The following is an 83923-nucleotide window of genomic DNA, read 5'->3' on the forward strand; positions in this document are numbered from 1 at the left end:
CCGAGGTTTATCCGCTTGGAGCTTACCGATGAATAGAAAAACGGCGAACAATAAAGTCCGCCATTCATCGTATAAGCTGCAGCAAGCGTTGGGTCGCTCCTCAGCGTCGCCCGATTTATGCTGCATTAAAATTATTAACACAAATTTGGTGGATTATTCCATTTACACTAAAAAATATTCACACCCCATTTAGACAACCGGTATTCTGTCGTTACCTTTTGCGTATCCATACAATCGCTCCTCTCGGTTGAAAAAGTTGACTTACTTTCTCAACTTTCTCAACTTTCTCAACTCTTTCAACCTTATTTACTACGATTGTACAACATTTACCGCTGCCAAACTATGTACTGGCGTTTTTGACGCTTACGATTAATTTATGCCATGGGCTAATCTTCCTTCATGCTTTTACCGTGCATAATCAAGGGGCCGATTAATGTGAAAACAAAAATTTTCATGCATTCTTCTGTGTCAAAAAGTCATGGTTGTTCTTTTGATTAGGCATTAAAGCTCATTTTATTGGTCACGATATGCCCTTTTGTCTCTAAAAAATAGATCTAAGAGAAGTATAAACATCTGCTAAAATTTCATGTTCATTAGCTTTAATTTGTTTAACAATATGTATGATACTAAGAAGTATTTCATTGGCATAAGACTTGTTGTCTGTAGAGCGGTTTATTATCATTTGCTTGAAGAAAAGATTCCTGGCAAGCTTGAAGCTGTTTCTCACTTTCACTGAATATTCATTAATAAGCTCATTTAATTCGTCACTGGCTTTGTACATTGAACCGATATATTTAAGCCGTTTATACATGATTTCCTTATGCTCAAACATTAAGTGCATATATCTATAATCCATAGTAATCTTACCCTGGATTAAGTTGTTTAAATGATATAATAATTCATCATAAATCATGTAATTAAAAGTGGCCTTTTCGCCGTTTATTTTAAGATTATTAGGACGAATCTTTGAATACTCCCCTTGATTTGATAAATAACCATTCAATTCCTCAAGAAATGATTTGATATCAAATTTGTACGAGTCTATTTCCTTCAACCTTATAACCTCAAGTGTTTCATTAGTTACCCAAACAGGGGACGAATCATAATAGAGTTTACCTTCCTCATAGGCTTCAACAAACTGCCCATATGTATATTCAGTTTGTGTAAAATCTTTATTGTTATTAAAAGCGATAGTCTTTAATATTTCTTTTTCATTATCATAGCCATATATCATCAGCGAATGCAGAAAGTGCCACTGCCTGTAACTCTCTTTCCCCGGCAGGTAATATTCATCTATATAGACGATTATATAGTATTGCATATTGATTTTATCTGCTACCAATTCTATGATATTCCCTACATCTTTTAATTCATCACAACCATAAATTTCGTATTCTGCTACATTTTTATAAAAATCTTTATCCTCAAGATAATCAATCCAGAGATTCCCATTATTATCGGTTAGTGCATAAATCTGTATAAAATGTTCATAAAACCAAGCATACAGCTTATTTTCAGATAAAATTCCGCATAAGGGAAGAGAATAATTTAAATATGTAGTAACATCCTTTTGCACTTTTATCTTTAATTCTTTAACAGTAGGATCAATATTCATAACCATTGTTTGATTCCTTTCTCACAAGTTTAAGTTCGACTCTGGCTCACCTTAATTCGTCAATCTGCTTTTCCACATTGAAAAGTGGCTTACATTAACCTAGCCTTACTCCTGTTTATGTTTAAGCTCTACCTTGCTGAATACATACCTTACCAGTTCGCCTACATTATTAAATGCATCTATTAATAAATCTTTATTGTCAAATTTTATGCCAAACTTTGTTTCAATTTCCACGACAAGCTCAATATACTGAATTGAATTCAGATTCAATCCTGTACTGAATAGATCAATATCATCTTTAAATTCCGGGCACTCTGCTTTTTTCAATATTAATTGTTTTATCACAGTTCTGACGTAATCTATTTCCATACTATCACTTCCAAAATCAATTTTATCTTTCAACTTAAAGGATTAAGCAGTATTTACACTTTTTACTCAAGCTTAGAATCTTCCCTATAATTCCATTATAGCTTAGATAAGTAATTTTGTACATACAAATTTTTAGATTAGCTATGAAATCCGAAAGAAATTGATAAGTATTAAACATATAGAAATTTGTTTGACAAAACTTCAATAATAAAGTAATATATATATAATATGTAATTTTATGTTATTATAAGTTACTATTTTAGATATAAAGTAACAGCTCAACATGGGGATAGCAAGTTAGTAACAGTACATTATGGTGTGATTTATACCAACCTATACTCTATTTTGAGTATCTAAATAATAGGTCGGGCATTCATAGATTAATTCTATGAGTGATTGTATACATAATATTTTTGATTTAGGAGGTGGTCAACATGACAACAGTAAGGGAACAGTCAGAATTGAGCGTAGAGTTTTCTTGCATGTATCTTTGCTTTGACGAAGCAGAAGACTAATTAAGGCAAGGCCCAAAGCATATGAGGCTAGCACCTCATATGCTTTGGGTAATATTATGCTGACAGAAATTTATGTAGGGAGAGAATTTATGTTTGCTACAATATTAAAAAAAGGTTCGGATAAATTTATGATTATTGACCCGTATTACAGAGGCCAATGGGAATCTGATAAAAAGGCTCTACTGGTATACCTTGAGTTGATAGAGCTTTTAAGAAAAAATAAAACCAGGAAATTTGAAAAGGTTTATAATAGTTTACTTGCAATTTGCGGGAAAAACTATGGATATGGCGAAGAATATGTCAAAGATATATTGGAATTTGTATCCCAAAATAAGCTGCCTATAAGAAGCATTTTCAGTCCGAAAAAGGTAATCGGTCAACTTGATCAATATAAAGAGGGAATAATTACACCTCCTACCCCAATTATAGAAGTCACAGGAAAATGTAATTACAGGTGTCCCTGGTGCTATGTCCCTACAAGAGACTATGAAGCAGAAATGTCTATTGATATTATAAGAAAAAATCTGGTGGAGCCTTTTGTGGAATTTGGACTGACATCATGGTGCTTATCCGGTGGGGAGCCTTCCCTTGAATTGGACAGAACCTTAGAGATTGCTTCCATGATAAAAAATGAGTGTGTAAATAAGCTTGAGATTGTACCTGAAATTTATCTGCTTACAAACGGTTACAAATTAAAGGAACACGCAAGGTTATATAGAGAGGCAGGAATCACGGCAATACAGGTTGCACTTACATCTTCAGAGCCTGAAGTCGAAATCGCTCTCAGATGCCCTCCCAAGGGAGTAAACTCATTCATAAGTGCAGTAGAGGGTTTAAAAGAAATCAAAAAAGAAGGGCTTGTTACTGAAGTAAATATGATTTTGCAACCAAAAAACGGTGACAATATAAATAATTTAAATACAATCGAAGGAATGTTTGATTTAGCAAATGACATAATGGTAGATGTATTGAGAATTATTCCGGCTGTACCTACCGGAAAGGCAAAAGAAAACGGAATAAACTTTTCTCAGGGAGATTATAATGAAATCAGAAAAATTATGTCGGGGATAAGGAGTAGGGAGCTTAAAAACCCAAAGATGATCATAGACTGTCCCGTTGATCAGCCTGTCGATGAAAATTGTGCCGTGTATTGCAGAGCAGGAACATTATTCTTCTATATCAACTATGCCGGACATGTTTTTCCTTGCAACAACTTACAGGCTAAAGAGGCGGAATGTTGGGATGGAACGGTGAAGCAGACTGATGTGGTCGAAATATGGACGAAATCTAAGCTTCTGAATGAATTCAGAGATGTGGAAAATGCATCTTTAGCTGAGGAATGTATAGGCTGCAGCTATAGAGCGGAGTGCGTCGGCGAATGCAGAGCAATATGCTGGGCAAGGTACGGTCAATTTGACCTGAAGGTAAGGCCTAAGGATTGCTACAAGGAAGCAGTCAATGCTTAAGCTTAAAAACTTCTTTCAATGGGAGGGATGTCACAGTGAGAATAGAGATATCTGATTATCCTGAATCCAAAACCGGAAATATCGTAGGTGGACTAAAAACCAGATACCTGAATTGCACCAGGCATGCTGCTCTGGATTTTCTTGCATATAAAAAAGTAATAAATCCCATTCTGTATTTAATTGAAAGCCTAGACTTCGCTGTGAAGGACTGTAAGGCAGGGAGGAAATCCATTACAACCGATAATGACACTCCAGAGAAAAGAAGCGGACTGGGCTTTTCTGTTAAAAGGTTCCATATGGATGATATAAAAGTATTTTATGATATCTGTACAGCTTATCTGGAAAAAGGCACTCCTATACTTATCAGTCCCGATTGGTATTATATTGAAGGTACTATGTTCTTTAACAAGATTCATAACGATCCTCATACATCTTTATTGTTGGGGCTGGACAATGATAAAAAGCAGATATGTATATCAGACAGATGGATGAACAGTGATGGGTCCTTTGAAGATTTTCATAAGTGGATCCCCATGGAGCAACTGGAAAAAGCTTTTTGGGAAAGTGATAGAAGTCATGGGTTCTATACCATATTTGATGTTGATATACCTTCCAACATAGAAGCTAAAGAGAGGGAACTGATAAAAAAGATATTGAATGAAAGTATTTTTAATATGCTATACAGCCAGTCCGATATTGAGAGTAATTCCCGAGGAATTGGAGGGATAGAAGCATTCTCCGATTATCTTATTGAACTGCTTAAAGCTGATAAAGAAGCCATTAAGGGCTATTATCAGCAATGGAGTACGGAATTTTTCACATGTGTTGTGGGCTTGCATTATATGTTCAGCAATTTTTTAGAATATGTGTCGGGATTATTAAAAGATAATGAATTAAATGGAATTTCCAGAGACATGTTTATTATTGCAGGCAGCTGGTGGAAGGTAATGACATCCTTTAGAAGCAAGCAGCCGGAGGTTTTTGAGTTAGCCCACTTGATGAAGGCGATATCACGGTATGAGAAGAGCGTTTTGATCAAGTTGGAAAACCTGTTAGCTGTACAAGATATATAGCTTTTAATTTAATAGGATAGGATTGATGCTGAAATGATGAATTTTGAGCAATTCAAACTGTTGAAGAACTGGAATTTTTTCCTGTTCTGGCTGGGATGCAGCATATCAACACTAGGCTCCGGGCTGAGCGGCTTTGTATTTATGATTTTTGTTTACAGCAAAACCGGCAGTGCACTTCAGTCAGGTATGGTTGCCTTAATAACAGCTTTGACTAACCTACTTACAGGACCGTTTATCGGCCATATGGTAGATAACTATAATAAAAAACACCTGATAATCATAGCCAACCTTATTCAGGCTGTAACTACCCTGCTGGTAATGGTTTCGCCATACCTTTTTTTAATATACATACTTGTATTTGTTAATACTGTTTTGGGTAAAGTATTTAGTGTATGCAAGATGTCAATAGTGCCTAAAATTGTTGACAAGCCAGATATGATTTCGGCCAATTCACTTTTTTTATTTGTAAGTAAGACTTTAACTATTGTCAGTCCTGCTCTTGCAGGGATTCTTATTGCTATATACGGAAACTATATTGCTTTTATTCTGGATTCCATATCTTTTGTAATATGTGCTGCTTTATCATACTTCGTAAATTATGGACCAAAAGAAATAGAACTCATTAAGAAGGGCAATGAGAGCGAATTTTTCAGACAAGTTTTAGATAATCTGAAAATAGGGGTAGGCACTATTATGGAAGACAACACTACAAGATATTACGCAATTGTTGGAATAGCCGATAGGATACTGAACAGAATGGTAGGTCCCTTAATGATGGTATACATAATTTCATTTCTCGGAAGAGATACCAAGGAATTCGGCTTTTTCTGTGCGATAGGGACGCTTGGGAATTTAGTTGGAAGTTTATTGGCTGGAGTTAAGATCAATGCTATCCGAAATATTGACAATAGAAAGCTGTTTTCTATTTGTATAGTTTTATTTGCATTGTTAAATCCGATTATATATATGGTAAACACTTATTTGATAGCTTTGATAATTACCTTCACAAGTGGGTTGATATTCTACATAGCTGTTGCGAACATCCATTCAGATATTCAGATAAAAACCCCCGAAGAAAGAAGAGGAGCAGTATTCTCAAATATAGGGTCGATTTTCGGGCCGTTTACATCATTGTCAATTTTCTTTGGAACGTTTTTGGCAGATATTTTTGGTGTGCAAAAAGTATTGCTGGTTTCAAGTACATTGTTTTTAGTGGTAATTACATTTTTAATTGCAATCCAAAATGCCAAGCTATTTAACAGAAGGCAAAAGATAAACGAAGGTATTTAGCGGGAAGTGGGTAGCCTTTCCTTGGGTTCAGATAAGGATAATATTTGATTGAGGATTTCGCTATAGGTGATTGTATGTTTTTTAAAAGTTTATCAGTAACCATAAAGTATGAGTTTTCCCAGGTAAATAAAGCTAGATTGACGTGGGTAATAAATTTTTTTGTCCCGTTGATATGGCTGATTCCATTAATCGCAATTTGCAGATGGTTTAATAAAACGGACTATCAGACCTTTTATTCCTTGAGCATTATGCTATGGTCGAATATGCGGGGTATAATATTCTTTATCGGGTTGACGGCAACAAAGAAGAAAAACAAGCCTGATGAGAATTCAATACAAAAGCTGTTTTATATATTGTTAGCCAAGACAATAGTCCATATACCGCTGTTAATTATAACTAATATCATAACGCTGATACCTGAGTTTATATTGTTTGGAAAGCGCAGCAGCTTAAGTCACATAGCAGTAAAACCTATATTGCTGTACTTTGGTTTTCTGGTATTTCTCTATTTGCTTGCATATCTGATTAGCTTTTTAATATATTATTCAAAAAAGGTCAGGGTGTTCTTTAGCTTGTATGAGAGATATGCCCCATTTTTAACCGGGATATATTACCCCGTTTCGCTTCTGCCGCTTCCGTTAAAGGCGGTTTGTATGCTGATGCCTTTAACGTATTTTGTGAATTCAATCAGAGCTGGGCTATGTCTGGAGCCCTATTTGATTGGCCATAATTCGGATTTGGCTATAGTTGCTTTACTGGATGTCATAATGCTTTTTGTTGTGATTGGTTTCTATAGAAGCCGTTTCAAAACTGAGTGTAATGGCCGGTTAACGGCATAAGTTAAGGCTGTGAGGGTGAAGGTTATGATGAAACTATTAAAAGGCGGAAGCAGCTTTTTATTAAATAACTATATACTCAATATACTGAAAATATTATTGGTTGCCACATTTATTACAGGCTCGCTTGTTAGTGTTGCGGCAGACTACAAATTGAAATACTTATTGTTAAGTATGTGTAATTGGTTATTTTTTGCCTGCTTTTCAAATAGCTTATTCAGCGAAATTTCCAAGATTAAGGAATTTGTCTGGGAAGTCAACAAAGAAAATGATCCATTTTTTCTTAAAGAGGTAAGAAACAATTTTTTATTTTATTTGATCGCTATAATTGCTTTGATGTGTATATTCAAATTTTCTCTTTTACAGCTTTTTTACCTAACAGCTCTATTTGCTATTTTAATAATACTCAACGCTGAATTAGGCTTTATTTTATGTATTCTATCGCGAAAGGCTAAAAATGGAAGAATTATAGTTACCGTGTCAGGTCTATTATTGTATTTTATAAACGGATATTGCTTCGACATTAACAGTCTGTCAGCTCCATACAATAAAATTATGCTGATAGTTCCTTTAAATGCACTAAACGCTTCTATTGCTCAAATTCTAAAGATCGGCTATACTAATATGAATATTTTAGTTGTATATAATATTGGTCTTATAGCTTTGGGCTTATTGATTGTAGTACATTTATTCAGAAATATATACAAATTGCATAATTGAGCTATTAATAAAGTCTCTACAAATTTAATAAAGATGTGCTGGAGGGTTTTCTATGAAAGCAACATTTATTATATATAATGGAATGACAGCACTGGATTTTGTGGGTATTTATGACCCTATAACCAGACTTAACACAATGGGGTTCTTACCGGATTTTGTCTGGGAAATCAGTGCGTATACGGAAGAGGTTTGTGATAATACAGGGCTCTATTTCAGGCCGAGTAAGGTGCGGGAAAATTTGGCTCATTATGATATGCTTGTTGTTCCGGGCGGCTTTGGTTCTCGGGAACTTATAGATGACGCTGACTTTATAAATTGGCTTAAGACGGCAAAAAACTGCAGTTTAAAGGTATCTGTATGTACAGGTGCACTATTGTTAGGTGCTGCCGGTTTCCTAAAGGGAAAAAATGCTACAACTCATCCTAATGCCTACGGCAAGCTTAAGAAATACTGTAAGACTGTAAGCAGGAGCAGGATTGTTGAAGATAATGGAATAATTACAGGGGGGGGAGTCACCGCTGCAATAGAGCTGGGACTGTACCTTTGTGAAAAGCTGGCAGACTATGATACAAGAATAAAAATACAAAAACAGATGGATTATCAATTGAATCCGAGTGATTGATATGAAAAATTTATTTTTGGGAGTGGGTATATTTATATGCACCATAGACAGTCATATATAAAGAATATATTAAAAAAGTATTCGTGCAAGGGATATTTTATTGATCTCAGGTATTCGGATGTAAGGTATAACAAGATAGCTTTTACCGGCAATAGCTTGAGAGACGTTGGCATAGTTGATGAATCGGGATATTTACTTAGGGTTATTCACGATAGATATTATATTAGTATAAAATTTGAAGATATTGCTCAACTGGATGATTGCATTCAAAATAGTATTGATATTCTGGGGGATAATTTAACATACCCGTGGGCTGAATTCTACTCGGGAAATCCTGTCACAAATGAGATTAAATATAACAGCAGTATTTTTGAGGCTGGTAATGAATATAAAGTAAATATTCTTAACGGATATATTAATTTGGTTAAAAATTTCTCCTCCAAAGTAAAATGCGCTGTGCAATATAATGATTGCACCGGAAGCAAAGAATATTTCAATACCCTAGGTTCTTATATTTTTCAAGAGCTTTCTTTTTATACTTGCGTTTTTACTCTTACATATAATGATAAAAATTTTAGGAATCAGAGTATTTTGTTATTTGGAGAAGGTAATGGAAATTTTCACAAATTTTCGTTACAGGAAAACATAATTATCGAAAAGCTAAAGTATCTTATAGTATCCAATGGCCTCAGAAAAGTGGATGAGGGAAACTACGATATTATTATGAGCCCGGAAATTGCGGCGCTGTTTATTCATGAAACGATAGGACACATGCTGGAGGCCGACAATATTTGCAAGGATGAAAGTTTAAGAAACAGCCTTAAAATAGGAACCTGTGTGGGGCCTGAATTCCTTAATGTAATAGACGACCCAACAATTCCAGGCTTAAACGGCTCATTTGATTATGATGATGAGGGCGTAAAGAGTAAAAAGAAATACCTTATAAAAAATGGGTTAATCGATAGTTATTTAGGCAATATTATGCTTTCAAATGAGATGAAATTAAAAATCGAGGGCAATGCGAGGGCAATCAATATAAACCATTCTCCCATTGTCAGGATGAGCAACACCTATATTGAGTCTAACAGCAGTGAGGGAAAGGATTTTTTTAAGGATGTAAAAAACGGCTTATATGTAAAAGGTCTATTGGGAGGCAATACAAACCGGAAGACTTTTTACTTTAACTGCGGAGAATGCTACCTGGTGAAGGACGGTAAGACTGCCGGGCCCTTATCCGGTGTTACAATCAGTGGAGATATACTTGAAGCATTAAAAAAAATCAAAAGAATATATGGTGATTTTGAATGGACAAGTGGAGGCGGATGTGGGAAGCTAAACCAGAATCCCCTTCCTGTTTCTATGGGAAGCCCCCATATCCTGTTAGAAAATATTCATGTAAGAGGATAGGATAGCTATGAGCATAGATAATGAATATGATTACTTTAAAGCATACTATAATAATGCGGTCGTTAATATTCAAAACGAGATATCCGTTTCTGAAAAAAATATTACTAAAGAAGAAGTCCGTGTTATTAGGGAAGGAAAAATAGGATCAGCCTGTGCATTTGGCAAGAATATGGGTATGGAAAAGCTGAGTAAAAATATAGGCCATTGGGAAAAAAATATTATAGATTTTCCCGGAAATATTAATATAAGCTGTTTAAATAACAGAGATGATTACTTGAAGAATATCAGCTATTCAGAGATGTATGATATTGGCCTTCAACTTATGGAAAAGCTTAAGCACCTTGATAATAGATTTTCATATGAATTAGATATTATAAAAACACGTATTATTAAAGAATATGTTAATTCAAAAGGCTTGAGCCTGGGCTATTCAAAAAGCTTATTAGGTGTTGAGATTAGAAGCAGCAGGCGTTCCTCAAATCTTAATTTAAAAATCTCCAATAAATATATTTCGTCGACGTCTTTCAATTATACAAGCTTGGCAAATAGCCTGATCGAAGTACAATATTACCCTCAGGGTATAGTTGAAGTATTTCCCGGGGAAAAGGTTGTTATTTTGACAAATCAGGCACTTTTAGGCATTTTAATACCATTGAGGAAGTATTTAAATTCTAATAATAGTTCTGCTGAAATATTAAATAATGAAAATTCAGCAGTGAGCAAAAAAATCACGATTATTGACGATCCCACCGTTGAAGGTTATGAGAACAGCTACCCTTTTGACGATGAGGGTATAGCCAGTATGAGCAAGGCTCTTATTTCTGATGGAAGGATAGTCTCAATAATAAATGATTTATACAACAGCAGCAGATTAAAGGTTTTGCCAACAGGAAACGGCATCAGAACAATCAATAATGAAAGAATTATACCAAGATTTTCAAATTTCATTGTTGAAAAAGGAGAAAAATCTCTGGAGCAGGTTATAAAAGATATTGATGATGGAATCATAGTAAATGAGATTATTGGGAACGGAATAAGCAATTTTTCAGACGGAAGTTTTGTTTTTTCAGTTAATAACGGTTATGGAATAGTTAATGGAAAGATCAGAGGGCGTATTAGGCCTCTGATTATTAAGGGTAATATCTTTCAAGCTTTAAAGAATATCTCAGTGATAGGGGATAAAATTAACTATATTCATAATGGGATTTACTCGCCTTTCATAGTATTTGAAAAAAGCATCAGATTATACGTCTGAAAGTATAATCGAGGGGACGGTTAATGTGAAAACAATTCACTTCGCCTCCATGATATAATATTTTTGCAGGATAAGGTCGAGGGACGGTTTGGAGGCTACTCCGCTTTTAGAACATGACTGAATTGTCTTTGAGTACAGAGAATTATAGCATATTGTGACTATGTACATTAAACTTCATTTTTTTCAGACAATTCAACCTGCTAAAATATTCCGGAGGTGTTGGTTTGAAAGCATTGTTAAGCTGCTGCTGTGGTTTGGATGTTCACAAGGACATCATTCAGGCTTGTATTTTAAAAGGTGATGCAGAGGATGAACCTAATATTATCCGTGCTGAATTCAAGACATTGCAATCTGATTTGCAAGCATTATGTGTTTGGCTTTTAGAAAATGAATGTTTCCACATTGCAATGGAAAGTACAGGTGTTTATTGGCGGCCTGTTTATGAGGCAGTTGAAGAATATCTTCCTCAATATCAGTGTATGATGGTGGTAAATGCCTACCATATGCGTAATTTGCCCGGAAGAAAAAGTGATGTCGCTGATGCAGAATGGATTAGCAACCTTTTCAGACATGGGCTTTTAGAAGCAAGTTTTATTCCCGAAAGACTCATCCGTAATTTGAGGGAATATTCAAGACTTCACCGTTCTTTTGTTCAGGAGCGTTCCAGATATTCAAACAGAATCGAAAAATTTCTGCAAAGCCATGGATTTAGGCTTTCTTCTGTCCTAAGTAGCATTTTAGGAGTAAGTGGGAGGCGTTTGCTTACTACCTTATCGAAAAAATGAACGCTAACTCTTGACGATGTTTATGAACTTGTTGATAAACATGTAAAAAGGCCTATAGAAGAAATTAGTCTTGCAATTTGCGGCAAACTCGACTACTCAGAGTGTAAATACCTCAGTCTGCTGCTTGATAAAATCAGTAGTCTTGATCTGGAAATTTCCCAGATTCATTCTATGATGCTGGAACTGGCTTCTCCATATAGAATACAGTTAGAACAGCTTGATTCCATTCGGGGAATTGATATTAACGCTGCATTAGCTATCATGTCTGAGACAAGTGCTACCCCACAGAATAATTTTAGTAGTGAAAAGAAACTGATATCTTGGGCAGGATTGTCCCCGAGGAATGATGAGTCTGCGGGCAAGATAAAATCTCGTAAAATCACTAAAGGCAATCCGTATATAAAATCTATTCTATGTCAGGTTGCATGGGCAGCTGTTCGCTGTAGGAGTTCAAGTTTTGCAAAGTGGTTCTGGTCACATCAAGGGAAATTAGGCAAAAAGAAAGCTATTATTGCTGTAGCGAGAAAGATTTTAACATTGATCTATAAACTGCTAAAATCTGGAGAGTTCTACGACCCAATGGTGGCATAAAGCCAATTCAATCGCTAAGCAATAATAGCTATTTATGTTTTACCATAACCGTCTGTCAATTTCAATGCTTATGGTTTTTTTGTGCTGCTCATTCTTGGGGTAGTAATAAATTTTGTTTTCACATTAACCGTCCCTGCGCTTCTCTATCAATTCCAAGCGTTTATGCTGCTGGGCGGGCCTAACGCCAGGCAACAATGAATCCGCAGGTAAGAAGAAATCTGTCCGAATTACACGTGCCGGTGTCTACCTCAAACCTGCATTGGTACAAGTTGCCCATGCAGCCGTGAAATCGGATAAATCTCCTTACTACAAAATCAAGTACGAACACATCAGTAAAAGGAGAGGCAAAAAAAGAGCCATTATTGCTATCCCAAGGATGATACTCACTGCTATTTACAACATCTTTGTTACTGGCGAAGAGTGGAATCCAAGCGATTTATACAAAATTGATATGCCACATGAAATGTTGGAAAAACAGAAGGAGAAAGCAATTGGCCAAGCTGTAAAACTCCTTATTTCCAATGGAGTAATAAAAGCTACTGACATTTCCATGGCTTAAACTGAACAACTATTAATTTTAAATTTTTCAAAGGACGACAGTTCCTTTATTTAAGCTTACCCATTTTTAGGCTGCGTTGAGTTGTTTTTCAAGCTAACCGTCCCTGATTGCTTGCGAAAAATAAAATCAAAAGTCTGGAATATTAGCTTGTATTTTTCAATATAAATAACTGTATAGGAGGAAATATATGTATAAATCTATATATGACAGAGAGCAATAGTTAATGTATAAGTACGTGAGGTGAAAAAAGGGAGGAGTTAGGATGATAGAAGCAACCCGTGACAAAAATGACAGGTCATCCCTGGCAGATGTTATTGATAAGCTCCTTGACAAAGGACTTGTAATTAATGCCGATATTACGGTGTCTGTGGCAGGAGTGGAGCTGCTGGGCGTTAAGGTGAGGGCGGCATTGGCATCCTTTGCAACAGCGGCAAAATACGGACTTGAGTTTCCTTCAGGCACCAATTTGGAAACCGCTGCGTGGAAGGATGCTCAGGGAGGCGTTGAAACCTGTCCCCAGTGCGGCAAGGAGGTAGGCAAGGAGGAACTGCTTAGTGAATGCTGTCCTTGGTGCGGATGGGTTAGTGCAAAGGCACAGATGAAATTAAAGGAGAAGGAGCTGGAAAATAAGCAGAGACTCTCTGCACCTATTCTTCAAAAGTAATTAAAAATTGCCGGGGCCATTATGAGAAGAACAGAATATGCCCATACCATAATATCCGTAGGACAACCAATATAGGAGGAGCCCTATGAAACGGCAGGTTCAGGAAAGAGCAGTCAAGCATATATGCAGGTATCTATCCGGGCACTTAAAGCAAGCAGCTTTTGATCTTTTATATTCTACATACCGTGATGAGGGAAGCATGGCCGATGATATCGGCTGCAGCAGGGATTTAATATGCGGCAGGAGAAGACGAGGCTCCCAAGCCTTTGATGAAAGATATATGCCCGCTGTGCTGTCTCTGGCGTTGGACAGGTGTCCCGAGGCGGCAAAGCTTTTGGAGGAAGGGCTTTTAAAAAGAGTTCAGGAGCTTTGCTCGGTTTTAGGCATCGGTTGTCACGACAGTGAGCAGAAGGAGCTTTTTGAAAATGACGTAAAAATATTTCTGCATGAGCTGGATGAAAAGAGCAGGAAAATATTCTGGCATTTAAGGCTTCACAGACATGCCAAGCTGTCACAGCTTGCCTGGCTTATTGGGGCTCCTGCGGAGATGGATGTTTTGTACAGAATAAATGAAATAATAAATCCTGCAGCAGTCAGAATTTTAGGCGCTCCTGCCCTTAACTTTGAGGAATGCAGATTTGATGCCGCATCGGGAGAGAATATACTGTTTAACTGGTGGCTGTCCCGGGATATTGAGAATTCCTCGGGGGACGGCGAGGGAAAGCCGATACTTGATTTTTTGGAGGAGGGCGATCACGTAGCCGTCATTTTGGAGTATCCAAAACCTGCGGCACTTGCAGCAAGCGCAAGTGTGGAGCAGAGGCACGGCATTATATGCATAAGAATGGATAAGCTTATGCAGTGAATATTAAAATTTCATACACAGAAGGTGAAGGATATGGCTCTTGACATTAATGAAGATAATTTAAAGCATGGACTGTTGGGACTAATTATGGCTCTGGTGGAAATAATCAGAGATTCCTTAAAGCATCAGGCACGAAATAGAATTAAAAGCGGAATTTTAACGGAAGATGAAATAGAGAGGTTGGGCAGCTCATTAATGGAGCTGGATATAGCTATTGAGGAAATAAAGGAAGAGCAGGGGATCACTGAATCGGTTCAGGCGGTGAGAGATGGACTTGATGAAATCGTGGATGATGTTGTGGATAAAATTGTAAATCCCGAAAGATGGGAAGATGAAGTAGAACACTAGTAACACATTTTTATGAAGGGAGGAATGCTTATGGAATATATTTATGCAGCCATGTTCCTGCAGGAGCTGGGAAAAGAAATAAATGAGGATAATATTAAAAAAATATTCTCAGCTCTGCATATGGAGGCGGAGGCTGACAAGCTTCAGGTGTTTGTTCCCGCTTTGTCAATTTTGTCATGTGCCAAAAGCGAAAAGATAAAAAAATATCAGCACAACTCTTTTTTTCAGCAGTTTACAGGACTTCAAAAGCGCTTCGACAGTCTGCGTGCCGCCATGCTGAAGGACGACGAAAAGCCTTCGGATATGGAGCGGGAGAAGGATAGGTGGGGTCGCGGCATTGATGGTGAAAAGCTTGGAGGCTCGGAGGACAGCGCATGTATAGATGACAGTGTATGCACAGACAGTGTATGCACAGACAATGTCTGCACAGATAGTGTCTGCATGGAACACAGCGCGGGTGTTGAGAATGATGGGGAGGAGTCTTCGGCCACGCAGGACGGCGGACAAAGCGATTTGACTATAAAATGCTGCTGTGAAAAAAGTGTCCACGTGCTTCCTGCGCGCTATATTTACGGAGTAACCTGCGGTGGGGCAAATGAGGGTCTGGGTGCTATAGGCTTAGGAGGTGCGGAGGTATATACCATACCATACATGGATATAAGTGCTGTAGTGCATGACTGCGACACCATTCCGTATCAATCCGATGATGAAGCGGTGGTGAAGGACTGGCTTTTTACGCAGCAGGAGGTACTGGATGTGGTTATGAACAAATTTGGTGCGGTTCTTCCCATGAGCTTTGACATGATTATTGAGGAAAATGAACAAAAATCTCCCGAACAGGTGGTAGAGAGCTGGCTGGAGGAGAATTACCAAAGGTTTCAGAGAACTATGGAAAAGGTGAAGAATAGGCAGGAGTTTGGGGTGCAGGTGGTGCTTGATACTGAGGATATAGGCAAGAGCCTTTTGGAATCGGATGAAGAGCTGAGGCTCAAAAGGCATGAAATAGACTGTAAGCCTCAAGGAGCAGCATATATGGAAAGAGAGCTGCTTAAGGATTTGCTCAGGGAAAAGATTGAGCAGAGGGCGGACCTGTATTTTAAAGAATTTTATGGGCGTATAAGAAATTGCGTTGACGATGTTGTGATAGAGAAGGCTAAAAAAGTTGGCGGGAACAAACAGATGATTATGAATCTTTCCTGTCTGGTGGATAAGGATAGGCTTAAGGATCTGGGCAAGGAGCTCGAAAGAATTGAGGCCAACGCTTTTATTTCAGTGCGGTTCAGCGGCCCGTGGGCTCCGTACAGCTTTGTAGCGGCTGAAAAAGGAGGACAATAATGCCAGTGCCAACCTCCCGAACCCTACATTCCCAAATAAGAAAAAATAAGCCTTATATGACTCAAGGAACCTTTCAGTTTCAATCCTCATGGAAGCTTGGGCATTTATTTATAGAAAGAGGCAGGCTGTTTTTTGCTATAGGGCAAAAAAGAATGCTTGAAATTAGGCTGGAAAACATATCGAAAATACAAATAGTTAAAAGAAAGTGGCTGTTCGGCGTCAGCATAAGACAGCTTAGGATATGCTACGGCAACAGCAAGGAAGATAAGCAGGCTTACATAGCCCTGGCAGAACCTAAAAAATGGCAGGGCATAATTGAAAAAAACATGACACGTATGATATTGGAAAGGTGGGGTTGCAATGGAACCCAATCGAAACCCCCAAGCTACACTTAATGATCTGATTGACAGGATTTTGGATAAGGGACTTTTGTTAAACACTGATCTTATAATATCTGTGGCAGGCATTCCTCTTCTGGGGCTTAACCTAAGGCTTGCTTTGGCAGGAATGGAAACCATGCTGGAATACGGTATTATGAAGGACTGGGACGAAGCCCAGCGTGCGGTGGCAGCTAAGGAGACAGACCTAAAAGGCCCTCCCATGGGAGACGGGGAGTATATAATATTCTCCTGCTTCGGAACACACTGGTATAGCGGAGGGATATACAATACATGGAGGCCCGGTACAATATATATTACTAATAAAAGACTAATTATGTTCAGGAAAATGCCTCCTGAGGTGCTGTTTGAGAAGTATTTCGAGGAAATAAGGTCAATGGAAATAAAGGAGAAGGATCACTTTACGGGGGAAAAGAGACAGGAGCTTTACCTCCTTCTGAGTGAGGATAAAATTGCGCGCCTGCATTCTAAGGATACCTCCGCGCTTAAAAATGCTCTTGAGGGTATTATATGCAAAAAAGGCATTGTTCTTGAGGATAATACAGGCTTTGCGGATAAGAAGGATGCCGAAGGCGACTTTTTACAGGCGGGAGAGGACATAACGCATTCCGGGAAAATGTGGTATCAAATGCCGTTTATAGCTGAAGGGAGGCTTCAGTATCAGTGGAAGCCGGGACATCTATATCTCACGTCAAGCAGGCTGTGCTGGTGGTATGACTTTGAAGGGAGGTTGCTGTTTGAAATACCCTCGTCAGCTATTATGCACTCCGACATACAGGAGGTGCAATTTGGAAATACATCCGCAAAGCAAAAATCTCTGGTTGTGGTATATAGAGACGGAAGGGAAAATAAGGTAGCGTGCTTTTCCGCCGATGAAGGTTTGCTGGGGCAATGGAATAAAGCTGTGACGGAATGCAGAGCGGTACAGCAGGATAAAAGAAATATGGATAGCTGCCCTAAATGCGGCAAAGAGGCACAGAAGGACGAGTTGATAAAAAACGGCTGCCCAAGGTGCGGCTGGGTGAGCTATAGAGCAAGATATTAGTAAGCAATTAAGGCAGCAGATAAAAAATTTTTGTTATTTTTAGCGGAAAGGGATGAACGGGGTATTATGGGGGAGGGCAACCAGCTTTTAATGAAAGTCCGGGAGGCCGGAGCCGGAGACGCGGGACGGGGAGTGGCAAGAATCCATCCCGAGGACATGGCGGCATTGGGGGCCTCTGTGGGAGATATAGTAGTTATATCGGGCAGCAAAAGCGCTGCCGCAAAAATATTGCCGGGACATAAGGAGTACAGAAGCAAATCGGCTGTACAGATTGACGGAATAATAAGGGAAAATGCCGGGGTGGGGCTTGACGACAGGGTGTCTGTAAAGAAGGCGGTGCCGTCGCGTGCGAGATCCGTAGTGCTGGCTCCTGTGGCCGATAGCGCCGATACCTGCATCGATTGGGACCCGGCTTATATAGCAAGGCTGCTGGAGGGGCTTGCCGTTATGCAGGGCAATACTGTGCGGGCGGCCCTTTTTGGTTCTAAATGCGCGGAATTTAAGGTGGTGGGAGCATCTCCCGGAGATGTGTCAATTATATGCCCCGATACGGCAATTATAGTTGAAAGCAGACGGGAAGAAAGAGCCGCTAAATATAGAATATCCTATGAGGATATAGGAGGGCTTCATGTTGAAATACAGAAAATAAGGGAAATGATAGAGCTCCCTCTAAGATACCCGGAAATATTTGAACGCTTAGGCATAGCGCCACCTAACGGAGTTCTTCTTCATGGGCCTCCCGGTACGGGGAAAACCCTCATTGCAAGGGCTGCCGCTGCGGAAACCAGGGCATATTTCATAGCTGTAAACGGTCCTGAAATAATGAATAAATTTTATGGGGAGAGTGAAGCCCAGCTCAGGAGCATATTCGAGGAGGCCGCCGAAAGGGCTCCTTCTATAATTTTTATTGATGAAATAGATGCAATCGCTCCAAAGCGTACCGAGGTATCGGGAGAGGTAGAGAAACGAGTGGTGGGGCAGCTTCTTGCCCTCATGGACGGGATGGAAAAGCGCAGGCATGTAGTGGTTATAGGAGCCACTAATATCCCCGAATACCTTGATCCCGCTTTCAGAAGGCCGGGAAGGTTTGACCGGGAAATATCGGTAAGTGTTCCCGATAAGCAGGGTAGGAGGGAGATCCTTGATATATATACCAGAGGAATGCCGTTGAGCGCGGATATAGATCTCACAGAGATAGCGGGTATAACCCACGGCTTTGTGGGAGCCGATTTGGAAGCACTTTGCCGGGAAGCGGGAATGCTTGCGATGAGAAAGATTTTGCCGGGCATGGATTTTCACCGGGATTGTGTTCCGTATGAAACGCTTCTGTCACTCGAGGTAAATATGGATCACTTCATGCGTGCCATGGGAGAGATAGAGCCTTCAGCCATACGAGAGGTTTTTGTAGAAATACCCAATGTAATGTGGCAGGACATAGGAGGACTTGAGGATATAAAGGACGCAATTAAAAAGTCTATAGAATGGCCTCTTAAATACCCCGATCTGTTCAGGCATGTAAAAGCAGGGTACTCAAAGGGTATTTTGCTTACCGGCCCACCCGGAACGGGTAAAACCTTAATTGCAAAAGCGGCGGCGTCTGCCAGCAATGCAAATTTCATATCTGTAAAGGGGCCCGCTCTTTTTTCAAAGTGGGTGGGAGAATCGGAAAAAAGAGTAAGGGAGGTTTTCAGGAAGGCAAAGCAGGCGGCCCCATGCATAATTTTTTTCGACGAAATTGACGCATTGTCATGTCAGGAAGGCTATGGCGGCAATGATTCGGGAGTGGGGCGAAGGGTAATAAGCCAATTGCTTGCTGAAATGGACGGAGTGGAGGAGCTTAAGGGAGTTATTGTGCTTGCCGCTACCAATAGGATAGATTTGATAGATGCAGCGCTTTTAAGGCAGGGGAGATTCGATGAGATATTTGAAATATTCCCTCCGGACTATGAGCAGAGATGCAAAATATTTGATATCCATTTAAGGGGCAGGCCCATAGCCGGCGGAGTATGCACCCGGGAGCTTGCGTTCCGCACAGAGGGGCTTGTGGGCGCGGATATCTCGGGAATATGCAAAAAGGCGGCGGTTAGAGCCATAGACAGATTTCTCAAGGCGGGCGGCGGGGCGACGGAGGATGTGGTTATTAATAACGATGACTTAAGCTGGGCCATAGAACAGATAGCGGCCTTTAAAAAAACAGCACATTTAAAGCCAGACAGCCAATAAATATGTAATAATGTGCAATGCGTGCTCATAACTATAGATGTAATAGTTTTATTGTGGATGAGGTGAAGAACATGAAAAGTTCTGCTGTTGAATCTTCAAGCCTTGCAGAAGTTTTAGACAGAATACTGGATAAGGGTCTTGTTATAGACATATTTATTCGTGTTTCGCTTGTAGGCATTGAGCTGGTTACTGTAGAAGCGAGGATTGTCATAGCAAGCATTGAAAGCTATCTGGTCTATGCCGACGCTGTGGGCTTAACTACAAGAAGTCAGAAGTTACTTATGGAACAGGGGGGATGAGGGTGTATATGAAAGAAATTGCTCAGATAGTAAAGGATTTCCTGTTTGAGGTGTTCGGAAAGGATGGCGAGGTTATCTCCGTTATTCCCAATGACGGGGGATGGCAGGTAACGGCCGAGCTTTTAATGGATGAGGACTACACCATTAAGAGAGGCCGCAGCGACCTTTTGTATGTGTTTGATGTTATTTTAGATGAAAGCTGTAATGTAATGTCCTATAACAGAACGGGAATCAGAGAAAGAGGAAAGCTTCTCGAAGAATAGAAAGGAGTCTGCTATGGAAGAAATTACGTTGGTAGATTTTAAGCAAAAACAAAGCTTTGTGGAGACAGAGAGAATACGGGATGTCATTTCAAGATCACTTGCATATCTCAATGCGGGCTTTCCCGTTCATTTAAAAGGCCCTGCGGGCACCGGAAAGACGACTCTTGCCATGCATCTGGCACATTTATTGAATCAGCCCGCAGTAATTATTTTTGGAAGTGATGAGGTTCGTTCGGCAGAGCTGGTGGGAGGGCAATTCGGGTACAGGAAAAAGGTGGTTATAGACAATTATATACATTCGGTATTAAAAACCGATGAAACGGCAGAACAGCAATGGCTCGACGGAAGGCTGGTAAATGCCTGCAAGGAAGGCTATATACTGATATATGACGAATTCAGCCGCTCAACCCCTGAGACTAATAATGTGCTGCTCTCGGTACTTGAGGAAAAGATTCTTGAGCTGCCTATAAACAGGGTAGGAGAAAACTTTATTAAGGTACATCCCAACTTTAAAGCAATATTTACAAGTAATCCCGAAAAATATGCGGGCGTGTACAATACACAGGAGGCACTGCTTGACAGAATGATCACCATTAACCTGGAACACTGGGACAGAGAAACGGAAATCCGGATAGTGCTGGCTCAAACAGGTATGGTTGCCGAGGATGCCAAAAAGGTTGTAGATCTGGTCAAGAACTACAGAAAGAGAACCGGCTTGAACATATCAATACGCGCCGCCATTATGATAGCAAAGGTGTCCAGTCAGATGAATATTCCTGTCAGCGCGGATAATGAGATTTTTGTAAGGATTTGTGAGGATGTTCTGGGGGGAAGAACAAACGCCGAAAGAACTGAGGCCGGCGCAGGAAACATATTGAAGAATCAGGCTGTGCCTGTTACGGCAGAACAGGCAATACGAAGCTCAATATCAAAATTAGTATAAAAGGAGGTGATATTATGCTTCCTAAGACCAACAGCTCGATTTACAGCAGGCCTGTAACCCATAACACCCCAAGCGGCTCTAAGGATAAGGATTACCATATGAGAGCATATACCTTATCCAACGAGCTTAACCGCCTTGAATATGAGAAGAAAATGGCAGAGCTCAGAATGGTAAGAGTTGAGAAGAGGATTGACGAGATACAGAAGGAAATCCACTTAATAAACACTTATTTTAAAGAACAGTGTGAGGTGCCTCAGAACACTGTTACTCAACCCCCAAAGACCAAGCATGTAACCTTTGAATATTAAACAGGCGGGACGGAGAATGTCCACATGACTATTTTTATACACTAAAAAATAATGGCAAGGGCGATTAAATGAATCTCATCCCGACTTTCGGCAGCAAGAGGGATTCATTTGTGGCCCTTGCTGGAAATGGAGAAAAAAATGGCGGGAAAGACTGACGACAGCGGCATGAGCGGACTTGGAGATATATTAAAGGGCTTTGGCAAGCTTCTTAATAATGTAATTGAAATGGCTGAAACTGGAGCATCCAAAAAAAGCTCCTCAGGAGAGCTTTTTAATTCGGACAATGAGCACGGGCTTAAGGGTACATATGATTTCTCCGTACGGATGGGACTAAATGATAAGGATGCTCCCGGCGTCAAAAGAAAAGTAGATATCATAGTTCCGCAAACTGATGTTTTCAGAGAGCAGGACAGGATTATAGCAATATTGGATATGCCCGACATATCGCTTAAGAATTTTAGCTGCAGGCTTTTGGGGAATTCTCTGCATATAGAAGGCACCGGCGAAAAAGCGGTTTACGACAAAACAATAGACTTAGGTGATTTTGAAACCACAGAGGACAACATCTCTGTATCTGAAAACAATGGAATTTTTAAAATTGTTATTATTAGAAAATAGAATACCCTCTTATAAGCCTTTTTAAGCTTAGAATAGTGAATAAAGGGGCTTTTGGACGGGGAGCAGAGGTTATTATGAAGGATAGCGGTTGCGGCAGTATAAGGCTGAGAGTTGAAACGCTTGGCTTTGAGGATACCGGAAGAGGCATTGCGAGAATAAGTCAGGGCCTGATGGATTTATTAAGCCTTGATGTGGGAGATGTTGCAGGTATTACGGGAATGCGAACAACCTGTGTACGGGTTCTGCTTTCATCCTTAGAGAACAAGATGGATCATGTAGTTCAAATTGATGAAACAACTATGGCGAATGCGGGAATTGCAGCAGGAGACGAGGCGGAGCTGAGCGCCGCAGAGGCGAGAAGAGCTTCCGCCGTGGTAATTGCGGAGGATAAACGCACTATAGGCTTTGCAAAAAAAGCCGGGAGCGAATATATAAAGAAAATGCTCAAAAACCACTGCCTTTGCAAAGGGGATTTTATAGCTATTCCTCATCTGGGGTCTGCCAAATTTTCCTTTCATGTGACAGGAACCTTCCCCGAGGGCTTTGTAACAATTGACGACAGCACTAAATTTGTGTACAGGGACGGACAATACGGTGAATCAGAGGAAGCCTTTATAGGATATAAGGACATAGGCGGACTGGATACTCAGATAACCAAAATAAAGGAAATAGTTGAATATCCTATGGTTTATTCGGACATGTTTAAAAAGCTCAATCTAAGGCCCCCGAAGGGAATACTTTTATACGGCCCTCCTGGTACGGGAAAGACACTCATTGCAAAAGCAATAGCAAATGAGGTTAACGCAAAATTTATTACCATTAACGGTCCCGAAATAATAAACAAGTACTATGGGGAAAGCGAGGCAAAGATAAGAGAAATATTTGAGGATGCAAAGGAAAACAGCCCCAGCATTATTTTTATTGATGAAATTGATGCAATTGCGCCAAAAAGAGAAGAGGTGCAGGGGGATGTTGAAAAGCGTATAGTAGCTCAACTGCTTTCTCTGATGGACGGTGTAAAAGACAGAAGCAGTGTGATAGTGATTGGAGCCACCAACCTTCCCAACACGCTTGACCCGGCTCTCAGGAGGCCCGGAAGGTTTGACAGGGAATTTTACATAGGCGTTCCGGATGAAGGCGCAAGGCTTGAGATACTTAAAATACATACCCGCCTCATGCCTCTTGCGGAGGATGCCGATATAAGCTCTCTTGCGGCAAGAACACATGGATATGTGGGTGCGGATTTAAGCTCGCTATGCACCGAAGCCTCCATGAACTGCATAAGGAGGTATCTGGCGGAGCATCCTTACGGAGACCGCAAGGTACTTCGCAGCTATGAAAATATGAAAATCTCACAGTCCGATTTTATGCTTGCGCTTAATGAAGTGCCTCCGTCGGCAATACGTGAGGTTATGGTTGAGGTGCCGCATGTAACATGGGATATGATTGGAGGGCTTTCCAACATAAAAAGCAGGATAAGGGAGTGCATAGAGTGGCCTCTTAAATATCCCCGGATCTTTTCCGCAATGAAAATAAGGAGCCCCAGGGGAATACTGCTTTACGGCCCCCCGGGTACTGGAAAGACACTTGTCGCAAGGGCGATAGCTACTGAAAGCGGAGCTAATTTTATATCTGTAAAAGGCCCCGAGCTGCTTTCAAAATGGCAGGGTGAGTCGGAGAAGGGGATAAGAGAGGTGTTCAGAAGAGCAAAGCAAACGGCGCCGTGCATAATATTTTTTGATGAAATTGATTCGCTTGCTTCTGTAAGCGCAGGCGGTAATTCAGGGCAAATGTCTGTCGTTGCACAGCTTTTAACTGAGCTCGACGGGATAGAAGGGCTTGAAAATGTTATAGCGGTCGGCGCAACCAATAGGATTGAGGAGATAGATAAGGCGCTTTTAAGGGACGGACGCTTTGATATAATATTAAAATTTAATCTTCCGAATTCCGCCGAAAGAAAGGAAATATTTTCACTGCACCTTAAGGAAAAGCCACTTGATCCGGCGGTGGACATGGATGAGCTGACAGCCCTGACGGAAGGCTTCAGCGGCGCTGAAATAGGCGGGGCATGTACAAGGGCAGCCTTTTTGGCCATAAGGGATTTCTTGAGTACAAATGACGAGGAATGGAGCAATACACCTGCTATTTGCATTTCACGTCAGCATCTTAAAACAGCCTTAACTAATAGAATGGAGGATTTTTAATATGGGCAGGGGTAAGTATGTATATTGCTTTATAGAAGGAAGAGTTACACATGACATTGACTTAGAGGGCATAGGCAAATACGGCAAGGTATATTTTTTAGACTTTCGGGATATAACGGCTGTTTTAAGCGATACTGCGCTGGTGCAGTTAGACCCTTCAAGAGACAATGCGCTAACCCATGAAAGAGTTATCCAGCATTTTATGAAGCTGTCCTATAATCTGGTGCCCTGCAGCTTTGGGAACATCTTCAAAAGCAGGGAGGATATAAACCTGTTTTTGAATAAAGCCTATAAGTACATATGCGACAACCTTGCCAGAGTGAGAGGGTCTATGGAGGTGGGGCTGAGGGTTCTTTGGAAAAAGGATGCTTTTACCAGGGAGATAGAGACAAAAGAAATAGTGGAATTCCGCGACTCCATTATAAAAAAATCGGGGAAGGACAATTATCTTCTTAATGTAGAGCTTGGCAAAATGGTAGAGGCTCAGGTTAAAAGCAGAAGACAGTTTTATATACGCGCCATTTATGATCAAATAGCAAGACATGCCCAGGATGCTGTTCTTAATGATGCAAACAACCCCTTGATTGTACTAAATGCCGCCTTCCTTATACTTAAGTCCAAGGAATTTGAGTTTGACAATATTGTGGATTCAACGTTAAAGAAGTATTCCGACAGCCTCGAGGTCAGCTATTCCGGGCCATGGCCGCCATATAATTTCACAAGCATGGGAATAAACCGTTAAAGGAGGGGAGCTTTATAAAATAATGTTTATTTTTAAAAATCTCTATAACCTTGTTGAAACCATAACGGACTATGCTCTTAAGGAGCTTTATGACGAACAGGCATTAAAGAAAAAGCTGATGGATCTCGCGCTTTTATATGAAATGGGAGGGGTTAATGAAGCTGAGTTTGAGGTGCTGGAGCAAAAGCTTTTAAAGCAGCTTAGAGCAGCAAGAGAATATAATCGTGTACAAGCAGGAGAGGCCGAAGAGAATGAGGACAACGACGAGAACGAAGGGGACGAGGAAAATGAACAAAATGAGGAGAGTTAAGAAGCGGCTTTAAGGCTCAGCAGCGATATTATTTTTGGAAGTATATGCACCTATATCCCGGTGATTCATATTATAGTTACTAGAGAAAAAACTCTAAAATATAATTTAATTACTGGGAGGTAAAATTATGGCTGTAAAGCATTCTGTAGAGTCGTCCAGTCTTGCTGAAGTTCTGGACAGAATACTGGAGAAGGGAATAGTTATAGATCTTTTCGTAAGGGTCTCCCTTCTCGGAATTGAGCTGCTGGCTGTAGACGGAAGAATTGTTATAGCAGGCGTTGAGACATGGCTGTGCTATGCAAGGGCTATAGGTCTGACAGACTATTCAAAAGACTATTCAAAATAGTATACTTATAAGAACATAATATTGACTAAGGAAAGGCAAGACAAGAGCTCTCCTGAGGTTTGGGACAAAAAGACCGGGGACTATTTCTTGCCCTTTCTTAAAAAAGGAAGCCAAACATATATTTTATAGCTATTTCTCTAATAGCTATTTTTTTTGAAGCAATAAGCGGCCCGGCATCAGACATATCTCAAATACCACTCTGCAAACTTCATTATACCTTCACATATGCCTGTTTTAGGGTTATATCCCAGCAAAGTCCCGGCTTTTAATATATCGGCGAGGGTGTGCCGGGCATCGCCGGGGTTATAGGGCATATACCGCCTATACACCGGCTTGCCGAGGCTTTTACCTATTATATCAGTCAACCGGTTAAGAGATACCGGATTTGAACTGCCCAGATTGAATATTTCAAAATTGCAGTCGAAATTTATTGCAGATATTATACCGTCTGTAATATCGTCTATATAAGTGTAATCCCTTGAGCTTAATCCGTCTCCGAATATCTCAATATGCCTGCTGTCATTTATAAGCCTTGTGAATTTGTGTATTGCCATTTCAGGTCTTTGCCTGGGCCCGTAAACGGTAAAAAACCTGAGGCATATTATAGGTATGCCATATAATGCGTTATAGGTTTTGCAAAAGCTTTCCCCTGAAGCTTTAGAGGCCGCGTAGGGCGACAGCTGAAGGTCTGCCGTATGCTGTTCGGAAAAAGGTCTTGGGCCTTTGCCATACACTGAAGAGGAGGAGGCAAATATGAATTTTTTTACTTTATTTCTTACCGACAGCTCCAAAACATTTACAGTTCCTTTTATGTCAACATCAACATACTCAAGGGGATTGGAAATTGACCTCCTCACACCTGCCAAAGCGGCCAGATGCACCACTGTGTCAATAGCAAAGCTGTTAAATAATTCCGTAAGAAGTCCGGTGTCCAGAATATCTCCTTCTATGGAAAGGTAATGCGGATTGCTCTCAGCCTTTATGATATTTTGCCTTTTAATCGAGGGGCTGTAGACGGTGTTGAAATTATCCAGGCTTATTACCTCATATTCACAAGCCAGCAGCCTTTCACATAGATTTGACCCTATAAACCCCGCTCCTCCCGTAACTAATACCGAGCTCATGATCTTCCTACTCCCGTGTATGAAAAGCCGTATTTTTTAACGTCATCGGAATTATAGACATTTCTTAAATCTACAAATACCGGGGTGCGGACAAGCTTTTTAAGATGATCAAAATCGAGGCATACAAACTGATCCCACTCGGTTGCCAGCACTATACAATCGGTTTTTATGCTGGCGGAAAATGTGTTTTGACAGTACTGCACATTCAGGTCGGGATTTTGACTTTGTGTGTTTTTCATAGCCTGAGGGTCATAGACCTTTACTTTCGCCCCGCCGTCTAAAAGCTTTCTTATAATAGCTATCGAGGGGGATTCTCTTATATCGTCGGTGCCCGGCTTAAAGGATAGCCCCAGAACTGTTACCGTTTTGCCTTTAAGCCTTCCAACGGTCTTTTTTATTTTGCGGAACATAAGAACCTTTTGCTCTTCATTTACGTCAATAATACTTTTTATTATTTTAGGGGTATACCCATTGTCCTTTGCTATTCCAAGCATTGCCCTCAAATCCTTAGGGAAGCAGCTTCCCCCAAAGCCTGGGCCGGGATTGAGGAAATGCCTGCCTATTCTTTTGTCCAGGCCTACAGCCTCTGATACTATGCCGGCATCTGAGCCGCACAGCTCACACAGATTGGCTATCTCATTCATGAGACTTATTTTCGCCGCCAAAAAGGCATTTGAAGCATATTTTACCATTTCTGCGGTTTCTATATCCGTTGACACTAGAGGAATGCCCAGAGCTGCCTGTCTGGCGTACAGCTCCTCTATTATTTCCAGTGCCTTGATGCTTTCCGCCCCTATAACTATTCTGTCGGGGCACATAAAATCCACAACGGCATTGCCCTCACGCAGGAATTCAGGGTTCGAAACCATATCAAAATCAAACGGTTTTCCCTGCATTTTAAGAATGCTTTGTATTTCTCTTTTTATAGACTGCCCTGTGCCTACAGGTGAGGTGCTTTTATTCACAATTACCTTATAGCCGGTCATGCAAAGGGCTATATCCCTTACCGCATTGTATATGTTTGTGAGATCGGAGGTGTTGTCTGCAAGTGTTGGAGTATCCACCGAAATAAATATAATATCCCCGTGAGCTACAGCATCACTTATAAGAGAGGTAAAGCGCAGCCTTCCGGGATAATTTCTTTCTACAAGCTCGGTAAGTCCCGGCTCATATATCGGAATAATACCTTTTTTAAGCTTACTGATCTTTACTTCATCCGTGTCCATGCATACCACATTTGCTCCAAGCTCTGAAAAGCATGTTCCTGTTACAAGCCCTACATATCCTGTGCCTACAATTGAAATATTCATACCTACAGCTCCTCTTTGAGATATGTTTTATGTTATTGTCTTACGGGGTATATTGGTCTTGAGCACTTCTTTGGAAACTCTCTCCCAGTTAAACCTCTCCTCTACACATTTCCTGCCCTTGTGCCCCATTTCGGTACGCTTCTGCGGATTGTCGAGGAGATAATTTATACAGCTTGCAAAGGCGTCGGGATTATTATAATCATTTATTACGCGGCCGTTTCCATAGCCGCGTACTACCTCCGAATTTCCGCCTCTGTTGGTGGTTATTACAGGAAGCCCGGAAGCCATGGCTTCATAATGAACCCTCGCTAAGGGCTCATCCCATTGTGACGGGCACACAAAAATGTCACCGAGATTATATAAGGCCGGAATCTGGGACGGAGGTACAAAGCCTGTAAATATGACCGGCCCTGCAAGCTCCTTCGACAAAGTATGCAGGCTGCGGGTGTAGTCGTCGGTTTTATTGCCCCCATACCATTTGCTTCCTACAATAACCAGGGCTGTCTTGGGATGATCGAGCATTACCCTCTTCATTGCCTTCATTAATATATGAACGCCCTTTTTAACACTGAGCCTGCCTACAAACAGCACCGTCTTATAGCCCTTGAGGCCGTATCTTTCCTTCAGCAGCCTTTTGTTTAAAATTCCACGCTCTGTCCATGGAGGGGAATACAGTGAGATGTCGGCTGCCGAGTAAACGACGTTGAGCTTTGGAGCAGCCATAGGGTAGCTTTTTATCACACTGTCCGCTATAAATTTGCTTACGGTATTTATAAATTCAACCCTTTCTATGCATTTAACGGCGTCGTGATTGCTTATTTTTTCAGGGTGGAACATTTCATTGTGAAGGCTTAAGCTGAATTTAGCATCAGTAAGTGCCTCGCTTAGGGAAAGAATCCATAAAGGCCTGTTGAAGACATGTATAAGGTCATAGTCTTCTGCCTGCAGGGCGGCTCTTAAATTTTTCACGTACTCAGAGGCGGTTTTTGCGGGAAGCCTTATATACCTTACATCATACTTTGTTTCTTCTGAGGCAAGCCCCTCATATTGTATCCCATAAACCGTTATATCGTTCAGCCACGAAAGGTAGGGGAGAATTCCCTCTATATATATTTGAACCGCTCCTCCCGCAATAGGCGGAACAGGAAGCTTTTCTGTGCATATCATTGCAATTTTCAAATCATTCCCTCCTCATTAAGCAGAGAAATCAGCAGCGGAACCTTAGAAAGCTCCAGCCTTGCCGTTTTTTCAATTTCAGAAGGCTTTAGAGGCTTATTATTCTGAAAAAGGTTTTTAACCAGGCCGAAGAACCAGTGCGGAAACAACATATCTATATACAGCAGCTTTTTTTCATCTGAATTAAGGGGATTGATTTTAGTATAGCAGCGCAGAATATTGCTTATTACAGCGGCCTCCCATTGCCCCTTGCCCTGTGATGTTTTCCCTATTATTTTTCTCAAATCCCTGACGGGAAGATCAAAGGTCACGCCGTCTAAATCTATTACATAAACCCCCTTATCTGTCATCACGGCATTGCCCTTGCCATAGTCCTGATGGCAAAGAACCGCCGAGCTTGAGGCATCGTATGCAATACTACCGTAATTTGACCTTGACAGCAGCTCCATGGCCTGGCCGGCAACGCTTATTACGGGATCTGCCTGCTTAAAATATGTTGTATGATAAGGAAGAGATATACTCTTTGATATTTCCTTCCATTCCATAAGCCTTCTTTTCATAGAATCATACTGTGAGGGCCACTTTCCGAGCTTAGAGGATATTTTTGCAGAGGGTAGCGGCTTATATCCCTTTGAATACAAATGGAAGCTGGCCAGACCCTCTATGGCTGAAAGCAGCTCGGGGGTGCCGGAAAAGGCCAGGGGCTTGCCGTGAAGCCACTCATAAAGAACAAAAAGCTGCTCATTATGCTTAACTATCGCCTGTCCGTCGGAGGTTTTAACAACCTGGGGAACATTTCCTCCCAAGCCTCTTATGTAAATCTGGGCATTTACAGAAAATACTGCCTTATCGTAAGTATGCCTAAGTCTTTTAAGACACAGCATACCTGATTTTGCTTTAACCTTCCACACTGTTTTTATAGTTCCGCTTTGTATAACCGATATATTTTCAACCTCAATATTATATTTAAGCAGCACCTCACAGGCCAGCTTGTTTAAAGCATTATTCGATTCTGAAAACTCATTATCCACCATTACCATCCTTTCATAAGCTGCTTTTTGGAACAAGGGAATCGAAGCCTTCCAGTATGGGATTAATAGTTTTTTCAATACTCGTTACATCCCTCAGCCTTTTTAAATAATTTTCCCCCGTCCAATCCTTTTCTCTTTTATAGCAATATTTATTCATAGCTCCCAAAAACAGATGAGGGAACATTATATCCAGCTTGACAACCTGCCATTGTGATAGTGTCAGGGGGTTTTCGGATTGGTAGTACCGTAAGATGTCTGCGGTCAGGCTTGCATCCCATTTCCCTTTTTTCTTCATTACCTTGTTAAGAAGCTTTCTGATGTCTCTTGCAGGGATATCCATTGTAATGGAATCAGTGTCTATGACATAGACCTTTCCCGAGCCGGAAAGAAACAGGTTGCCTGCCGCAAAATCCTGATGGCATAGACCTCCTAAGCTTCTTGTCTTTTCTGTCCAGTCGCGGTACTCGCTGCCCTTAAGGCCATTTATCGACCTTTCGGCCCTGAATGAAAATGAGGGAAATTCATCGGCTATAAAACTGCCTGACTCATCCCTTGGCCCCGATAGCAGCTTGGTTTTATAAAAGCTCCCCATATCCTCAAGCTGCCTGCCGTAATCCTCTATCCATGTTCCGAGGTGCATCTTGGGCTTACAGCAGGAAGGAGGCGAGAAGCCGATGGAGGCCTTATGGAATTTTGCAAGCTCCTTTACAACAGCTTTCAACTGCTGTGGGATGCTATAGCTTGGATTCCTGCCCTCTATTGCTTGAGAAAGAGTATAGCAGCTTCCGTCAATATTTACATATGGCCTTGCATCAACGGTTTTAATTACAGCGGGTATGTTTATGCCATTGTGCATAAGATGCTCTACTGCAGAAAGCGTATACTTAAGAGTATCCTCGGAGCTTGAAACCTTTTTCAATATCTTATGTCCCTCCGGGGTTTGAATCCACCAGACGCCTTTCTTATCCTTATAGGATTCGTTTCGTATTCCGAGCACCTTTATATTGTACATGCTTAAAACCTTTTCCAGAGGCTCCCGGCTTTCTGAAGGCAAAAATATCACTCCCTTCAAGGTTGTACATCAGACTGCGGACATAAAAGCCTTAAGCCCACAGCCTGATAGTTTAAGGCAGTACGGGGATTATATATCCTCCTCAGTGTCTCTTTCATCACATGGCAAATCCCATGAAATTTTTATGGTCAGGCTCCCGCCATCCTCGTTTGTGGAATATTTTACTTTTACGTCAAGATCCAAACCCTCGGGAATTTTAACGTATTGGCCTTCCACCTGAAGATCGCCTGACAAAAGCTGGGATGATAATTTCTTTAATATGGACCCCAATTCAGACTTTGAGCATAATTCGCCGCGCGAATATTTCATAATAGTCCACTCCTCAATTTTATAGTATTAATAGAATAACTAATAACATAATATTCATTTATTTGTTATTATGTTACTTGTAAAAATATAATAAGGATTAGCCTTTTGCGTTGAAAGAGAGAGGAGCTTATGATATTATTGGAATAGGATATACATGGATCAGACATGTTAAGACAAATGGTGCATGACTGATGCAGATTGTTAACTTTGGATTTTTAAATGCTTGTAAAGGAGATTTTTATGGGAAAGCTTACGAAAATCAGCACGACAGTGGTTTCGCATGCAGGCATGGAGAGTTCGGAAAATACAAATAATTTTTATGTTGACGGAAGATACATGTATGAGCATGAGACTGACAATGTTCAGGTGACGCTTGAAAAAAGCGGTGAGGAATTTATATTTGCAGTAAGCGATGGAATGGACAGGACAAGCCCCGGTAAGAACACGCACGTTTCAATGGCTGTGGAGCTCAAAAGGCTTGACAGGCAGCTTAAAGGAACAGGAGGGGACATTGAAAGCAAGCTGGTTCAGATAAAGGAAAAGTTTGATGAAATAGATAATTTGATTTACAGCATGGACATTGGGTCAAATACCGGTAAGCAGAGAGAAATGTCGGGTGCTGCCGTATTCATAAGCGAGGGAAGAATTGCTTCTTTAAGCAGGGGAAGGACGAGAATCTTCTCGTTAAGGAATGGCAGTCTAAAATCCGTATCGGGGGAAGAAAACAAGGCCGAAAAGCTTTTGAAAATGGGAATTCTGACAAATGAGCAGCTAAAGGAGCTGTCTTCGAATATAAGCTCACATGCGGGTGACAGGAGAAAAGGAGCGGGAAAGGCCAAAATTGAGGATATAGAGGAGGGTGATTTATACCTTATCTGTACCCGCAGCGTTTATGATGCCGTAGATGACGAAAAGCTTCATGAAATACTTTCACTGCGCAGGGACACGGGTTATATTGCCAATATGCTTCTAAAGGAGGCTATAAAGCATGACGCAAGCAGCAGCATGACCGTTATGATAATAAGGCTGGAAGAGCCTGAAGGCTTTAGCAGGGAGAGCTTTGTCCCCGCTGCAGGTCAGGCCAAAAAAGGCTTTGAGCACAAGGCGGCCAAAAAAAGAGAAAACGTATTAACCTATATAGCCTCAGGACTTGTCTGTATAATAATAATCGGGGTGCTGGTTTGGTTATTCTATGGACAACTGTTTGGAGGTGGCGAAGATAGGACTGCCGATAATATGAACAGCTCGTCAAGCTCTGTATCTACTGCCGATCTGCCGGACGGTGATTTGCCGGATGACGGGGAGAAGATGCCGCCGGAAGACGGTGGGGATGATCCCCAAGGCAGTCTGCCCACAGGTGGAGGAGACGATGCTGTGCCCGAGGACATACAGCATGTGGTTGTGTCTGGGGACACTCTTCAGGGCATAAGCCAGAAATACTACAAAGATACCCAGAAATATACCATAATAATGGAGGCCAACGGCATTAAGGATCCCAATCAGCTTCACATAGGGGATGTGCTTATTATCCCTCAGCAATAAGTAATAGGGGCAGGCGAAAGGCCTGTCCCTTAACATTCTCCAATTTAAATTTCAAAAAAGGCTTATAAAAAGCGAAAAAAAAAGCACTAAATTATAAAATATAAATAATTCCAATAATATCAAGTGCTTCAAATGAAATAAGTTTTTTCTATGTTCAAAGGAGGAACAAAATGAAAAAAATTAATGCTTATTGCTGTACCAATATCAGTATAACATATTATTTTGGTAAAAGTATGTTAAATTTTTATTAAATATGTTAAAAAGATATTAACAAAGTATAATTTCTTAATAAAACTCTTTCAAATAGCTATGTCGGAATATTATCCATTTAATTTTTAATTCTCTCATTGGTTAGCAAATCAAATATTAAAATACCAGACAGTTCAGGCAATATATTTACAATTATTGTAAAATAAGTTATATTATACTTTGCGTGAGTTGTTAAAATTTATTTAGCAGGGCTGGTATTCAAATGGAAAAGAATAAAAGGGCATACATATTAATATTAATTTTGCTGCTGATATATGCTGACGGCTTTTACTGTATGCGGGCTGCATCCGAAGGGTTGGGAGCGTGTTACGGGAGTGAAGAGATAACGCGGATAGAGTTTGTAGCCTTGGTAAACCGTACCTTTGGGCTTGAGGAAAAAGCACATGCCGACTTTAATGATATATCTTCGGGAGATTATTTTATTACTGAGTTGCAAAGGGCTAAAGCGGAGGGCTACATAAAGGGGTATGGAGACGGAAGCTTCAGGCCCTTCAATAAAATAAACAGGCAGGAAGCGGCAACCATATTATACAGGCTTATGCGCCTTAACACGCTTAAAAATTGTCAGAGAGAGTTCAGTGATACAAATGAGGTGCCATTATGGAGCCGGGATATTATAAACGCTGTTGTGGAAGCGGGATATATGAGAGAATGCGGCGGCATGAGGTTTTGCCCGACAAAAGCGTTAACACGGGATGAAGCGCGGGACATTGTGGAACGGACGGCGGGGACAGCGGGGACAGTTCTCACAGAAGAGGAGGCAATACAGGGAAATGCTTTAATCAGCAGAGGAAATATAAGGCTTGCGAATAAAATAATACAGGGAAATCTTTGCCTTGGCTCAGGGATAGGAGATGGAGCTGTTGAACTTTGCAATGTCACTGTAATGGGGAGAACTATAATTTGCGGGGGAAGTGAAATAGTCATCATGGATTCTACAATGGGTGATGTGGTTATAGACAAGGGCGGGGGACAGTTACTCAAGCTTACTGCATCTGGAATGACCAGAACCAGTGATGTGATTGTACTATCCCGTGCATATATAAGGGAAAATGCAAATCCGGGAATAGCCTTTGGGAATATTTTTCTGGAACAGGGTATAGGAGAAGGGGAAGAAATCAGGCTTGACGGGGCTTTCTTAAGTGTTACGGTAAACACTCCCGGAGTAAGACTCATTATGGGAGAGCACTCACTGCTGGGTACTCTAAACCTTAACAAAAAGACGGAGGTCTTGGGAGGGGGGATGCTTGGAACGGTAAATATAAATGCAAATGCCGATGGTTCAACAATCCGTCAAAAGCCGGGGAGAATTAATGTGCAAATGGGGACATTTCTTGAAAATAAAGCGGCAACATCATGAGATCGGAAAGTTATGGGAGCGGAACGTCACAGGGGGCATTTCATACCAATCGTTTTCATGAATTCTCCTGTGCCGGAAAAGTTATTGCTGTTCTGTGGTAACTTTTAGAGATCTATATAGGACACGATAAAGATTTTACAATCATAGAGGATACAAATGCCTGCAGAAATTTTTAATAGCAACGAAAAAGTGCCTTGCGGGGAAAAGTCTCTTGGGTTTGTCACTCGGCATTTTTCTTGGAGGTATTCCTTATGGGTCAAATAAAAATTTCTTCCGGCAAGTTATATCCTCTATATAAAATCTTTATCGCTACATATATAATAGTATTTATTTTTAAAATATATGGCAACAAGAAAAGAGAGTCATCCTTAATAAGACTCACTATGGTGATGGTGAAGTGAATTCACGAGTATAAAGTTTTTATAAGAGTTTTGGATATTTACCTTTTGTGTAGGGGGAAGACGCTATACGCTTAAGCCTGCCAGCTCATCGAACACGCTTTGGTACATAGGATTGCCCGAGCTGAGCAGATCATAGCCCCTTGCAAACATGCGTGAACAACCGGATATGGTTATGTTGTGTATGCTGCCGCAGATTTGCTTGTAACCCAGCCCGCACAGCACCCTTAAGACATAGGCGCTGAATGCCCTGAATTCCTGCAGCTTCCTTTTGCCGTTAGGAGCCAGTCCAGCCCATTTAGGAAGCATAAGACTGGTGGATATAAAAGAAATGACCTTTGCTGCCGGAAGGTTTCGTGCAATAATATCTCTTCCGCTCACATACTCATACTGTATTGCAGTGGAAAGGCTCTTCTTCAGCTTTTTGAAGCTGCCCACATCCCTTTGGTGGCTCACAAAGCCAAAGTATTTTTCTGCAAACTGTTCATGATCCTCTATATTGAAAAGCTTCATAATGAAGCTCTTATCCACCAGTCCGAGTAAATCCCTCCGTATGCCCAAGTATATGCCGTAGGAGGAATACTTGTACGCTTCCTCTCTGCCTGCATAGCCCTCTATATCATGGGGATTGTTGTGAATGTAGGCTGAAACAGCGAGGTTGTATTCGTCGGTATCCAGTATTCTGCTCTCAAACCTGCCCTGAAACACATGCCCGTGCCTTTTGTACTTATGATTGTAGTACCAGACATAGGCAGTGTTTAAGCAGTGCATGAATTTTGATACATCAAAGCCCTTTGGGTCCAAGTGAAGGTGCAGATGGTTGTCCATCAGGCAGTACGCATAAATGCTGCACTTATACTTGTCGGTGTATCTCTTAAGCAGCCCGAGGTAATAATCCTTGTCATCGTCATCTCTAAAGAGGAGAAATTCGGACTCACTGCGGGACATTATATGAAAAATGGCACTGGGGTGCTTTTCACGGGATTTTCTGGGCATATTTGACTCCTTAATATAATATTTTCTAACATACTATTTCCTATATTTTAACATAGAACATGAGTTTGGTAAAGGGGTTTTAAGTAAATTTTTAAAAAAAATTGCTAATTTTTGAGAAATGTCCCCCTGCCACCCCTCGCCATTGATATAATGATAATATATTTAAAATCAATTTGCATAAGCTTTACAGGAGGTAAAAATATGCTTAATCCGAATTTCCCGGTAATTTATTATGGAGGGGACTATAATCCCGACCAGTGGCCGGAGGTAATATGGAAGGAAGATATGAGAATGTTCAAGGCAGCGGGTATAAACATAGTTACCCTGCCTGTGTTCAGTTGGGCCAAGCTTCAGCCGAGTGAGGAGGTGTATGACTTTGAATGGCTGGATAAGGTTATGGATCTTGTCGCTCAGAATGAAATAAAGGTATGTCTTGCAACTTCTACCGCCGCACAGCCGGCATGGATGTCCAAAAAATATCCCGATATTCTTCCGGTTGATATAAACGGGCATAAGCGCGCTCACGGAGGAAGGGTGAATTTTTGTCCCAATAGCAGTGTGTACAGAAGATTTTCAACAGCGCTTGCGAAAAAACTGGCTGAGAGGTATAAGGATTACCCCGGCCTTGCGGTATGGCACATAGCAAATGAATACGGGAATTACTGCTATTGTGAAAATTGCGCCGCAAGCTTCAGAGCTTGGGTAAAACAGCGTTACGGCACAATTGAGGAGGTCAATAGGAGATGGAATATGAGCTTTTGGGGGCATACAATCTATGATTGGGATGAGATAGTTGCTCCTTCACACTTGAATGAAATGTGGTTGGACAACGGAAGGCAATGCACGAATTTTCAGGGAATAGCTCTCGATTACAACAGGTTTATGTCTGACTCCAGCCTCCAGTGCTATAAAGCCGAATATGAAGCAATCAAAGAGATTACTCCCGATATACCGGTGACAACAAACCTTATGGGTACCTTCAAGCCTTTGGACTATTTCAAATGGGCACGCTGTATGGATGTGGTGTCATGGGATAATTATCCGTCTGCTGTTGAGCCTGTCAGCAATGTAGCAATGAGGCATGACCTTATGAGGGGCTTGAAGGATGGACAGCCCTTTATGCTGATGGAACAGACTCCAAGCCAGCAAAACTGGCAGCAGTATAATAGCCTTAAAAGGCCGGGAGTTATGAGGCTGTGGAGTTATCAGGCAGTGGCACACGGAGCGGATTCGGTTATGTTTTTTCAGTTAAGGCGTTCTTTTGGTGCATGTGAAAAGTATCATGGTGCCGTCATTGCACATGCAGGACACGAAAACACCAGAGTGTTCAACGAATGTGCCAAGCTCGGAGCGGAGCTTAAAGCTCTTGGGGATAAGCTTATTGGATCAACAGCACGGTCTAAGGCGGCTATAATGTTTGACTGGGATAACTGGTGGGCTGTGGAGTTTTCCAGCGGACCAAGCATAAGGCTGAAATACCTTGAGCAGGTAGAGAAATATTACAGGTGCCTGCACAGTATGAATATTTCAATAGATATGATAGGCATTGAGTCTGATTTATCAGCATATGAGGTTGTTATAGCACCTGTATTGTATATGGTAAAGCCGGGAACGGCGAAAAGGCTGGAAAGCTTTGTTGAAGCAGGAGGCGTATTTATAACAACCTTCTTCAGCGGAATAGTTAATGAAAATGACCTGGTAACGCTGGGCGGGTATCCCGGTGAGCTAAGAAAGCTGCTTGGAATATGGGTTGAGGAAATAGACGCATTATTTCCCGAGGCCAAAAACAGCATTGTCATAAAGGAAGAGCTTGGAACCATGAAGGGAACATATAGCTGCGGCATGTTGTGCGATCTTATGCATCTTGAAGGGGCCAGAGAGCTGGCTGTGTACGGAAGCGATTTTTATGCCGGCCGCCCGGCTCTTACCGAGAACCTGTATGGAGACGGCAGGGCATATTATATTGCATCCGATCCCGAAGAAGACTTTTTAAAGGACTTTATTGGATATATATGCGGCGCAGGAGACATAGGCGCGGCTTTAGATGTGCCTGAGAACGTTGAGCTTACGCAGAGGTTTAAGGAGAATAAGGAATTTACCTTTGTGCTGAACCATAATGACTTCGCCGTTGATATAAATCTGGGGAGCGGGTGCTTTTCAGAGCTGATAACGGGAAAGACTGCCCAGATAATGCTTTCAATTGAGCCTAAGGGTGTGGCAATACTGGAAAGGGAGATTTAATTTTACGGGACACTCCGCAATCTTTTTTGAGGAGTGTCCCCAAACCGAGGAGTGTCCCCAAACCCTAAACCTCCAGTGTGTTTTTAAGCTGCTCCAAGGACAGGGAGTCGGTTGATATTCCCATTTGCCCATAGGAGCAGCAATCAAATACAGAAAGCTTAAACAGGCTTTTTGTCTCCTCCTGAGAAATGAATCCTGCATAGGCATCATCAAGAAGCTTTTCCTTATCCGCGCCGCCGGAGCATATATAATATTTCACACCGTGGAACGGCAGCGCAAAGATAAGATTTGGGTTTCTCCATACATCGTCGGGTATAAAGCAGTATATCTTATGTGAAGTCCTCCCGCCGGAGCTTATTATCTTGTCCCAAAAAGATTGGTTTGAGGTTTCAGACGATTTTCTGTACCGATAGTCCAGACCTTCGGAGTCTAAAAACTTGATAAAGCTTAAGGCACATGCTTCCCCCTGCTTTGAAATGGAATTGAACATAAGGTTGTCTATGTAAAGAAGCATGTCGCTCTGCATTTTTAATGCAGATATTATAATGTGACTGTTTTGCCTTTGCCTTTCGGCGGATTTGCTTACGCCGTAATTTATACTGTATCTTGCGGCATCAGGTGTTTTTAAGTTTTTGATTTCTGATACCCTTATTTTGCCGTTTATTATGGGCATTATCGAACCAGCTCCTTATAATAGGCTTTATGTCACAGTATTTTGTATGCTTACCATAAGCAATATTATAACCCAAAAGTCATGCAATGTGAATGGAGTAACATATATTTAATTATAGCAGCGCCGCCTGAAGCATTATGGCTTCATTCTCGGCATATATCCCCGGAAGCTGCGAAATTGGTAGGGGATTTACACCAAGACCGACCTCAATAGTGTATCCCGGCCGCCTGTATTCCTGAAGAAACCAATCCTTATATCCGGCGTAAGAAGCTTCGCTTGGACCTTCGGAATAGGCGTATCCGCTAAGGTCTGAAAAAATTCTTGCTATGGCAAGGCCTTCGGGAGGAGCGTAATTCATGAACTGCCAGTATATTACTCTCCCCTGCGTATGGTATGCTATAACCAGCCTGAAGTTATGCTGTCTTGTAAAGTCGGCAACTGCCATGGATTCGGGTTCGGACAGCGGAGCAGGGCCGCCATAGTTTGCCGGGGCGGGGCCTGTAATTCCAAGCGCAATCTCATCCTGACGCTCTCTTTCCCATTCCGCAGGATAATTAAGGTTTAGGTCTACTCCTCTTATGTTGGCCTTCCATACCCTCGAAATGGGCAGTCCGGTAGTGTTTATTCTGTTTACAAATTCATAATATGGGTTCCCGGGGCTTATTCCTTCCAGTACAAGGTCTACTCCGTCGGGGTTGACCATAGGGATTATATATATGCTGCTTCTGTTCCATATGTCCTGAACATTGTACCCTCTTATGTTGGTTCCGGATGCATATGCATTTGAAAAGTTTTCTATGAATTTCATAAGCAGGGGGCTGGTAATCCATTCAAGAGCATGATGGGAGCCGTTGTAAAAAACCTCATTAGGGCCTCTTCCAAGCCTTATGTAGTATAAATTCTTGCCAAGAACGCTTTTTCCGGCGACTCCAACCTCAAGAAAGGGATATCTGGCCTTTAAGCCCTGTATGTCAATCTCCATAATTGTATAGGTATAGTCGATATCTGTAAATACCACCTGAATCCCATAGGGTATAATTATTGTCTGTCCTACGATTAAATTATTGGGATTAACTCCCGGGTTAGCGGTAAGTATGGCATTTAAAGTAGTATAATACCTGCGTGCAAGGTTATACATTGTATCCCCGGGGCGGATTGTGTAAACATCGTATCCACGCAGAAATCTCATGAAATAGTCCCATGTGGCGGGACCTACAACGCCGTCGGGAACAAGATCGTTATTGGTTTGAAAGCTTATGACAGCCCTTCTTGTGGAATTGCCAAAAATGCCGTCTACAGGTCCGGCGTTGTAGCCTATCCTGTTGAGAAGGCTTTGTATCAGCTTTACATATGGTCCCGAAGAACCCAAACGCAATGTTTCCATTTTTTAAGACCACTCTAATATTATTCTCTTCTTTCATTTTATTAATAGAAGGGAAAGAGTGTGCCATGTATTAAACTCTTATATCGACATTGCCTCCTATGTGAGGGTTTACGGAATGCTCCATGGCCTGTGCACCGGCAGACTTAATACCGCTTATGAGCGCTGAAACTGTGGACGCGTCCTGATTCATTGATTTTCTTAAAACCGACATTCCAAGAGCCTGCTTTACACTGCTCATATACTGAAGGGGTATGCTAGACATATTCATAATAGCACTCTCCTTTTTTAGTATTTTTTAAACCACATAACTATATATTTAGCAATAAAGATTTTACATGGAGGATATAATTTGATGAAAGAAATTTTTTTGACCCGTAAGGAATACATCTAAGAAAAGCGCCTGATGACATACCCGTGAGACATTTCCCCACAAGGCGTCTTTTCGTTGCTATTAAAAATTTCTGTAAGCAATTATATCCTCTATGTTTGTAAAATCTTTATTGCATCCTATATAATTATACCACAGGTATTTAAATATTGCCACAGTCTAAGGGGACAGCCTTTGACCTTCTGTATTGGGAGGGGGTGCATTTCATATAGTGCTTAAAGGTTTTTATAAAATAGCTGCAGTTGTCAAAGCCGGTTTTCATAGATATATCAATGATTTTTTCATCGGTATTTTCAATAAGAGCGGCCGCTATGCTGACTCTGTAGCAATTTAGGTAGTCCATGGGCTTTTTATTAACCATAGCTTTGAAAAACCTGCAGAAATGTCCCTCACTCATGCCCGGCAGCCGGGCAAGGTCATTGAGGCTTATTTTTTCAGAGTAATTTGATTGGATATATGCCAGAACTCTTTTTAATTTCTCTATTTTGCCGGAATTATCGTCATAATTGGATTTTTCAGGCTTTCTGTCTGCGTTTGACAGCAGAAGGGAAAATATTATATAAATATGCCCTTTTATAATAAGCTCATAAGCATAGGGCCGCAAGACACAGAGAGAGAGTATGGTATTGATGGACGACAGGGCCTCCTCCTCCCACTTATGAGAACCCTTTAAGTGAATGGGAAGAATGTATTTTCTTTTGATAAGGGGATCGATGAAATTTTTCTGGGGAAGATCGTAGGCATAGCTGTTAATAAGGCTTTGGCCGAATACTATCGCGAAAAATGAGCAGCGGCCGCCGCCCATGCTGTGTGCCGAATGAATTTCTCCCCCGTTTATAAAAATTGCTTGCCCGGAAAGCAGCTCGTAATAGTCTGTGTCAACCTGAACCAGCGCCTTTCCGCTGTTGATGACAAGCAGCTCCAGTTCATCATGCCAATGGCATTCAAAAAGAGTATCTCCCTCGCCGCACTCCATTGAATATAGGCTTAAGGGGAACAGTGGGTTACCATGTATTCTGTTTTCCTTTAAAATTTGTATGTCCATATTAATTAAGTCCTTACATTAATGGCATAAAAAAATAAAATATCAATATTTTGATATTTTACATCAAAATATTGTAAGACAGATAATTAAAACATCAATATAATTATATTAAAATATGAGCCTTTTTCAATACAATTCGGCATGAAAATAATTGTTTGTTTAGTTATTTGTTTATTTTAAGAAGGGAGAATACACAATGCACATTACTGAAAAGGACAGCAGGCCCGGGCTTGCTCAAATTGAGGAGCAGATTTCAAGCCTTATTTCCCGGATGACTCTGGAAGAGAAGGTTTCTCTTTGCCACGGGAATACATTATTTAAAACCGCAGGTGTGGAGAGGCTGGGGATTCCTCCTCTTGTCACAACCGACGGTCCCCATGGCATAAGGCAGGAATTTAAGGAGCATAAATTTGAAGTCACAGGACAGACCGATGATTTCGTAAGCTATTTTTGTTCATTAATAGCACTGGCGGCGACGTGGAATGACGAAAGAGCTTATGACTTCGGCTCGGGAATGGGGCAGGAGGCCAGAGCAAGGGGAAAGGATGTTGTGCTTGGCCCCGGAATAAATATAATGAGATCACCTCTGTGCGGAAGAAATTTTGAGTACTTAAGTGAAGACCCTTACCTTATTTCCAGAATTGCAGTGGCATATATAAAAGGAGTGCAGCAGCAGGATGCAGCGGCGTGCGTCAAGCACTTTGCGGCAAACAATCAGGAGACAAACAGGCTGAGTGTAAGCGTTGAAATGGATGAGCGTACTCTTAGGGAGATATACCTTCCCGGCTTTAAGGCCTGCGTAGAAGAGGGCGGGGTATTTTCGGTAATGGGAGCATACAACAAGCTTAGAGGGCAGTACTGCTGTCATAATGAATACCTTCTTAAAACTATTCTTAAGGAAGAATGGGGATTTGACGGAGCCGTTATTTCAGATTGGAGCGGCACTCACGATACTATGGAGGCTGCAAATAACGGTCTTGATATTGAAATGGGGACAGAAAGGCCCTTTAACGAGTTCTACCTTGCGGATGCTTTAGTGGAGGCGGTTAAAAACGGCCTGGTGGAGGAAAGTGTTGTTGACGACAAGGTTAGGAGAGCGCTGAGGCTGAGGTTTAAGGCGGGAATGTTTGATGAAAACAGGTGCAAGGGCTCATATAATACGGCAAAGCACCAGAGGGCTTCACTGGATATAGCCAGAGAAGCAATTACCCTTTTAAAAAATGAAAAGGGCATACTGCCTTTAAATGAGAACAGCATAGGCTCAATAGCTGTAATAGGGGACAATGCCGTCAAAAAACACGCGTCTGGAGGGATGAGCTCGGAGGTTAAGGCACTGTACGAGATATCCCCTTTAGAGGGCCTTAAAAAGAAATTGGGAGGCAAAGTAAAAATCAATTATGCCAGAGGGTATTCGGAAAACGAGGCTGAGGCAGATATACTGATGGAGGAGGCGGTAAAGGCCGCTGCAATGTCGGATGTGGCTGTTGTGTTTGCCGGGCTCAATCATGATTTTGACACCGAAGCCTCCGACAGGACGGATATGAGCCTGCCGTACCGCCAGCCGGAATTGATTCAGAGGATTTATGATACAAATCCTAATACCATTGTTGTAATGATAAGCGGATTGCCTGTTGAAATGGAGCCGTGGTTAAAAAATGTCCCTGCGCTTCTGCAGGCATGGTATTGCGGCATGGAGGGCGGAAACGCCATGGCAGAGGTGCTGTTCGGAGATGTAAACCCGTCGGGAAAGCTGCCTGTAACCTTCCCCGCAAGGCTTGAGGATTGCTCCGCCCACAGCATAGGAGAATTTCCGGGCAGCGATGCTGTAGAATATAAGGAAGGGATTTTTGTAGGCTACAGGCATTTTGACACAAATAAAATAGAGCCCCTGTTCTGCTTTGGCCACGGTCTTTCATATACAGACTTTGAATACAGCGGTTTAAAAATAACTCCCCCTTCTGTAGAGCGCGGGCAGAGCGCGCAGGTGTCCTTTTGTGTTACAAACACAGGAGAGCGCGATGGAGGGGAAACCGCACAGGTCTATATCCGTGATACAGAGTCAAGCCTTGTCAGACCCGAAAAGGAACTCAAGGGCTTTAAAAAGGTGTTTTTAAAGCCGGGGGAGGCTAAAGAGCTTTCTTTTGTATTGGATGAAGCCTCCATGTCCTTCTATAATGACAAAATCGGAGGCTGGACGGCTGAACCGGGAGCATTTGAGGTTCTGGTCGGCAGCTCTTCGCGGGACATAAGGCTTAAGGGCGGCTTTGAATTGAAGAAATAGTTTAATGCCGCAGCTTTATAAAATATATTTTTAAGGATGTGAATTTATGAAATTTACGAATGGGTACTGGGATGTGAGAGAAGGCGTTAAAATATCCAGTCCTGTTGAAGTAAGGGACATAAACGTTGACGGGGATTCTGTTTCGGTATGGGCGGCATGTAAGCATGTTGAACATAGGGGAGACACTTTGAATGAGCCGCTTATTACAGTGGGCCTCAGCTCTCCTATGGAGGATGTGATATGTGTTAAGCTTTTCCACCACAGCGGAAAAAGAGCAGCGGGGCCGGAGTTTGAGCTATACAGAGACAGCGGAGCAGAGGTGAGTACGGTTGACGAAGAGGACGGGGCAAGCCTTGTAAGCGGCAGGCTGACGGCGCGTGTTAATAAAAAGGGCAGGTGGAGGATAGACTTTTTGTATGATGGCAAGCGCATTACAGGCACAGGGAATAAGGGCATGGGATATATCACCGGCGAGGACAAAAAGGCATATGTCAGGGAACAGCTTGATCTTGGAATAGGAGAATATGTTTACGGTCTGGGAGAGCGTTTTACGCCGTTTGTAAAAAACGGCCAGACTGTGGATATATGGAACGAGGATGGAGGCACCAGCAGTGAGCTGGCATATAAAAACATACCGTTTTATATTACAAACAATGGATATGGGGTATTTGTAAACCATTGCGGGTGTGTATCCTTTGAAATTGCTTCTGAAAATGTGTCGAGAGTCCAATTCAGTGTGCCGGGAGAATGCCTTGAATATTATATTATAGGAGGAGGCACTCCCAAAAAAGTCCTGGAGAATTACACCATTCTTACGGGAAGGCCCGCGCTGCCTCCCGCGTGGTCATTCGGGCTGTGGCTTACAACCTCTTTTACCACCAGCTATGATGAGACTACCGTGAACAGCTTCATTGACGGTATGCTGGACAGGGATATTCCTTTGAGCGTATTTCACTTTGATTGCTTCTGGATGAAGGAATACCAGTGGTGTGACTTCGAATGGCATAAAAAAGTATTCCCTGATCCCGAGGGTATGCTGAAGCGTCTGAAGGGCAAGGGCCTTAAGGTATGTGTTTGGATAAATCCCTATATTGCTCAGAAATCCTGTCTGTTTAAGGAAGGAATGGATAACGGGTATTTTATAAAAACAAAGGACGGGGATGTATGGCAGTGGGATAAATGGCAAGCGGGAATGGCAATTGTTGATTTTACAAACCCTCGAGCGGCAGAATGGTTTAAATCCAAGCTAAAAAGGCTTATTGACATGGGTGTGGACTGCTTTAAAACGGATTTTGGAGAACGCATACCTCAAGATGCGGTATACTTTGACGGGTCAGACGCTGAAAAAATGCATAATTATTATACCTATCTCTACAACAGGACGGTGTATGAAGCACTGGAGAAGCCGGACGGAAATAAGGACACTGTTCTTTTTGCACGCTCCGCCACAGCCGGCAGCCAGAAGTTCCCCGTACACTGGGGAGGAGATTGCTCGGCCAGTTACGACTCAATGGCGGAAAGCCTTAGAGGAGGATTGTCTCTCTGCCTGTCGGGCTTCGGATTTTGGAGCCATGATATAGGCGGTTTTGAGAAGACGGCTACTCCTGATATTTATAAAAGGTGGACGGCATTCGGGTTGCTGTCGTCACACAGCCGGCTGCACGGAAATGAGTCGTATAGGGTGCCTTGGCTGTTCGACCAAGAGGCTGTTGATGTTTTAAGGTTCTTTACGCGCTTAAAGTACCGGCTTATGCCTTATTTATTCGGTGCGGCCTGTGAAGCCTCCTCTACCGGCATACCGATGATGCGTGCCATGGTGCTTGAATACCCCGGAGATCCTTTATGCAAGGCACTGGATCTTCAATATATGCTGGGTGCCTCGCTGCTGGTCGCGCCTGTGTTCAATAGCGAAGGTGCTGCAAGCTATTATCTTCCCAAGGGAGTGTGGACAAATTTCCTGACGGGAAAAAGGGTTGAAGGAAGCTGCTGGAGGCAGGAAGAGCACAGCTATATGAGCATTCCCCTTATGGTCAGGGAGGGAGCAATTATTCCCGTTGGGAGCTGCGACAGCAGGCCGGACTATGACTATGCGTATGATGTAGACATATATGTTTATGGCATAAAGCACGGATTCTGTGCCTCGGCCTCGGTATACAACACTTGCGGGCAGGTTGAGCTCCGCATAGAGGTAAAATGCTGTGAAGGGCTTATAACTGTGGATGCCAGCGGTGCCGGAAAGCCGTGGAACCTTGTTATACCGGGTGAGTGCCGTTCCGGCTCAGTTGAAAACGGGAGCTTAACGGCTTGCAAAGAAGGGATGAGAGTAATACCCAATTCCTTTACCGGCAAGCTTTGCATTAACATCGGAGGATAAAGAGGTGCGGCAGGCTGTGTGAAAACTATTTTGAGTGAAATTTCAAGCTATAATTCTTGCAGAAAAACAGCGGAGGAATCTTGGGGACGGATTCTTATGCTTCCGTAGCGCAGCGTAGGACTGAAAGGAAAGCAGAAGAACCGTACTCCATGATGCCGCAGCGGTGGCAAGCTGCAATTTTCCAAACAATTTTAGGGTTTTCACACAGTCTGGCGGAGATTGGAGGGGCTGCCGTTAATAGGGCAGCCCCGTACTAGTCGCAATTTTTTAATATGTCGTAAATATCGTAAAATATTGCATTGACTGCTGCTTGCGTGCGATTGCTGCAAGACAGCTTTTCTATGATAATTTTGATATGGGACTTGACAGTGTTTTCACTTATGGAAAGCATTTCTGCCAGCTCCTTATTGGAATATCCATTTTTCAGCAGAGAAAGGATTTTTTTTTCGCTGGAAGTGAGAATATTTACATCAAATACAGATAGCATATTGCTTTTTACATAATCAGTTACATAATCCTTAAGCATTCTGTTTTTAAAGCTGTTCTCTATGCTTTTTAAAAACAGCTTGAACAAATCTATTGACAGGTTTTCTGCCATAGAGCTGAGGAAAAAGGCTCCTATATATGCACAGCCATTGTCCAGTGTTATAGGTGCCGCACAGCTTGAAAATCTGTTCAGTGTTGTGCCCTCTCCATCTTCGGATTTAAGCACGGAAAAGCCGTTTTTTTTAAGAGATTCTGAAATAGCTGTTTTACCGGTATATTCTTCCTTCAGGCTCAAACCCGGGCACAGCTTTATTTCCTTATTCATGAGAGAAGAATTTTTACAGTACCAGATAGTGGTCAAATTGCTGTCGGTAAGAACTACCAGACTGTAGAAGGGATATAAAGAAATTATTTCATTTGCAAAATTGGATAACAGCAGCTTTAGTATATTAACACTATGGCTGTTTATGGGGCAAACTATTTTATAAGAGGACTTCCCTTCCTGAGCTTCTTTTCCATCAGTCTTATCATATGTAAGTAGACATCCATTCTTATTCAAGCTAAATGCCTCCTTTATAAAGAACTGTATTATGGTGTTGCGTATAGAGCTAAAAGTATCTTTCGCACAGCAAGTACATTGTAAATGTCAAATAAGTAGAAAAAACAACCTAATAAAAGGACACGCCATGTAAATTAAGAATGCCTGAATTTAAATTAAAGTAGTTATGTAAATAATATATCAATTATGCTGTTTTTTAGCAACAACATATATGTGAAAATTGATAACAATATCAGATTTTGTCTGAAAATATAAGATAATATATTAATATTCGACAAATAAATATAAAAAATAGTAATTATTGTACAAGAAAGATCACCCAAAATAGTGAGTTAATTCTACTGAAATATATTTATAATAAACATTATCTCATGGAGTTATTCATAATGAGGATAATTTAAAAAAAATACCCTGTTTTACTATCTTTAAGGTATTACTAAATTTTTATTCAGGAGGTTGTTTATGTGGCAATAGCAATCGACACATATTTTAAAAGTGTGTCTGAGCTGGCGGGCTTGACAGAGCAGTGTGCTTTTAAGGCTGTTTTAGATGAAATAAAGCTTGCTTCTAAAAAGAGAAGAAGCATACTTCTTATAGGCAATGGAGAGGACGCGGCTACAGCCTCTCATTTTGCCAATGACTTAATGAAAAATGCAGGTATAAAAATAACCTCTATGCTTGGATTCGGCATTAAGGTTATTGCACTTTCTGAAAACATGGCGTTTTTCACAGCTGTTTCAAACGATGTGAGCATGAATCAGGCTTATGCAGCATACTTAAGTGCATATGCCTCCGCAGGGGATCTGGTGATTATATTTTCTTCGCAGCAGCCTCATGCCAATTTAATAGAAGCAGCAAAATTCGGCCGCAGAAGAGGGCTTTGCGTTGCTTCAATTACAGGCAATTTTGCGGGCGGTCTGGAAAAATTCTCTCATGTGCTCTATAAGGTTGCCAGCAATGTTCCTGAGCATATTCAAGACATGCATTCATTTTTGTGCCACAGCTGGACGGTGACCTTAAGAGATGAGCTTGTTCAGCCGGTGGTATTTTTAGACCGCGACGGAGTCATAAACAAAAACAGGCCGGACTACATAAAGTCGTGGGATGAATTTTTATTTCTGCCCGGTGTGCCCGACGCAATACGGAGGCTCAATGAAAAGGGCTATGCCGTAGTGGTGGTTACAAACCAATCGGCAGTAGGGCGCAACATTATAAGCGAAAAGGAACTGGAAAGAATCCACGTTAAGATGTGCAATTCCCTGCTGAAGCATGGAGCGCTTATAAGTAAAATATATTACTGCCCCCATTCTCCCGAAGAGGGCTGTGAATGCCGTAAGCCCGCAGATGGGCTAATCAGGCGGGCGTTTGAGGAACTTCCTCTCGATAGGGGGAAAGCGATAATGGTAGGAGACAGCGCTTGTGATATAGAGGCAGGGTATAAATCGGGAGCGGCCACTGTATTGCTTGCAAATACATTGGAGGATGCGAAAGGGCTTAAGGTGGTTCCCGACTATTTGGCGGCAGACCTGCCTTTGGCCGTCGATTTGATATTGAATAAAATGTAATTTAAAGGAGGCTTTTTTGTGAGAGCACTTGTTACGGGGGGAGCGGGCTTTATAGGCTCGCATATTGTGGACTCTCTTCTTTTAAAAGGCTATGAGGTACGAATACTGGATGTACTGGCGGGGCCGGTGCATCGGGGAGGAAGGAAACCGGCGTACTTGTCGGGAGAAGCGGAATTAATAATAGGAGATGTGCGGGATAAGGATGCGGTTTTGCGTGCCATAGACGGAGTGGACGTTATTTTCCATGAAGCTGCTGAGCAGGGCTATATGCAGAATTACAGCAAATTCTTTCATGTCAACAGCGTAGGAACGGCATTGCTGTTTGAGGCTATTGCAGAGAAAAGGCAGGATGTCAGGAAAATAGTTATAGCGTCATCGCAGGCTGTTTATGGGGAAGGGAGGTATTTCTGCGCCGAGCACGGCAATTTCAGCCCCATGCCCAGAGAAATACAGCATCTTGAGCAGGGACGGTGGGAGCATGTATGTCCTGTATGCGGCAGGGCTATGGGCAGTATTAAGGCAGAGGAGGCTTTTATAAACCCCAATACACAGTATGCCGTATCAAAATACACTCAGGAAATGATAGGCTTTAATCTTGGCAGAAGGCACAATATCCCCGTTGTGTGCTTAAGGTATTCCATAGTATTAGGAAAAAGACAGTCCTTCTATAACATGTATACCGGAATACTGAGAAGCTTTGCCGTACAGCTTATGCTGGGGCAGGCCCCGGTAATATTTGAGGACGGGAGGATGCAAAGGGATTATATTCATGTCGATGATGTGGCGGAGGCCAATATGTGTGTGCTGGAGAGTGCCGGGGCCGATTTTAAGGCATTTAACGTGGGAAGCGGCATAAGCACCGATGTGCTTTCCTTTTACAGCGAGGTGGCCGGCTGCATGGGCAGCGGCTTAAAGCCGGTAATGAACGGTGAATTCAGAGTGGGGGATGTAAGACATATAGTATCGTCGCCTTCAGGGCTTCAAAGGCTTGGCTGGAGCTTTTCGAGGAGCGTTCACGATATGGTTTCAGACTATATTGAGTATCTGAATAAGGCTGAAAGGGTAGACGACTGCTTTGCTTTGGCAATGAAGGAGATGAAGGAGAAGACAATTATTATGAAATCTATGCAGTAAGACAAGGCTTAAGAAGGCGGGAGATTAAAAAATAAATAAAGCTTAGGCTTTAAGCCTTAAGTGCCGGACATCAATTAAGGAGTACAGGGAGGAAAAGCATTGGTTATTTGCAGAACACCGCTCAGGGTAAGCCTCTTTGGAGGAGGCACCGACATAGAAGCCTTCTGGTGTGAGGAAGACGGCTGCGTTTTAAGCAGCACTATAAATAAGTACATATATGTAATTGTTAAAAAAAGCTTTGATAAGCTTATGCATATAAAATATTTCCGGGAGGAGGTTGTAGAGGCGGTAAGGGACATAAAGCATGATTTAATACGTGAAGCCATGTATAAAACCGGAGTAACGGAAGGAATAGACATAGCTGTTTTATCGGATATACCTCATACAGGCAGCGGGCTAGGCTCATCAGGCAGTCTGACGGTGGGGCTTTTAAATGCATTATATACCTATGCAGGCGCTCCGTCACCCTCTCTAAGCACCCTTGCACAACAGGCATGTGAAATTGAAATAAGTATTCTTAATAAGCCGGTAGGAAAACAGGATCAATATATTGCCGCTTATGGGGGATTGAACGTTATAGAATTTAAATGTGACGGATGTGTTGAGGTTAAGCCTGTCACTCTCCAATATAATATCTGCCGGGAGCTTAAAAAAAATTTATTGCTGTTTTATACAGGAATGGGGCATAAGGCGGAAGACATACTCAAGGAGCAGGGAAGGCTTGTCGTAAACACAAGACCTGTCCTCCAAAAAATGAAGCGGCAGGTTTACGATGCACTGGATATTATGTCAAAGGCAGATGTTGACCGGCTTGGGCTGTTGATGAAGGAGGGCTGGAGTATGAAGAGGCAGCTTACAGACAAAATAAGTAACGGAAGTATAGACGGGATGATTGAAAGAGCCTTTAAGGCCGGTGCGTCAGGGGCAAAAATCACAGGAGCGGGAGGAGGGGGCTTTCTGCTTGTTTTCTGCAGTCCGTCCTGCCGTGAAGCGGTACGCAGCACTATGAGGGATCTTATAGAGCTTGACTTTGATTTTGAGAAGTCGGGGACACAAATACTGGTAAATGATTAAAGACTTAACGCCCGCATAACAGGGTAAGAGCAAAGGGGGTATTTATAATGTCCTTGCTGTCTATGACAGAGTCTTTTCGCAAATCCATCAACGATATGTCGCCCGCACGCGTTGAGAGTGCGGCTGGAATGATACTGGGCACCATAAACGGAGGCGGATGTGTTTATGCTTGCGGAAACGGAGGAAGCGGGGCTAATGCAAATCTGTTTGCGGCGGCGGCTTCAAAGCTTATAAAAGCAAATGGCGCTGCCGCGCGATTTATAAGCTTGAATGCCAATATGTCGGTAATAACCTCTGAATGCTTAAATTATAATAAGGTATTCAGACAGCAGCTTGAGTCCATGGCATATCCTTCGGATCTGCTTATTGCCTTCAGCGGAAGCGGAAATTCTCCTAATATACTGGAAGCTATTGATTATGCTAAAAAAGCAGGTGTGAAGACTATAGGGCTGACGGGAATGGGGGGAGGAAGGCTTTCTTCGGAGGCAGATTTTGACGTTATTGTAAATTCGGACAGTATGGAGGAGATTGAGAGCGTGCATACCGTTATAATACACGCCGTATTAAGATGGCTGGGGGAGAAGCTTAACACCTCCTAGAGAAATTCATGCTTTTAGAATAAATCGGCTTACCGGGAGGATAAAGATGAAAACTGATTTTTTAAACGGTACAGCGACCTTTGTAATGGCGCATTGGAGAAAGAATGACGTTGCAAGCAGGCTTCATCTGGAACAGGCAATACAGGGCATACTTGCCCAGACGGATGAAAACTGGCAAATAGTAATTGTTGACGACTTATCTCCTGACATCGAGGCAAGGGAATACTTAACCGAGATAAAGGAGCTTCGGCCGGACAAGATACATGTGATATTAAAGGAAACGAACGACGGCCCGGGCATATGCCGGAATGCAGGCATAGAATGGGCATACCTGCGTGCTTCTCCAATTATACTTTTCAATGATGCCGATGACATATCTCATCCTGAAAGGCTTAAAGCTGTAAGGAGAATATTTGTGGAGGATTCGGAAGCTTGTGTGGTATATTCTACCTTCAAAGTTATAGATGAGGACAATAACCCCGTTGAGGAGCGTTTGTTAACACAGTCCATTCTCGAGATACTGGAAGGACACAGGAATAATCCTGTGCAGGGCAGCAATGCGTGGATGCGCATAGGAACTGAAAAGGGCTATACAAATCTCACGTCCTCAACCGCTGTAAAAACAGAAACGGCATATAAGTACCCCTTTCCTCCACAACGGGTATCGGAGGATCAACATGCATGGCTCAGGTATTCTGCGGGAGGGGGGAAGTTTATATACTGTGAGAGTATCCCGTCAATGTACAGAATTCCTCAAGGAACGCCTACAGTATCCAGAGCAAGGATAGAGGGGTATTACTCTCAAAAGGCTGCCGTTGACACAGAAGGCTTTTTAGAGGCAATGAGGATTCATAATAAGGCGTCGGCAATGGGCCGGGCTCAAAAAGAGGATCTTCTGATAAAATTCTATGTCAAGCTCGCTGAAACCTTAGGAAGAGAAAATGAGAACAGGCTGGCAGCGGAACAGCTTTCCAAGGCATGTAAATTGTCTGCATCCAAGGCGCTTGAGGTAATAGAGTCCAGAGGCCTTAAAGGACATATATGGGCAAGGGAAAGCGCGTTAGGAGAACTGTTAACCTAAAAAAGCACCTGTAAAAAGATGATACCTGCAACAGAAGTAATAAAAAGGAGACGAAAATGAAAATATCAGTAATGGAGATAGGAACAAATTCCATTAAGTTCATTATCGCGGAAGCAAACGGGGAAAAGTCCCTTAAAGTAATTGATAAATGCAGCACCGTAAACCGGCTGAGCAGGAACATGTACAATAACAACTGCATTTGCAGGGAGTCCATAGACAGTGCTGTAGATATAATAGGGGAGTATATGGAAATGGCAGACAAAAGGAAAGCCCCATTAGTCTCTATCTTTTCCACCAGTGTCTTAAGAGATGCAGCTAACAGAGATGAGTTTATAGAAAGAGTAAGGCTGTCCTATGGAATCAATATAGAGGTAATAAGCGGAGAGGAGGAGGCGCTGCTGTCATACAAGGCTTGCAGCAGCCTTGCCGATGCAAGGCATAAAAGCTTTGCCGTTATTGACATAGGAGGAGGAAGCACGGAAATTTCAATTGGAAGCAAAAAAAGCATTGAGAGAAATATAAGCATTGATATAGGGGCTGTGAGGCTTACTGAGACATTTATAAAAAACGATCCTGTGGACTATGAGGAAATAGCAGGGCTGTCACGGCACCTAATAGGAGTATTTCAAGACGCACACCTCAAGGATTTCAAAGACATGCAGCTTATAGGAACAGGAGGGACCATCAAATCCGTTTCTACAATTCATAATAAGCTGGACTATAAGAATGAAGAAAAAATTCATGGAAGCGTAATAAGCTTTGATGACATAGGCTTTATTTTTAACTTTCTGGCTCAATTGACTGTTGAAAAAAGAAAGAACCTTGAGGGGCTTAACCCTAAGAGAGCTGATGTCATAATAGCCGGAACGGCAATACTGTACGGATTCATGAAGAAGTACGGTATAAATGAAATTACCGTAAGCTCAAAAGGGGTTATTGAGGCGTATGTCCAGCAGTATATTTCCTCAAAATTTTAGGCGTAGCGAAAACAGGAGGTTTATATGGCATTTATTAGTGTTGAAAATCTGGTGAAGGATTACAGGATTAATTCCAGAAAAAAGGGCTTGCTGGGAGCCATAAGCAGCTTTTTAATCCGCGAATCCATTCTTAAAAGAGCTGTGAACGATATCAGCTTTACAATAGAAAAGGGTGAGATGGTAGGCTTTATAGGGCCTAACGGTGCGGGGAAGTCCACCACCGTAAAGATGCTTACGGGTATTTTAGTGCCGACCTCGGGCTCTATAAGCATAGGAGGGCTGTCTCCGTACAGGGACAGGAAGAAAAACGCCTCCAGAATGGGGGTGGTATTCGGGCAAAGGACTCAGCTGTGGTGGGATTTGCCTGTATCGGACACCTTTGACCTCTTGAGGTATATTTACAAGGTGCCTGAAAAGACCTTTAAGCATAATATGGAGATGTTTAATGACATGCTGGGAATAGGAGATTTTATAAACCAGGCCACAAGGCAGCTCAGTCTGGGGCAGAGAATGAGGGCAGATATAGCCGCCGCGCTTCTTCACGACCCCGAGATAATTTTTTTCGATGAGCCTACCATTGGGCTTGATGTTGTTGCAAAGGAGAAGATACGTGAATTTATAAGATTTATAAACAGGGAAAAGGGAGTTACAATGCTTTTTACCACGCATGACATGGCTGACATAGAGAAAACCTGCAACAGAATGGTGATTATAGATAACGGGGTGATTATCTATGATGGGACAACCAACGAGATAAAGGACAGGTATGGCAGGGAAAGGAGCCTTATAGTAGACTTTGGCGAGAATCCAGGGGATATTTGCCTTGAGGGAGTCACAATTTGCGGGGAGGGCGAAAAGAAGAAGAAATTCACCTTCAATAAAAGCGAGGTGCAGGTTTCCTCTCTTATTTCCAGGCTTACCCAGGAATATTCCGTGCTTGATCTTACCATACGGGAGCCTGAGATAGAAAGCATAATCAGAGAGATATACGAGGGGGGAATTGACTTTGATAAGAGCTTATCTGGAATTTGCCAAGAAGTCGTTTCAGAACAACGTAGTTTACAGAATTGACTATTTTGCAGGCGTTATAAACACAGTGGTAATGATCTTTGTCAACATATCCATATGGAGGGCTATTTATGAAGAGGAGGAAACGATAGGCGGTGTGCAGTTTAAAATGCTCATAACGTACATTGTTTTAGGGTTTCTTCTGCAAAGCATATTTGCTATGGAGGAATATCTGATAGAGAATAAGGTAAGATCAGGTCTCATTTCCTCCGACTTTTTAAAGCCTATAAGCTTCAGATTTTATATTTTTTCCTATAATATGGGTACGCTGGTTTTTAAAATACTGATGCAGCTTTTTCCTGCTCTCATAGTATCGGTTGCCTTATTTGGGATGCTCCCGCCGTTTTCGGTATCCTCGGCGGTTTATTTTCTGGTAAGCGCGATGCTGGCATACCTGGTTTTGTACAATCTGAATTTTATAATATGGATGAGCTCTTTCTGGTTTTACTGGACGTTCAGTCTTGTTACCATAAAGGATGCCGCAATAATGATTTTTTCGGGGGCGCTGCTTCCGTTATGGTTTATGCCCCAGTGGATTATGGATATCATATGGTTTACGCCCTTTGACTCTATATATTTTACGCCTATATCACTATACTTGGGGCAAATCCCGGCGGATGAAACCATTATGTGCCTGGTGCGGCAGATAATATGGATTGTGATTTTATTTGGCATAGGACAAGCGATGTGGAGATCGGCAAATAAGAAACTGGTGGTGCAGGGGGGATGATTTGTGGAGACTAAGGGAACAAACAAAATAGCGGAGTTTATTTATCTTTTCTTTATATATTCAAAGCTGAATACAAAGATTATGCTTGAGTATAAGCTTGACAGGTTTTTGCTTGCCTTTGCCGTCTTTTTCAGAGAAATAATAAGTGTTGTGGTAATGGTGCTTATTCTTACGAGGTTTGTGCATATTAAAGGATGGGAAATGAATGAAATGCTTTTCCTGTATAGCTTCCTGTTTCTTTCATACAGCCTTTTTATATTTTTCTTCACGGGAATACGGGATTTTGATGATATGGTCTATAACGGAGAGTTTGACAGGTTTCTCATAAGGCCTCTGGGGCTGATGTTTCAGATTATATCCTCAAGAATTGATTACTGTGCCACCGTGGGACATGGTGCGGTTGGGATAATATTGCTGCTGCACACCGCAGGCTCGGCAGGGATTGAATGGAATGCAAGAAATTTGCTGTATTATATTACCGCGCTTATAGGGGGAGCCATAATTCAAGCCTCTCTGTTCATGCTGTCCTCGTGCTTCAGCTTCTGGGCTGTAAAAACTACAAATTTAAGGAATCTGATATTTTTTAATTCCAGAAGATTTGCAGGGTATCCCATAAGCTTTTATCCCGCTGTGATACAAAAAATGCTTATATTTATAGTTCCATTTGCGTTTGTAAGCTATTTTCCGGCCCAGTTTTTTTTGAGAAAGCCGGATATAGAAATGTTCTGGAGCGGTTATCTTTATCTGACTCCTGTGGTGGGGGCGGCTATGTTTGCGCTGGTATATGCCTTCTGGAGGCTTGGCCTTAAAAGCTATTCCAGCTCGGGTAATTCCATGTATTAAAGGCTTCCGTGCGGTTGGTTTGGATTTACGGGGAACAGCCTTAAGAGAAAACCGCTTTGAGCTTTGAAATTTTTGCAGCAAGGCTGCATGGAGGGAGCAAAATGAAAAAATACACTAATCTGATAATTCTTATAGTAGTAGTTGCATTAATACCCTGCTATTTTATCGTTAAAAATGTCAGCATTGACGATGTGCTTTTAAGGCTGGGATATTATGATGACAAAATAACGGTTGTAAATACTGCCGACGTACACGGTCATATAATTTACGACGATGAGGTGGGAGGCTATTACAGCCTTCAGGACGTAAGTATAATTATGGGCCTGCCTCTGATAAAGAGCTACGTCGACGATGTAAGGCAAAAAAATGAAAAGGTGCTGTTTTTAGACAGCGGAGATATGTTTCACGGTACAAACGAGGCGAATGTAGATCAGGGACAGGGTGTGGTCGAGGCTGCAAACCTTATGGGCTACGATGCCATGGTTCCGGGAAACCACGACTTTAATTTCGGATTCGACCGCCTTCTTGAAATACGGAACCAGCTCGAATTCCCAGTGCTGAGCTCAAATATATACCAGTACGGAGAGCGCGTGTTTGAGGACTACAGGATCATTGAAATGGGGGGCAAGAAAATAGGAATTTTCGGCCTTACTACTCAAGGATCCTTGCAGTATACCAATTCAAAGGATAACAAGGGGGTGGAACTTACTGAGCCGATTGAGGAGGCCAAAAGGGTAACGGGGCTTTTGAGGGGAAAGGTGGACAGTATTATACTCATTTCGCATCTGGGGGATGATGTCGATGAGCAGCTTGCGCAGCAGGTTGACGGAATTGATTTGATACTTTGCGGGCACTACCATAAGCTTTACAATTCCTGGGTCAAGGTCAGGAACACATATATGGTGGAAGCCGGAGCGTGGACAACTCATGTTGGGATAGCTTCAATGTACTTTAAGGAAGGCAGGATGGTTAAGCTGGTGTGGAAGGTTGAAACAACAAAGGACAAGAGCAAAATTGACGAGAAGGTGGATGCTGTTGGACAGAAATACCATAAAATAGCACTTGAGAACACCTCGCAGGTTATAGCACGGGCGGATGTGAAGCTGAACGGAATAAGGAGTCAGGTGAGGTCTAAGGAAACAAACCTTGCCAACCTGCTTGCCAATGCAATGAGAGAGACTGTCAACGCAGACATTGCCTTAATGAACGGGGGAGGCATACGTGAAAGTATGCCGGAGGGAGATATTACGCTGTACAGAATAGGCAAGGTGCTGCCTTTTTCCAACTCGCTTGTGCTGGTGGAGATGAAGGGGGAGGCAATATACGATGCCGTAGAGAGGGGGCTTAGGGTATATCCCAGCGGGATGAACGGAGGCTTTCTTCAGGTCTCGGGAATTGAGTATGTTTTTGACGGCTCCAAGCCGGCAGGAAAAAGGCTTATTAGCATAACCAAGGATGGAAAGCCGTTAGAGCGCGATAAGCTGTATAAGGTGGCTACAAACGATTATCTCTATAACGGAGGAGATAATTATGAAGAAATGAGAGATTCAAAGCTTATTTCAATGGGAGGTCTTTTAAAGGACATATTGGCAAAGCATGTAAGTGAGAAAGGGAATGTTGCACCGGAGGAAGACGGAAGAATACAGGTTATTAATGAGAGATATAAATAAAAAGAGTATTGGGGGAGATTTAAAATGCAGACAGCTTATGAGAATGAGATAAAAGAGAGAGTAATTGAGGTGGTAAAAAGAAACTCAATGTTTAACGCAGAAAATGTAAGTGAGAGCTCTAATATAAGAAGGGATCACGGCATTGACTCCATTAAAATGGTTGAGCTGGTGGTTGATCTTGAGGATGAGTTTGATATAGAGGTGGATAGCTGCTCCTTAAGCTTTGAAAATTTTTCTACGGTAGAGCTGATTATACGCTATGTAATAGGTAAGGCAGGCAATGGAGGTGAAGCATGAATATATGGGAAACCATTCTTAAATCGGCGGAGAAGTACCCGGATAAAATAATGGTTATGGCAGCGGGAGAAGCTTTCAGGTATTCCGAAATGCTGGAATATTCAAAGCAGCTTGCGCTTGAGCTGAGTAAAACAGGCATTAAAAGGGGCTCACGGGTAATAGTGTATTTAAACGATTCGCCGGATTATATCGCCGCGTTGTATGCCGTAAACATGGCGGGTATGGTTTTTGTACCGCTGTCGCCGCAGGTTAAGGATGCCAAGCTTTGTGATATTTTGCGGCACAGCGGGGCAGAGGCAGTGATAACAAGCAGCGAGCTTGCGGAGGTGGTTGCCGCGATAAGCCCTGAAGAGGTGCCTGATGTTAAGCATATAACGGTACTGGGCAGTGAAGGTGATTTGCCTGGGTGGAATTGGCCGTGCTGCCGTGCTGCCGGGTTTGTGTACAAAAAGGGCCGGCCGGTGATTTTGGAGGAGGCAGACTGGCAGGAGGATGAAATGACCGCCATATTTTACCTGTGGGATAAGAACGGGATGCCAAAAGGCATTATGCTTTCCTCTAAAAACATAATGACAAATATGGACGCCATCATAGAGTACCTTAAAATGACGTACCGTGACAACCTTCTGGTGCTGAAGTCCATGTCTTTAGTAGGCACGGTAACGGGAGAAATACTTGCCAGCGCAGCAGTTGGAGCCACAATAGCAATTTTGGGAGGCATTACACATGCGGGGATTATTTTAAAGGCAATACAGGATTACAAAATTACAGGTTTTTTTGCAATGCCTCTTATGCTCCATCAGATTATGGAATACAAAAGGAGAGAAAAGTATTCTACAGACAGCCTGCGCTATATACAGACGGGAGCGGCAAAGCTCTTAAAGAGTGATGTGGAGCAGCTTATGGAGATGTATAAGGGTGTTGCGCTGTACTACATATACGGGCTGTCCGAGGCCTCACCAAGGGTTTTGCATTTAAAGCCTGACGAGATGCTTATTAAGGCGGGATCGGTAGGGAGGCCGGTAAAGAACTGCAGTGTGGAATTGCTGGATGCCGATAAAAAGCCTTGTGTCCCGGGCAGCATAGGGGAGCTGTATGTACAGGGGCCCAATGTAATGCTTGGCTACTATAAAAACGCAGGGCTTAGCGAGGAAGCTATTACGCCCTACGGTCTGAAAACAGGAGATCTTGCCTATATGGATGACGAAGGGTACTTCTATCTGGCGGGCAGGGCCGACAACATGATAAATCAGGGAGGCTTTCATGTATATCCTGCCGAGATAGAAAAGGCTATCCGTATGCTTGACAGGGTATCCGAGGTCAATGTAGAGGGTGTGCCGGACGAGCTTTTAGGGCAGAAGATAAAGGCCTCTGTGACGCCTAAGCCCGGAGAGACGTTAACACCCGGTGAAATATATGATTTTTGCTACGCCACTATGGAGAGCAGCAAAATACCAAAAATCATTGAGGTGCTGTAGGACTCTTTGCACATGCCAAAGAAGCACAAAACAAAGCATCAGAAGTATAAGAAATGAAAGGAAGAAGGAAATGTCCCAGGATGAGTATTTGATAATTGCGAGGAATACCGGGCAAATGCTGCTGGTTGACAAGCTTATGAGAGATAACCTTATAAAAGCCGAAATTGTACCCGCCCCTCCAAGACCGGGAATGGCATGTACGAAGGCCGTTAAAATATCCGGCGGTGATTTATGCAGGGCAGAGGAAATATTAGCAGCTATGAGCGTAAACGTAAATGAGATATTAAAAAGCGAAGGGTTGAAGCTGCAAAGTATTTTAGATGCAAAGGCAGGCGAGGCGAATGATATATCTTGATAATGCCGCTACAACTTATCCCAAGCCCGAAAGGGTATACAGCGAGATGGACAGGTGCCACAGGGAATATTGTGCAAACCCCGGAAGGGGAGGGCATGTGCTGTCAATAAGATCTGGGCAGGCGGTGGCAAATGCCAGAGAAGAATTATGCGGGCTTTTTAATATAAGCAACACTATGCAGCTATCCTTCACAAAAAATGCAACAGAGGCACTTAACATATTGATAAAGGGATACCTTGCTGAGGGAGATCATGTTATAACGACTGCAATGGAGCATAATTCGGTAATGAGGCCGCTGAAGGCTCTTGAAAAGGAAATAGGAATAGAAATTTCCGTCTTAAAAAGTAATGAGTATGGAGAAATAGACATAGAGGATTTGGAAAGGAGCATAAAAAGCAATACCACGCTTATCATTTCCACACTGTCCTCAAATGTCAATGGAATAATAATGCCGGTGAAGGAAATAGGCGGAGCCGCGAGAAGGCATGGAGTGGCTTTTCTGCTGGATGCCTCGCAAGGGGCGGGATCAATAGGCGTGGATGCGGAGGAAATGTGTATAGACATGCTGGCGTTTCCGGGGCATAAGGGACTTATGGGGCCTTGCGGCACAGGAGGGCTGTACGTAAGGGAGGGCATAAAAATAGCGGCGCTTATTCACGGAGGCACGGGAAGCAACTCGGAGAGCTTCTACCAGCCTGATTACATGCCGGATATTTTGGAGAGCGGGACGCTGAATACACCCGGTATTGTAGGGCTGTGCGAGGGGGCCCGGTATATAAGGGACATTGGAATTGACAATATAAGAATGCATAAGCACCGGTTGGTAGAAAGGCTGCATGAGGGAGCGGAGGATATAAAGCAGGTAATACTGTACAGCAGAAATGATATGTACAAAAACTCGGGAATAGTAGCACTGAACTTTAAGGGGGTTGCTGCGTCGGAGGTCAGCTATGTTTTGGACAAGGCCTACGGAATATGCACCAGAGCGGGAATGCACTGCTCTCCATCTGCTCACAGAACCATGGACACATGGGAGACGGGAACTGTCCGCTTCAGTGTAGGCTGCTTCAACACCATGGAGGAGGTAGATTCTACAATAAAGGCCTTAAGGGAGATTGCTTCAACGATTAAGTATTAAATAATTTGGGGAGGGGTTTTAAAATGCCGTTAACTGTAAAGGAGTTAAGTAAGGAGAGGCAGCTTGTGCTGCTGTGTTCAAGAGGAGTTTTAAACGAGCAACATATTAGTGAGATAAAGGAAATTATGGAGGGAAGGCTTGACTGGAAGGAGATACTGTACCAGGGGATAACTCACAGAACCCTTAATATCATGTATTACCACCTTAGTAAGCTAGGGCTTGCCGGTAAGGTAGAGGAAGAAGTATTAAAGGCCATGAAGACGCAAAGCAAGGTATATGCCATAAGAAATAAATCCTATTTTGCAGAAATTGCCGAAATCTTTAAAAAGCTGCATGAGGCAGGGATACGGGTTGCGATTTTAAAAGGAAACTTTCTTGCGTCGAAGGTATATCCTTCTGTTGAGACCAGAACCTTTAATGATCTGGACTTCCTTATAGATGTGAGAGACGGGGATAAAATAGTAAAAATTCTGGAGGATCTGGGCTATATACAGGGTGAGGTTGATGAAAAGGGGGACATAATACCAAGCACCAGGAAGCAGAAGATGCTGCAGCAGCTTGCTTCAAACGAGCTTCAGGAGTGCCTGAAAAAGAGTGATAATCCCTTTACTCCCATGTTTCAGGTGGATTTAAATTTTGATGTGCTGTGGAAGGGCAACTGCCCATGCAAAATAGACACGCCGGAGCTGCTTGAAAGAGCGGTAGAGGTGGATATAGACGGGGCAAGGACTTATATACTGGACTATGAGGACTTTTTGGTGCAGCTTGCGTGCCATCTTTATAAGGAGGCCGCTCTGCTGCACTGGATAAATGATTTGAGGGATCTTAAGATATATAAATTTGCAGATATCCTGATGTTTGTGGAAAAGTATTCCTCTGAAATTAATTGGGACAAGCTTGTTTCATTTTGCAAGAGGGTGGGCTGCGAAAAGATAGTTTATTATGCATTCTATTATGTAAATCTCATGTACGGTGAGGTTATACCGCAAAATGTAATGGCGCAGCTTGAGCCGGAGAATAAGGATTATCTGGATGAATACGGAATTGAAAATCAAAAGCCTGCAAAATGGGAGTTTGACTTTTTTACGAGAATGTTTGAGACATGCAGGGTGCTGGAAATAAGTGAGGATATGATGTCGGGCACCGACAGGTTCTGGAGCACCAAGAAAAATAGCTGAAAATAAGGATGGGAGCGCGTTTATGGTTGATTATAAAAAGATAATAAGAGATTTGATATTCAAGATATCATATGAGGTTTCCGATGACTGCCAATGTCTTCTCGACAGGGCTGTTGAAATGGAAACGGATGCCTCCTCCAAAATGATACTTGAAACAATAGTGGAAAACGTAAATATAGCCAGGGAGTGTAAGCAGGCGCTATGCCAGTCTCCGGGATATCTTACGGCATATGTAACCTTCGGGGAGGATTTTTTTGTACCAGATCTGGAGGAAATATTAAAGGAAGCGATAATAGACGCTACAAAAATAGGATATTTAAGGCCGAGCATGGTTGATCCGCTTACAAGAGTAAACAGCGGAGATAATAGCGGGCGCGGCGTGCCCAATATGGAGTATGAGCACAAAAAGGGAATAGACTACATAGAGGTTATTCCAAGCATAAAGGGCTGCGGTATTGAGCTGTACAACAAGGTTAAGGTTTTTACCATACCTGAAATAGGTGATAACTATGAGGGGATAAAAAGGTTTGTACTGGAATGCGTTTGTGAAGCGGGAGGAACGGCATGTCTGCCGTCCGCCATAGGCATAGGAATAGGGGGACAGGTGGATGTGGCTGCTAAGCTCAGCAGAAGGGCAATGAGCCTCAGAGGGTGGATGCAGAGAAGTGAGGACAAGAGGATAGCACAGCTTGAAAATGAGCTTTTGGAGGAGATAAATTCTCTGAATATAGGCTCTGGAGGTACCGGAGGAAAGGTGACGACTTTGAGCGTCAATATAGAAACAGCAGCCACACACACAACGCTTTGCCCCGTTGCCGTGAATTTTCATTGCTGGGTTGCCAGAAGGGCGGGAATAAGACTTTATAAGGATGGAAGAGTGGAAGAATTAAGCTTTATGTAAATTTTGAGGGGGGAGGAAGGACAATGGCTGAATATTATTTGAAAACTCCGTTAAAGGATGACGACATAGCCCTGCTTAATGCAGGTGACACCGTGTATATAAGCGGAAAAATTTATACTGCAAGAGACATGGCCCACTATAAGCTCAAAAAAATATACGACCTTGGGGGAGAGCTTCCCGAGGACTTTGGGGGACAGGTAATATTCCATGCGGGCCCCATTATAAATACTGAGAAGGATAAGCATAAATTAATTGCTATAGGTCCTACCAGCAGTATCAGAATGGATCCCTATTCGGATATGATGGGAAGACTGGGGGTAAAGGTTCTCATAGGAAAGGGAGGAATGGGGGATCAGACAACAGAGGCCATGAGTCGGCATACTATGGTCTACCTTCTGGCGGCGCATGGGTGCTCCGCAATACATACTCAAAAAATAACCTCGGTGGACAGACAGCACTGGATGGAGGAAATAGGTATGCCCGAGGCGCTGTGGGTTCTGCAATGCAAGGAGTTCGGGCCGTTGATAGTGGGAATAGATTCAAAAGGGAGAAATCTTTTTGAAGAGACCAAAAAAAATTCAAGGGAAATGGTCAAGGCCATGAGCGTATGCGGCAGCCCTAAGGAAGCCCGGCCCGACAAATATGAATATGAGGAATGATTAATGAGATATGAAAAAAAAGGGCATTTTGATAGCTGTGGAGGGTATAAGCGGCTCGGGTAAAAGTGAAGGCATTAAAGAGGTTTTTGAATATTACAAAAGCAGGGGTTATAGGGCAAGCATAGTCGAATGGAATTCCAATAAAAGAATACGCTGCCTTATGGAGCTGCTGAACAGGAGAAAACTTCTTACGCCGCTGGTGTATAGCGTTTTGCAGTGGCTAAGCTTCTATATTGATTACTTTATCAAAATTATGCCCTTATTAAAAAGGGGATACGTAGTAATAGCGGACAGGTACGTTTATACAGCATTGACAAGAGATGTCGTAAACGGTGCGGGCACAGCACACGGGCTGATTTTGAGAAGCATTGCGGCAGAACCTGATTTGCTGATGTTTTTCGACACAAGCCCGCATGTGTGCCATGACAGGATAAGCCTCAGGGGAAAGGCTCTTTTTCATACAAATAAATTTATTATGAACAGCCGCCTTTTGAAAAATAAGGATTTGTACTACTTAAAAAGGCTGAGGCGAGAGTATTTGAAGCTTTTATCCAAGCTCAATACCGATAAGGATATGCACATTGCTTTTATAAACGACTGTTCCACGGATATATCAAAGCATATTGATTGCTATATGGATATAAAGAAAGGCCGGGCCGGCATAAGCGGCGATAAAACTCAGATATCACTCAAATAAGCATTGCCGGCAGGCTTAAAACACACGGACAGGGGGTGTAATTTTGATAAAGCTTTGGAATTATTTGAATAAAATAGCTGCTACAAGCCATTACTCTATTACCTTCTCATCCGATAAGTTCAATTATCTGAACAAATGGCTGGTAAAGGGCGTGTATGTAGAAAACAAAAGCAATATGAGTACTCAGCCGTATATTGATGAATCGGGAGATATTGCACTGCATCATGAGCTGGCATATATTTCAAAGGAGGAGAGGGAAAAAAATTGGAGGTATTATTACTATGAGGTGAGAGACCAGGCTGAAAATCAATATACAGATTACTCTAAAAACACGCCTCAGACTCTTTTTGAGCCTGAGCAAAACAAGTACATATATAGCCTCTGCTGCATATATTCACAAAAAAACCAGCATGTGCTTTTCAGTGTCAACAGCTCCAATTCCATAAGGGTATGGATAAACGGAAAGCTTGTGTGCTTATCTGGGGCAGGCGCGTTCATTTTTCCGTATATATTTAAATTCAAGCTTAAAAAGGGTATTAATACCGTGCTTGTTGAAAAAGCGTTTTTTACCGCGCGACAATCTTCTGAAGTGGAAAAGGACTATTTTTCAATACATTTTAAGCCCTATGAGTGCTTTAATAATGATAAATGCCGTACCTTTATAGACAGTGAGTATTTTGGAATACTGGAAAATACCTTTAGCATTATACCTGAAAAATATTTTTATGGCCGTGACGATAAAATAAACGCCGTCGTGCTTTTAAAGTCATTAGCGGGGTCAAAAGAGGATAAAATTCTAATAACCGTATACAATGCTTTGGATGAGGAGCTCTATACCTGCTTTTGCAATACCTCCAAGTGCATATGCTTAAATAAGGCGTGCAAAAAGGAGGGAATACTCAGGCTGAGTGTTCAAAGCCTGCATAATAAGGATAAAAAATCCCATACCTATATTTTTTACGGAGACTTTACAGGCTACATGGATAACCTTATAAGAAAGCTCTGTGAAATGCCGGGGGTTGAAGATGAGGCAGTCCAAAGGCTTAAAAGCCTCAAAAAATTATATGATAGGGACAGGGGATTATGCTTAAGCAGCGCACAGGTGCTTACCGAAAAGACAGTTTACGCTGTTTTGCACCAGCTTGCACGCTTTGAAGCGGGACTTTCACAAAGAGTCAAAGGTTCTGGTGCGGGGAGGTTCAAGCACTGCAAGCCATTTTATGAGTCGGAGTATATTACCGGCTTGTATGGAGAAGAATCGGACTCGGATAAATATAATATCTATACTGTTTCATTTCCGCAGAGCAAAAAAACTGAAAATAAAAACAGGCTGTTTGTTTTCTACCAGCCTGAGCCCGTACTTCCGTATTATTTCGGGCGCGACTGCTGCAGCGCGCATAATGAGTTTTTAAGAAATACCGTTCTGATGTCGGTATGCGACTCGGCAGGGGAAGGCGGTAAACTGAAGTATAGAGCCGCCCATGATGTAATTGAAAATATAATAAAGAAATTTAATATCGACCGTGACAGAATTTACCTCGTAAGCTCCCATGACGGGGTCTACAGGGCGTTGGGTCTTGCTTCGAGCAGTTTTGCCGGAGGGCGTGCCTTTACGTTTGCCGCGATAGCGGTCACGGGACTCATGGCGGGATATGAGCCCGGCGAGGAAGACTGGCCGATACCTGAGTATATGTCGAGCATAGGGCATACCACCGTATTACAGCTCAATAACATGGAGCACCCTTTTTTAAATCTGTCACAGGCATTATATGCAGCAAGATTTTTAAGCAGGGTAAAGGTTTGGAACTTTGATAATTTTGAGGCAAATGAGTTTAAGGTGATGTTTAATTCACTGAAGCTTTTAGGGCTTCTCGCAGAGCATAATAAGGAAAAGTTTCCGGGAGGTGCAAACAGCAGTGGAACTACATGGGTATATTGAAGAGATTATACACCGCTGTCCGTACAAAATAACCTTTTTAGGCAATAGGCCCGGATTTATAAACAGGTGGCTTGTAAAAAGCGAGCCCATAAGCACGCCTTGCAACGGGGATTTTGAGCCATGTCTCAGCACGTATGGAAGAATACTTCTGAAGGGGGATGCGGAGGGCCTTTCGCAGCAGGAGCTTGAAAAAAATTGGAGGTATTACTGCTGCACAAGGCATGATGATTATCCCTATATAGAATACAGCAGGAACAATCCTGAGCAGATTTTTTTAAAGGGGGAGGATAAATACATATACAGTCTTTCCTGCATTTACTGTGAAGACACGGCAGACCTTTTAATTTATGCTGATGTCCTCATACCTGCGAGAATATGGATAAACGGGAACATTGTCTTTTCCATTACTCAGGGCTATATGATAAAGCAGCACGTATTTGCCGTAAGGCTGAAAAAGGGAATAAACATTGTCCTTATCGAAAAGTCAATGCTTGCCCGGTATAAAAATTTTAACCCTGATATGCTGAGGGTACATCTTGAGATTATACCTATGCAGTATTTGCTTAAAAATAAGGTTCACAGGTTTTTTGACGCAAACCAATTAAAGCTGTTGGACAGCGGCTTGAGGATTACTCCGGATAAGGCGTTTTATAAATGCGGAGAGGACATTGAAATTACCGTTATGCCGAGATACATAAGGGAAATGGATCGGGAAGCGATAACGGTGCAGGTTTTTAACGCGGCTTATCAAAAGGTGGCTGAGTGTGAGGAGCATACCTTTAAAAAAATTGTATTCACATTGTGTCCCGAGATGAAGGGTACATTTCTTATAAAAGCGGAGAGCATAAAAAGCGGCAAAAAGGATGAGGTGTATATTTTTAAAGGGGATTTTTCGTCTGATCTGGAGGAATTGGCTTTAAAGGCGGAGGGCAGGGAGGATTGTGACAAAAGCATACCCCTTTCAATAAGAAGAATAGCGTCAATTCCCGAGGTGGATACAAGCTTTTTCAAAAACACCACGGAAATGATGACCGACTATTTTTTTGAGCCACTGCTTGAGCAGGTGTTTTTGTTTGAAAATGCCGTTATACATTCTTCACCGGACTGTTGTAAAAAAGACATATTCAATATATCGCACAAAAGAGTAATGGCTTTTAAGAGCAGTGAAATTGATGACGGCTTTACAACATATTCCTTGCACTTTCCCCAATACTACACTCCCAAAAAGCGGTACGCCCTGATCGTTTATTTTGTATACGGCGCAGGATATGCAACCTACCCGTACATGGTTGAGTTCATAAACAAAAATATGTTTGAAGGGGCGATAGTGCTTGGCGTATGCGGAAGAGGAGGCACCAACAGGGATTATATAAATGAAGGCGATATTTTGGAAATTATACGGAAGGTAATTGAGGTATACAAAATAGACAGGAATAAAATATTCTGTGTGGGAGGGTGTACGGGAAATATAAGGGCTATAGGCATGATAATCCGCAAGCCGGATATATTCACAGCCATAGCGGGCGTAGAGGGAACTGTAAGGCTTGACATAAGGAAGCCTGAGTTTGAATGCTTAAAGAACATGGACAACATAAAAATGTACCAGCTCAATAATATTGAGGATGCAATTTTCAATACGGCAAGGGTCATTAATACCTTAAAAAGAATTCGGCACAGCAAGAGCTGGAACTTCAGCGGTTTTGGGCACAGTCAGTTTGACACTATGTTAAATTCGGGGCAATTAATAAAAATGCTTCTTGGCACAAATAGAGAACGATACCCCAAAGAAATATTTTTTATTACGGAGGAGCCGATATACAACAAGTCCTACTGGGCAAGGCTGGATTATATTAAAAGCCTTGGGGAGAAAGCCCGAATAGAAGCCAAGATATCGGGAGCTAAGCTTATACAAATAAGCTGCCGCAACATTAAAAGGCTTGCGCTGCTCTTAGCGCGTGAGGAAATGGGGCTTGAAAGAAGCATAAACATATCAATTAACGGATATAGCTGTAATGTTTGCTTAGCAGAGTATTCGGAAAGCTCCATAACAATCGGAAGCGCTGGTGCCTTTATAGAGGTGAGGGAGCTGACAAAGGAGCACTTCAATAAGGAATATGACTGCTTTCAAATTAATGAGAGGCTTCTTGGAATAAAGAGGGTATATTACGGAAGATGCACTGTTATAAAGCCTTGCAGTCAGGAGAGGAAAAGTCTTTCAAGAAGGATATTTCTTCTTTTAAAGGACCCCATGAGGGAAAAGGTGAGAAATTATAAATATGGTATTTTAACCGAGGATGAGCTGCGGCCGGAGAGCCTTAAGGGGACAAGCCTTGTGTACACAATAGCTCCCGATACTGACGGTACCTCCATCGGAGATACCGACGGTACCTCCGGCAAAGAAATAAGAGAGGAATTGCTAAAGGAATCGGGAGTAAGCGTGTACGGCTGCTGCATGGAGTACCGCGGGAAAAAATACTGCGGAGACTATTTTGCATTAATAAGGTATGACAGCCCATTTGATCCCGAGAAATCGGTATTGCTTGCCATATGCTCCAGTGGCGTGGCTATGGCAAAAATGACAGAGCTTATTAATTCCTTTGACTCAAGCCCTGTATTCTACAATGACGCAATCATTTACAGCGAGGGAGCTTACGAATATTTCAGACACGGGTGAGAGAAAAAATGATTATATTTTAAAAATGGCTTTGCGGGAGGCGCATGGATTTATGGACTTTCAAAGCTATATTGAACAAACTATATACAGCTGCCCCTATAACATAACCTTTTCAGGGAATAAACGCGGATTTCTAAACAGGTGGCTTGTAACAGGCAAGGCAGCCCAGCCCCACGGGGATAAAAGCCTTGAACCTTATCTCGGCACAGATGCCGCAATATTATATAACGCACGTCACACAGAGCTTGCACAGGAGGAGCTTGAAAGCAGCTGGAGATATTACTGCTGTACAAAGCTGGATGATGATACACAGATAGAGTATTGCAGGAATAATCCCGAGCAGATGTTCTCTAAGGACAGGGATGCCTATATTTACTGCCTTTGCTGTATTCACTGTTCCGACGGGGGAGATTTTCTGTTTTTTACCGATCCGCAGATACCCATAAGGGTATGGATAAACGGAGTATTGGTTTTTACTGTTACCCGGGAATATATGATAAAGCAGCATGTATTTGCGGTAAGGCTTAGAAAGGGTATGAACAGTGTTCTTGTAGAGAAGCCGGATTTTATGTGCTTTAAAGCCTTAACCCCATATACCTCCAGATTTCACCTGGAGTTTACGCCGTTAGAGCATATGCTTAAAAAAGGATTGCGCCAATTCTATGACGCAGGTCAGCTTAAGATATTGAAAAATAATTACAGAATTGCACCTGACAAAGCATTTTTTAATTCAGGAGAAAGCATTTTTATTACTGTTATACCCAGATATATTAAAGATGCAAAGCCCGAGGAAATAGAGGTGAGCGTATATGACGCGACAGGAAAGGCTTTGGCCTGTTCGAAGGAGAGCACCTTTAAAAGAATAATGATAAGCCTTGATGAAAAAATATCGGGAACGCTTTTAATAAAGGTTGGCGGATGCAGATGCAGATGCAGAAATCAGTCTGAGGTATATGTTTTTAAGGGAGATTTTGTCTCAAGGCTTGAGCTGATGGCATTTGAGGCCGAAATGAGAACCGACTGCGACGAAAGCATATCTAAAACCATAAGAAGAATGGCGGAGGTTCCCGATATTGAGTCAAGCTGCTTTAAGAATACAATGGAGCTTATAACCGACTCCATTTATGAGCCCTTGCTGGAGCAGCTGTTTGTGCTGGAGGGTATTACGGGATGCTCCTGCACTCATACCGAAGTAAGGGATATATTTACAATATCAAATAAAAGAATAATGGTGTTTAAGGACAGTGAAATTGATGACGGGTTTATAGTCTACCCGATACATTTTCCTGCCAATTACAAGCTGAAGGATAAGCACCCCTTAATAATCTATTTTCTGTATGGAGCAGGATACGCAAGCTATCCCTATGCGGCGGAGTATATTGAAAGACAGATGTTTGAGGATGCTGTAATACTGAATATATGCGGCAGGGGAGGAATGAACAGGGATTACATAAGTGAGGGGGTGATTCTGAACGCTATAGATGAAGTGATAAAAAGGTTTAATATAGACAGGGACAAAATATTTTGCGTAGGTGAATGCACGGGAACCTTAAAGGCCATAGGCATGGCGCTTAGAAAGCCCGATCTGTTTTCGGGTCTGATAGGTATTGAAGGAACTGCACGGCTTGACATAAGGAACCCTGAGTTTGAATGTCTTGGAAATTTGGATAACATAAAAATATACCAGCTTAATAATATTGAGGATGCAATTTTTAACGCAGCCAGAGTAATTGATACTCTTAAAAAATTTCGTCAGAATAAGAGCTGGAATTTCAGTGGTTTTAGCCATATTCAGTTCAGTACCATGCTTAATTCGGGTCAATTGCTTAAAATTTTCAACAGCACAAATAGAGAAAGATATCCCAAAGAAATATTTTTTATTACGGAGGAGCCGATATACAACAAGTCCTACTGGATAAGGCTTGATTATATTGAAAGCCTTGGGGAGAAAGCCCGCATAGAAGCCAAGATAGAGGGAACTAAGCTTATAGAGATAAGCTGCCGCAACATTAAAAGGCTTGCGCTGCTCTTAGCGCGTGGGGAAATGGGGCTTGAAAGCAGCATAAACATATCAATTAACGGATATAGCTGTAATGTTTGCTTAGCGGCATATTCGGAAAGCTCCATAACAATCGGAAACGACGGTATATTTATAGAGACGAGGGAGCTTACGCATAACAGCTTCAGCGAGGAATATAACTGCTTTCAGATTGATGAGAGGCTTCTTGGGATAAAGAGGGTGTATTATTCAAGGTGTACCGTTATAAAGCCTTGCGGCAATGATAGAAAAAGTGCTTTACAAAGGATATTCCGGCTTTTGAAGGCGCCCTTAAAGGAAAAGGTCAGAAACTATAAATACGGTGTTTTGGCAGAGGATGAGCTAAGCTCGGATAGTCTTAAGGGGACAAGCCTTGTGTATATAATAGCCGCAGATGATTTTAGAGGCATAAGGCATGAATTGATAATGGGGTCGGGCATAAGCCTGTCGGACGGCTTCATGGAGTACCGCGGCAAAAAATACCGCGGGGACTATTTTGCGTTAATAAGGCATGACAGTCCATTTGACCCCGAGAAATCGGTATTGCTTGCCATATGCTCCGGCGGGGAGGCCATGACACAGATGACGGGGCTTTTGAATTCTTTTGACTATAGCCCTGCCTTCTATAATGATGTAATTATTTACAGCAGAGGGGACTATGAGTATTTCAGAAGTACGTGAAAGAAAAGAAAATGAGTATGTTTTACAAAAGACTTGCGGGAGAGGCATATGCTTATGGACTTTGAGAGCTATATTAAACAAATTATATACAGTTGCCCCTACAATATAACCTTTTCAGGCAATAAATGCGGATTTCTAAACAGGTGGCTTGTAACAGGCAAGGACGCACAGTCCCATGGCGATAAAAGCCTTGAGCCTTATATCGGCACAGATGCCACAATATTATATAACGCACAGCACACAGAGCTTGCACAGGAGGAGCTTGAAAGCAACTGGAGGTATTACTGCTGTACAAAGCTGGATGATGATACACAGATAGAATATTGCAGGAATAATCCCGAGCAGATGTTCTCTAAGGACAGGGATGCCTATATTTACTGTCTTTGCTGTATTTACTGTGAGGATGAGCAGGACTATTTGTTTTTTGTCGATCCGCAGATACCCATAAGGATATGGATAAACGGATTGCTGGTTTTTGCTGTTACTTCGGGATACATGATAAATAAATATACCTTTGCAATAAGGCTTTCAAAAGGAATAAACAGCATACTGGTGGAAAAGGAGATGTTAAAATTATTCAGAGGCTTTAGCCCGTATACATCCAGATTTCATATGGAATTTGTTCCCATAAGGGTTATTGTTGAAAGTGACATTAGGCAGTTTTATGACAGAAACCAATTTAAAATATTAGAGAAAGAGTACAAAATAATACCTGACAGAGCCTTTTTTGACGGGAGGGAGGATATATCTATTACAGTTGTTCCACGGTATATAACCGATATTAAGCCCGAAAGGATAACGGTGAGTATATTTGACGCATCCCTCCGAAAAATAATTGATACTGAGGGATACACCTTTAGAAGGCTTCTGCTGAAACCGGATGGAGAAATAAGAGGCACGCTTCTTATAGAAGTCAAAAGTCATACAGGCAGCAAAAAAGCCGGAGCATATGTTTTCAAGGGGGATTTTTCACAACATCTAAAGCAATTGGGCATGATAGCTGAAAAAAGAAAGGATTATCATAGCAGCATTTTTAATTTTATCAAAAGAGCTTCTGAAATACCGGATGCCAACTTATTTTTTTTCAGAAATACCTTAGAGCTGATGACGGAGCATATTTATGAATCCGTTCTAAAGCAATTGTTTGCCGTAGAGGGTGCAGTTATTTATTGTGATGAAAATTGTTGTGAAAAAACAATATTAAGCATATCTGAAAAAAGAGCACTGGTATTTAAGGACAGTGAGACGGATGACAAATTTACCGCATACCTACTTCATCTTCCTCGGGATTACAGCCTTAACAAAAGGTATGCTTTAACGGTTTATTTTATATATGGGACAGGCTATTCAACATACCCGTATGCCATGGATTTCATTGAGAGGCAGCTTTTTGACGGCACTATAGTATTAACCATATGCGGCAGGGGAGGGATGAACAGGGATTACATAAATGAAGGTGATATTTTAACAATTATAAAAGGCATAGTTGAAAAATACAATATTGACAGAGACAGGATATTTTGTATAGGAGGATGTACCGGAACCTTAAGGGCTATAGGCATGGGAATAAGAATGCCGGGGCTGTTTGCAGGGATAATGGGCGTGGAGGGCACGGCAAGGCTTGATATAAGAAAGCCTGAGCTTGAATATCTAAAAAACCTGGATAATTTAAGAATATTGCAGCTTAATAATATTGAGGATGCAATTTTTAACACCGCAAGAGTGCTGGACACTCTAAACCGGTTCCGTCATAATAAAAGCTGGAATTTCAGCGGATTTAGCCATATTCAGTTTGACACAATGCTCAGCTCAAGTAAATTAATAAAAATACTTCTTGGAATAAAAAGAGAAAGATATCCTAAAGAAATATTTTTTATTACGGACGAGCCAATATACAACAAGTCCTATTGGATAAGGCTCGATTATATTGAAAGCCTTGAGGACAAAGCCCGCATAGAAGCCACGATATCAGGAGCTAAGCTTATTTGTATAAGCTGCAGCAATGTTAAAAGTCTTACACTGCTCTTAGCGCGTGAGGAAATGGGGCTTGAGGACAGCATAAACATATCAATTAACGGATATAGCTGTAATGTTTATTTGGGGGAGTATTCGGAAAGCTCCATAACTCTCCGAAGCGGCGGCATTTCTATAGAAAACAGAAGTCTTACCAGAGATAGCTTTGCTAAAGAATATGACTGCTTTCAAATCAATGAGCGCCTTCTTGGAATAAAGAGAGTGTACGGCTCAAGATGCACTGTTATAAAGCCTTGCAGTCAGGAGAGGAAAAGCCTTTCAAGAAGGATGTTTCTGCTTTTAAAGGACCCTATGAGGGAAAAGGTGAGAAATTATAAATATGGCGTTCTAACGGAGGATGAGTTAAGGCATGACAAGCTGGAGGATACAAGCCTTGTGTACATAATAGCTCCCGATACCGTCGGAGGTAACGTCGGTACCACCGGCAAAGAAATAAGAGAGGAATTGCTAAAGGGCTCGGGAGTAAGCATGTCGGGCGGCTGCATGGAGTACCGAGGCAAAAAATACTGCGGTGACTATTTTGCATTAATAAGGAGTGACAGCCCCTTTAACGGGGAGAGATCGGTATTGCTGGCCATATGCTCTACAGGAGAGGCCATGACACAGATGGCAGGGCTTTTGAGCTCCTTTGACTATAGCCCTGTTTTTTACAACGACGCAATTGTATACAGCAGTACGGGATATGAGTATTTCAGATAAGCATTTAAGTTTTAAATATAAAAATAAAAAGGGGATGTTTAATATGTATAAGGTGCTTAAGCCGTGTAAAGAAACCTACAGGCTTGCGGGAGAGGCAATAAGGCAGGGAAAGGTCATTGTAGTGCCGACTGACGCTGTATATGCCGTTGTGTGCGACGCGTTTAATGAGAAAGCGGTGTCAAGGCTGAGGGAAATAAGACAAAGCCCGGAGGGAAAGCCTCTTTCGCTGATAATAGATAAAAACGACATTGAAAAGTTCTGTGAGGTAGGCAATGATTTATTAAAAGAAATCATTGAAGTCCTTTTGCCTGGAAAGGTCAGCTTCCTTATAAATAAAAAGGGGGACGTATTTAAACACGCAGTGCCTGACAGCGATGCCATATGCGTGTTCTGGCAGGATAATGAAACTAAGGGAGTATATGAGGAGAGCAATACGGTGCTTGCCATCTCTTCGGCAAATAAGGCGGGAGCCGCTGAGGCAACCACTCTTTCACAGGCTTTAGAATATTTTGGAGAAGAAATTGAGCTGTATATTGACAGTGGAGAGGAAAGGGGAAGCAAGGGGACAACACAGCTTGATATAAGGGGAGAGAGCATTAAGGTTATGCGTGAGTCTCCCATGTGCCCTCTGGAGCATATAAATAAAATTCTTAAGGATAAGGGTGTTGATATTAAATTATGAAGCAAACATAAGCTATTTATATTTGACTTTATTTAACAATAGAATTATAATTAACAATGTTATTTTAAATTGCTTTAGGAGAAAACCTTATGAATTGTAATATATTGCCGGTTGTTTATCCCCCGATAAATGCTTTTCCGCATCAAGGCGCCTTATTCTCGGTTTTATTTGCAAGAGAAGAATGCAAACCATGGATTTTTAATAATTTTATACAGATCTATTCTTTAAAAGACTTGTATAAAAATGATTTGCGCAGCGGGACAATTGATTTTTATTATAATATGTATGGCGACTGGATGAACTTTTACATAAAAGCAAATCCATGGATAAAATTTAATTCCATACCTTTTGAATTTATAAAATCCTCCGGCATAAATTTTATTGAGTTTATAAAAAGCAGTATAAACGGGAATTGTTATTTATTTTTTGATGTTGATACCTACTATATTTCAGAATACAAATATTGGTATATGGAAAGCCATACGCCACATGACATATTTATTTATGGCTATGATGATGAAAAAAAGCTGTTTTACATGGGCGACAATACTATTGGGAAATATTGTCATGGGCATGTGACTTATGAAGAATTGCTAATAAGCTTAAATACCTTATCTGAAATTTATTCAGGCACTAATGAAGAAATATTTTGCCATAGTTATAGAGAGAAAGCTTTTAATTTAATAAAGGTTAAAAAAAATGTCGAACGCAGCGGAGAAAATCCATTATTTCAAAAAGAAATATTTGGTATCAATATTAATAAAATCATAAATGACTTAAAGGAATATCTGCTTTGGGATAATTATGGAGAAGGATATAGGCACAGCGATTTTTATGTGTATGGTATTGATTGCTATAATGAGCTGGAAAAATTTATTTACTATGCTATGGAGACTAATCAGGAGGTTGACTACCGGGCGTTATATTCTTTTATAGAGCACAAGAAGCTAATGCTGCTAAGAATACAATATTTGTGCAATGAGTACGGCCTCAATATTTTAATGGATAAATATACAATTTTGGTTCAGAATTTTAACTTATTAATGAAGATTGTATTAAAAGCTAACATTAAGGTTAATAACTCAAAGGATTTATGGCAAAAAGCAATTAATCTTTTGGAAAAGTTCCGGTATGATGAGATTATTCTTTTAAATGAATTTATAACTAAGGTAGAATAACCATTCACATCAATTATTGCTTAAAAGACTGTTGCAGACATAATGCGGCAGTCTTTTTTTGTTTTTAAAAGACAAAAAAACATACATAAGACGAAATGTGTCGAAATAAAAATAGCAAAATTAATAAATATTTGAAGGATATATATATAATAGTATAGAATATAATATAATCCGATATTTGAGTCTATTAGCGCATATATATAATATAGAGCCCTGCTTTATATAAATAGTTTTTTTAGTTTAAACAGGCGGTATACAAATAAATGATTATTAAGATAAGGAGGGGACTGCATTATGAGTTATGAGGAGGAATATCTTAAGTTTGTGGATTCAAAAGAACCGCTGAGTAATCTGCAGAACAAGGATTGGTCCATATACATGGGGTACGGCAAAACATATCCTTATTTGTACGACATCCCCAGCAGTGAAAGGGAGGATTTTTTTGATGTCAGATATGGGCACGATCCCATACAGACACTGGATATTCATTATCTTAAGAGCACGAAAAGCAAAAAAAGACCTGTGGTTTTTTTTATACATGGAGGGGGATGGAACTGCGAGGATAAAAGCAATACCAGATATTATGCTTTGGACTGGGTAAACATGGGTTATACCGTTGTGTCCATAAATTACAGGCTGGCTCCTCATTCTCAGCATCCATGCCAGATTGAGGACTGCGCACTGGCTTTGAAATGGGTTATTGACAACATAAAAAAATACAGAGGAGATCCCAACAGAATAGTAGGAATAGGCCACTCGGCCGGCGCACACCTGCTTGCGCTGCTTGTTTGCGGAAAGCAATGGCATGAGCAGTTTAACATTAACATCAAAAAGTTAAAATGCTGGATTCCGGTAAGCGGTATTTTTGATTTCAATATGTATGATAACTATTTAAATCCCATGCTGGGCACATTGATAAACGAGATGCTTGGCGAAGGAAATAAGGACACCTGCTCCGTTAATATGCATATCACGGGCAAGGAGCCTCCGTGCTTTATTTTGCATGGAGGGGATGACTGGCTTGTGCCTCGCTCCAACTCCATATTGCTATACGATATGCTCAATAAAAAAGGGTGTGGAGATGTCCGGCTTGAAATAGTCAAAGGCTACTGGCATTGCAATATGATGCTGGGGTATGACAAGCCGGGGCATATGCCTGGGCAACTGATTAACGCATACCTTGAAAAATTTATAAATCATGGACTGGAAGAATATCAGGAGCAGATTACAGATAAAAAGCTTGTTAACATATAGATAAAAAACAGAATTGGCTGTCTCCTGACAGCCAATTCTGTTTTTTATCAAGAGAAATTCAAATACCAATAATAAACCAATATGTACATAATGCGACAAAATAAAGGCATTGATATAAAAATATGTCGAAATAAAATTAGTAAATGTTTGAAGGATATATTTGTAATAGTATCGAATATGTATGTGTGTAAAATAATTACTGTAAACATGTACATGGATTTAATGCCTTTAAGGTTCACTTGAAAAATCTTTAATTTGGTCTGTTTACGACAACAAACAGGGGGGGCAAGCTATGCAAAACGTAGAGGAATTATTTAATGAAAACTTACAACAGTATCAAAAAGGACTTAATGAAGCTATAGCCAAATACTGTATAATAGGCGGAGTTATGGGAGTAGCTTTTTATATATTTATGAAGGTTGTAGGCATAATGAGTATTTTTAAATGGGTTAATTTACTTTACTTCTGTATTCCCGTCCTTATTGGCCTGCTGGTTATAGGAATGTCATATATTGTATTAAAAAAATATTACAGCCATCTCTATATAAAAGCTCTTAAGTACATTGTTGTGACTGTAGCCTGTATAAATCAGTTTGCAATAAGCGTATTTATACCTTATAGAGATATATGGGGAGTTGTAGTGCTAATATTCTTTGTATGCTCCTTTTATCTTGAAAGGCGTCTGGTGCTGTATGGAATATGTTTAGGCTCGGCAGTAGCTATATTATCGTTCTATTTAAATACATGTCCTGAGGAATTGAGTATGTCGGTGGCTGATATTGCAACAAGGGTGCAGGTTGTCTCCTTCGGAGCAATTGCCGCATTTATAAGTGCAATATTAGGAAGAAAGCTTTTGTATAAATCTTGTGTAAATGAATTCAATGTAAGTAAATCTCTTTCTGATTTAAAGCAGGTGGTTGAAAAGGTTAAGGAGGTTTCCGAAAGAATAACGGAATCCAGCTCATATATATCGGCACTTGCAAATCAGCAGCAGAAGGCATCTGAAATGACGGCTACAAACACCTCCCAAATTCTGGAGGGAGCAGTAAAAACTGTGGAGAACGTAAAGGATAGTGAGGACTTAATCAATTCTCTTAATATGGAAATCCAAAGCATGAAAAATGAGGCGGACAGTGCTCATGAAAAGTCTGCAAAGCTTAAGGGGACTGCCGATAAAGGGAAATACTCCATTGACAGTGCGGTTGAAAAGATGGAGGGTATAAAAGCAAGTGCCATAGTTACTTCCAGAAGCGCAAAGGAGCTTGATATAAAAGCGCAGAAAATTGATGTGATAGTTGCGGGAATACAGGGTATTGCAAATCAGACAAACCTGCTGTCCCTTAATGCTTCAATTGAGGCGGCCAGAGCGGGAGAGCACGGAAAAGGCTTTGCCATCGTGGCGGGTGAAATAAGGAAGCTTGCCGAACAAAGCCAGAAGTCATTAAACGATATTACAACTACCTTGAAGGAAATATTCAACCACGGGCAAAAGGTGGATGATTTAGTTATAAAGGTGGATGAGGGAGTACAGATTATAAAAATGTCAAAGGACTACTATCAGAATATTATTGAGGATCTGGAGATTACAGGCAGTTCTCTGTCGAATATGAAGGAGATATCAGAAAAGCAGCTTTCATATTCTAAAATTGTAAGCAATTATATTTCACAGGTAAGTGAGACCACGCAGATGACATCTGAAAATCTTGAGTCAACCTCGGCTGCTACGGAGGAGACCTTTGCTTCCAGTGAAGAGCTTCTTAATTCGGCAAATATGCTAAACAACATAGCAAAGGAATTAAATAAAACGGTTTCGTCTATATAATTCAAGATGAAATGTATTGAATATATAGAATGCAATAAAGATTTTACAAACATGGAGGATATAATTGCTTACAGAAATTTTTAACTACAACGAAAAGACGCCTTGCGGGGAAATGTCTCACGGGTCTGTCATCAGGCGCTTTTCTTAGATGTATTCCTTACGGGTCAAAAAAATTTCTTCCATCAAGTTATATCCTCCATGTAAAATCTTTATTGCTAAATATATAGATTAAATTTTTAAATGATTTAAAGCCAATATGAGGTACACTGCAAATTACCTCATATTGGCTTTAAAAATAATTTACGCTGTCTTTTTGCCGGTCTTATGCTCTGCACTCCAACTGCTTTTGCAGGATAAGGAGCATAAATAATTAACTACCATTTGATTAAATTCGGCAGGCTTTTGGAATATAAGAACATGTCCAGCATCCTTGATTACTTTGAATTGATTATTTATATATTTTTCCTTAAGAGCAACGGCATCGTTAAAAAAGCAAAAATCCTTGCTTCCCGCTACGATTAATGAAGGTATAGTGCTCGGGGTGGTGTAGTAATAGTGATCCCCTCTTACGGTTAGCTTCCACCATTTTAAGAATTCCTGATTACTCATTTTTAATGTTTCATTTAAGAAGAATTTTCTGGATTTTTCATGAGGTTTGCCGGGAAGCATTAAATTTGCCATTAATTTGAGATAAGTATCTTTTTTGAAAATTCGAAGGAATATTTTTTCTGCAAAGCTGTTGAAAATAGCGGATAAGTAGTTAGGCTTGCTGATAGGACTCGTGAATATATTGGAGATTACTCTTTCTGGAAATAGCTCACAAAAATATTGCTGAATAATTGTCCCAAGAGACAATCCCATAAAGTGAGCTTTTTCGATATTAAGCTCGTCCATTAAAGCTCTTACGTGGTTCGCGATAATCTCTCCGCTGTACTTTTTTGTACAGGATGCGCTTGAATTACCGTGACCTGCAAGATCTACATTTAAAACCCTGAAATGCTTGTTAAGATCCTCCATTTGGTATTTCCAACACCTTGTAGAGCCTGATATCCCGTGCAGTAAAACCAGAAAGTCTCCCTCCGGATTTCCGGAAATTTCATAATACATACTGTAGTCCCCAACCTTTGAATACATATTAACCCTCTCCTTTAAAATTATTTTTAATCTCTCAATTATGTCTATACGCCGCTAACATTATACGACAAAATATAGCATAATATTCTCTATGATTTTAAATTATATAATTAAAAGGATTAAATGTCAATCATAAAATACAAATGTTTATTTAATTTTTTGTTACAATGTGGAGGTTGGGGTCTGAATTTGATTAATTATATTAAGGCACGGCAGAAATGAAACATCGGTATAGCTCCCCCTTTTGCCTTCTTCCTGATTTAATTTTCTATTTGATGCTCACTTTATATTCCCTCATCCATGTATCGGCCTGTATCAGGTATGCATACATCTGCGGGGTTGCCATGAGCTGACCGAACCACGGCTTGCCGTAATCTGACGATGCTTGTATGGACGCTTTCAAATATTCTGTGTTGACAAAAGGAATTATGGGAGATGCGGTGTCGCTTAAAATTTCAAGCAGCAATTTGCCTACTGCCTTTTCATAGGCGGGATTATGGGTTTTAGGGTAAGGGCTTTTCTTTCTGTATAGCACGTCGTTTGGAAGAATCCCTTCCAATGCTTTCCTGAGCATACCCTTTTCACGTCCGTTTAATGCCTTTGTGGTCCAGGGAATATTCCACACGTATTCAACCATTCTGTGATCACAATATGGAACACGCACCTCAAGGCCGTGCGCCATACTCATTCTATCTTTTCTTTCTAAAAGGGTAGACATAAACCATGTAATATTAAGATAAAATATCTCACGCCTTCTGGCCTCTAACGTCTCTTCTCCGGGAAGGCGGGGAGTCTCTGAAATTGTTTCGCGGTATCTCCGTTGGATGTACTGCTCCGCCTTTATAGCATCCTTTAAAGCCTCCGAATAAAATTTGGTGCGCTCATTAATAGAGCGTGACCACGGAAAGGTATCCGCGCTTAAGGCATCCTCGCGGTGAAACCATGGATATCCCCCGAACACTTCATCGGCGCACTCACCGGATAATCCCACAGTCGCTCCCTTTTTGATCTCTCTGCAGAACAGCCACAGTGAAGAATCTATATCCGCCATTCCCGGAAGATCACGAGCCTTTACCGAATCAACAAGAGCCTCCACCAGTTGAGGGGTGTCAATGGTTATATAATGGTGCTGCGTCTCGAATTCCTCAGACATGCGCTTTACCCACGGCGCATCGGAATTGGGCTGAAAGCTGCTGGGCTTGAAGTAAAGCTCATTATCGGTGTAATCTATAGAATATGTGTTGAGCCGACCCTGCCCTGAGCTTTTAAAGTAACCGGCGGCAAGAGCGGTGATAGCACTTGAATCCAGCCCGCCGGATAAAAATGTGCATATGGGAACATCGGATATAAGCTGTCTTTCTATGGTATCCTTTACAAGAAACCGCACCTTTTCTATTGTGGCTTCCTCGGTGTCGGTATGAGGTGCGCTTTCAAGTGACCAATACCTGTCGGTTAAAAAGCCATTGCGGGTAAAAAGCGCGTAATGTGCCGGCTTTATCTCAAATACGTTTTTGAACACCCCATGTCCGGGCGTCCTTGACGGACCCAGCGCAAAGATTTCGGCAAGGCCCTCGCTGTCTATCTCGGGCTTAATCATAGGATGTGCAAGAAGGGCTTTTAACTCCGAAGCGAATATAAGAGAGCTGCCCCGGAGCGCATAGAACAGAGGCTTTACGCCAAACCTGTCCCGCGCCAGAAAAAGGCGGCTTTCGCTGTCATCCCATACCCCGAAGGCATAAATTCCGTTAAGGTGGTTTACACATTCCGTACCCCATTCAATATACGAGACGAGAAGCACCTCAGTGTCCGAATTGCTGGTAAAGCTATGCCCCCTGCATTCCAGCTCACAGCGTAAATCATATGTATTATAAAGCTCCCCGTTATAAGTGATAACCCATGTTTTGCCGTCATATTGCTTTACCATGGGCTGACTTCCTCCTACAGGATCAACCACAGCCAGACGCCTGTGAGCAAACGCTGTATGCTCCGAAAACCAAAAGCCCCCTGCATCCGGCCCCCGTGCAATTAATTTTTCGTTCATGGCGTTCATTATATTATGCTGTCGTGACAAATCCTCATTATAATCAATCCAACCCGCTATTCCGCACATAATTTACTCAGCTCCTTTATTAGCAATATATGTTAAAAGATAAATTTGGTGAAAAACTATTTTTAATCCAATAATTATTGTTAACGGCCTTTTTTTTGGGTATATTTATATAGGATGCAATAAAGATTTTACAAACATAGAGGATATAATTGCTTACAGAAATTTTTAATAGCAACGAAAAGACGCCTTGCGGGGAAATGT

General features: G+C 41.7%; 73 protein-coding genes and 1 pseudogene. 58 read left to right on the top strand and 16 right to left on the bottom strand.

Annotated features, from left to right (window positions below):
• Positions 1-541 precede the first annotated feature (541 nt).
• Both DFR58_RS16015 and DFR58_RS16020 read right to left on the bottom strand, forming a co-directional pair.
• Entirely contained in the window at positions 542-1615 is a 1074-nt protein-coding gene (locus DFR58_RS16015) for a hypothetical protein (RefSeq protein WP_114298932.1), read from the bottom strand.
• Positions 1616-1720: 105 nt separating this feature from the next.
• The gene (locus DFR58_RS16020; protein ID WP_207659255.1) at positions 1721-2017 is read right to left on the bottom strand and encodes an acyl carrier protein; all 297 of its coding nucleotides are present in this window, start codon (positions 2015-2017) and stop codon (positions 1721-1723) included.
• A gap of 571 nt (positions 2018-2588) precedes the next feature.
• Here DFR58_RS16020 and DFR58_RS16025 point away from each other — a divergent pair.
• From DFR58_RS16025 to gvpA, 27 genes and pseudogenes are all read left to right on the top strand, one after another.
• On the top strand, positions 2589-3965 hold the full coding sequence (locus DFR58_RS16025; protein ID WP_170138184.1) for a radical SAM/SPASM domain-containing protein: 1377 nt from the start codon (positions 2589-2591) through the stop codon (positions 3963-3965).
• Between the two features lie 35 nt (positions 3966-4000).
• Complete coding sequence (locus DFR58_RS16030; RefSeq protein ID WP_114298868.1) at positions 4001-5038, top strand: hypothetical protein; 1038 nt, start codon at positions 4001-4003, stop codon at positions 5036-5038.
• Positions 5039-5071: 33 nt separating this feature from the next.
• Positions 5072-6328 carry an MFS transporter gene (locus tag DFR58_RS16035; protein ID WP_114298869.1) on the top strand — a complete coding sequence of 419 codons (1257 nt, stop codon included), beginning with the start codon at positions 5072-5074 and terminating at the stop codon, positions 6326-6328.
• Between the two features lie 74 nt (positions 6329-6402).
• A complete protein-coding gene (locus DFR58_RS16040) occupies positions 6403-7167 on the top strand; it encodes a YhgE/Pip domain-containing protein (protein ID WP_170138185.1) in 765 nt (254 codons plus the stop codon).
• Between the two features lie 24 nt (positions 7168-7191).
• Complete coding sequence (locus DFR58_RS16045; RefSeq protein ID WP_114298871.1) at positions 7192-7884, top strand: hypothetical protein; 693 nt, start codon at positions 7192-7194, stop codon at positions 7882-7884.
• 52 nt (positions 7885-7936) lie between these two features.
• Complete coding sequence (locus tag DFR58_RS16050; protein WP_114298872.1) at positions 7937-8506, top strand: DJ-1/PfpI family protein; 570 nt, start codon at positions 7937-7939, stop codon at positions 8504-8506.
• A 36-nt stretch (positions 8507-8542) separates the two neighbouring features.
• Entirely contained in the window at positions 8543-9913 is a 1371-nt protein-coding gene (locus tag DFR58_RS16055; protein ID WP_114298873.1) for a TldD/PmbA family protein, read from the top strand.
• A gap of 7 nt (positions 9914-9920) precedes the next feature.
• Positions 9921-11168 carry a metallopeptidase TldD-related protein gene (locus DFR58_RS16060; RefSeq protein ID WP_114298874.1) on the top strand — a complete coding sequence of 416 codons (1248 nt, stop codon included), beginning with the start codon at positions 9921-9923 and terminating at the stop codon, positions 11166-11168.
• 224 nt (positions 11169-11392) lie between these two features.
• Complete coding sequence (locus DFR58_RS16065; RefSeq protein ID WP_170138186.1) at positions 11393-11953, top strand: IS110 family transposase; 561 nt, start codon at positions 11393-11395, stop codon at positions 11951-11953.
• A gap of 171 nt (positions 11954-12124) precedes the next feature.
• Complete coding sequence (locus DFR58_RS16070; protein WP_114298876.1) at positions 12125-12544, top strand: transposase; 420 nt, start codon at positions 12125-12127, stop codon at positions 12542-12544.
• Positions 12545-12692: 148 nt separating this feature from the next.
• Positions 12693-13103 (top strand): annotated as a pseudogene (locus DFR58_RS16075) (transposase); the annotation flags it as partial.
• A gap of 262 nt (positions 13104-13365) precedes the next feature.
• Positions 13366-13767: a gas vesicle protein gene (locus DFR58_RS16080; RefSeq protein WP_114298877.1), complete on the top strand. Its 402-nt coding sequence runs from the start codon at positions 13366-13368 to the stop codon at positions 13765-13767.
• Between the two features lie 85 nt (positions 13768-13852).
• Complete coding sequence (locus DFR58_RS16085; protein ID WP_114298878.1) at positions 13853-14632, top strand: hypothetical protein; 780 nt, start codon at positions 13853-13855, stop codon at positions 14630-14632.
• A 33-nt stretch (positions 14633-14665) separates the two neighbouring features.
• Complete coding sequence (locus DFR58_RS16090) at positions 14666-14980, top strand: gas vesicle protein K (protein WP_114298879.1); 315 nt, start codon at positions 14666-14668, stop codon at positions 14978-14980.
• 30 nt (positions 14981-15010) lie between these two features.
• Complete coding sequence (locus DFR58_RS16095) at positions 15011-16315, top strand: GvpL/GvpF family gas vesicle protein (protein WP_170138187.1); 1305 nt, start codon at positions 15011-15013, stop codon at positions 16313-16315.
• Positions 16315-16710, top strand: a complete 396-nt coding sequence (locus DFR58_RS16100; protein ID WP_114298881.1) for a hypothetical protein — start codon at positions 16315-16317, stop codon at positions 16708-16710. The genes DFR58_RS16095 and DFR58_RS16100 overlap by 1 nt, the downstream gene beginning before the upstream one ends.
• The gene (gene gvpJ, locus DFR58_RS16105; protein WP_114298882.1) at positions 16676-17758 is read left to right on the top strand and encodes a gas vesicle protein GvpJ; all 1083 of its coding nucleotides are present in this window, start codon (positions 16676-16678) and stop codon (positions 17756-17758) included. The genes DFR58_RS16100 and gvpJ (DFR58_RS16105) overlap by 35 nt, the downstream gene beginning before the upstream one ends.
• Positions 17759-17788: 30 nt before the next feature.
• A complete protein-coding gene (locus DFR58_RS16110) occupies positions 17789-19981 on the top strand; it encodes a CDC48 family AAA ATPase (protein ID WP_207659256.1) in 2193 nt (730 codons plus the stop codon).
• Between the two features lie 71 nt (positions 19982-20052).
• Positions 20053-20280: a gas vesicle protein GvpJ gene (gene gvpJ / locus DFR58_RS16115; RefSeq protein ID WP_114298883.1), complete on the top strand. Its 228-nt coding sequence runs from the start codon at positions 20053-20055 to the stop codon at positions 20278-20280.
• An 8-nt stretch (positions 20281-20288) separates the two neighbouring features.
• Complete coding sequence (locus tag DFR58_RS16120; protein WP_170138188.1) at positions 20289-20543, top strand: gas vesicle protein GvpO; 255 nt, start codon at positions 20289-20291, stop codon at positions 20541-20543.
• A 13-nt stretch (positions 20544-20556) separates the two neighbouring features.
• A complete protein-coding gene (gene gvpN, locus DFR58_RS16125; RefSeq protein WP_114298885.1) occupies positions 20557-21486 on the top strand; it encodes a gas vesicle protein GvpN in 930 nt (309 codons plus the stop codon).
• 14 nt (positions 21487-21500) lie between these two features.
• Complete coding sequence (locus tag DFR58_RS16130; RefSeq protein ID WP_114298886.1) at positions 21501-21794, top strand: hypothetical protein; 294 nt, start codon at positions 21501-21503, stop codon at positions 21792-21794.
• Positions 21795-21920: 126 nt separating this feature from the next.
• Positions 21921-22412, top strand: a complete 492-nt coding sequence (locus DFR58_RS16135) for a hypothetical protein (protein WP_147273196.1) — start codon at positions 21921-21923, stop codon at positions 22410-22412.
• 74 nt (positions 22413-22486) lie between these two features.
• The gene (locus tag DFR58_RS16140; protein WP_114298888.1) at positions 22487-24616 is read left to right on the top strand and encodes a CDC48 family AAA ATPase; all 2130 of its coding nucleotides are present in this window, start codon (positions 22487-22489) and stop codon (positions 24614-24616) included.
• Position 24617: 1 nt separating this feature from the next.
• A complete protein-coding gene (locus DFR58_RS16145) occupies positions 24618-25358 on the top strand; it encodes a GvpL/GvpF family gas vesicle protein (RefSeq protein WP_114298889.1) in 741 nt (246 codons plus the stop codon).
• A gap of 22 nt (positions 25359-25380) precedes the next feature.
• The gene (locus DFR58_RS16150) at positions 25381-25668 is read left to right on the top strand and encodes a gas vesicle protein GvpG (protein ID WP_114298890.1); all 288 of its coding nucleotides are present in this window, start codon (positions 25381-25383) and stop codon (positions 25666-25668) included.
• Positions 25669-25795: 127 nt separating this feature from the next.
• Positions 25796-26014, top strand: coding sequence for a gas vesicle structural protein GvpA (gene gvpA, locus DFR58_RS16155; protein ID WP_114298891.1), 219 nt, complete (start codon positions 25796-25798; stop codon positions 26012-26014).
• A gap of 176 nt (positions 26015-26190) precedes the next feature.
• Here gvpA and DFR58_RS16160 read toward each other — a convergent pair whose 3' ends face one another.
• From DFR58_RS16160 to DFR58_RS16185, 6 genes are all read right to left on the bottom strand, one after another.
• Positions 26191-27138 (bottom strand): NAD-dependent epimerase/dehydratase family protein, encoded by a 948-nt coding sequence (locus DFR58_RS16160; protein WP_114298892.1) that lies wholly within the window; start codon positions 27136-27138, stop codon positions 26191-26193.
• A complete protein-coding gene (locus DFR58_RS16165) occupies positions 27135-28448 on the bottom strand; it encodes a UDP-glucose dehydrogenase family protein (protein WP_114298893.1) in 1314 nt (437 codons plus the stop codon). Before DFR58_RS16165 ends, DFR58_RS16160 begins: the two co-directional genes overlap by 4 nt.
• A 27-nt stretch (positions 28449-28475) precedes the next feature.
• Entirely contained in the window at positions 28476-29627 is a 1152-nt protein-coding gene (locus DFR58_RS16170; RefSeq protein WP_114298894.1) for a glycosyltransferase family 4 protein, read from the bottom strand.
• Positions 29624-30733 carry a CotS family spore coat protein gene (locus tag DFR58_RS16175; RefSeq protein WP_242987680.1) on the bottom strand — a complete coding sequence of 370 codons (1110 nt, stop codon included), beginning with the start codon at positions 30731-30733 and terminating at the stop codon, positions 29624-29626. Before DFR58_RS16175 ends, DFR58_RS16170 begins: the two co-directional genes overlap by 4 nt.
• A complete protein-coding gene (locus DFR58_RS16180) occupies positions 30669-31709 on the bottom strand; it encodes a CotS family spore coat protein (protein WP_114298895.1) in 1041 nt (346 codons plus the stop codon). Before DFR58_RS16180 ends, DFR58_RS16175 begins: the two co-directional genes overlap by 65 nt.
• Positions 31710-31796: 87 nt before the next feature.
• Positions 31797-32036 carry a transcription initiation factor IIE gene (locus DFR58_RS16185; RefSeq protein WP_114298896.1) on the bottom strand — a complete coding sequence of 80 codons (240 nt, stop codon included), beginning with the start codon at positions 32034-32036 and terminating at the stop codon, positions 31797-31799.
• Positions 32037-32276: 240 nt separating this feature from the next.
• Here DFR58_RS16185 and DFR58_RS16190 point away from each other — a divergent pair, with 240 nt between their 5' ends.
• Positions 32277-33578: a LysM peptidoglycan-binding domain-containing protein gene (locus tag DFR58_RS16190; protein WP_170138190.1), complete on the top strand. Its 1302-nt coding sequence runs from the start codon at positions 32277-32279 to the stop codon at positions 33576-33578.
• Between the two features lie 472 nt (positions 33579-34050).
• Positions 34051-35208 (top strand): S-layer homology domain-containing protein, encoded by a 1158-nt coding sequence (locus DFR58_RS16195; RefSeq protein ID WP_114298898.1) that lies wholly within the window; start codon positions 34051-34053, stop codon positions 35206-35208.
• Between the two features lie 464 nt (positions 35209-35672).
• On the opposite strand, the gene DFR58_RS16200 is transcribed toward DFR58_RS16195, so the two are convergent.
• Positions 35673-36602 (bottom strand): transposase, encoded by a 930-nt coding sequence (locus tag DFR58_RS16200; protein WP_114298899.1) that lies wholly within the window; start codon positions 36600-36602, stop codon positions 35673-35675.
• A 201-nt stretch (positions 36603-36803) separates the two neighbouring features.
• Here DFR58_RS16200 and DFR58_RS16205 point away from each other — a divergent pair, with 201 nt between their 5' ends.
• Positions 36804-38843 carry a beta-galactosidase gene (locus DFR58_RS16205; RefSeq protein ID WP_114298900.1) on the top strand — a complete coding sequence of 680 codons (2040 nt, stop codon included), beginning with the start codon at positions 36804-36806 and terminating at the stop codon, positions 38841-38843.
• Between the two features lie 64 nt (positions 38844-38907).
• Here the strand turns inward: DFR58_RS16205 and DFR58_RS16210 are convergent, their stop codons facing one another.
• From DFR58_RS16210 to DFR58_RS16225, 4 genes are all read right to left on the bottom strand, one after another.
• Positions 38908-39516, bottom strand: coding sequence for a hypothetical protein (locus DFR58_RS16210; RefSeq protein WP_114298901.1), 609 nt, complete (start codon positions 39514-39516; stop codon positions 38908-38910).
• Between the two features lie 112 nt (positions 39517-39628).
• Complete coding sequence (locus DFR58_RS16215; protein WP_114298902.1) at positions 39629-40900, bottom strand: M14 family metallopeptidase; 1272 nt, start codon at positions 40898-40900, stop codon at positions 39629-39631.
• A 70-nt stretch (positions 40901-40970) separates the two neighbouring features.
• Positions 40971-41168, bottom strand: a complete 198-nt coding sequence (locus DFR58_RS16220; protein ID WP_114298903.1) for a YjfB family protein — start codon at positions 41166-41168, stop codon at positions 40971-40973.
• A gap of 262 nt (positions 41169-41430) precedes the next feature.
• On the bottom strand, positions 41431-42333 hold the full coding sequence (locus DFR58_RS16225; protein WP_114298904.1) for an AraC family transcriptional regulator: 903 nt from the start codon (positions 42331-42333) through the stop codon (positions 41431-41433).
• A gap of 196 nt (positions 42334-42529) precedes the next feature.
• Here DFR58_RS16225 and DFR58_RS16230 point away from each other — a divergent pair, with 196 nt between their 5' ends.
• Together DFR58_RS16230 and yicI are read left to right on the top strand one after the other, a co-directional pair.
• The gene (locus DFR58_RS16230; protein WP_114298905.1) at positions 42530-44614 is read left to right on the top strand and encodes a beta-glucosidase family protein; all 2085 of its coding nucleotides are present in this window, start codon (positions 42530-42532) and stop codon (positions 44612-44614) included.
• Between the two features lie 46 nt (positions 44615-44660).
• Positions 44661-46988: an alpha-xylosidase gene (yicI, locus tag DFR58_RS16235; RefSeq protein WP_114298906.1), complete on the top strand. Its 2328-nt coding sequence runs from the start codon at positions 44661-44663 to the stop codon at positions 46986-46988.
• Positions 46989-47241: 253 nt separating this feature from the next.
• Here the strand turns inward: yicI and DFR58_RS16240 are convergent, their stop codons facing one another.
• On the bottom strand, positions 47242-48033 hold the full coding sequence (locus DFR58_RS16240) for a LuxR family transcriptional regulator (protein WP_207659257.1): 792 nt from the start codon (positions 48031-48033) through the stop codon (positions 47242-47244).
• 464 nt (positions 48034-48497) lie between these two features.
• On the opposite strand from DFR58_RS16240, the gene DFR58_RS16245 reads away from it, so the two are divergent.
• The 26 genes from DFR58_RS16245 to DFR58_RS16370 all read left to right on the top strand — a co-directional run bounded on the left by DFR58_RS16245 (position 48498) and on the right by DFR58_RS16370 (position 80478).
• Entirely contained in the window at positions 48498-49598 is a 1101-nt protein-coding gene (locus DFR58_RS16245) for an HAD-IIIA family hydrolase (protein WP_114298907.1), read from the top strand.
• Between the two features lie 18 nt (positions 49599-49616).
• The gene (locus DFR58_RS16250) at positions 49617-50732 is read left to right on the top strand and encodes an NAD-dependent epimerase/dehydratase family protein (protein ID WP_114298908.1); all 1116 of its coding nucleotides are present in this window, start codon (positions 49617-49619) and stop codon (positions 50730-50732) included.
• A 99-nt stretch (positions 50733-50831) separates the two neighbouring features.
• The gene (locus tag DFR58_RS16255; RefSeq protein WP_114298909.1) at positions 50832-51806 is read left to right on the top strand and encodes a GHMP family kinase ATP-binding protein; all 975 of its coding nucleotides are present in this window, start codon (positions 50832-50834) and stop codon (positions 51804-51806) included.
• A 47-nt stretch (positions 51807-51853) separates the two neighbouring features.
• The gene (locus DFR58_RS16260; protein ID WP_114298910.1) at positions 51854-52405 is read left to right on the top strand and encodes an SIS domain-containing protein; all 552 of its coding nucleotides are present in this window, start codon (positions 51854-51856) and stop codon (positions 52403-52405) included.
• 46 nt (positions 52406-52451) lie between these two features.
• Complete coding sequence (locus DFR58_RS16265) at positions 52452-53486, top strand: glycosyltransferase family 2 protein (RefSeq protein WP_114298911.1); 1035 nt, start codon at positions 52452-52454, stop codon at positions 53484-53486.
• 56 nt (positions 53487-53542) lie between these two features.
• Complete coding sequence (locus tag DFR58_RS16270) at positions 53543-54463, top strand: Ppx/GppA phosphatase family protein (RefSeq protein WP_114298912.1); 921 nt, start codon at positions 53543-53545, stop codon at positions 54461-54463.
• A 24-nt stretch (positions 54464-54487) separates the two neighbouring features.
• Entirely contained in the window at positions 54488-55534 is a 1047-nt protein-coding gene (locus tag DFR58_RS16275) for an ABC transporter ATP-binding protein (RefSeq protein ID WP_114298913.1), read from the top strand.
• Positions 55470-56261, top strand: coding sequence for an ABC transporter permease (locus DFR58_RS16280; protein WP_242987682.1), 792 nt, complete (start codon positions 55470-55472; stop codon positions 56259-56261). Before DFR58_RS16275 ends, DFR58_RS16280 begins: the two co-directional genes overlap by 65 nt.
• 3 nt (positions 56262-56264) lie before the next feature.
• Positions 56265-57104, top strand: coding sequence for an ABC transporter permease (locus DFR58_RS16285; RefSeq protein WP_242987684.1), 840 nt, complete (start codon positions 56265-56267; stop codon positions 57102-57104).
• 101 nt (positions 57105-57205) lie between these two features.
• Positions 57206-58774 (top strand): bifunctional metallophosphatase/5'-nucleotidase, encoded by a 1569-nt coding sequence (locus DFR58_RS16290; RefSeq protein WP_114298938.1) that lies wholly within the window; start codon positions 57206-57208, stop codon positions 58772-58774.
• Positions 58775-58798: 24 nt separating this feature from the next.
• Positions 58799-59071: an acyl carrier protein gene (locus DFR58_RS16295; RefSeq protein ID WP_114298914.1), complete on the top strand. Its 273-nt coding sequence runs from the start codon at positions 58799-58801 to the stop codon at positions 59069-59071.
• The gene (locus tag DFR58_RS16300) at positions 59068-60549 is read left to right on the top strand and encodes a class I adenylate-forming enzyme family protein (RefSeq protein WP_114298915.1); all 1482 of its coding nucleotides are present in this window, start codon (positions 59068-59070) and stop codon (positions 60547-60549) included. The genes DFR58_RS16295 and DFR58_RS16300 overlap by 4 nt, the downstream gene beginning before the upstream one ends.
• A 70-nt stretch (positions 60550-60619) precedes the next feature.
• On the top strand, positions 60620-60904 hold the full coding sequence (locus DFR58_RS16305) for a putative Se/S carrier-like protein (protein ID WP_170138191.1): 285 nt from the start codon (positions 60620-60622) through the stop codon (positions 60902-60904).
• Positions 60891-62042, top strand: a complete 1152-nt coding sequence (locus tag DFR58_RS16310) for an aminotransferase class V-fold PLP-dependent enzyme (RefSeq protein ID WP_114298917.1) — start codon at positions 60891-60893, stop codon at positions 62040-62042. The genes DFR58_RS16305 and DFR58_RS16310 overlap by 14 nt, the downstream gene beginning before the upstream one ends.
• Before the next feature lie 23 nt (positions 62043-62065).
• On the top strand, positions 62066-63220 hold the full coding sequence (locus tag DFR58_RS16315) for a nucleotidyltransferase domain-containing protein (protein WP_114298918.1): 1155 nt from the start codon (positions 62066-62068) through the stop codon (positions 63218-63220).
• Positions 63221-63242: 22 nt separating this feature from the next.
• The gene (locus tag DFR58_RS16320; RefSeq protein WP_114298919.1) at positions 63243-64121 is read left to right on the top strand and encodes a fumarate hydratase; all 879 of its coding nucleotides are present in this window, start codon (positions 63243-63245) and stop codon (positions 64119-64121) included.
• Between the two features lie 23 nt (positions 64122-64144).
• Entirely contained in the window at positions 64145-64780 is a 636-nt protein-coding gene (locus DFR58_RS16325; RefSeq protein ID WP_114298920.1) for a FumA C-terminus/TtdB family hydratase beta subunit, read from the top strand.
• Between the two features lie 10 nt (positions 64781-64790).
• On the top strand, positions 64791-65477 hold the full coding sequence (locus DFR58_RS16330) for a dTMP kinase (RefSeq protein ID WP_114298921.1): 687 nt from the start codon (positions 64791-64793) through the stop codon (positions 65475-65477).
• 43 nt (positions 65478-65520) lie between these two features.
• A complete protein-coding gene (locus tag DFR58_RS16335) occupies positions 65521-67416 on the top strand; it encodes a hypothetical protein (RefSeq protein ID WP_114298922.1) in 1896 nt (631 codons plus the stop codon).
• Positions 67394-70090, top strand: a complete 2697-nt coding sequence (locus tag DFR58_RS16340) for an alpha/beta hydrolase family protein (protein ID WP_114298923.1) — start codon at positions 67394-67396, stop codon at positions 70088-70090. Before DFR58_RS16335 ends, DFR58_RS16340 begins: the two co-directional genes overlap by 23 nt.
• The gene (locus DFR58_RS16345) at positions 70038-72809 is read left to right on the top strand and encodes an alpha/beta hydrolase family protein (protein ID WP_147273197.1); all 2772 of its coding nucleotides are present in this window, start codon (positions 70038-70040) and stop codon (positions 72807-72809) included. Before DFR58_RS16340 ends, DFR58_RS16345 begins: the two co-directional genes overlap by 53 nt.
• A gap of 48 nt (positions 72810-72857) precedes the next feature.
• On the top strand, positions 72858-75542 hold the full coding sequence (locus tag DFR58_RS16350) for a hypothetical protein (RefSeq protein ID WP_114298925.1): 2685 nt from the start codon (positions 72858-72860) through the stop codon (positions 75540-75542).
• Positions 75543-75585: 43 nt separating this feature from the next.
• Complete coding sequence (locus DFR58_RS16355) at positions 75586-76224, top strand: L-threonylcarbamoyladenylate synthase (RefSeq protein WP_170138192.1); 639 nt, start codon at positions 75586-75588, stop codon at positions 76222-76224.
• A gap of 89 nt (positions 76225-76313) precedes the next feature.
• The gene (locus DFR58_RS16360; RefSeq protein WP_114298927.1) at positions 76314-77402 is read left to right on the top strand and encodes a cysteine peptidase family C39 domain-containing protein; all 1089 of its coding nucleotides are present in this window, start codon (positions 76314-76316) and stop codon (positions 77400-77402) included.
• A gap of 294 nt (positions 77403-77696) precedes the next feature.
• Positions 77697-78656 (top strand): alpha/beta hydrolase, encoded by a 960-nt coding sequence (locus DFR58_RS16365; protein WP_114298928.1) that lies wholly within the window; start codon positions 77697-77699, stop codon positions 78654-78656.
• Between the two features lie 292 nt (positions 78657-78948).
• Positions 78949-80478: a methyl-accepting chemotaxis protein gene (locus tag DFR58_RS16370; RefSeq protein WP_114298929.1), complete on the top strand. Its 1530-nt coding sequence runs from the start codon at positions 78949-78951 to the stop codon at positions 80476-80478.
• A 300-nt stretch (positions 80479-80778) separates the two neighbouring features.
• Here the strand turns inward: DFR58_RS16370 and DFR58_RS16375 are convergent, their stop codons facing one another.
• Together DFR58_RS16375 and asnB are read right to left on the bottom strand one after the other, a co-directional pair.
• Positions 80779-81612, bottom strand: coding sequence for an alpha/beta fold hydrolase (locus DFR58_RS16375; RefSeq protein WP_114298930.1), 834 nt, complete (start codon positions 81610-81612; stop codon positions 80779-80781).
• 268 nt (positions 81613-81880) lie between these two features.
• On the bottom strand, positions 81881-83722 hold the full coding sequence (asnB, locus tag DFR58_RS16380; RefSeq protein ID WP_114298931.1) for an asparagine synthase (glutamine-hydrolyzing): 1842 nt from the start codon (positions 83720-83722) through the stop codon (positions 81881-81883).
• Positions 83723-83923: the final 201 nt, after the last annotated feature.

Origin of the sequence: Anaerobacterium chartisolvens (assembly GCF_003337415.1) — a bacterium.
In the GTDB taxonomy this organism is placed as follows: Bacteria; Bacillota; Clostridia; order Acetivibrionales; family DSM-27016; genus Anaerobacterium; species Anaerobacterium chartisolvens.

Excerpts from the sequence above, each read along its gene's own strand:
- DFR58_RS16015 (WP_114298932.1), bottom strand. The coding sequence starts at position 1,615 with ATGAATATTGATCCTACTGTTAAAGAATTAAAGATAAAAGTGCAAAAG.
- DFR58_RS16025 (WP_170138184.1), top strand. The coding sequence starts at position 2,589 with ATGTTTGCTACAATATTAAAAAAAGGTTCGGATAAATTTATGATTATT.
- DFR58_RS16035 (WP_114298869.1), top strand. The coding sequence starts at position 5,072 with ATGATGAATTTTGAGCAATTCAAACTGTTGAAGAACTGGAATTTTTTC.
- DFR58_RS16040 (WP_170138185.1), top strand. The coding sequence starts at position 6,403 with ATGTTTTTTAAAAGTTTATCAGTAACCATAAAGTATGAGTTTTCCCAG.
- DFR58_RS16045 (WP_114298871.1), top strand. The coding sequence starts at position 7,192 with ATGATGAAACTATTAAAAGGCGGAAGCAGCTTTTTATTAAATAACTAT.
- DFR58_RS16050 (WP_114298872.1), top strand. The coding sequence starts at position 7,937 with ATGAAAGCAACATTTATTATATATAATGGAATGACAGCACTGGATTTT.
- DFR58_RS16055 (WP_114298873.1), top strand. The coding sequence starts at position 8,543 with ATGCACCATAGACAGTCATATATAAAGAATATATTAAAAAAGTATTCG.
- DFR58_RS16060 (WP_114298874.1), top strand. The coding sequence starts at position 9,921 with ATGAGCATAGATAATGAATATGATTACTTTAAAGCATACTATAATAAT.
- DFR58_RS16070 (WP_114298876.1), top strand. The coding sequence starts at position 12,125 with ATGATGCTGGAACTGGCTTCTCCATATAGAATACAGTTAGAACAGCTT.
- DFR58_RS16080 (WP_114298877.1), top strand. The coding sequence starts at position 13,366 with ATGATAGAAGCAACCCGTGACAAAAATGACAGGTCATCCCTGGCAGAT.
- DFR58_RS16085 (WP_114298878.1), top strand. The coding sequence starts at position 13,853 with ATGAAACGGCAGGTTCAGGAAAGAGCAGTCAAGCATATATGCAGGTAT.
- DFR58_RS16090 (WP_114298879.1), top strand. The coding sequence starts at position 14,666 with ATGGCTCTTGACATTAATGAAGATAATTTAAAGCATGGACTGTTGGGA.
- DFR58_RS16095 (WP_170138187.1), top strand. The coding sequence starts at position 15,011 with ATGGAATATATTTATGCAGCCATGTTCCTGCAGGAGCTGGGAAAAGAA.
- DFR58_RS16100 (WP_114298881.1), top strand. The coding sequence starts at position 16,315 with ATGCCAGTGCCAACCTCCCGAACCCTACATTCCCAAATAAGAAAAAAT.
- gvpJ (WP_114298882.1), top strand. The coding sequence starts at position 16,676 with ATGGAACCCAATCGAAACCCCCAAGCTACACTTAATGATCTGATTGAC.
- gvpJ (WP_114298883.1), top strand. The coding sequence starts at position 20,053 with ATGAAAAGTTCTGCTGTTGAATCTTCAAGCCTTGCAGAAGTTTTAGAC.
- DFR58_RS16120 (WP_170138188.1), top strand. The coding sequence starts at position 20,289 with ATGAAAGAAATTGCTCAGATAGTAAAGGATTTCCTGTTTGAGGTGTTC.
- gvpN (WP_114298885.1), top strand. The coding sequence starts at position 20,557 with ATGGAAGAAATTACGTTGGTAGATTTTAAGCAAAAACAAAGCTTTGTG.
- DFR58_RS16130 (WP_114298886.1), top strand. The coding sequence starts at position 21,501 with ATGCTTCCTAAGACCAACAGCTCGATTTACAGCAGGCCTGTAACCCAT.
- DFR58_RS16135 (WP_147273196.1), top strand. The coding sequence starts at position 21,921 with ATGGAGAAAAAAATGGCGGGAAAGACTGACGACAGCGGCATGAGCGGA.
- DFR58_RS16140 (WP_114298888.1), top strand. The coding sequence starts at position 22,487 with ATGAAGGATAGCGGTTGCGGCAGTATAAGGCTGAGAGTTGAAACGCTT.
- DFR58_RS16145 (WP_114298889.1), top strand. The coding sequence starts at position 24,618 with ATGGGCAGGGGTAAGTATGTATATTGCTTTATAGAAGGAAGAGTTACA.
- DFR58_RS16150 (WP_114298890.1), top strand. The coding sequence starts at position 25,381 with ATGTTTATTTTTAAAAATCTCTATAACCTTGTTGAAACCATAACGGAC.
- gvpA (WP_114298891.1), top strand. The coding sequence starts at position 25,796 with ATGGCTGTAAAGCATTCTGTAGAGTCGTCCAGTCTTGCTGAAGTTCTG.
- DFR58_RS16160 (WP_114298892.1), bottom strand. The coding sequence starts at position 27,138 with ATGAGCTCGGTATTAGTTACGGGAGGAGCGGGGTTTATAGGGTCAAAT.
- DFR58_RS16165 (WP_114298893.1), bottom strand. The coding sequence starts at position 28,448 with ATGAATATTTCAATTGTAGGCACAGGATATGTAGGGCTTGTAACAGGA.
- DFR58_RS16185 (WP_114298896.1), bottom strand. The coding sequence starts at position 32,036 with ATGAAATATTCGCGCGGCGAATTATGCTCAAAGTCTGAATTGGGGTCC.
- DFR58_RS16190 (WP_170138190.1), top strand. The coding sequence starts at position 32,277 with ATGGGAAAGCTTACGAAAATCAGCACGACAGTGGTTTCGCATGCAGGC.
- DFR58_RS16195 (WP_114298898.1), top strand. The coding sequence starts at position 34,051 with ATGGAAAAGAATAAAAGGGCATACATATTAATATTAATTTTGCTGCTG.
- DFR58_RS16200 (WP_114298899.1), bottom strand. The coding sequence starts at position 36,602 with ATGCCCAGAAAATCCCGTGAAAAGCACCCCAGTGCCATTTTTCATATA.
- DFR58_RS16205 (WP_114298900.1), top strand. The coding sequence starts at position 36,804 with ATGCTTAATCCGAATTTCCCGGTAATTTATTATGGAGGGGACTATAAT.
- DFR58_RS16210 (WP_114298901.1), bottom strand. The coding sequence starts at position 39,516 with ATGCCCATAATAAACGGCAAAATAAGGGTATCAGAAATCAAAAACTTA.
- DFR58_RS16215 (WP_114298902.1), bottom strand. The coding sequence starts at position 40,900 with ATGGAAACATTGCGTTTGGGTTCTTCGGGACCATATGTAAAGCTGATA.
- DFR58_RS16220 (WP_114298903.1), bottom strand. The coding sequence starts at position 41,168 with ATGAATATGTCTAGCATACCCCTTCAGTATATGAGCAGTGTAAAGCAG.
- DFR58_RS16225 (WP_114298904.1), bottom strand. The coding sequence starts at position 42,333 with ATGGACATACAAATTTTAAAGGAAAACAGAATACATGGTAACCCACTG.
- DFR58_RS16230 (WP_114298905.1), top strand. The coding sequence starts at position 42,530 with ATGCACATTACTGAAAAGGACAGCAGGCCCGGGCTTGCTCAAATTGAG.
- yicI (WP_114298906.1), top strand. The coding sequence starts at position 44,661 with ATGAAATTTACGAATGGGTACTGGGATGTGAGAGAAGGCGTTAAAATA.
- DFR58_RS16260 (WP_114298910.1), top strand. The coding sequence starts at position 51,854 with ATGTCCTTGCTGTCTATGACAGAGTCTTTTCGCAAATCCATCAACGAT.
- DFR58_RS16265 (WP_114298911.1), top strand. The coding sequence starts at position 52,452 with ATGAAAACTGATTTTTTAAACGGTACAGCGACCTTTGTAATGGCGCAT.
- DFR58_RS16270 (WP_114298912.1), top strand. The coding sequence starts at position 53,543 with ATGAAAATATCAGTAATGGAGATAGGAACAAATTCCATTAAGTTCATT.
- DFR58_RS16275 (WP_114298913.1), top strand. The coding sequence starts at position 54,488 with ATGGCATTTATTAGTGTTGAAAATCTGGTGAAGGATTACAGGATTAAT.
- DFR58_RS16290 (WP_114298938.1), top strand. The coding sequence starts at position 57,206 with ATGAAAAAATACACTAATCTGATAATTCTTATAGTAGTAGTTGCATTA.
- DFR58_RS16295 (WP_114298914.1), top strand. The coding sequence starts at position 58,799 with ATGCAGACAGCTTATGAGAATGAGATAAAAGAGAGAGTAATTGAGGTG.
- DFR58_RS16300 (WP_114298915.1), top strand. The coding sequence starts at position 59,068 with ATGAATATATGGGAAACCATTCTTAAATCGGCGGAGAAGTACCCGGAT.
- DFR58_RS16305 (WP_170138191.1), top strand. The coding sequence starts at position 60,620 with ATGTCCCAGGATGAGTATTTGATAATTGCGAGGAATACCGGGCAAATG.
- DFR58_RS16310 (WP_114298917.1), top strand. The coding sequence starts at position 60,891 with ATGATATATCTTGATAATGCCGCTACAACTTATCCCAAGCCCGAAAGG.
- DFR58_RS16315 (WP_114298918.1), top strand. The coding sequence starts at position 62,066 with ATGCCGTTAACTGTAAAGGAGTTAAGTAAGGAGAGGCAGCTTGTGCTG.
- DFR58_RS16320 (WP_114298919.1), top strand. The coding sequence starts at position 63,243 with ATGGTTGATTATAAAAAGATAATAAGAGATTTGATATTCAAGATATCA.
- DFR58_RS16325 (WP_114298920.1), top strand. The coding sequence starts at position 64,145 with ATGGCTGAATATTATTTGAAAACTCCGTTAAAGGATGACGACATAGCC.
- DFR58_RS16330 (WP_114298921.1), top strand. The coding sequence starts at position 64,791 with ATGAAAAAAAAGGGCATTTTGATAGCTGTGGAGGGTATAAGCGGCTCG.
- DFR58_RS16345 (WP_147273197.1), top strand. The coding sequence starts at position 70,038 with ATGACGCAATCATTTACAGCGAGGGAGCTTACGAATATTTCAGACACG.
- DFR58_RS16350 (WP_114298925.1), top strand. The coding sequence starts at position 72,858 with ATGCTTATGGACTTTGAGAGCTATATTAAACAAATTATATACAGTTGC.
- DFR58_RS16355 (WP_170138192.1), top strand. The coding sequence starts at position 75,586 with ATGTATAAGGTGCTTAAGCCGTGTAAAGAAACCTACAGGCTTGCGGGA.
- DFR58_RS16360 (WP_114298927.1), top strand. The coding sequence starts at position 76,314 with ATGAATTGTAATATATTGCCGGTTGTTTATCCCCCGATAAATGCTTTT.
- DFR58_RS16365 (WP_114298928.1), top strand. The coding sequence starts at position 77,697 with ATGAGTTATGAGGAGGAATATCTTAAGTTTGTGGATTCAAAAGAACCG.
- DFR58_RS16370 (WP_114298929.1), top strand. The coding sequence starts at position 78,949 with ATGCAAAACGTAGAGGAATTATTTAATGAAAACTTACAACAGTATCAA.
- DFR58_RS16375 (WP_114298930.1), bottom strand. The coding sequence starts at position 81,612 with ATGTATTCAAAGGTTGGGGACTACAGTATGTATTATGAAATTTCCGGA.
- asnB (WP_114298931.1), bottom strand. The coding sequence starts at position 83,722 with ATGTGCGGAATAGCGGGTTGGATTGATTATAATGAGGATTTGTCACGA.